General features: G+C 52.8%; 104 protein-coding genes, 9 tRNA genes, 1 rRNA gene, 1 other RNA gene and 1 pseudogene (1 of these 116 running past the window's edge). 80 read left to right on the top strand and 36 right to left on the bottom strand.

Annotation, left to right across the window (positions count from 1 at the left end):
• The 15 genes from BN3277_RS08400 to BN3277_RS08470 all read left to right on the top strand — a co-directional run.
• Positions 1-125: ribosomal RNA gene (locus tag BN3277_RS08400) — 23S ribosomal RNA — on the top strand; the annotation flags it as partial.
• 64 nt (positions 126-189) lie between these two features.
• Positions 190-281, top strand: a tRNA-Ser gene (locus BN3277_RS08405).
• Positions 282-301: 20 nt separating this feature from the next.
• A tRNA-Met gene (locus tag BN3277_RS08410) sits at positions 302-378 on the top strand.
• Positions 379-387: 9 nt separating this feature from the next.
• Positions 388-463 (top strand) — tRNA-Val (locus BN3277_RS08415).
• A 35-nt stretch (positions 464-498) separates the two neighbouring features.
• Positions 499-574 (top strand) — tRNA-Thr (locus tag BN3277_RS08420).
• Positions 575-586: 12 nt separating this feature from the next.
• Positions 587-663: transfer RNA gene (locus tag BN3277_RS08425), tRNA-Asp, on the top strand.
• Between the two features lie 84 nt (positions 664-747).
• Positions 748-820: transfer RNA gene (locus BN3277_RS08430), tRNA-Phe, on the top strand.
• A gap of 51 nt (positions 821-871) precedes the next feature.
• Positions 872-957: transfer RNA gene (locus BN3277_RS08435), tRNA-Tyr, on the top strand.
• 7 nt (positions 958-964) lie between these two features.
• Positions 965-1,037: transfer RNA gene (locus BN3277_RS08440), tRNA-Lys, on the top strand.
• A 127-nt stretch (positions 1,038-1,164) separates the two neighbouring features.
• Positions 1,165-2,265, top strand: a complete 1,101-nt coding sequence (locus BN3277_RS08445; protein WP_059042681.1) for a PucR family transcriptional regulator — start codon at positions 1,165-1,167, stop codon at positions 2,263-2,265.
• 132 nt (positions 2,266-2,397) lie between these two features.
• Positions 2,398-3,519 (top strand): ABC transporter ATP-binding protein, encoded by a 1,122-nt coding sequence (locus tag BN3277_RS08450; RefSeq protein ID WP_059041845.1) that lies wholly within the window; start codon positions 2,398-2,400, stop codon positions 3,517-3,519.
• A 257-nt stretch (positions 3,520-3,776) separates the two neighbouring features.
• Positions 3,777-4,718 (top strand): HPr(Ser) kinase/phosphatase, encoded by a 942-nt coding sequence (gene hprK / locus BN3277_RS08455; protein ID WP_059041846.1) that lies wholly within the window; start codon positions 3,777-3,779, stop codon positions 4,716-4,718.
• A gap of 11 nt (positions 4,719-4,729) precedes the next feature.
• Positions 4,730-5,770: a prolipoprotein diacylglyceryl transferase gene (gene lgt / locus BN3277_RS08460; protein WP_059041847.1), complete on the top strand. Its 1,041-nt coding sequence runs from the start codon at positions 4,730-4,732 to the stop codon at positions 5,768-5,770.
• Positions 5,771-5,777: 7 nt separating this feature from the next.
• Entirely contained in the window at positions 5,778-6,431 is a 654-nt protein-coding gene (gene ppaX / locus BN3277_RS08465) for a pyrophosphatase PpaX (protein ID WP_059041848.1), read from the top strand.
• Positions 6,428-6,916: an acyltransferase gene (locus BN3277_RS08470; protein ID WP_059041849.1), complete on the top strand. Its 489-nt coding sequence runs from the start codon at positions 6,428-6,430 to the stop codon at positions 6,914-6,916. Before ppaX ends, BN3277_RS08470 begins: the two co-directional genes overlap by 4 nt.
• Before the next feature lie 329 nt (positions 6,917-7,245).
• On the opposite strand, the gene BN3277_RS08475 is transcribed toward BN3277_RS08470, so the two are convergent.
• Entirely contained in the window at positions 7,246-8,658 is a 1,413-nt protein-coding gene (locus tag BN3277_RS08475) for a DUF4179 domain-containing protein (protein WP_059041850.1), read from the bottom strand.
• Positions 8,651-9,175, bottom strand: coding sequence for a sigma-70 family RNA polymerase sigma factor (locus BN3277_RS08480; RefSeq protein WP_059041851.1), 525 nt, complete (start codon positions 9,173-9,175; stop codon positions 8,651-8,653). Before BN3277_RS08480 ends, BN3277_RS08475 begins: the two co-directional genes overlap by 8 nt.
• A gap of 215 nt (positions 9,176-9,390) precedes the next feature.
• Here BN3277_RS08480 and BN3277_RS08485 point away from each other — a divergent pair, with 215 nt between their 5' ends.
• The 11 genes from BN3277_RS08485 (at position 9,391) to BN3277_RS08535 (ending at position 19,806) form a co-directional block, all read left to right on the top strand.
• The gene (locus BN3277_RS08485; protein ID WP_059041852.1) at positions 9,391-10,608 is read left to right on the top strand and encodes an acyltransferase; all 1,218 of its coding nucleotides are present in this window, start codon (positions 9,391-9,393) and stop codon (positions 10,606-10,608) included.
• Positions 10,609-10,860: 252 nt separating this feature from the next.
• A complete protein-coding gene (locus BN3277_RS08490) occupies positions 10,861-12,060 on the top strand; it encodes an ATP phosphoribosyltransferase regulatory subunit (RefSeq protein WP_059041853.1) in 1,200 nt (399 codons plus the stop codon).
• A 37-nt stretch (positions 12,061-12,097) separates the two neighbouring features.
• Positions 12,098-12,742, top strand: coding sequence for an ATP phosphoribosyltransferase (gene hisG, locus BN3277_RS08495; RefSeq protein ID WP_059041854.1), 645 nt, complete (start codon positions 12,098-12,100; stop codon positions 12,740-12,742).
• 42 nt (positions 12,743-12,784) lie between these two features.
• Positions 12,785-14,098: a histidinol dehydrogenase gene (gene hisD, locus BN3277_RS08500; protein WP_059042683.1), complete on the top strand. Its 1,314-nt coding sequence runs from the start codon at positions 12,785-12,787 to the stop codon at positions 14,096-14,098.
• Positions 14,082-14,696 carry an imidazoleglycerol-phosphate dehydratase HisB gene (gene hisB, locus BN3277_RS08505; protein WP_059041855.1) on the top strand — a complete coding sequence of 205 codons (615 nt, stop codon included), beginning with the start codon at positions 14,082-14,084 and terminating at the stop codon, positions 14,694-14,696. The genes hisD and hisB overlap by 17 nt, the downstream gene beginning before the upstream one ends.
• A gap of 4 nt (positions 14,697-14,700) precedes the next feature.
• The gene (hisH, locus tag BN3277_RS08510; RefSeq protein ID WP_059041856.1) at positions 14,701-15,327 is read left to right on the top strand and encodes an imidazole glycerol phosphate synthase subunit HisH; all 627 of its coding nucleotides are present in this window, start codon (positions 14,701-14,703) and stop codon (positions 15,325-15,327) included.
• 341 nt (positions 15,328-15,668) lie between these two features.
• The gene (hisA, locus tag BN3277_RS08515; protein WP_059041857.1) at positions 15,669-16,409 is read left to right on the top strand and encodes a 1-(5-phosphoribosyl)-5-[(5-phosphoribosylamino)methylideneamino]imidazole-4-carboxamide isomerase; all 741 of its coding nucleotides are present in this window, start codon (positions 15,669-15,671) and stop codon (positions 16,407-16,409) included.
• Between the two features lie 29 nt (positions 16,410-16,438).
• Positions 16,439-17,197, top strand: a complete 759-nt coding sequence (gene hisF, locus BN3277_RS08520; RefSeq protein ID WP_059041858.1) for an imidazole glycerol phosphate synthase subunit HisF — start codon at positions 16,439-16,441, stop codon at positions 17,195-17,197.
• Positions 17,194-17,904, top strand: coding sequence for a bifunctional phosphoribosyl-AMP cyclohydrolase/phosphoribosyl-ATP diphosphatase HisIE (gene hisIE, locus BN3277_RS08525; protein WP_059041859.1), 711 nt, complete (start codon positions 17,194-17,196; stop codon positions 17,902-17,904). The genes hisF and hisIE overlap by 4 nt, the downstream gene beginning before the upstream one ends.
• Before the next feature lie 17 nt (positions 17,905-17,921).
• A complete protein-coding gene (hisJ, locus tag BN3277_RS08530) occupies positions 17,922-18,752 on the top strand; it encodes a histidinol-phosphatase HisJ (protein ID WP_059041860.1) in 831 nt (276 codons plus the stop codon).
• Positions 18,753-18,858: 106 nt separating this feature from the next.
• Positions 18,859-19,806, top strand: a complete 948-nt coding sequence (locus tag BN3277_RS08535; protein ID WP_059041861.1) for a ribose-phosphate diphosphokinase — start codon at positions 18,859-18,861, stop codon at positions 19,804-19,806.
• A gap of 70 nt (positions 19,807-19,876) precedes the next feature.
• Here BN3277_RS08535 and BN3277_RS08540 read toward each other — a convergent pair whose 3' ends face one another.
• Entirely contained in the window at positions 19,877-20,269 is a 393-nt protein-coding gene (locus BN3277_RS08540; RefSeq protein ID WP_059041862.1) for an iron chaperone, read from the bottom strand.
• Positions 20,270-20,633: 364 nt separating this feature from the next.
• On the opposite strand from BN3277_RS08540, the gene BN3277_RS08545 reads away from it, so the two are divergent.
• A complete protein-coding gene (locus tag BN3277_RS08545) occupies positions 20,634-22,370 on the top strand; it encodes a tetratricopeptide repeat protein (protein ID WP_059041863.1) in 1,737 nt (578 codons plus the stop codon).
• A gap of 106 nt (positions 22,371-22,476) precedes the next feature.
• Positions 22,477-23,436: a thioredoxin-disulfide reductase gene (trxB, locus tag BN3277_RS08550; RefSeq protein WP_059041864.1), complete on the top strand. Its 960-nt coding sequence runs from the start codon at positions 22,477-22,479 to the stop codon at positions 23,434-23,436.
• Positions 23,437-24,129: 693 nt separating this feature from the next.
• Here the strand turns inward: trxB and BN3277_RS08555 are convergent.
• The 5 genes from BN3277_RS08555 to BN3277_RS08575 all read right to left on the bottom strand — a co-directional run bounded on the left by BN3277_RS08555 (position 24,130) and on the right by BN3277_RS08575 (position 27,374).
• The gene (locus tag BN3277_RS08555; RefSeq protein WP_059041865.1) at positions 24,130-24,732 is read right to left on the bottom strand and encodes a response regulator transcription factor; all 603 of its coding nucleotides are present in this window, start codon (positions 24,730-24,732) and stop codon (positions 24,130-24,132) included.
• Positions 24,729-24,917: a hypothetical protein gene (locus BN3277_RS25985; RefSeq protein ID WP_059041866.1), complete on the bottom strand. Its 189-nt coding sequence runs from the start codon at positions 24,915-24,917 to the stop codon at positions 24,729-24,731. The genes BN3277_RS08555 and BN3277_RS25985 overlap by 4 nt, the downstream gene beginning before the upstream one ends.
• Before the next feature lie 61 nt (positions 24,918-24,978).
• Positions 24,979-25,716 (bottom strand): sensor histidine kinase, encoded by a 738-nt coding sequence (locus tag BN3277_RS08565; RefSeq protein WP_059041867.1) that lies wholly within the window; start codon positions 25,714-25,716, stop codon positions 24,979-24,981.
• 6 nt (positions 25,717-25,722) lie between these two features.
• Positions 25,723-26,460: an ABC transporter permease gene (locus BN3277_RS08570; RefSeq protein ID WP_059041868.1), complete on the bottom strand. Its 738-nt coding sequence runs from the start codon at positions 26,458-26,460 to the stop codon at positions 25,723-25,725.
• 2 nt (positions 26,461-26,462) lie between these two features.
• The gene (locus tag BN3277_RS08575) at positions 26,463-27,374 is read right to left on the bottom strand and encodes an ABC transporter ATP-binding protein (protein WP_059041869.1); all 912 of its coding nucleotides are present in this window, start codon (positions 27,372-27,374) and stop codon (positions 26,463-26,465) included.
• A 260-nt stretch (positions 27,375-27,634) separates the two neighbouring features.
• Here BN3277_RS08575 and BN3277_RS08580 point away from each other — a divergent pair, with 260 nt between their 5' ends.
• The 3 genes from BN3277_RS08580 (at position 27,635) to BN3277_RS08590 (ending at position 30,939) form a co-directional block, all read left to right on the top strand.
• Positions 27,635-29,041 carry an ABC transporter substrate-binding protein gene (locus BN3277_RS08580; protein WP_232436367.1) on the top strand — a complete coding sequence of 469 codons (1,407 nt, stop codon included), beginning with the start codon at positions 27,635-27,637 and terminating at the stop codon, positions 29,039-29,041.
• Positions 29,042-29,109: 68 nt separating this feature from the next.
• Entirely contained in the window at positions 29,110-30,081 is a 972-nt protein-coding gene (locus tag BN3277_RS08585; protein ID WP_059041870.1) for a carbohydrate ABC transporter permease, read from the top strand.
• Positions 30,082-30,084: 3 nt separating this feature from the next.
• Positions 30,085-30,939, top strand: a complete 855-nt coding sequence (locus tag BN3277_RS08590) for a carbohydrate ABC transporter permease (protein ID WP_059041871.1) — start codon at positions 30,085-30,087, stop codon at positions 30,937-30,939.
• Between the two features lie 117 nt (positions 30,940-31,056).
• Here the strand turns inward: BN3277_RS08590 and BN3277_RS08595 are convergent, their stop codons facing one another.
• From BN3277_RS08595 to BN3277_RS08615, 5 genes are read right to left on the bottom strand one after another with little or no spacing between them, the layout of a single operon-like run.
• Complete coding sequence (locus BN3277_RS08595) at positions 31,057-31,797, bottom strand: ABC transporter permease (protein ID WP_059041872.1); 741 nt, start codon at positions 31,795-31,797, stop codon at positions 31,057-31,059.
• A gap of 1 nt (position 31,798) precedes the next feature.
• A complete protein-coding gene (locus tag BN3277_RS08600) occupies positions 31,799-32,515 on the bottom strand; it encodes an ABC transporter permease (protein WP_059041873.1) in 717 nt (238 codons plus the stop codon).
• A complete protein-coding gene (locus BN3277_RS08605; RefSeq protein WP_059041874.1) occupies positions 32,512-33,426 on the bottom strand; it encodes an ABC transporter ATP-binding protein in 915 nt (304 codons plus the stop codon). The genes BN3277_RS08600 and BN3277_RS08605 overlap by 4 nt, the downstream gene beginning before the upstream one ends.
• Positions 33,427-33,486: 60 nt before the next feature.
• Complete coding sequence (locus tag BN3277_RS08610; RefSeq protein ID WP_059041875.1) at positions 33,487-34,893, bottom strand: sensor histidine kinase; 1,407 nt, start codon at positions 34,891-34,893, stop codon at positions 33,487-33,489.
• Entirely contained in the window at positions 34,890-35,570 is a 681-nt protein-coding gene (locus BN3277_RS08615; protein WP_059042687.1) for a response regulator transcription factor, read from the bottom strand. The genes BN3277_RS08610 and BN3277_RS08615 overlap by 4 nt, the downstream gene beginning before the upstream one ends.
• A gap of 205 nt (positions 35,571-35,775) precedes the next feature.
• Here BN3277_RS08615 and BN3277_RS08620 point away from each other — a divergent pair, with 205 nt between their 5' ends.
• The 8 genes from BN3277_RS08620 (at position 35,776) to BN3277_RS08655 (ending at position 43,410) form a co-directional block, all read left to right on the top strand.
• Positions 35,776-37,059, top strand: coding sequence for a DUF438 domain-containing protein (locus tag BN3277_RS08620; RefSeq protein ID WP_059041876.1), 1,284 nt, complete (start codon positions 35,776-35,778; stop codon positions 37,057-37,059).
• A 347-nt stretch (positions 37,060-37,406) separates the two neighbouring features.
• Positions 37,407-38,357: an ROK family glucokinase gene (locus BN3277_RS08625; RefSeq protein WP_059041877.1), complete on the top strand. Its 951-nt coding sequence runs from the start codon at positions 37,407-37,409 to the stop codon at positions 38,355-38,357.
• 271 nt (positions 38,358-38,628) lie between these two features.
• Positions 38,629-39,519, top strand: a complete 891-nt coding sequence (gene rapZ / locus BN3277_RS08630) for an RNase adapter RapZ (protein ID WP_059041878.1) — start codon at positions 38,629-38,631, stop codon at positions 39,517-39,519.
• Positions 39,520-39,644: 125 nt separating this feature from the next.
• Complete coding sequence (locus BN3277_RS08635; protein WP_059041879.1) at positions 39,645-40,589, top strand: gluconeogenesis factor YvcK family protein; 945 nt, start codon at positions 39,645-39,647, stop codon at positions 40,587-40,589.
• Between the two features lie 5 nt (positions 40,590-40,594).
• A complete protein-coding gene (whiA, locus tag BN3277_RS08640) occupies positions 40,595-41,524 on the top strand; it encodes a DNA-binding protein WhiA (protein ID WP_059041880.1) in 930 nt (309 codons plus the stop codon).
• A gap of 109 nt (positions 41,525-41,633) precedes the next feature.
• Positions 41,634-41,903, top strand: a complete 270-nt coding sequence (locus BN3277_RS08645) for an HPr family phosphocarrier protein (protein WP_009224994.1) — start codon at positions 41,634-41,636, stop codon at positions 41,901-41,903.
• A gap of 155 nt (positions 41,904-42,058) precedes the next feature.
• On the top strand, positions 42,059-42,814 hold the full coding sequence (locus BN3277_RS08650) for an SIMPL domain-containing protein (RefSeq protein ID WP_059041881.1): 756 nt from the start codon (positions 42,059-42,061) through the stop codon (positions 42,812-42,814).
• Positions 42,815-42,879: 65 nt separating this feature from the next.
• Positions 42,880-43,410: a hypothetical protein gene (locus BN3277_RS08655; protein ID WP_059041882.1), complete on the top strand. Its 531-nt coding sequence runs from the start codon at positions 42,880-42,882 to the stop codon at positions 43,408-43,410.
• A 74-nt stretch (positions 43,411-43,484) separates the two neighbouring features.
• Here the strand turns inward: BN3277_RS08655 and BN3277_RS26295 are convergent, their stop codons facing one another.
• Both BN3277_RS26295 and BN3277_RS25745 read right to left on the bottom strand, forming a co-directional pair.
• Complete coding sequence (locus BN3277_RS26295) at positions 43,485-43,682, bottom strand: DUF6809 family protein (RefSeq protein WP_330981634.1); 198 nt, start codon at positions 43,680-43,682, stop codon at positions 43,485-43,487.
• 193 nt (positions 43,683-43,875) lie between these two features.
• Positions 43,876-44,046, bottom strand: a complete 171-nt coding sequence (locus BN3277_RS25745; RefSeq protein WP_187380049.1) for a ribbon-helix-helix domain-containing protein — start codon at positions 44,044-44,046, stop codon at positions 43,876-43,878.
• Positions 44,047-44,460: 414 nt separating this feature from the next.
• Between BN3277_RS25745 and BN3277_RS08660 the strand changes: the two genes are divergently transcribed.
• The 7 genes from BN3277_RS08660 (at position 44,461) to BN3277_RS08695 (ending at position 51,979) form a co-directional block, all read left to right on the top strand.
• Positions 44,461-45,435 carry an ABC transporter ATP-binding protein gene (locus BN3277_RS08660; protein ID WP_059041883.1) on the top strand — a complete coding sequence of 325 codons (975 nt, stop codon included), beginning with the start codon at positions 44,461-44,463 and terminating at the stop codon, positions 45,433-45,435.
• Positions 45,432-46,283 carry an ABC transporter permease gene (locus BN3277_RS08665; RefSeq protein ID WP_059041884.1) on the top strand — a complete coding sequence of 284 codons (852 nt, stop codon included), beginning with the start codon at positions 45,432-45,434 and terminating at the stop codon, positions 46,281-46,283. Before BN3277_RS08660 ends, BN3277_RS08665 begins: the two co-directional genes overlap by 4 nt.
• Positions 46,280-47,086: an ABC transporter permease gene (locus BN3277_RS08670; RefSeq protein WP_059041885.1), complete on the top strand. Its 807-nt coding sequence runs from the start codon at positions 46,280-46,282 to the stop codon at positions 47,084-47,086. Before BN3277_RS08665 ends, BN3277_RS08670 begins: the two co-directional genes overlap by 4 nt.
• 57 nt (positions 47,087-47,143) lie before the next feature.
• A complete protein-coding gene (locus tag BN3277_RS08675) occupies positions 47,144-48,190 on the top strand; it encodes an ABC transporter substrate-binding protein (protein WP_089153333.1) in 1,047 nt (348 codons plus the stop codon).
• Between the two features lie 130 nt (positions 48,191-48,320).
• Positions 48,321-49,100, top strand: a complete 780-nt coding sequence (locus BN3277_RS08680; protein WP_082691382.1) for a DUF3298 and DUF4163 domain-containing protein — start codon at positions 48,321-48,323, stop codon at positions 49,098-49,100.
• Between the two features lie 439 nt (positions 49,101-49,539).
• A complete protein-coding gene (uxaC, locus tag BN3277_RS08690; RefSeq protein WP_059041887.1) occupies positions 49,540-50,952 on the top strand; it encodes a glucuronate isomerase in 1,413 nt (470 codons plus the stop codon).
• A 19-nt stretch (positions 50,953-50,971) separates the two neighbouring features.
• Positions 50,972-51,979 (top strand): LacI family DNA-binding transcriptional regulator, encoded by a 1,008-nt coding sequence (locus BN3277_RS08695; RefSeq protein WP_059041888.1) that lies wholly within the window; start codon positions 50,972-50,974, stop codon positions 51,977-51,979.
• A 107-nt stretch (positions 51,980-52,086) separates the two neighbouring features.
• Here the strand turns inward: BN3277_RS08695 and ade are convergent, their stop codons facing one another.
• The 3 genes from ade to BN3277_RS08710 all read right to left on the bottom strand — a co-directional run bounded on the left by ade (position 52,087) and on the right by BN3277_RS08710 (position 55,619).
• Entirely contained in the window at positions 52,087-53,886 is a 1,800-nt protein-coding gene (gene ade, locus BN3277_RS08700) for an adenine deaminase (protein WP_059041889.1), read from the bottom strand.
• Positions 53,887-54,721: 835 nt separating this feature from the next.
• Entirely contained in the window at positions 54,722-55,321 is a 600-nt protein-coding gene (gene clpP, locus BN3277_RS08705; protein WP_059041890.1) for an ATP-dependent Clp endopeptidase proteolytic subunit ClpP, read from the bottom strand.
• A gap of 223 nt (positions 55,322-55,544) precedes the next feature.
• A tRNA-Arg gene (locus BN3277_RS08710) sits at positions 55,545-55,619 on the bottom strand.
• 205 nt (positions 55,620-55,824) lie between these two features.
• Here BN3277_RS08710 and BN3277_RS08715 point away from each other — a divergent pair.
• The 11 genes from BN3277_RS08715 to eno all read left to right on the top strand — a co-directional run bounded on the left by BN3277_RS08715 (position 55,825) and on the right by eno (position 69,601).
• A complete protein-coding gene (locus BN3277_RS08715) occupies positions 55,825-56,829 on the top strand; it encodes a LacI family DNA-binding transcriptional regulator (RefSeq protein WP_059041891.1) in 1,005 nt (334 codons plus the stop codon).
• Positions 56,830-56,929: 100 nt separating this feature from the next.
• Positions 56,930-57,886, top strand: coding sequence for an ABC transporter permease (locus BN3277_RS08720; protein ID WP_059041892.1), 957 nt, complete (start codon positions 56,930-56,932; stop codon positions 57,884-57,886).
• Positions 57,887-57,902: 16 nt separating this feature from the next.
• Positions 57,903-58,790 (top strand): carbohydrate ABC transporter permease, encoded by an 888-nt coding sequence (locus tag BN3277_RS08725; protein WP_059041893.1) that lies wholly within the window; start codon positions 57,903-57,905, stop codon positions 58,788-58,790.
• 78 nt (positions 58,791-58,868) lie between these two features.
• Positions 58,869-60,515, top strand: coding sequence for a type 2 periplasmic-binding domain-containing protein (locus BN3277_RS08730; protein WP_059041894.1), 1,647 nt, complete (start codon positions 58,869-58,871; stop codon positions 60,513-60,515).
• Positions 60,516-60,548: 33 nt separating this feature from the next.
• Positions 60,549-61,898 carry a glycoside hydrolase family 30 protein gene (locus BN3277_RS08735; RefSeq protein WP_059041895.1) on the top strand — a complete coding sequence of 450 codons (1,350 nt, stop codon included), beginning with the start codon at positions 60,549-60,551 and terminating at the stop codon, positions 61,896-61,898.
• 285 nt (positions 61,899-62,183) lie between these two features.
• Positions 62,184-63,230: a sugar-binding transcriptional regulator gene (locus tag BN3277_RS08740; protein WP_059041896.1), complete on the top strand. Its 1,047-nt coding sequence runs from the start codon at positions 62,184-62,186 to the stop codon at positions 63,228-63,230.
• Between the two features lie 71 nt (positions 63,231-63,301).
• Positions 63,302-64,312 (top strand): type I glyceraldehyde-3-phosphate dehydrogenase, encoded by a 1,011-nt coding sequence (gap, locus tag BN3277_RS08745; protein WP_059041897.1) that lies wholly within the window; start codon positions 63,302-63,304, stop codon positions 64,310-64,312.
• 223 nt (positions 64,313-64,535) lie between these two features.
• Positions 64,536-65,717 (top strand): phosphoglycerate kinase, encoded by a 1,182-nt coding sequence (locus BN3277_RS08750; protein WP_059041898.1) that lies wholly within the window; start codon positions 64,536-64,538, stop codon positions 65,715-65,717.
• Positions 65,718-65,968: 251 nt separating this feature from the next.
• Positions 65,969-66,721, top strand: coding sequence for a triose-phosphate isomerase (gene tpiA, locus BN3277_RS08755; protein WP_059041899.1), 753 nt, complete (start codon positions 65,969-65,971; stop codon positions 66,719-66,721).
• The gene (gpmI, locus tag BN3277_RS08760; protein ID WP_059041900.1) at positions 66,722-68,269 is read left to right on the top strand and encodes a 2,3-bisphosphoglycerate-independent phosphoglycerate mutase; all 1,548 of its coding nucleotides are present in this window, start codon (positions 66,722-66,724) and stop codon (positions 68,267-68,269) included.
• Between the two features lie 39 nt (positions 68,270-68,308).
• Positions 68,309-69,601, top strand: a complete 1,293-nt coding sequence (gene eno / locus BN3277_RS08765; protein ID WP_059041901.1) for a phosphopyruvate hydratase — start codon at positions 68,309-68,311, stop codon at positions 69,599-69,601.
• 78 nt (positions 69,602-69,679) lie between these two features.
• On the opposite strand, the gene BN3277_RS08770 is transcribed toward eno, so the two are convergent.
• Positions 69,680-70,468 (bottom strand): class I SAM-dependent methyltransferase, encoded by a 789-nt coding sequence (locus BN3277_RS08770; RefSeq protein WP_082691383.1) that lies wholly within the window; start codon positions 70,466-70,468, stop codon positions 69,680-69,682.
• Between the two features lie 251 nt (positions 70,469-70,719).
• Between BN3277_RS08770 and BN3277_RS08775 the strand changes: the two genes are divergently transcribed.
• Complete coding sequence (locus BN3277_RS08775; RefSeq protein WP_059041902.1) at positions 70,720-71,724, top strand: LacI family DNA-binding transcriptional regulator; 1,005 nt, start codon at positions 70,720-70,722, stop codon at positions 71,722-71,724.
• 492 nt (positions 71,725-72,216) lie between these two features.
• Complete coding sequence (locus BN3277_RS08780; RefSeq protein ID WP_059041903.1) at positions 72,217-73,899, top strand: glycoside hydrolase family 13 protein; 1,683 nt, start codon at positions 72,217-72,219, stop codon at positions 73,897-73,899.
• A 137-nt stretch (positions 73,900-74,036) separates the two neighbouring features.
• Here the strand turns inward: BN3277_RS08780 and BN3277_RS08785 are convergent, their stop codons facing one another.
• Positions 74,037-76,067 (bottom strand): methyl-accepting chemotaxis protein, encoded by a 2,031-nt coding sequence (locus BN3277_RS08785; RefSeq protein ID WP_059041904.1) that lies wholly within the window; start codon positions 76,065-76,067, stop codon positions 74,037-74,039.
• 303 nt (positions 76,068-76,370) lie between these two features.
• On the opposite strand from BN3277_RS08785, the gene secG reads away from it, so the two are divergent.
• On the top strand, positions 76,371-76,604 hold the full coding sequence (gene secG / locus BN3277_RS08790) for a preprotein translocase subunit SecG (RefSeq protein ID WP_059041905.1): 234 nt from the start codon (positions 76,371-76,373) through the stop codon (positions 76,602-76,604).
• A 195-nt stretch (positions 76,605-76,799) separates the two neighbouring features.
• Positions 76,800-77,372, top strand: a complete 573-nt coding sequence (locus tag BN3277_RS08795) for a GNAT family N-acetyltransferase (protein WP_059041906.1) — start codon at positions 76,800-76,802, stop codon at positions 77,370-77,372.
• A 75-nt stretch (positions 77,373-77,447) separates the two neighbouring features.
• On the opposite strand, the gene BN3277_RS08800 is transcribed toward BN3277_RS08795, so the two are convergent.
• The 3 genes from BN3277_RS08800 to BN3277_RS08810 all read right to left on the bottom strand — a co-directional run bounded on the left by BN3277_RS08800 (position 77,448) and on the right by BN3277_RS08810 (position 80,730).
• Positions 77,448-78,368, bottom strand: a complete 921-nt coding sequence (locus BN3277_RS08800; protein WP_148501012.1) for an IS3 family transposase — start codon at positions 78,366-78,368, stop codon at positions 77,448-77,450.
• Entirely contained in the window at positions 78,326-79,003 is a 678-nt protein-coding gene (locus BN3277_RS08805; RefSeq protein ID WP_059041907.1) for a helix-turn-helix domain-containing protein, read from the bottom strand. The genes BN3277_RS08800 and BN3277_RS08805 overlap by 43 nt, the downstream gene beginning before the upstream one ends.
• A gap of 92 nt (positions 79,004-79,095) precedes the next feature.
• A complete protein-coding gene (locus BN3277_RS08810) occupies positions 79,096-80,730 on the bottom strand; it encodes a methyl-accepting chemotaxis protein (protein WP_059041908.1) in 1,635 nt (544 codons plus the stop codon).
• 273 nt (positions 80,731-81,003) lie between these two features.
• On the opposite strand from BN3277_RS08810, the gene rnr reads away from it, so the two are divergent.
• The 8 genes from rnr to BN3277_RS08850 all read left to right on the top strand — a co-directional run bounded on the left by rnr (position 81,004) and on the right by BN3277_RS08850 (position 94,571).
• The gene (gene rnr / locus BN3277_RS08815; protein WP_232436392.1) at positions 81,004-83,301 is read left to right on the top strand and encodes a ribonuclease R; all 2,298 of its coding nucleotides are present in this window, start codon (positions 81,004-81,006) and stop codon (positions 83,299-83,301) included.
• Positions 83,302-83,777: 476 nt separating this feature from the next.
• Complete coding sequence (locus BN3277_RS08820; protein ID WP_059041909.1) at positions 83,778-84,848, top strand: GntR family transcriptional regulator; 1,071 nt, start codon at positions 83,778-83,780, stop codon at positions 84,846-84,848.
• Positions 84,849-84,987: 139 nt separating this feature from the next.
• A complete protein-coding gene (locus tag BN3277_RS08825; RefSeq protein ID WP_187380051.1) occupies positions 84,988-86,379 on the top strand; it encodes an ABC transporter substrate-binding protein in 1,392 nt (463 codons plus the stop codon).
• 88 nt (positions 86,380-86,467) lie between these two features.
• Positions 86,468-87,361, top strand: coding sequence for a carbohydrate ABC transporter permease (locus BN3277_RS08830; protein ID WP_059041911.1), 894 nt, complete (start codon positions 86,468-86,470; stop codon positions 87,359-87,361).
• A 37-nt stretch (positions 87,362-87,398) separates the two neighbouring features.
• Positions 87,399-88,238, top strand: a complete 840-nt coding sequence (locus tag BN3277_RS08835) for a carbohydrate ABC transporter permease (RefSeq protein ID WP_059041912.1) — start codon at positions 87,399-87,401, stop codon at positions 88,236-88,238.
• A gap of 45 nt (positions 88,239-88,283) precedes the next feature.
• A complete protein-coding gene (locus BN3277_RS08840; protein ID WP_059041913.1) occupies positions 88,284-90,716 on the top strand; it encodes a family 43 glycosylhydrolase in 2,433 nt (810 codons plus the stop codon).
• Between the two features lie 22 nt (positions 90,717-90,738).
• Complete coding sequence (locus BN3277_RS08845; RefSeq protein WP_059041914.1) at positions 90,739-92,499, top strand: glycoside hydrolase family 2; 1,761 nt, start codon at positions 90,739-90,741, stop codon at positions 92,497-92,499.
• A 266-nt stretch (positions 92,500-92,765) separates the two neighbouring features.
• Positions 92,766-94,571, top strand: coding sequence for an acid phosphatase (locus tag BN3277_RS08850; RefSeq protein ID WP_059042697.1), 1,806 nt, complete (start codon positions 92,766-92,768; stop codon positions 94,569-94,571).
• A gap of 51 nt (positions 94,572-94,622) precedes the next feature.
• Here the strand turns inward: BN3277_RS08850 and BN3277_RS08855 are convergent, their stop codons facing one another.
• From BN3277_RS08855 to BN3277_RS08870, 4 genes are read right to left on the bottom strand one after another with little or no spacing between them, the layout of a single operon-like run.
• Complete coding sequence (locus BN3277_RS08855) at positions 94,623-95,408, bottom strand: PHP domain-containing protein (RefSeq protein WP_059041915.1); 786 nt, start codon at positions 95,406-95,408, stop codon at positions 94,623-94,625.
• Positions 95,409-95,427: 19 nt separating this feature from the next.
• Positions 95,428-96,249, bottom strand: a complete 822-nt coding sequence (locus BN3277_RS08860; RefSeq protein ID WP_059041916.1) for an energy-coupling factor transporter transmembrane component T family protein — start codon at positions 96,247-96,249, stop codon at positions 95,428-95,430.
• Positions 96,224-98,074 (bottom strand): ABC transporter ATP-binding protein, encoded by a 1,851-nt coding sequence (locus BN3277_RS08865; protein WP_059041917.1) that lies wholly within the window; start codon positions 98,072-98,074, stop codon positions 96,224-96,226. Before BN3277_RS08865 ends, BN3277_RS08860 begins: the two co-directional genes overlap by 26 nt.
• Positions 98,067-98,954, bottom strand: a complete 888-nt coding sequence (locus tag BN3277_RS08870; RefSeq protein ID WP_059041918.1) for a DUF8171 family membrane protein — start codon at positions 98,952-98,954, stop codon at positions 98,067-98,069. The genes BN3277_RS08865 and BN3277_RS08870 overlap by 8 nt, the downstream gene beginning before the upstream one ends.
• 187 nt (positions 98,955-99,141) lie before the next feature.
• Between BN3277_RS08870 and BN3277_RS08875 the strand changes: the two genes are divergently transcribed.
• From BN3277_RS08875 to BN3277_RS08890, 5 genes are all read left to right on the top strand, one after another.
• Positions 99,142-99,996, top strand: a complete 855-nt coding sequence (locus BN3277_RS08875) for a MurR/RpiR family transcriptional regulator (RefSeq protein WP_059041919.1) — start codon at positions 99,142-99,144, stop codon at positions 99,994-99,996.
• A 103-nt stretch (positions 99,997-100,099) separates the two neighbouring features.
• Complete coding sequence (gene smpB / locus BN3277_RS08880; RefSeq protein ID WP_059041920.1) at positions 100,100-100,579, top strand: SsrA-binding protein SmpB; 480 nt, start codon at positions 100,100-100,102, stop codon at positions 100,577-100,579.
• Between the two features lie 176 nt (positions 100,580-100,755).
• Positions 100,756-101,119, top strand: a transfer-messenger RNA (tmRNA) gene (ssrA, locus tag BN3277_RS25015).
• A 133-nt stretch (positions 101,120-101,252) separates the two neighbouring features.
• A complete protein-coding gene (locus BN3277_RS08885) occupies positions 101,253-101,609 on the top strand; it encodes a type II toxin-antitoxin system RelE/ParE family toxin (protein ID WP_059041921.1) in 357 nt (118 codons plus the stop codon).
• A gap of 13 nt (positions 101,610-101,622) precedes the next feature.
• Complete coding sequence (locus BN3277_RS08890) at positions 101,623-101,916, top strand: helix-turn-helix transcriptional regulator (RefSeq protein WP_059041922.1); 294 nt, start codon at positions 101,623-101,625, stop codon at positions 101,914-101,916.
• Between the two features lie 211 nt (positions 101,917-102,127).
• Here the strand turns inward: BN3277_RS08890 and BN3277_RS08895 are convergent, their stop codons facing one another.
• Together BN3277_RS08895 and BN3277_RS08900 are read right to left on the bottom strand one after the other, a co-directional pair.
• On the bottom strand, positions 102,128-102,526 hold the full coding sequence (locus BN3277_RS08895; protein ID WP_059041923.1) for a type II toxin-antitoxin system death-on-curing family toxin: 399 nt from the start codon (positions 102,524-102,526) through the stop codon (positions 102,128-102,130).
• Positions 102,523-102,768, bottom strand: coding sequence for an AbrB/MazE/SpoVT family DNA-binding domain-containing protein (locus BN3277_RS08900; RefSeq protein WP_232436368.1), 246 nt, complete (start codon positions 102,766-102,768; stop codon positions 102,523-102,525). Before BN3277_RS08900 ends, BN3277_RS08895 begins: the two co-directional genes overlap by 4 nt.
• 85 nt (positions 102,769-102,853) lie before the next feature.
• On the opposite strand from BN3277_RS08900, the pseudogene BN3277_RS26465 reads away from it, so the two are divergent.
• Together BN3277_RS26465 and BN3277_RS08905 are read left to right on the top strand one after the other, a co-directional pair.
• Positions 102,854-103,032, top strand: a pseudogene (locus BN3277_RS26465) (ISL3 family transposase); the annotation flags it as partial.
• Between the two features lie 283 nt (positions 103,033-103,315).
• The gene (locus tag BN3277_RS08905; RefSeq protein ID WP_059041925.1) at positions 103,316-103,564 is read left to right on the top strand and encodes a hypothetical protein; all 249 of its coding nucleotides are present in this window, start codon (positions 103,316-103,318) and stop codon (positions 103,562-103,564) included.
• 369 nt (positions 103,565-103,933) lie between these two features.
• On the opposite strand, the gene BN3277_RS08910 is transcribed toward BN3277_RS08905, so the two are convergent.
• The 7 genes from BN3277_RS08910 to BN3277_RS25020 all read right to left on the bottom strand — a co-directional run bounded on the left by BN3277_RS08910 (position 103,934) and on the right by BN3277_RS25020 (position 113,640).
• Positions 103,934-105,535: a response regulator transcription factor gene (locus BN3277_RS08910; protein ID WP_059041926.1), complete on the bottom strand. Its 1,602-nt coding sequence runs from the start codon at positions 105,533-105,535 to the stop codon at positions 103,934-103,936.
• Positions 105,532-107,292 (bottom strand): sensor histidine kinase, encoded by a 1,761-nt coding sequence (locus BN3277_RS08915; protein WP_059041927.1) that lies wholly within the window; start codon positions 107,290-107,292, stop codon positions 105,532-105,534. The genes BN3277_RS08910 and BN3277_RS08915 overlap by 4 nt, the downstream gene beginning before the upstream one ends.
• Positions 107,293-107,379: 87 nt before the next feature.
• A complete protein-coding gene (locus BN3277_RS08920) occupies positions 107,380-108,279 on the bottom strand; it encodes a carbohydrate ABC transporter permease (protein WP_059041928.1) in 900 nt (299 codons plus the stop codon).
• 16 nt (positions 108,280-108,295) lie between these two features.
• On the bottom strand, positions 108,296-109,174 hold the full coding sequence (locus BN3277_RS08925) for an ABC transporter permease (RefSeq protein WP_059041929.1): 879 nt from the start codon (positions 109,172-109,174) through the stop codon (positions 108,296-108,298).
• A gap of 103 nt (positions 109,175-109,277) precedes the next feature.
• Entirely contained in the window at positions 109,278-110,771 is a 1,494-nt protein-coding gene (locus BN3277_RS08930) for an ABC transporter substrate-binding protein (RefSeq protein WP_082691387.1), read from the bottom strand.
• Between the two features lie 114 nt (positions 110,772-110,885).
• A complete protein-coding gene (locus BN3277_RS08935) occupies positions 110,886-113,081 on the bottom strand; it encodes a glycoside hydrolase family 3 N-terminal domain-containing protein (protein ID WP_059041931.1) in 2,196 nt (731 codons plus the stop codon).
• 343 nt (positions 113,082-113,424) lie between these two features.
• Entirely contained in the window at positions 113,425-113,640 is a 216-nt protein-coding gene (locus BN3277_RS25020) for a hypothetical protein (RefSeq protein ID WP_082691388.1), read from the bottom strand.
• A 167-nt stretch (positions 113,641-113,807) separates the two neighbouring features.
• Here BN3277_RS25020 and BN3277_RS25490 point away from each other — a divergent pair, with 167 nt between their 5' ends.
• The 4 genes in view from BN3277_RS25490 to BN3277_RS08950 are tightly spaced (at most 59 nt apart) and all read left to right on the top strand, a layout consistent with a single transcriptional unit that may run on beyond the window.
• Entirely contained in the window at positions 113,808-114,017 is a 210-nt protein-coding gene (locus tag BN3277_RS25490; RefSeq protein ID WP_187380052.1) for an AlbA family DNA-binding domain-containing protein, read from the top strand.
• 59 nt (positions 114,018-114,076) lie between these two features.
• Entirely contained in the window at positions 114,077-114,418 is a 342-nt protein-coding gene (locus tag BN3277_RS08940) for a helix-turn-helix domain-containing protein (RefSeq protein ID WP_059040846.1), read from the top strand.
• 20 nt (positions 114,419-114,438) lie between these two features.
• The gene (locus BN3277_RS08945; RefSeq protein WP_059041932.1) at positions 114,439-115,323 is read left to right on the top strand and encodes an IS3 family transposase; all 885 of its coding nucleotides are present in this window, start codon (positions 114,439-114,441) and stop codon (positions 115,321-115,323) included.
• A gap of 17 nt (positions 115,324-115,340) precedes the next feature.
• Positions 115,341-115,343: the start of an ATP-binding protein gene (locus BN3277_RS08950; RefSeq protein WP_232436370.1), read on the top strand. Its footprint extends 1,305 nt past the window's final position; the window shows 3 of its 1,308 coding nt (coding positions 1-3); it begins with the start codon at positions 115,341-115,343; its stop codon lies off the right edge, out of view.

The raw sequence follows: 115,343 nt of genomic DNA on the forward strand, positions 1-115,343 counted from the left end.
CCCCCCTCAAGATGAGATTTCCCAATTAGTAAGACCCCTTGAAGACGACGAGGTTGATAGGCCTGAGGTGGAAGTGCAGCAATGTATGGAGCTGACAGGTACTAATCGGTCGAGGGCTTATCCAATTAACTAACACGCAAATTCGTTTCGTATTCAGTTTTCAAGGATTAAACCTTGAATTTATGGCTTGGAGAGATACCCAAGTGGCTATAAGGGGACCCTCTGCTAAGGGGTTAGACTGCGTAAGCGGTGCGAGGGTTCGAATCCCTCTCTCTCCGCCATTTGTACAAGCTTATATTGTGGCGGCGTAGCTCAGCTGGCTAGAGCGTACGGTTCATACCCGTGAGGTCGGGGGTTCGATCCCCTCCGCCGCTACCATAACATCCTGGAGGCTTAGCTCAGCTGGGAGAGCATCTGCCTTACAAGCAGAGGGTCGGGGGTTCGATCCCCTCAGCCTCCACCATCTTTAAAACCTTGCACAACAATCATTTACACCGTGCCGGTGTAGCTCAACTGGTAGAGCAACTGACTTGTAATCAGTAGGTTGGGGGTTCAAGTCCTCTCGCCGGCACCATTTACTTCACGCGGAGCCGTGGTGTAGAGGCCTAACATGCCTGCCTGTCACGCAGGAGACCGCGGGTTCGAATCCCGTCGGCTCCGCCATTTATTTCAATATTTCCACCGTAAAGTGGGAAAGTGAATAACTTCACCGCTTTATTTTTTTGGAAATTTTACCGTAAAACCTACGGCTCGGTAGCTCAGTCGGTAGAGCAGAGGACTGAAAATCCTCGTGTCGGCGGTTCGATTCCGTCCCGAGCCACTTTTATGCTCCTACATCTTTTTCACGGGAATGGGGAAGCATAATTCATATGGAGGCTTAGCGAAGTGGCCAAACGCAGCAGACTGTAAATCTGTTCTCTGACGAGTTCGGTGGTTCGAATCCATCAGCCTCCACCAGTTTTATGAGCCATTAGCTCAGTTGGTAGAGCACCTGACTTTTAATCAGGGTGTCGAAGGTTCGAGTCCTTCATGGCTCATGCCTAAAACCGTTAACCCTAGGGTTAGCGGTTTTTTTTGCGTTGAGGCGGGATTTACGTTTCCTCCGACGGGTATGATAAAATGATTTTAATGAACCTTAAAATGCTTGGAGAGAAAGGCACCGCTATGGATATCAAATGGTTAAAACAGCAAGTGGAGAGCGTGGTCGGCGCATCGCTTTCAGAGAATGTCTGGGAAACGCAGGTCTGGAATAACGCCATCGCGGAATTGGACGAGCGGAAAGTCGGTCCTTATCGTATTGAACAAAGATGGGTATGGCTCGTGGAGCGCCAACAAGGAAGCGTACGCGTTCTTGAAACGGAGGCCTCCAAGGTGACCGAGGCGGAGGCCCAGTTGATCCAACTGCTGCTGTCCGCGGCTCGCGAATCGTCTTCCCCCGTAACTAGCTTAAAGCGGGAGGATGAGACGCGCAGCCTCCAGCTTGGAGAGTGGCTGCAGGAACGTTTAGAGCTGGGCGAGTTAAACCAGCCGGTGCCGGATCGTTTGACCTTAAAGGCGAAGCTGAAGGGGAAAATGCTGCCCTTTTTGCTGAATTGGGAAAGTTCGGGTCAAGGGCAGGCAATTTCTTTTTCGAAGCTGAACAAGCTCTTGAAGAGTTATTTCGGGGGTGAAGTCATCTTGGTCCCGTTGAAGGACGATTGGCTGATCCTGCTGGGAGAAGAGCTGTTTATGAGCGTGCGGGAGGAGAGCGAAGAGGCGGCCGAGACGGAGCGGGATTTGCTGAGCGCGTTATGCCAAGGCTTATACGAGCTGGTGACCAATGAGTGGGTTGGGGGATTTCATCTTACAGTTGGGAATACTTTAATTGTTGAGACCGAGTTGGCTTCGGCTACATTGTTCTTGCGTCAGACGTTGGCCCTTGGACGAGTATTTAATGTAACCGATCAAATCCATCTGCCTTGGGAATTGAAGCTGGAGCGGCTGGTCTATAGCATTCCGGAGGAGCAACGCCATCAATTCGTACAGGAACTCGGAGATCGCGCCGGCCTGCTGCAGGACGAAGAGACGTTAACGACGTTGGAGACGTTTTTTGCATTGGACTGTAATGTCAGTGAAACCGCCAAGCGGCTTTATATTCACCGGAATACGTTATTATACCGTATGGATAAGTTCAAACAGGAGACCGGGCTGGATGTGCGAACGTTTAAAGACGCCGTATTGGTCAAGCTGGAACTGCTATTGTATAAAGTGACGAAAAGGTCCTGAGTTTTTTGTGCAGTTTGTGGATGGATGGGTGAACTCCTATCGACTAATATATAAATATAAAATGTATCCGATTTCATAACAGGCATAGAACCTTTAAACACCACCAAATTTAATTCATGGGAGGCCAAACACATGGCAGGCGTACGCTTAGAACACATTTTCAAAAAATATCCGGGTGCTGCAAAAGCAACCGTAGAAGACATCAACCTTGATATCGCGGATAAAGAGTTTCTCGTGCTGGTTGGTCCGTCCGGTTGCGGTAAATCCACGACCCTTCGGATGATCGCTGGTTTGGAAGAAATTACGGAAGGTAAACTGTACATCGGCGACCGCGTCGTGAACGACGTTGCTCCGAAAGACCGCGACATCGCGATGGTATTCCAATCCTACGCGTTGTATCCGCACATGAACGTATATCAAAACATGGCGTTTGGTTTGAAACTGCGTAAAGTGAAGAAAGACGAAATCGACCAACGCGTTCGCGAAGCCGCAAAAATCCTCGACATCGAGCATTTGCTGGACCGCAAACCAAAAGCTCTTTCCGGTGGTCAACGTCAACGGGTTGCCTTGGGCCGCGCAATTGTCCGCGATCCTCAAGTGTTCCTGATGGACGAACCGCTTTCCAACTTGGATGCGAAGCTGCGCGGTCAAATGCGCGCGGAAATCACAAAACTGGTTAAACGTTTGGAAACGACTTGCATCTACGTAACACATGACCAAATCGAGGCCATGACGATGGGTGACCGGATCGTGGTTATGCACGACGGTATCATTCAACAAGCTGCTTCTCCAGAAGAGCTGTACAACCAACCAGGCAACATCTTCGTAGCTGGCTTTATCGGTTCGCCTACGATGAACTTCGTAAATGGTACTTTGGCTGAAGAAGCCGGTACGGTTCGTTTCAAAGCTAACAACATGGATGTTGTTGTGCCACAAGGCAAAGCAACCGTTCTGAAAGAAAAAGGCTACATTGGCAAAGAGGTAATCATGGGTATTCGTCCTGAGGACATCCATGAAGAGCCAGTATTCCTGGAAGCTTCGCCACAAACGACATTCACTGCAAACGTGTACCTGACAGAAAACCTGGGTCACGAAATGCAATTGTACCTGAACGGTGCTGGCGGCGACGGCCTGATCGCTCGCGTTGACGGCCGCTCCAACACGCGTGAAGGCGATAACGTAAAACTGGCGATCGATATGAACAAAATTCATATCTTCGACAAAGAAACAGAACGCAACGTGTTCTTCAGCTAAACCGTTAAGCGATGAAGAAACCGCCCTTCGGGGCGGTTTTTTTGTTAAATGGGAGAAATGACTGCTCCAAAGTTAAGGACCCGGGGCTGCTCCCGGGGCAATGATTGATTTACGTGACAATTTCCTTTACGATGAATACATTAAGTGATCCAGTAACAAGATGAATGAATGCCGTCAAGGCAGCTTATATTGGAGCCGGAGTCCGTTTCAGACGGGCAGCCTCATCTTGGATGACGGCAGGGGAAAGGAAGAACACCATGGCTAAAAAAGTGAAAGTTTCCGAATTAGTGAACCAATTCGGACTCGAGGTGGTTTCCGGAGAGCAGGGGTTAAAGCGTGCGATCACGGTTGACGACCTGTATCGACCGGGCCTGGAGATGGCTGGTTATTTTGAATACCATCCGCCGGAGCGCGTTCAGATTCTGGGGAAAACCGAGCTCGCTTTCTTTGAGATGCTTCCGGAGAAAGAGCGGAGAGATCGGATGGAACGGCTCTGCAGCAGCGAGGAGACGCCGTGCATTATCGTCACCCGGTCTTGGAATGTCCCGGAGGAACTCATTGAAATCAGCTCATTGAAGCAGATTCCGGTCCTTCGCAGCAGCATGGCGACAACGATCCTGTCCAGCCGGATCACGAGTTTCCTGGAGCGGAAGCTGGCACCAACGGCAACCATTCACGGGGTACTCGTCGATGTTTATGGCGTCGGGATGCTAATTACCGGCAGCAGCGGTATCGGTAAGAGCGAGACGGCGCTCGAGCTGGTGAAGCGCGGCCACCGTCTGATTGCGGACGATGCCGTGGAAATTCGCCAAACCTCGGATAACCAATTGCACGGGACGGCCCCCGAGCTGATCCGCCACCTGCTGGAGATTCGCGGCGTTGGGATCATCAATGTCATGACGTTGTTTGGCGCCGGGGCGATTCGTAACAACAAGCGAATCTCGCTGGTCGTGAGACTGGAAGCCTGGCAACAGGAGAAGCAGTATGACCGACTGGGGCTGGATGAAGAGACAACACGAATCATCGATACCGATGTACCGTTGGCGACGATTCCGGTACGTCCCGGACGGAACTTGGCTGTCATTATTGAGGTGGCTGCGATGAACTTCCGTTTGAAGCGAATGGGGTATAACGCCGCGCTTCAGTTTACTACTAAACTGACCGAAACGATTGCGGAAGATATCGACGATTTGGATTAGGAGCGTGAACGATGGGCACTTTGTTATTGGACCCGATCGCATTTTCCATCGGGGGCTTGAAAGTACACTGGTATGGCCTGATTCTAGGAAGTGCCGCTTTAGTGGGCCTTCTCTTAGCCGTATGGGAAGGAAAGCGGTTCCGCATCCCTCAGGAATTTTTTATGGACTTGCTGTTGCTGGGGGTGCCGTCGGCGATTATCGCCGCTCGGATTTATTACGTTGCGTTTATGTGGGATGATTACAAGAATAATTTCTGGGATGTCTTTAAAATATGGAACGGCGGTATTGCCATCTACGGGGCGTTAATCGGCGCGATTATTTGCGCAGTGATTTTTGTTCGGCGCCGCGGTTATAACTTCTGGCGAATCGCCGATATCTGCGCACCTTCGCTGATTATCGGACAGATGATCGGACGTTGGGGGAACTTCGTCAATCAAGAAGCTTACGGCGGACCTACGACGGAGGGCTTCCTCCGCGACAACCTGCATTTGCCTTCGTTTATCGTGAATCAAATGAACGTGCAGGGGACGTTCCATCACCCTACGTTTTTGTATGAATCACTGTGGAACCTGGTGGGCTTGATCCTGCTGCTCATCCTGCGCAGACAGAAGTTTATGCGAGCAGGGGAAATGTTCGCCTCCTATTTCATCTGGTATTCGATTGGACGCTTCTTTATCGAAGCGCTGCGGACCGACAGCTTGGCATTCCAAGGAGCGGACTGGCTTGCGTCGTTCGTGAACGGGCTGTGGGCGCCGATGACGTGGCTTGGCTTTGAACAAGGGTATCTGGCGCCGTCTTACGGCAACGTACGTATTTCTCAGCTGTTGGCGATTGGCATTGTCATCGCGGCCCTTATCTTCATTATTGTACGCCGCCGCACGGTACGCGACTTGCCGTATTACAGCGACCCGATTATTTCTACGAAAATCGCAGCGGCAGAAGCTTTGCCGGGAGCAGTCGAAGTGAACGAACCGGAGAAGGTGGAAGCAGCCCGGCCGGCGGAGACAACGGTGAAGGAGCAACCGGAGGTTCCGGAAGATAAAAAGGAGTAACGCCCCCATGATAGACACCGTGTTATTTGATCTGGATGGAACGATCATCAATACCAATGAACTGATTATTACGACATTCCTGCATGTCATCGAAAAAAACGGCTTGAAGCCGCATACCCGGGAAGAAATCATTCCGCATATGGGGATGACGTTGGAGCATCAGCTGCAAATGTTCTCTGGCCGCGAGGATGTGGCGGAACTGGTGGCGGATTACCGGAAATATAACCGGGAACGCCATGATGAACTGATCCGTGATTTTCCGCATGTGAAGGAAGTGATCACCAAGCTGCACGAACGGGGGATCACGATGGGCATCGTTACCACGAAAATCAAGGAAACGACGCTGCTCGCCTTGGACATGTTCGGGTTTAAACCGTATATGAAGGCGATCGTCACGGTGGAGGACGTGAAGCACCCCAAACCGCATCCTGAACCGATTCTGACGGCGCTGCGCGAGCTGAACGCCGATCCCGCGCGAACGCTGATGGTTGGCGATAGTGCGGCCGACCTGCAATGCGCGAAGGCCGCAGGCGTGCAAGCTGCGGGTGTGGCTTGGTCATTGAAAGGCGAAGCGGTGCTACGCAAATATGATCCTGACTACATCCTCCAGGATATGACCGATTTATATGGTATCTTAGGGTGGGAGCCGGTGAATTCGTGAGACAAGTCAAGCGGTATCCGGTCGAAGGGCCTAATGCGCTTTGGCAGCTATACCGAACGGTAAGCCCATGGAAGGGCGTTCGCAACTTCATATTTATCCAAATCGCCCGGTATTGCCCGATCCTTTCGGTCAAGAACGCGATTTATCGCCGGGTGCTTGGCATGAAGGTGGGCGAGCACACTGCGTTTGGGCTGATGGTGATGGTGGACGTGTTTTTTCCGGAACTGATTACGGTCGGACGCAATTCGGTGATCGGTTACAACACGACGATCCTGGCCCATGAATACTTGATTAAGGAATACCGGCTAGGCGAAGTGCGCATCGGCGACGAGGTGATGATCGGAGCGAACAGCACGATTCTCCCGGGTGTGACGATCGGAGACGGAGCGGTTGTTGCCGCTGGATCGGTGGTACATAAAGACGTGGCTCCCGGTACGTTTGTGGGCGGCAACCCGCTGCGGGTGCTGGAGCGGAAGAATCCCTAGTTGATGTACTCGATGTACCTTAACGAAACTAACACGTGCTGATGGCTTGCGTGCTAACGCTGATCAGGATCGCTATTGGGACGATTTTGGCATTGTGGAATTTCCAACGACGCTGAGAAGCGCTATTTCGCAGAGAACAGGGGATTTTGGCCACAGAAAACAACAATAAGCATTGTGGTCAGCGTTAGAATCGTAACACGTTGATTTTGGTGGATATAAGCTTTGTGGTCAGCGTTACAGGTGATTAGGTACACGGTAACGACGGACGAAAGCGTAAAGAAAAGCGGTCTCGAACCCGGCAATTCGCCGGTCGGGACCGCTTTTTGTTGTTATTTCAGGGGAATCTTGATGGCTTGGGGTTTATAGGAGTCGTCTAATTTCTCCATCACGGTGATGCGTAATGGCTGGGTATATTCGCGTTTATCTATTTCGAACCGTATCGTTTCGTTGTCCCCGTCCAAAGTATACATTGGGGAGCGGTCATCCTGAAGGATACGATAAACGGATTTGAATTGATTGTCGTTGAAGTACTCATCCACGGTAAAAGGCGAACTGACCTTGTTTCCCGGAGTTTGGTTCATATGGAGCAGAACCTCAATAGTTTTATCGTGTTCGAGCACTTCCACTTGCTTGACTGACGGTTCGGAATAAAGAAGCTGCTCCTTGTCTGTGTCTACCCACAGGCTAATGGATCGTTGTTTCTCCGGATAAACGCCAAAGTTATCAATTTCGAGCGTCACCTCATTCCAATCCTTATCATAGGTGCTCCCAAATTCAAGCCCCATGAGATACACATCGGTAGACCCCGTCTGATAGTCATAGATCAGGCTTCGGAGCGGTGCATACCGCTGGAATTCCGCTTCGCCCTCTCCACCTAAATAGAGCTTAGCTTTGACGGATTGGGACATCCATTGGTCCACGCTCTCCTGAGGTTTGAACAGGATCGTCGTACTCAACGGCCGCATAACGATTTGATCGATCGTTAGGGGGTGACCGTAAATGGTGGCGATCTGGTTAACGGGAACAGTTTTCTTCATCCCTGTATAAGGTTGGCTGCTCCACTCCATCGGGATTTCACTAATAGGTTGGTCGCTGGACTCCTCCGTACTAACGGATAACAACAGACGAGTAGGTGCGTCAGGATCCTCAATATTCAACGTGTATTTTAAGTGAGTGACAGTGTCGTCCGGATAAGTGCCGGTGGGAAGAAACACAGGTAAATAATCAAACGTTTTCCCAGTGGCATCCTTAAGCCCCAGATGAACTTCGGTATCTAGCTTTTTGCGATGGATATTCTCCAACGTATAGAAAAACACCACCGTCCTCCCATCCGCTAGTACACCGTCTACGGTCACCTTCGTTCCCGCCACTTCCGTCGACTTCCCGATGGGTTGGTACAAGCCGAGTTCGGTAGCCCGCTCCATCTCGGAGGTCATTAAGGACGAGATATAACTTGGATAGTTTTCGTTCTGACTGGCTGTCGTAGAAGGGGATGGTGAGCCATCAAACATCCCTCCACTCGGCCACATAAATAGCAGCAATAGACAAACGGCTAGCGTACCTGCCACGCCAGCTGTCCAGGTCAGTCCCCGGCGCAGATGCCATATCCTGCGTTGAGTCCTCCCCTGCTCCAACCCCCGGCGGATTGCCGCATCCAGCTTCTCGTCCCGGACTTGGTTCTCAGCCAGACCCAATCCTTCAAAATAACGAGCCCAAAGCAGGTCTTCCTCCCGATCAACCATAATACAATTCACCTCCCACATCCATATGGCGGCGAAGCTGCTTCAGGCCCTGATGCAGCCAAGTTTTAACCGTCCCCTCCGGGCGGTCCAGCACCCGGGCGATCTCCGCCAAAGTCATATCTTGAACATATTTCAGCGTCAAAACATGGCGGTACTTCGGTTTTAACTGATCCAGGGCCGAGTCCAGATCCATTTTGTATACGCTGACCATTTCCCCGGTAGGCTGCACCGTCTCCGCAACGTACGGAAGAACCCGTTTCCGCCGTTTCAGCTCATCGATACAGCAGTTGATCAGTATCCGGATCAGCCATGGGATGAAGGCCTCGGGATCTTTTAAGCGCCGGCATTTGATCCAAGCCTTGCAGACCGTCTCTTGAATGGCGTCCAGGGCGTCCGATTCGTTGCGCAAATAGCTGTAAGCGATGCCGTAGAGCTTGCGCCGGTGTAAGGATATCAACTGATAAAAAGCTTGCTCGTCTCCGCTGCAGGCAGCGGCAGCCCATTCTCTCTCTTCCAAAGCGGGCCCCTTCCTTCCAATGTAAAATGCAGCGTACAGGGATTACCGGCCGGTAATTTGATTCCCTATGTTAAAGACGGCCAAGAAGGCCAAACGGTTTTACGATTTACCAACTTCTGATATAGTGAAAAGAGTAGCAAATAGAAACTTTTGCTATAAAAAGGCGTCTAGTACATGAGAAAAGCCTTTCTTAATTATGATTAGGAGTTGGTTGAGTGAGCAAGGTGGTCAAGGAACGTTTGCCGCAACTGGATATCTTTCGGGCGTTAGCGATCTTTAGTGTCATCCAGGTGCATGCTTCCTCGTTTGCGGCAGCTGAACAAGCGCTAAATTCACCGGTCTACTACTTTTATAATTGGATGAACATTTTTTTCAAAATCGGGACCCCATCCTTTATCTTTCTGAGCAGCTTCGTGCTCTTCTACAATTATTACGATCAACCGATCAGCCGCCAGTTGGTAAGCAAGTTCTATAAGAAGCGACTCACTTATATCATCTTACCCTACCTCTTGGTCTCCTTCTGTTATTTCGCGGTGGTTGCCATCTACCGTCATGATTTTGTCAATAATTCCAAGCTGTACGAGCTGAAATCGCTGGGGACGGCGTTGCTAACCGGCACGGCCTACACTCATCTGTATTTCGTGTTTATCAGTATCCAATTTTACCTGTTGTTTCCGCTGTTTTTGTGGCTGTTTCAGTCCTTCCGGAATCACCGCGTATTGCTGGCGCTGATTTTCCCTTGTGGTCTGGCGCTGCAATGGGGATTTGTGTTCTGGAACAAGTATGGGCTTCAGCTCCCGAATAAAGGAAGCTATGCGCTTAGTTATTTAGGTTACTACATGTTTGGTGCAGCCTTGGCGATCTATTTCGGTAAAATCAAAGCCTGGCTCACGACGGAGTGGAAAGCCCTGTCGAAGGTCCAAAAAGGCTGGACAGCCGCTTTATGGATCAGTTGGCTGGCGATCGCTTTTGCTCATGTCCAACTCTGGTATTCGTACCGTCAGGGCCATAGCTCGCCAAACACGCTGTGGTTTGAGTTGCTATGGAACGTGCACACCTTATTTTCCGCAATGGTGCTGATGAAGGCGGCCTTTTACATCCATCGAAAAGGTTCGTCCTTCTGGACCCGATCGCTGACCCGGTTAGGGGAGCTCTCCTTTGGTATTTACTTGTTTCACCCGTTTGTGTTGTTCGTGTATCGGTACTTCTGGAGCGAACAGAAATTGCCCGGCGCCTCGCTTGGCTATCTGATCTACATCATTGTCGGCTCCATGTTGGCGTTGTTCCTGTCGTGGGGGTTCGTGCAGCTCTGCTTCCGGCGGCTGCCCTTTGCGGCGTGGTTTCTTGGGAATGTCCCAGCTTCCTTGCGCAAAAAGAAACCGGCCGGACGGCGGGAAAGCGGACAAAACCCTTCCATTGGCGCAAATACGTAACTATGAGGAGTTGAACCGGCCCGGGTATACCCGGCCGGTTTTTTTGCATAGATTGGGAATTCGCAAGGGTTTTGACCCTTGCTTGGGGAATACTGTAGGGCAAGCAAAATCAAGGAGTCGACCGGGAAGAAGCGATTGACGGTCCAAAAGAAAATATGATAAAATTGGGCTACTCTTTACTTTGGTAGTATGGTAGCACTTTAATATAATAAAGGGAATCGTGTGAGAGAGAACAACGGTGAGGTGAATCACTTGTCGAAACCAAAGGGCTTTGAAAAACCGTCGGGGGTCCGAGACTATCTGCCTTTTGCGGTGGATAAACTGCGAGCGATCGAAGGGCGTGTCCTGGATTGTATGGCGGGCTGGGGTTACCGGCAGATCATGACGCCAACGATGGAATATTACGATACGGTTGGCGTGGCCAGCTCGACGTCGGATCAGAAGCTGTTTAAATTGTTGAATAACCGGGGGACCACCATGGTGCTCCGTTCCGATATGACGGCGCCGATCGCCCGGGTCGTCGCCTCCTTATTGAAGGAAGAACCGCTGCCGCTGCGCTTGTCGTATCACGCCAATGTGTTCCGGGCCATTGAGGAAGAGGCGGGACGGGAGGCGGAGTTTTTCCAAACCGGAGTCGAATTGGTTGGAGATGATTCCCCGGATGCCGATGCCGAGGTGATCGCCTTGGCGGTGGCTTCGCTGCAGGCGGCGGGCGTTAAGTCGTTTAAGATCGCCGTCGGGCATGTCGGCTTCTTGAACGGTCTGTTGGAGGACGCCGTCCCGGGTCGGGAGGACATCCAAGAAGCGTTAAAGGCAGGGCTCCTGCACCGCGATTTTGTAGGTTACCGGGAAACGTTGGCCCAGTTGTCGCTATCTTCGGAGCAGCGGGATGAGCTGGAAGGGATTCTCCGCCTGCGCGGCGGGAAAGAGATTTGCGGCCAAGCGTTGGAGCTGAGCGGCAATTCGCTAGCCCAATCGTCGGTGCGGCATCTCAGCCAGGTGTGGGATGCGCTGGAGGACTTCGGGGTGGCCGAACACGTGATGATCGACCTGACGATGATCGGGGATTTCTCGTATTATACGGGGATGACCTTCGAGGGATATGCAGCGGAGCTGGGCTTCCCAGTGTGCAGCGGCGGACGATACGATAACTTGCTGCAGCAGTTCGGACGGCCTGCGCCGGCTACGGGATTTTCGCTGAAGACGAACCGGATTCTTGACGGAGTGGGCGGGCTAGAGAGCGAACCGGAACTGCCGGTGGTTCTGCAGTATGACGCGCCCAACCGGAAGCAGGCGTTCGCCGAAGCGGAGCGGTTGCGCGGTGAAGGTCGCAGTGTGCTGATGCGCCGCGCGGAAGGGCCGGAGGATCTGCTTAGCGCGCCGGATTCGGCGCGGAAGGCGGGGCCGCTGGGGCCGGCGTACGGCGACATCCTGACGTTCGTGAGTTTTTGAGTCAAGGCAGGGCTGCCTGGAAGGAGGGCACAATCCATTGAAACAGATCATCAAAGTCGCCATGCCCAAGGGGCGTATTTATAAAAAAGCATCCGCCTTGTTCCGCGAGGCGGGGATCGAGATTCCAGACGATGTGGACGAAACGCGGAAACTGGTGATTCCGCTTCCCGACATCGGCATGGAGTTTATTCTGGCGAAGCCGGTGGACGTACCGACCTACGTGGAATACGGGGTGGCCGATATCGGAATCGTTGGCAAAGACGTGCTGATGGAGGAGAACCGGGACGTTTACGAGCTGCTTGATCTCGGTATCGCACGCTGCCGGATGTCGGTGATCGCGCTGCCGGATTGGAAGCCGGGAATTCAACAGCGGGTCGCCACGAAGTATCCGAATGTGGCGTCGCAGTTTTTTCGCGAGCAAGGACAGCAGGTCGAGGTGATCAAGCTGAACGGCTCGATCGAGCTGGCGCCGCTGATCGGCCTCGCTGACCGGATCGTCGACATGGTTGAAACCGGGCAGACACTCAAGGAGAACGGGCTGGTCGAGATGGAGAAGATCTTTGAGATCACCAGCCGTTTGGTGGCCAACCGCGTCAGCTACCGTATGAAAAACGCCGAAATCCAGGCCGTTTGCGATGCGCTGAGCAAGGTGATTCGGCGGGATGAGGTTAAACAAGCTTAAGATGAACGATAAGCAAAGATGAAAGCAGGGGGATGCCGGATGATGAAACTGGTATCGGCACAGGATTTTGATTTGCGGCGGGAAGTGGAATACGGTTCGCCGGAACAAAACGAAACGGTGAAGATGATCGTACAGGCGATCAAAACGGAAGGCGATGCGGCGCTGCTTCGGTACACAGAGCAATTTGATGGGATGAAGCTGGAGGCGTCCGGGCTGCGCGTGACGCAGGAGGAGCTGAAGGCAGCGTACGAGGCCGTGGAGCCATCGTTTGTTACAGCGATCCGCGGAGCAGCCGAGAATATCCGGGCGTTCCACGCCCGGCAGAAGCGCAACTCCTGGATGGATTTACAGCCGGACGGGAGCTTGCTGGGGCAGATCATCCGGCCGCTGAAGCGCGTCGGCGTGTATGTTCCCGGCGGGAAGGCGGCGTACCCGTCTTCCGTGCTCATGAACGTGATTCCGGCCCAGGTGGCGGGCGTGCCGGAGATCGTGATGGTGACGCCGCCGGCGACGGGCGGCACAGCGGGGATCGACCCGTACATCCTCGTGGCCGCAGCGGAAGCTGGCGTACATGAGATCTATCGGGTCGGCGGGGCCCAAGCGATTGCGGCGCTCGCTTATGGCACGGACACGATCCGGCCCGTGGATAAGATTTGCGGGCCGGGCAACATTTACGTCGCGCTCGCGAAACGCGAAGTGTATGGTGTCGTCGATATCGACAGTATCGCCGGTCCTAGTGAAATCGCCGTGCTGGCCGATGACAGCGCTGATCCCGCCTATGTGGCGGCGGATCTGCTGTCCCAGGCCGAACACGACGAGATGGCGTCAGCGATCCTTGTGACACCGTCGGAGGCGTTTGCGAAGGCGTGCCAGGCCGAGGTGGAGCGGCAGCTGGCCGCGCTGCCGCGCAAGGCGATTGCCGGAGCTTCGATCGAGCGTTATGGCGCGATTATCCTTGTCGATTCCATCGAAGACGGGATCGATGTGATTAATCAGCTGGCGCCGGAGCATTTTGAGCTGATCGTCGAGAATCCGATGGGCTATCTGGGTCGGGTGGAGAACGCCGGAGCGATCTTCCTCGGGCCGTACAGCTCGGAGCCGGTGGGTGATTATTTTGCCGGTCCGAATCATATCATTCCGACCAATGGGACGGCGCGGTTCTCGTCGCCGGTGGATGTGGACGATTTTATCAAGAAATCCAGTTTGATTTACTATAGCAAGGAAGCGCTCTTGAAGAACGGGGCAACCATTATGGAGCTGGCGCGGCGGGAAGGCCTGGAGGGTCATGCCCGGGCGATCGAGGTGCGGCTGCAACAGGAAGGAAAGGCGGGAAATCAAGATGGCCAACAATCATAACGGGGGAGCGGCGATTCGCCAAGCGAGCGTCAGCCGCAAGACCAACGAAACCGACATTCAATTAAACTTTACGGTGGATGGAAGCGGGAATTCACAGCTGGAGACGGACGTGCCTTTCCTGAATCATATGCTTGATCTGTTCACCAAGCACGGACATTTCGATCTCTCAGTGCAGGCGCGCGGCGATATCGAGATCGACGACCATCACACGGTGGAGGATATCGGCATTTGCCTGGGGCAGGTCCTCCGGGAAGCGCTGGGCGATAAAAAAGGGATTAAACGCTATTCCAGCGTGTTTATTCCGATGGACGAGGCGTTGGCTCAAGTGGTGATCGACGTCAGCAACCGGCCGCATTTCGAATACCGTGCGGAATACCCTTCCGACCGGGTCGGCAGTTTCGACGTCCAGCTCGTGCATGAGTTTCTGTGGAAGCTGGCGCTGGAGGCACGGATCACGCTGCACGTGATCGTGCATTACGGCCAGAACACGCACCACATGATCGAGGCGGTGTTCAAAGCGCTCGGGCGGGCGCTCGACGAGGCGACGAGCATCGATCCGCGCGTCAGCGGGGTGCCGTCGACGAAGGGAGTGCTGTAATGCGATGAATATCGCCATCGTCGATTACGGGATGGGCAACCTGCATAGCGTGAGCAAGGCGGTGCAGCGCCTCGGCTACGAAGGCCGCGTTACGGCGGACGCGGCGCAGATCTTGGCGGCGGACGGCGTGCTGCTGCCGGGCGTCGGAGCTTTTGGCGACGCGATGGAGCACCTGCGCGCGTCGGGCCTGGACGCCGTGGTGCGGCAGGCGGCCGCTGGGGGCACTCCGCTGCTCGGCATCTGCCTCGGGATGCAGCTGCTCTTCGGCGAGAGCGAAGAGCATGGGCGGAACGAGGGACTCGGCTTGCTGCCGGGCCGAGCGGTGCGGTTTGCGGGCACCGAGGGGTACAAGGTGCCGCATATGGGCTGGAACCGGCTGGCGTTCCGGCAGCCGGAGAACCCGCTGCTCGCGGGGCTGGAAGAGGGACATGTGTACTTCGTCCACTCTTACCACGTGTTAGCCGAGCAGCAGGAGGATGTGCTGGCCGTCACCGACTACGGCCATCCGGTGACCGCCATCGTGGGCCGCGGCAACGTCTTCGGGATGCAATTCCATCCCGAAAAGAGCGGCGAACTCGGCATGGCGCTGCTGCGCAATTTCCTGGCGCTGGTGGAACGGCGGCAGGCGTAAGGATAGGCTGAAGCTGGGGCGAGTCTTGAGGCGAGGCTGAGTTGAGGCGGAGTTGACCAGCCCACCTACATGAGATTTAGCGGTAATTTATGGCCTTGTTTTTGCGGATAGGCTGGCTGGGCGGATGATTAGCGGTAAAAAGTGGCGTTATTCTGGGGGAAGTTGCCCTCTTGCAGGTGATTTTGCCGAAATAGCGCCATGAAATACCGTTATTTTGCCTAAACGCACAAATGCGCTAGAAATAACGCCATAAATTACCGCTATTTTGAAATGGAATCTTAGGGCGGTGCCTTACGAGCATTCAATGTATGGACGATAAACGGCAGGAGGTAGGATCATTGATGTCATCTTTTATTATTTATCCGGCTATCGATATTCGCGGCGGGCAATGCGTGCGGCTCGTCCAAGGCGATTACGACCGTGAAACGGTATATAACGCGAACCCGGTGGAAGTGGCCCGTTCTTGGGAAGCGCAAGGCGGGTCGTTTATTCATTTGGTCGACTTGGACGGCGCGAAGGCCGGGCATCCGGTCAACGACGAGCTGATCGGCGAAATCGCCCGCAGCGTGCAGGTGCCGGTCCAGGTTGGCGGCGGGCTGCGTACGCTGGACGATGTCAAACGCCTGCTGTCGCTGGGCGTCAGCCGGGTCATCCTCGGGACGGCAGCGATCGAGGACCGCGCGTTTACCGAAGCGGTGCTAGGCACCTACGGGGATCAGGTGGCGATTGGCATCGATGCCCGGAACGGCTTTGTGGCTACGCGCGGCTGGCTGGAAACGTCCGAGGTCCAGGCCGAGGTGCTGGCGAAGGAACTGGCCGCCAAAGGGGCGGAGACGTTTATTTTCACCGATATTTCCCGCGACGGAATGATGCAGGGGCCTAACGTGGAAGCGATCCTGTCGCTGGCCCAGGCGTCCGGCAAAACGGTGATCGCTTCCGGGGGGGTGACGGTGCAGGACGACTTGCTGCGGCTCGCGGCCCACGCGGGTCAGGGCGTCGGTGGTGCTATCGTCGGCAAAGCGCTGTACACCGGGAACATCGATTTGGCCCAAGCCATCGCGGCGATCGGGGCTTTGAACTAAACGGAACCTAGAAAGGATGTCGAACCAGCATGCTCGCAAAGCGAATTATTCCCTGCCTTGACGTGAAGGACGGGCGGGTCGTCAAAGGTGTGAATTTTGTGAACCTGCGCGATGCCGGGGATCCGGTGGAGCTGGCGGCGTTATATGACCGGGAGGGGGCGGATGAGCTCGTGTTCCTGGACATCTCGGCGTCGCATGAAGGACGGGCGACGATGGTCGAGGTCGTCAAGCAAACGGCCGGTGAAATCGCCATTCCGTTTACGGTTGGCGGCGGGATCTCCCAGGTCGACGACATGAAGCGCCTGCTGCGGGCCGGCGCCGATAAGATCGGCATCAATACGGCGGCGGTGGTGAACCCCGAGCTGATCTCCGATGGAGCGCGCCGTTTTGGCTCCCAGTGTATCGTGGTGGCGGTTGATGCCAAGTTTAACGCCGAGTGGGGCGAATGGGAAGTGTACACCCACGGCGGACGTAAACCAACGGGCATCCGAGCGTTAGCCTGGGTACAGGAGGCCGAGAAGCGCGGTGCCGGCGAAATTTTGCTGACGAGCATGGACGCGGACGGCACTAAGGACGGATTTGACTTGCCGCTGACCAGCGCGGTGAGCCGATCTGTGGGGATTCCGGTGATCGCCTCCGGCGGAGCCGGGAAGGTGAACGATTTTTACGAGGTATTTACCGAAGGACAGGCGGACGCGGCGCTGGCGGCGACGATTTTTCACTATAAAGAAATTGCAATACCGGATTTGAAACAAGAGCTGAAAGCCAAAGGGGTGGAAATACGATGACCGTAGGGAATCAACAACCGCTGCAATTGTCGCTATCAATCGAGGAGCTGGAGCAGGCGGTGAAGTGGGATGCATCCGGACTGGTTCCGGCTATCGTGCAGGAGGCAGGCAGTAAAGACGTGCTGATGCTGGCCTACATGAACCGGGAATCGCTGCGCAAATCAGTTGAGACGGGGTTGACCTGGTTCTGGAGCCGGTCGCGGGCCGAACTGTGGAATAAGGGGGCGACCTCCGGCAACACCCAGCGGATTACGGCATTGAAATACGACTGTGATGGGGACACGCTGCTCGTGGAAGTCCTTGCGAACGGACCGGCTTGCCATACTGGGGAGCCAACGTGTTTCTACCGGACAGCGGCAGAAGCCGAAGTCGCGGCGTCATCGACAGGAGCAAGCGGCGGGGCCGATGAGCGCTTTAAGGTGCTTGCCGAGCTGGAGCAGCTAATTGCCGAGCGTTATGCGGAGCGTCCGGAGGGGGCTTATACGACGTATTTGTTTGAGAAGGGCCTCGATAAGATCCTTAAGAAAGTTGGCGAAGAAACCGCCGAGTCGATTATTGCGGCCAAAAACGGCGACAACGACGAGCTCCGTTATGAGGTGAGCGACTTGATTTATCACCTGCTGGTGCTGCTGCGCGAGCGCAATTTGCCGCTGGATGACATCATGCAGGAGCTGGAGCGGCGCCATGAACGGCCGCGGCGCGACTAGGCAGGGGGCGTAAACCGATGTTGATCGATTATCATACACATCACGAACGCTGCGGCCATGCCGTTGGCGCGTTGGAGGATTACATTCGCCGGGGGATCGAGATCGGTTTGTCCCAGCTGGGTCTCTCCGACCATATGCCGCTGCTGCATGTCGATCCGGCCAAGTATTATCCGGAGATGGCCATGCCGATGGAGGAGTTGCCTCGCTATGTCGAGGAGGCTTTTCGGCTAAAGGAGAAATACCGCGGGCAAATCGAGGTCCGAGTTGGCCTGGAAGGCGATTATATCGAAGGATGGGAAGCGCGGATCGAGCAGATTGTCAAAGCCTATCCTTGGGATTATGTGATCGGATCGGTACATTTTCTCGGGGAATGGGACGTCTCGGATTTCCGTCAGGTGCATCACTGGGAAGGCCAGGACGTGTTTGCGGTGTATGAGCGGTATTATGATGCCGTGACAAAAGCTGCGCAAACCGGGTTTTACGATTTCCTCGGCCACCTCGACGTCATCAAGCGGTTTGGGTACAAACCGGGGCCGGAGCGGGAGGAAGAGACGATCCAGCTGGAGCGTCGGGCCCTGGCTGCCGTGAAGGAAGCCGGGATCGCGATGGAGCTCAACGCCTCGGGGTTGTCCAAGCCGTGCGCCGAGATGTTCCCAAGCGAACGGATCCTGCGGGCGGCGATCGAGATGGGGATTCCGCTCACCGTCGGATCGGACGCCCATGATCCGCTGAAGCTGAGCGAACACCTGGATCAAGCGCGTGCCCTACTGTACAATTTGGGCGTGCGGGAGCTGGCAACCTTTGAAGGACGGCGGCGTACGATGATTCCTCTGGGGGTCGGGAAGTAAGCCGACGGTAGTGACCGTAGGTGTGGCGCTGGACGGCAAACCTGAATCCATGTACGATAAAAGAGTAGGCATGTCCAAGTCATAAATAAGGATTCGGGAGGATGTTATGGAAGCCAAAATGCGCATGTTTTCCGGTTCGTCCAATCCGAAGCTGGTGTCGGATATCTGCGGCCGGCTGGGGATTGAACCCGGAAAGGTCAAGTTGTCGCGCTTCAAAAGCGGAGAAATATATGTGCATTATGAGGAAAGTATCCGTAATTTCGACGTGTTTCTGGTCCAGTCGCTGTCCCATCCGATCAATGAGCTGTTCGTCGAGCTGCTGGTGATGATCGATGCGGCGAAGCGGGCCTCTGCTAGAACGATCAACGTCATCATGCCTTATTACGGTTACGCTCGGCAGGAGCGCAAATCCGCGCCGCGGGAGCCGATTTCGGCCAAGCTGCTTGCGGACGTGCTGACGACGGCGGGGGCCAATCGGGTCGTCACGATCGACTTGCACGCGCCGGCGATCCAAGGCTTCTTCAATATTCCGGTCGATCATTTGACCGCGCTGGACTTGATGACCGATTATCTGAAGGCTCAGCAGATCCCGAACCCTGTGATCGTCTCGCCGGATGCGGGACGCGCTTCGATGGCGGAGAAGCTGGCCAATGGGTTGGACTCGCCGTTTGCGATTATGATCAAGAAGCGCCCTACGCACAACGAGTCGGTGATCACGCATGTGATTGGCGATGTTGCCGGACATACGCCGATCATTATTGAGGATTTGATCGATACCGGGTCCACGATCGTCAACGTGGTGGAGGGTCTGAAGGAACGGGGAGCGACGGATGCTTACGTGTGCGCGACGCACGGACTCTTTTCCGAAAATGCCCTGGACAAGCTGAAGCACCCAAACATCCGGCAAGTGGTGGTTACTGATTCAATCGCGCAGCCGGAGTTGCATTCTTCGCATGTGCAGGTGCTCTCGGTCGCGCCGATGCTGGCCCGGGCCACGCAGTTTATCCTGGAGGGCGGATCCATCGCCGCTTTGTTTAAGGATCGTGGAATTTAATAGATAATTCTAAGCCGCCGTACGGGCGGCTTTTTTGTGTGCGCGTTTTTCCCCTGAGCCGGCTGGTGATTCAGCGTTTCTTTGCGGCTTTTGCTTCAGCGATCCGACGGTTTTCCTCCAACCGAAAAAGAACGATTCGGCGAATCAGCTCCAGCGGCAGCGGCTGATCCAAGGGGAACTGTACGGACCCTTTGCCGCCTTTATAAGCGGACAGCTCCTCGGTAAATTCCTCCGTACCGCTGGGGGTGGGGTAAAAGCCGATGTGCTTCTTAAAAGCCGCAAAATGCACCAGGATTTTGCCATCCGACTCAAACGTAGGCATTTGATAGCTGATTTTTTCAATTGCGGTCGGTGCGGTCTCTTGGATCAGCTTGCGGATCTGCTGCAGTCGATCCTGAATCTCCGGCGGGAATTGAATGATATATTCGTCGATTGTGGGAAATGGGGGTTGCTTGGCTTCCATAGATTTGATGGCTCCCTTCTTCTTGTCACTGCGATCCGAGCGGCAATTAACTTATTATCGGTTCTTTTTATTTCGGAAGATGGACCAGATGACATAAACCAACAGGGCAAGGAATAATGCGGAGACGACGATGTTTTCCCAGACAAATTCTACATACACGATGGAAATAACTCCTTTCTCTGTAAATATCTTATTTATTCGGTTGGGAGCGGCGGTTTTCCTTCCGGCGTTGGCATATCCGTTATTTTCCGTCAGGATTCCCCGTGGGAGGACAGCTTCTCCTATGTTATACTGGGGAATGGAGAGTTTACCTGAGAGTGCGGGAAGTAGACTGAGAAGAATGAATTCTAAGGAGGTGCCTTGCTTGAAGGAAAAGAAGCGACCGGCCAAAACCAAACGGGCGAAAGTGCTGCCCATCTCGATGGATGCGGGGTTTTTCTTCGAGAGAGCTGTCTCTTCGTTGGACCGTTATCGCTATGACAAGGCATTGAAATATTTTCGCAAAGCCGTGGAATATGAGCCGAGCAACCCGGTGAACCATTGCAATATGGCCGGGATTTTATCGGAAATGGGAGATTACGAGGCTTCTAACGAAGTATTGAACACCGTGCTGACGGAGATTGATCCGGCCATGACGGAATGTTATTTCTATATGGCGAACAACTATGCCAACATGGATCAGTTCGAAGCGGCGGAAGAAGCGCTCATCCGTTACTTGGAAGAGGATGAACATGGGCAGTTCCTGAGCGAGGCCGAAGAGATGATCGACCTGCTGCAATACGAACTGGACCGGCCAACCAAATTGAAGAGCATCAAATCCCGGCATGGCGTCTACGAGCATGATCAGGCTCGCGCTTTGCTGGAAGAGGGGAAGTTCGCTCAAGCGGTCAAAATGCTGGAGGAACTGGTGCGAAACCGCCCCGACTTTCTGGCGGCTCGCAACAACTTGGCTCTAGGTTATTACTACCTGGGCTTGTTCCGCAAAGCACAGGATACGGTGGGTGAGGTGCTGGAGCAGGATCCCGGCAATTTGCACGGCTTGTGCAATCTGGCGATTTTTTATCAGCATGAAGGGAACCTTGAGGCGCTGGAGGAGCTGGCTGGACGATTGGAAATTATCGTGCCCTTCCACCAGGAGCACGTATTTAAGCTGGCGACGACAATGGGGATTCTGGGCCGTCATGAAGCGGCCTTTGGCCATTTTAAACGGCTGCTGCGCAGCGAGGAGACGCTTTTGGACGCCAGTCTGTACCACTATGCGGCGGTAGCGGCGTACCATACCGGGCGGTCGGCTGAAGCGGAGCAGCTGTGGAAGCTGGGCAAAAGGATGGATCCCGGCTCAAGTGTAGCCGACTATTACTTGAACTGTCTTGCCCAGGAGCGTGCGCATCCCGAGGCAGGGCCGTTCCCGGTGAATTATCAATACCTGCTCCCGTTTGAGGAGCAAATGAAGCGCTGGGAGATCACGGAGGACGGCATCCCGGCCGATTTGAAAGAGAATCCGCTGATTCGCTCTTCGTTCTTCTGGGCGCTGCGCCACGGTGATACCAAGACGAAGCTGCAGGTGATCCAGGCGCTTGGCCTAATCGCCGACCAGGAGGTTGAGGAAGCGCTGCAAGCCTTCCTGCTCGAGCCGGAGGAGGATGCCTACCTGAAGGAAATGGCATTGTTCGTGCTCCGGAATCTCGGCGTGAACCAGCCGCTGCCGGTTCGATCGGGAGCGACGACCACTCTGATCGATCCCAGACGTGTGACGACGGAGCTGCCGGTTTGGCGGAGCGAATGGCAAGCGGTCGTCGATTTGGCGATGGACCAAATGAAGCGAAGCTTTGACCTCCAACAGCAGCATGATATGGAGACGTTATGGGCGGATTTTCTCACCCGATTATATCCGGATACGCCGGCAGTCTCGCATTTGGAGGGCTGGGCTGCGGCGCTTGAGTATTTGACGGCCAAAATGCACGGTCACTCCGTCACCTACGAGCAAGTAGCGCAGAAATACAATATTTCGGCGTCCACCGCGCGTCGTTATGTTCAACGGGTGGATGAGGTGTGTGGCGTGAAGGAGAAGATCGCGGCGATTTTTCCATCAGTCCAATAGTTTGCGGGTAAAGCGGGTCCAACTTGGGGAAAATTTGATGGAGTATTCTATTTACATAGGAATCGAGGGTCGAGCCATTTCCTAGGAACCAAGGAGGTACGAACGTATGCATAAAGTGTTGGTAATCGGAACGGGGCCGGCTGGTCTTACGGCGGCGATTTATTTGGCGCGGGCGAACCTGAGCCCGGTTGTGATCGAAGGGCTGGAGCCCGGTGGTCAATTGACTACGACTACGGAAGTGGAGAACTTCCCGGGCTTTCCGGAGGGCATTATGGGGCCCGAGCTGATGGACAATATGCGCAAGCAGGCGGAACGCTTCGGCGCGGAATTTAGGAACGGCTGGGTCGAGCAGGTCGATTTCTCGAAGCGGCCGTTCCAGGTGACGCTCGAGGGCGGCAATGTCCTGGAGTCCGAAACGGTCATCTTGTCGACGGGGGCGTCGGCTAGGTATCTGGGTATTCCTGGCGAGCAGGAGAATGTGGGCCGAGGAGTCAGCACCTGTGCGACTTGTGACGGGTTCTTTTTCCGCGGCAAGAAACTTCTTGTCGTCGGAGGCGGCGACTCCGCGATGGAGGAAGCAAACTTTCTGACGCGATTTGCCACGGAGGTGACGATCGTGCATCGTCGGGAGGAGCTGCGGGCCTCCAAAATCATGCAGGATCGCGCCAAGGCCAACGAGAAAATTCGCTGGGCGTTGAACCGGACTCCGTTGGAAGTGGTGACGGACGAGGGCGGCGGCCAAGTGAAGGGGTTGAAGGTGCGGAACAATGCCGGTGCCCAGGAGGAGCTGCTGGAGGCCGACGGGGTGTTCGTGGCGATTGGCCATACGCCCAACACGAAGTTCCTTGGCGGCGCGGTGGAGACCGACGACCACGGTTATATCGTGGTGAAGCCGGGAACCACGGAGACGAACGTGCCGGGCGTTTTCGCCTGCGGCGACGTGCAGGATACGCGTTATCGCCAGGCGATCACGGCGGCTGGATCCGGCTGCATGGCGGCGATGGACTGCGAAAAGTTCCTGGAAGGCAGCATGGTGCACGATTGGAGCGGCCCGACCGGGAGTTGAAGTAGAGGTAGGAAACACGGGGACAACGGAACAAACTATATGAAAAACCGAATACAATGCGCCAAATCCGAGGATTCCGGCAAAATGTATTCGAAAAATCATATAGAATGGGGCCAGGTAGGGCCGAAGTCGAGAAATGTATATGAAAAATCGAATACAATGCGCCAAATCCGAGGATTTCGGCTAAATGTATTCGAAAAATCATATAGAATGGGGCCAGGTAGGGCCGAAGTCGAGAAATGTATATGAAAAATCGAATACAATACGCCAAATCCGAGGATTCTGGCTAAATGTATTCGAAAAATCATATAGAATGGGGCCAGGTAGGGCCGAAATCGAGAAATGTATATGAAAAATCGAATACAATACGCCAAATCCGAGGATTCCGGCAAAATGTATTCGAAAAATCATATAGAATGGGGCCAGATGCGGCCGAAGTCGAGAAATGTATATGAAAAATCGAATACAATGCGCCCAATCCGAGGATTTCGGCTAAATGTATTCGAAAAATCATCTAGAATGGGGCCGGATGCGGCCGGAATCGAGAAATGTATATGAAAAATCGAATACAATACGCCAAATCCGAGGATTCCGGCAAAATGTATTCGAAAAATCATATAGAATTGGGCCAGGTAGGGCCGAAATCAAAAGGACGCCGAGATCGGCGTCCTTTTGCGCGTCTACCGTGTGCGCCTAGATCCAGCCGTTCTCCTCGGCGAGGCGGACCGCTTCGATCCGGCTTTTGACCTCTAGCTTGTTCAAAACTTCCGAAATATAGTTGCGAACGGTGCCGTAGGACAAGTGTAGGGAGGCGGCGATCTCCCCGGCGGTTCGGCCTTCGGCCGCCAGCCGAAGGATTTCCTGCTCGCGAGCGGTCAAGGGATTGTCCCGGCGGAGGCTGCCGAATACCAGCTCTGGCGAAGCCTCGCGGTGGCCAGCCATCACCCGGCGAATCGCTTCCGCCAAGCGGTCGCTGGACTCGTCTTTGAGCAGGTAACCTTGGACGCCGGTTTTCACCGCTCGCTCGAAATAGCCCGGCCGGGCAAACGTCGTCAGGATGATGACACGGCAGGGCGATCCCTGCGCCTGCAGCTTCTCGGCGACCTCAAGCCCGCTCATCAGCGGCATCTCGATGTCCATCAAGCAGACATCGGGGTGCAGGGCTTCGATGAGCGCCAGCGCCTCGGCGCCGTCCCCGGCCTGGCCGACGACCTCGAGGTCGTCCTCCAGGTCCAGCAGGGAAGCGAGGGCTCCCCGCAACATCCGTTGATCTTCCGCAATCACGATGCGAATCATGCGGTTTCACCTTCTTTGTTGGCTTCTTTCACGATAAGCGGGATGGCGATCCGCAGGCGGGTGCCTTGGCTGGAGCCGGAGCCGGAGTCGGAACCATGGCCAGGGGGCGATTCCGCAGTGGGATCGGCCAAGTGCCCCGGCCCGACGCTTAACGCTCCATCGATAAGCGACAAGCGCTCGGCCATGCCTTTCAGGCCGTTGCCCGCGGCGCTGTCGCCCCCGGCTCTTATACACCTCTAGATCTGTCTAAGCGACAGGGGATGGGAGATCGGAAGAGCGCTCCCGCACCTGCCGCAGCGCCGCCCGCGAGGTGCGCTGGATCTCCCGCGCCTCGGCCTGGGCCCGCTCAGTGTCCTTAGCCGCGAGCTTCTCGACGAGCTGGCTTTTGAGCGTGATCAAGGACAACGTATGCCCCAACGTATCATGTAAATCGCGGGCGATCCGCATTCGCTCCTCGCGTTTGATCAGCTCCTTGATCTGCTCATTAGCCCGGTCGAGCTCCTGCTCTAGGTGCTGCCGTCTCGCCATCGAGCGGATCCCGTACGGCATCACCAGCATGATCACCAGAAAGGGGACCAAGAACGGCAGATCGCTGGGCACCAATTCCCGGTAACCGCTGAGGAGCGACAGCACCTCCACCGCGGCAAAACACGATATCGCCACATTAAATTTCTTGTGATCGGTATACCAACCGATAAAGTTCGAGGTGAAGAAGCCCATATAGAAGTTGTACGGACCGTAAAACACGCAAAGCGCCAGAATCAGGGCCATTTGCAGCGCAAGCCACAAGTTAAAGGTTTTGCCGGTCGTCCAATACATCTGGCGGTACGTCACCGCAAAGAGTACAATCATCGCATAACCAATGAGCAGCTTAACCCCTTGCTCTCCGCGAATGTTGACGGCAGGAAGAGCCAGATAGATCGGCCAGATGTAAGGGAACCAGCCGTATTTTCTCGGAAATAATTCGAACCTGCCGAACCTCATGCTTCATTACACCGCTTCCTGTTTTTTTCGGATATAAGTGGATAGTACCATAAACAGAAAGAGGTAGCCCAGCAAAATCAAGACGTTCCGCCAACTCGGAACCTTCCCCTGAACGATCGCCCAGGCCCCGCCCCCAAACTGGTAGGAAGGCAGCCACTTGCCGATGGCCTGCATCACCTTGGGCAGCGATTCGATCGGCATCCACATGCCCCCCGTTACCGCCAAAGCCAGGTATAGTGCGTTGCTGACGCCGCTCGCCGTATCCACGCGCTTCATCAGCCCGACCAACGTCCCAAGTGCGAGAAAAGGAAGCGAAGCTGCTACAATCCATAAGCCGCTGTAGATCCAGAGGTGCCAAGGCAGCGATACTCCATTAATCAGATAACCAGCGATAAAAATAAACACGACGGAAAACAGGTGCATCATGGTCTGGCCGAACATTTTGCCGAAGAAGTACACCGAGCCGGGCAACGGCGTGATTCGCATGAAGGTCGACCAACCCTGGGTGCGTTCTTGAACCAGCCGGATGCCCAGGGTCATGATCGCCGAACCCATCACGCTAAATGTTGTCATCGACATCAAGTAATGCGCCTGCCATGCTCCCACATTGTCGGCGCCGGTATCGACCACGCGCGTGAAGATAAAGTAGAACATAACCGGCATCAACAGCGACCAGAATACATAATAGGGATTGCGGAACACCCGTAGCAGCTCCGCTTTGCATTGCATCGTAATCGTACGCATCGTTACACCGCCTCCTCTTCATGGTTTGCCGTAAGCTGCTCAAAGGCTTCATCCAGCCGTCCCTGCTCGATCCGTATGTCGTGCACGGGCAGACCGGCGGTAAATAAAGCGGCCAGCGCGGCGTCCGTATCCTCTGTTGTGACATGGATGCGGCCGTCTTTGCTATAGCATTCCGAGACCGGGGAGAGCGCCAACAGCCGGCTGCGAAGCTCGGGGCCATCGCCTTCGACGAGGAAGGAAACCGAGCGTTTGATGATCCGCGATTTGATCGCTTCCGGCGTGCCGTCCGCGACCAGGTTACCCCGGTTAAACAGCAGGATCCGGTCGGCGATGTCGTCGGCCTCCTGCAGGTAATGCGTTGTGAAGACGATCGTCTTCCCTTGCCCGGCCAGTTGGCGGACGCTGTCCCAGAAGCGCCGCCGAGCGGTGATGTCGAGCCCAACCGTCGGCTCGTCGAAGAAGACCAGCTCGGGGTTGCCCGCCAAAGCAAGGGCAAAGCTTAGGCTGCGCTTTTGTCCCCCGGACAGCTTCTCGGCATACCGGTTCAAATCGGCGGCTCCGAGGCCGGTCAGGCGAACCAGCTCCGCCAGCTCCATCGGGTTCGGATAATAGCTGCGAACGAGCTCCAGGATCTCGCGCACTTTAAGCCGGTCCATCACGCTGACCTCCTGCAGCATGGCGCCGGTTTTTTCACGGACCGTCCGGTCTTTGGGATCTCTGCCGAATAGCTTAACCGTTCCCGCGGTAGGCTCCAGCAAGCCAAGCAGCATCGAGACCGCCGTTGTCTTCCCGGCACCGTTGGGGCCGAGAATCGCGGTGATAGTGCCTTTGGAAATGTCGAAGGACAGGTGATCGACGGCTTTTTTATCTTTAAATATTTTGCTCACGCCGCTCATTTCAATTAGGGGTTCCATGGAATTTCGCCTCCAATTTTTGGTTCCTCATCTATTAACTCTAGAATAAAGGAACACGGGGTCTCCCGTTAGTAAGGACTGTCATGACTTACAGATGACAATTGTCACCCAAACTTTGGATTGGAAGAGGTTGGGTACCAAGACCCAAAAATAGTTGAACTTTTCCCAATAAGCGCTTACTTATGGAGTGGGGCAAGATGTATTAAAATATGAATGCGGTTACAAAATACCGAGAAATACACAAAAAGGGGAGGCAAAGCATGAAACGCATGAAACGTATGAAACACCTGTTGATCGGGATCTCTGCATTGCTGGTGATGACTACAGCCCTCACGGCTTGCGGAGGCAACTCCAAGAATGAGTCGTCCTCGAACACGACACCAACGGAAACGAATTCTTCCGCAGGTACAGGTTCTAAAGGTGAAAAGGTTACCATCAATCTGTGGAGCTTTACGGACGAAATTCCGAATATGACGACAAAATATTTGGAAACGCATCCGGACGCGAACGTTGAGTTCAAAACTACGGTTATCGCAACAACGGATGGCGCTTACCAACCTGCGCTTGACCAAGCTCTCGCAGGCGGCGGCAAAGACGCTCCGGACATTTATGCAGCTGAAGCCGCGTTTGTCCTGAAGTATACACAAGGTGATGCTTCCGGGTATGCAGCGAACTACGCTGACCTGGGCTTGACTGACCAAATGGTTAAGGATGCAGGCATCGCTCAGTATTCCGTAGATATCGGTAGCAAAGACGGCGAGTTGAAAGGCCTTGGCTACCAAGCAACTGGCGGCGCTTTCATCTACCGTCGTTCGCTGGCGAAAGACGTTTTCGGAACGGATGATCCAGCAACGATCAAAACCGAAATTGGTCCTGGTTGGGATAAATTCTTCTCGGCAGCTGAGAAGCTGAAAGCTAAAGGCTACGGCATCGTATCTGGTGACGGCGACATGTGGCATGCGATCGAGAACAGCTCCGACAAGGGCTGGATCGTCGACGGCAAACTGCATATCGATCCGAAACGCGAAGAGTTCCTGGATCTTTCCAAGAAGTTGAAGGACAACGGTTTCCACAACGATACAACGGACTGGACGGAAGCTTGGTATGCTGATATGTCCGGCTCCGGCGCTCAACCGATCTTCGGGTTCTTTGGACCAGCTTGGTTGATCAACTACGTTATGAATGGGCAAGTTAAAGATACGAACGGGGACTGGGCCGTAACTGAACCACCAACAGGCTTCTTCTGGGGCGGCACTTGGTTGTTGGCTAACAAAGACGTAACGAAAGACGAAGCGAAGAAGAAAGCAGTTGCTGACTTCATTAACTGGATTACCCTGGATACTTCGGAAACTGGCCTTCAATATTTCTGGGCTAACGGTACGATGAAAGAGGGCGAAGCAGGAACGAAGGATAGCGTAGCTTCCTCCGTGGTTATGTCGAAGTCGAATGGTGAAGTTCCATTACTCGGCGGTCAAAACATGTTTGACGTATTCGTTCCGGCGAACGCGAACGCTTCCGGTAAGAACTTGACGCAATACGACGAAACCATCAACAAACTGTGGCGCGATCAAGTTCGTGAATACACGGCAGGCAACAAATCCCGTGACGACGCGATCAAAACCTTCAAACAACAAGTGAAAGACCAACTTGGCATCGACAGCGAATAAGAATACGCAGGAGATGCGAAGGGGCGGGGAGTAACCCGCCCCTTTATATCCATGAAAGAGGTGAGAGCATGCGCCGCAAAGGTGTCAACTATTCCAGATACGGCTACATTTTTACATTGCCATTTGTATTGGCATTTTTGGTTTTTTCACTGTATCCCATTTTGTACACGGCTGTTATCGGATTTACGAACATGCAGGGGATCATCCCTAAACCATTAGAAATTTTGGATAACCCTTTTCAGAACTTTAGAGATCTCATTTTTGAGAATGCCTCGTTTAAAAAATCATTGATTAACACAGGTCTGCTCTGGGTTATCAACTTTATCCCGCAGATCGCACTTGCGCTTCTTCTCACCGCATGGTTCACGAACAAACGCCTGAACGTTAAAGGACAAGGCGCGTTCAAGATCCTGCTCTATATGCCGAATATTATCACTGCAAGTACGATTGCAGTGCTTTTTAGCTCTTTATTTGCTTACCCGATGGGGCCAATCAACAGTTTGTTCCATTTGTTAGGGTGGTCGGACGCACCGATCAATTTCCTTCAGGATAAGACGACGGCGCGGGGGATTGTTTCCTTTATTCAATTCTGGATGTGGTACGGGAACACCATGATCGTTCTGGTGGCAGGCGTTATGGGCATTAACCCGGCGCTCTTCGAGTCTGCATCCATTGACGGTGCGAACGGTTGGCAAACCTTCTTTAAAATCACGTTGCCAAGTCTTCGTACGATCTTGCTGTATACATTAATCACGTCGATGATCGGCGGTTTGACGATGTTCGATATTCCGCAATTGTTCCTGCAAGGCGGACCGGACGACTCCACGCTGACTACAACGATGTTTATTTATGGGCAAGCGTTTAAAGGAAGCTATTTGTACAACCGCGCTGCAGCGGCAAGTATGCTTCTGTTCATCGTCGCAGCACTTCTGTCCGCCGTATTGTTCTACCTGATGCGGGACCGTGATGCAGCGAAATTGAAAAAGGTCCTTAAAGAACAAAGAAAAGCTGAACGTGCGGCAGCTAGAGGGGAGGTCTAAGCCATGGAAAAAATTAAAGAAGGCAGTGCCGTAGCCCTTAGAATTAATCGGACGATTGTTTATGTCGTATGTATTCTGTTGGCGATTCTGAGTATCTTGCCGTTCTGGATCATGTTTGTCAACGCTACACGTTCCACGGCGGAAATCCAAAGCGGTCTCTCGCTTATTCCTTCGAGTCACATGATGAGCAACTTGAGGGTGTTGTTAGACAAGAGCTTTGATCCTATCCAAGGCTTCTTAAACTCGTTTATTATTTCAGCATCGGCGACGGCTTTAGCGGTTTATTTCTCATCCCTGACCGCTTACGGGCTTGTGGCTTATAATTGGAAGCTGCGTCAATCGTTCTTTACCTTTATCATGTGCGTCATGCTGATTCCGGCTCAAGCGAGCTCGATCGGCTTCTATCAGTTCATGTATAAATTGCATTGGACGAATAACTTATTACCATTGATTTTGCCGGCGATTGCGGCACCCGCGATCGTGTTCTTCATGCGTCAATACCTGCTGGCAACCCTCTCGTTGGAGATCGTAGAGGCTGCGCGGGTGGATGGTTCCGGGGAATTCAGAACCTTTAACCGAATCATCCTGCCGCTGATGATGCCGGCGATTGCAACGCAAGCGATTTTTGCCTTTGTGGCCAACTGGAACAACCTGTTTATGCCGCTCATTTTGTTGACGGATAAGAGTAAATATACGATGCCGATTATGGTCAGCTTGCTGCGCGGCGATATTTACAAGACGGAGTTTGGTTCCATCTACATGGGGCTTGCGCTGACGGCGTTGCCGTTGTTTATCGTGTACTTCTTGTTGTCCCGGTATATCATTGCCGGTGTTGCATTGGGTGGCGTTAAAGAATAAACCAGCACCCGTAGCCAGTCAGTTCGTAATAACCTCCCCTATTAAATAAAAGCCTGTAGATTGGCTAGGATGAGTGGAAGGCTCATCCGGCTAATCTACAGGCTTTTTGTCGTTGCGTTACACAGCCTTGCGTCGGAAGTACAACATGCCGGCTACCAGGAACACCAGGAAGCTGCCCAGAACTGTAATCAACAGGCTTTCGTAGGGGAGATTGAAGGCGCCGTACTCGGCTTGACCGCGCGGCATCATGGCCAGAAGCGGCTGGGCCCACGGGTAGAAGGGGCCAACCTTATCGGAATTGATGATCAGCAGGTTCGGGATCGTCAGCGAGACATTCACCGCCAGCGGGGCGGCAAAGCTGGACCACACCAGCGATACACCCAACTGCAAGGCGACCAGCGGTAAGCAGGCAACCAGTCCGCCGATCAGGCTGGTGGCGATCATTCCCCAAGGGAATGGCCCGGTGATGCCCTGGACTAGCGCTACGGTCAGCAGCGCGGCCAAGAACAGCAGTTGAGAGATGGCCAGCAGCCCAAGGGTGACGGTAAACTTGGCCAGGTACACCGCGCTGCGTGAGACAGGCAGTACCAACAGCTGCTTCCAGCCGCCGCCGGTGTGCTCGTAACGGCACAGGAACGACGGGAACAGGCCGGACATGATCGGCAGGAACAGGAGCGCGTGCAGCATCGACATGCCGCTGATCAGCAGCGGCCAGGCTCTTGCATCTAAGCTGTCCGGCAGATCAAGCAGGACGCCGATTAAGGCGGACAACGCTGGACTGGCCAAGAGGACGAGCCACACGCGGGATCGTGCCATCTTGAGGCGTTCGGCGGCCAGGACGTTCAGGAAGGTTCTCATCTTAGTCCACGTCCTTTCGGTTGAAATGAATGAGCCCGATCAGCAGGATCACCGCTCCGACGGCGAGGCCGGCGGCTACGAACCACTCGCGGTGCGGGCCGAAGAACCCGAATAACGGCCAGTTCAGCGGAAACCATTCCGACAGATTCATCGTGAACGGTGAAATAATTGAGATCGTCACGCCAAGGGATACCGGAAGCGCCTGATTGCGATACGCCAGCGACAGCCAAAGCTGCAAGGCCAACAGCGGAAGCGCGGCAAACAGCGGATAAAAGCCCTGGCGTGCTAAATCCAGATAAGGGAGCGCGGAGAGGTCGAAGCCAAAGATCAGCCCCAGAGTCACCGTGGCGGCTGATAACAACGCGCACGATACGCACAGCAACAGAAAGCACAGCAGGAACTTGGCGCTAAACACCGCGGTTCGGGTGATCGGCAGAGCCAGAAGCTGCTTTAAAGAGCTCACTTGGTGCTCTACATTGGCGACCAACGAGCTAATTAGCGTACAGCCGAGATATAAAGCGATCGGGACGAAAAACGAGATGTTTTCCAGTAGACCGCCCCACGGATCACTGGCGTGCTGCTTCATCATCCAATCAAAGCGCAGCCCGTAATTCAGCGCCTGCATGGTAACGAGTCCAAGCGGCGCGAGAAAGATCAGGAACCAGATGCCTTTGCGCCGGATCTTCAGGAAGTCGGCCGAGAGGGAGCGCAACATCATACCGCGGCCCCCTCCCCAATCACCTGCATGAAGATATCCTCAAGCGATTTCTTCTTCTGCTCCACGCGGTAGATGGAATGTCCGTTTTCTACCAGCCGTTTGACCAGGTGGGCGACTTGGGCGTCGGCCATGCCTGGGAACGAAAGGGTACCGCTTTGCAGCTTGCCAACTGCGCCCAGATCGCGGGCAATCCACAGCGCTTGATCCGGCTCCGAGACGACAAGCTCCATGTCGTGTGCTGATCTCAGCCGCAGATTGTCGATCGTATCCTGGAACACCATCCGGCCTTCGCGGATGATGCCTACCTTGCTGGCCATCAGCTCCATTTCGCCGAGCAGATGGCTGGACACCAGCACGGTGATGCCGTACTTCTGCGGCATGCTCTTGATCAATTCACGGATTTCGTGGATGCCGGACGGGTCCAGCCCGTTGGTGGGCTCATCCAGAATGAGCAGCTCGGGATGGCCGAGCAGCGACGCTGCGATACCCAGGCGCTGCTTCATCCCGAGGGAGAAGCCTTTTACCGGCCGACGCGCTTCGCTGGTCAGCGAGACGATGTCCAGCACCTCATCGATACGTGACTTCGGCACCTGAAGAATGCGGCGAATGGCCTCCAAATTATCGATGGCGCTCAAATGCCCGTAGTAAGAAGGGGATTCGACCAGCGAACCGATGCGGCGCAGAATCGCCAGCTTGTCTCGCTGCAGCTCGCTGCCGAAGATGTGAATGGAACCCGAAGTCGGCTGGATTAAGCCAAGCAGCATGCGGATCGTTGTCGTTTTCCCGGCGCCGTTGGGCCCGAGGAAACCGTAGATGTCCCCTTTAGCGATTTCCAGGTTTAAATGGTCTACCGCGGCGCGGCCGCGGTATTTTTTCGTTAAGCCTTCCGTTTGAATGATCATTTCACTCACGATTTATCACCTCGGAAATGATCATATCGTCCGGAGGTTAAAGACAAAGCCAGGGGAAGTTTAAGATTCGTTTAATTTTTGAGAGGGATAAAGATATACTTTGGTTCCCGTATCTGTGGATACCGTGTCCCGGGCCAGCCCCATTTCTCGCAGCAGCAGATCTACGATCTGCAGGCCTAACCCCGCTCCTGAGGCGGAGGAAACGGCCTGCATCCCGGGGCCCTGGTCGCTGATGACGAGGGCTCTGGCACCACCCCGGGGTTCTACTGCAATCCCGGCATAACGTCCTGAACCGGCATGGCGAACCAGGTTTTGAAACAGATTATCCAGGACTCGGCGGAAGCCCTGGGCGTCAATCTTCCAGTACAGCGGCTCCTCGGGCAACTCAATATCGGCGGTGATACCGGCTTTCTCCCAGACCGGGTACCAGGCAGCAGCGCTCTCCCGCACCAGCCGCAGCACATCCAGCCGCTCGATCGTCATGGCATACCGTCCGCTGGAGAGCAGGTTGTACGATAATAGATGGTCCATCAGGCCGGATAAATCGCTGATTTTCGTCTCCATCAAGGCCAGCGATTGCTGGCCCTGCTCCGTTAAGGACTCCTGGCGGAGTGAATACAAGTGGCTGCCCAGGACGGTCAGCGGCGTGCGCAGGTCATGCGACAGGTGGCTGATGAGACTTTTGCGCAGCTCTTCTTCCTCGTGTTCCCGTTGGCGGCTGTCCTTCAGTTCGAACACCATATCGTTAAAGGCTTGCTCCAATCGGCCGATTTCGTCCGCACGCCCCTGCTGAATAGGAGAAGGCAGCCCGTCGGGGCCCTGGCGGGTCATCCCGGCTTCCAAACGCAGCAGCCGTTTGCGGATGTCGCTGAAGAACAGGTAGGACAGCAGTACAAACGCCCCCAGCAAGATCGCTAAAAATACGCCGTAAAAACGGCTGTCGCTTGACCGGCCGTCGGCTTGGATCACCATAAATTTACGCGGAAGCTCCAGTACCATGAAGCCTTGCTTAGCCTGTTCGTCCCCGCCAATAAAAGCAACGACCGTAAAAGGGTCGGCATCCACGCGTTGCTTCATAAAAGCGATGGTGTCCTCCAGGGACCACTGTTTGGGCACCGTTTCCTGTTCGGGCAATTGCAGGCGAGTCTGGCCGGCTGTGTTGACCCAATAAAGTGCAGCGTCGGGATACCGCTTCTTCAGCTCTCGGAGCTTACTGTCGACCGCTTCGGGGGAAGCCCCTTTCAGCTCGGCGGCAGCTTGGTGCCAAGCGGATTCGATGTCGTTCCCTGTGCCGTAAGGGCGTTTGTTCTGGATCACCTGATCCGGGTTCATCAATAAATTAACGCTCCATGAAGCGAGAAAACTAACCGGAATAAGGACGGGGATAAAAACGAAGGCCACCACCAGGATCAGGACGTATCGCGTCAGCAGCGATTTACGGAATTTACGAACCGGTCGGAACTTCATGCTCTCACCCGATAGCCGATCCCCCGGATCGTCTCGATTACTTCGGGATTCGCGGGATCCTGCTCCAGCTTCTCGCGCAGATGGCGGATATGGACCATCAAGGTTTTGTCCCCGTCTAGGTACGGCTCGTTCCATACCGCCTCGTAGATCTGCTCCTTGGTCAGGATTTGCCCGAGATGGCGCAGCAAGTAGGCAAAAATGTGAAACTGCTTGCCGGTTAACACGATTTCTTCGCCGGTGTTCTGATCGAGGATCCGGTTTTCCTTCTCATACACCAGCAAATGCTTAAGACGCAGCGGTTCCGGGTCAGCGGAACCCCCGCTGCGGCGCAGCAGCACCTCGATTCGGGCTGCCAGCTCGTCCGGATGGAACGGCTTCGTCAAATAGTCGTCGGCGAATTTGAGCCCCTGCAGCTTGTCGTCGATCGAGGTTCGGGCCGACAACATGAGCACCGGAAGCTCCGGGTATTGCTGCTTTAACCGTCCTCCTATCGTGAACCCGTCCAGACCCGGCAGCATGACATCGAGGATGACAAGCTGGCAGTCGGCGGCCTTCTCCACGGCTTGTTCCCCGCTCTTTAGCCAATTAACGGCATATCCACGGTCCTGCAGGTTGGAGCTCACCCATTCTCCGATTTCGAGATCGTCTTCAATATATAGCAAGTTCGTAATAGGCATCATAGCATTCCTCCTGTTTCTATTTTGGCAAAAGACGAAGCAAAAAGAAACGGGAGTATACACGATTCGCTTGAATAATTTGTGATTGCAATCACAAGTTGCTCATTTTCCCTATGCTACCTTGATGTTGAGAATGGTTATCAACGAGAGTTATCAGAACAACACGGAGCGGCATGCGGTTGATTATATAAGGAGGGCTTGAGCAATGAGCGAATTGATCAATAATCGGGAAATGGGCGCACCGGAACAAAGCCGCCGTCAGCAGTTGTTAAAGGAGATCATCAAGGAGCTGCATGAGGGGAAAAGCGTGGAGGAAGTGAAGGCGCGGTTTGAATCAGCTGTTGGCGATGTAACGGTTGCGGAAATCTCTGCGATGGAGCATGCGTTGATGGAGGAGGAAGGGATTCCGGTCGAGGAGGTTCAACGGTTGTGCTCGGTGCATACGGCGATTTTTAAGGGCTCGATCGAGGACATCCACCGCTCGTCCAAGCCGGAGGAGCAGCCGGGTCACCCGGTGCATACCTTCAAGCTGGAGAATCGAGAAATCGAACGGCTGGTCAACTTCAAGCTGCAGCTGCATCTAGACAAGTACCGGAAAGACGTCAGCGACGAGCTGGTGTTTAAGCTGCTGGAGGATTTAAGCCTGCTTCTGGACCTCGACAAGCACTACAGCCGCAAAGAAAACCTCCTATTCCCGTATCTGGAGAAGTACGGCATCTACGGCCCAACCAAGGTGATGTGGGGCGTGGACGACGGTATCCGCATGATGATTAAGGAAACGAAGGGCAAGCTGGTGGACGGCAGCGCGGACCGGGAGACCGTCATTATGGACATCGAACGGATCATTAAGGAAGTCAACGAGATGATCTTTAAGGAAGAGAATATTTTACTGCCGATGGCCCTGGAAAAGTTAACGGAAGACGAATGGGTCAGCATTGCCCGGGAAAGCGATCAGATCGGCTTCTGCTTGACCGCGCCGGAGCGTGAATGGATTCCGGAGCGCGTGCCGCTGACGATTTCGGACGAAGAGGGGGAAGGAGCCGCACCGCAAGGTACAGATACGGGCACGGGGACAGGAGTTCCGCAAGGCTTCGTGAAATTCGAGACCGGCGTCCTTTCGATGGAGCAACTGGAAGCGGTGATGAACCATCTCCCGGTGGACCTGACGTTTATTGACGAGAACGATGTCGTCCGGTATTTTTCGCATGGCAAGGAGCGGATCTTTGCCCGGACGAAGGCGGTCATCGGCCGTACCGTGCAAAACTGCCACCCGCCGCAAAGCGTCCATGTCGTCAACCAGCTGTTGGAGGACTTTAAGGCGGGGCGGAAAGATGCCGAGGATTTCTGGATCCCGGTGAAGGATAAATTCGTGTACATCCGCTATTTCGCCGTACGCAGCGAGGATGGTCGTTATCTGGGAACGCTTGAGTTCACGCAGAACATCGCTCCCATCCGCGAGCTGGAAGGGCAAAAACGAATCTTGTCCTAGACATCGGCTTCCCCTCCGGTTGTTTTTGGTTCCCGGCTGACACCCGGCGTTCGCCTCCCGCGAATGCCGGTTTTTTTGTGGAGGGAAATGGTGGAATATCGGGCGGCTGAGGCCTGTCTGTGATCTACATCATTTACGCATAATCCCTTATCGCTATTGGGATTGCCGTTTCTTCCCTTCTCTTGACCGAACCGAAGGGTTCGCTTATAGTTGGTACGTAGGAGAAAACTACTTGCGAAGGCGTTTTCAGTCATGGCGCGGACAGCGCGGTGATGGATCGAGAATGGCCTTTTTGCACGTATGGACACGTAATTCTATTATTATTTAAAAAAAGGTGGCTTGTGAACATGTCTGATAAAATCTACATTGGCGTTGACTTGGGCGGTACGGCAGTCAAAGTCGGCATTTGCAATGAGGAAGGCCAGCTTCTTCATACGTATGAAGGCCCGACCGAAGTCGATAAGGGTGCGGATACGATCGTCGCTAACATCGAGAAGTATGTCCGGCGCGTCGTGGAGGAATCGCCGTTCGCCTGGGAGCAGGTGGCAGGGGTAGGCGCCGGCGTGGCCGGGTTTACGAATGTCCGCGAAGGGATCATTATTTTGGCGCCGAATGTAGGTTTGAAGGACTTCCCGATCCGCGAGATTTTGGAACAGCGACTGGGCAAGCCGATCAAAATAGACAACGATGCCAATGTCGCGGCGTTAGGTGAAGCCTGGGGCGGCGCCGGCAAAGGGATCGAGAACTGCGTTTGCTATACGCTGGGCACCGGCGTAGGCGGCGGGATTATCATTAACGGCAAAATTTATCAAGGTTTCTCCGGGATGGCCGGCGAGCTCGGGCATATGTCCGTTGTACCGGACCTGGAAGCGATCGGTTGCGGCTGCGGACAAATGGGCTGCCTGGAAACCGTTTCTTCGGCAACCGGTATTATTCGGATGGCCAAAGACGCCGTGGCGCGCGGCGACCGGACGTCGTTGTCCCTTGTGGAGAACATCATGGCTAAGGACGTCTTTGACGCGGCCAAAGCCGGTGACGAAGCGGCGATCCGCATCGTGAACCGTGCGGCATTTTACCTGGGTAAATCGATGGCAGCCGTGGCGGTCGTCCTGAATCCGCAATTGTTTATCGTCGGCGGCGGCGTATCCAAAGCAGGCGACATTCTGTTTAACGAAGTTCGCAGCGTATTCGCCAAATTGACACCGGAACCGGTGCAACGCGGCATGCAAATCGTGCCGGCTACGCTGGGGAATGATGCGGGGATGGTTGGCGCTGCCGGCTTATTCCTCCGCTCTTAATCATAAGCTAGTTCAAGAGGTTGTCTTTCAATCACGAAGCATCTAACGGACACCAGAGTCGTTATTTACTGTCGTGGACGGATAACCGTTTCTAACGGACCTAGGAGACCTTATTTGCGGGAAATGCAGCTCAATGGCCGTCCTCAGAGCCCGATAAGGTCTCTGGGGTCCGTTACAGCGGGAAATGGCCGGGAAAACGGCAAATAAGGTCATTCCGGTCCGTTATAATTAGAATATAGGACAAGGAGAATTTCGCGAGGAGGGAACAACAATGCCGGAGAAGGAAACAGGTTCGGTCGCCAATCTGATCATTATCACGGGCATGTCGGGGGCGGGCAAATCGCTGGCCGTACGCAGTCTGGAGGATCTCGGATTTTTTTGCGTGGATAATTTGCCTCCGGTGCTGATTCCCAAATTCGCCGAATTGATTGAGCAGTCCAAAGGGAAAATCGCCAAGGTTGCGCTCGTCATCGACCTGCGCGGCCGGGAGTTCTTCACGGCGCTGTCGGAGTCGCTGGGTTACATTAAGGAGCATTTCACCATCAAATGTGAAATCCTGTTCCTGGATGCTACCGATTCGATTCTGGTGCAACGGTATAAGGAAAGCCGCCGCCGCCACCCGCTCGCCCCGGACGGGATGCCGCTGGACGGCATTCGGCTGGAACGTAAAATGCTGGACGAATTGCGGATGTCGGCGACCCAAGTGATCGATACCAGCAACATGAAGCCGGCGCAGTTGAAGGAGAAGATCATTTCCCGCTTCTCGCATCTGGAGAGCAGCAATTTATCGGTGAATATTACTTCCTTCGGATTTAAATACGGCATTCCAATTGACGCCGATTTGGTGTTCGACGTCCGCTTCCTACCGAACCCGCATTACATCGAGCAGCTTCGTCCGCACACGGGACAAGACAGCGATGTATATGAATATGTTATGAAGTGGCCGGAGACCCAGACGTTCCTGGCCAAGCTGCTGGATATGCTGCATTTCCTGCTGCCGCAATACCATAAAGAGGGGAAAAGCCAGGTCATCATCGGTATCGGCTGCACCGGCGGCAAACACCGTTCGGTTGCGATCGCCGAATACCTGGGCCGGATGCTTGGCGTCAGCGAAACGGAAACGGTTCGCGTCAGTCATCGCGACGAAGGCCGGGACCGCTGAGCAAGCTCCCCTGCAAGTATAGAGGCCATTCAAGAGGAAGCTCCGATCTCTTCTTGAACCCTCATTAAGAGGTGAATCAAGTGATACATCGGGCTAAGGAGACTAGAGTTCCGCGGATCGTCGTGATGGGCGGAGGCACGGGATTATCCGTCATGCTTCGCGGGTTGAAAGAGAAACCGCTCGATATCACGGCTATCGTAACTGTAGCCGACGATGGGGGCAGCTCCGGGATTTTGCGCAACGAATTACAAATGCCGCCACCCGGCGATATCCGTAACGTATTAACCGCGCTGGCCGACGTCGAGCCGTTGCTGTCGGATATGCTGAATTACCGGTTTGCATCGGGTTCGGGCTTGGCCGGCCATAGCTTGGGTAATTTGATTTTAGCGGCGATTACGGACATTTCCGGCGATTTTGTGACAGCCGTGCGCGAGCTCAGCCGCGTCTTTGCCGTTCGCGGGCGCGTGTTGCCTGCTGCCGGTCAAGCGGTGGTACTGCATGCGGAGATGGAAGACGGCACGATTGTGACCGGGGAATCCAAGATTCCCGAAGTCCGGGGCAAGATCAAGCGGATCTTCCTTGAACCGGAGGAGGTTGAGCCGTTGCCGGAGGCCGTTGAGGCGATCCGGGAGGCCGACGCGATTCTGATCGGACCGGGTAGCTTGTATACCAGCATTATTCCGAATTTGCTCGTACCCAAGCTGGCCGAAGCCGTATTGGAAAATACCTCCGCGATCAAAATATTCATATGTAACGTCATGACCCAACCGGGCGAGACGGATGATTATACCGTAAGCGATCACTTGCAGGCGGTGTACAATCACGTCGGCAAGCATTTGTTCGACTACGTTATCGTCAACGACGGCGAAATTCCGCCGCAGGTTCAGGATTTTTACGCGGAGAAAGGCGCCAAGCCCGTCCAGGTGGACTGGGATAACGTGACCGGTCAAGGGTACAAGGTCATCGCCGATACGCTGGTGTTGTTCCGTAGATATTTGCGGCATGATGCCGATAAATTAAGCCATCATATTTACCAACTGGTTGATAACTGGATTTTACGAAAGAGGTGAGTCCCTTGTCTTTTGCGGCGCAAACCAAAAAAGAGCTGACGATGGTCGAAGCCTCAGATTGCTGCGAGCAGGCCGAATTATCCGCCTTGATCCGAATGAACGGATCGGTACAGGTTTCGAACAAAAAGATCGTTTTGGATATCTCCACTGAAAACGCCGCGATCGCAAGGCGGATCTACTCCTTGCTGAAGAAGCATTTCCAAATTCACACGGAGCTGCTGGTCCGCAAAAAGATGCGCCTCAAGAAAAACAACGTGTACATCGTCCGCATTCCGGCTCGGGTGGAGGAGATCCTGAAGGAGCTGAAAATCGTCTCCGAAGGGTTTATTTTTAACCCGGGGATTAATCCGGAGCTGACCCGGAAAAACTGTTGTAAACGGGCTTATCTGCGCGGGGCGTTTATGGCCGGCGGTTCGGTCAACAATCCGGAGGGATCGTCTTACCATCTGGAGATTGCCTCGATGTACGAGGAGCACTGCCAGGCGCTGGTTGATCTGGCGAACGAGTTTCATCTGAACGCGCGCTGCATCGAGCGGAAGAAAGGGTTTATTTTCTACATCAAGGAAGGCGAAAAAATCATCGAGCTCCTCAGCATCATCGGCGCGCATCAGGCGTTGTTCAAATTCGAGGACGTGCGGATCATGCGCGACATGCGCAATTCCGTGAATCGCATCGTGAACTGCGAGACGGCCAACTTGAACAAAACGATCGGGGCTGCCGTCCGGCAGATCGACAACATCAAGCTGCTGCAGAAGGAAGTGGGTCTGGAGAACTTGCCGGAGAAGCTGCGGGAGGTCGCTGAGGTCCGCTTGGCCCACCCGGATATGAACCTGAAGGAAGTGGGCGAGCTACTGAAAGGAACGGTCAGCAAATCAGGGGTGAACCACCGGTTGCGCAAGATCGACGAGCTTGCCGAAAAAATTCGCGGGAGCTAAACTGGTTTTGCTGCTAGTGTCTTTTGTACTCCGTATGCTATAATGATAGAAATTATAATGTCTACGAATGTGACGAAATGGATTGAATTCGTATAGGGGGTAAGTTTTCATGGTTAAACACCCGGTTACCGTTCGTTTGAAGACGGGGCTGCACGCCCGGCCGGCTGCGCTTTTCGTTCAGGAAGCGAATAAATATTCTTCAGAGATTTTCGTTGAAAAAGACGATAAAAAGGTCAATGCCAAGAGCATTATGGGGATCATGAGCTTAGCGATCAGTACTGGCACCGAGATTTACATCAGCGCGGAGGGTGCGGATGCTGAGCAGGCTGCAAACGCTTTAATCAATTTGGTCAGCAAAGAGGAGCTGGAGAACCAGTAAACGCTGGTTTTTAGCCTTTCGGAACAAGGGGATGTTTCCGTGGATGTTTCTGCGGAATCATCCTTTTTTTGCGTGAGCTGCAACATTTGTCCGCGGTTTGCGTTTAGAGGGTAAATTACCAGGGCTTATCAAAAAAAATATTGGAGGTCATGAAGATGAAAACATGGTTAAAGCCGGCGGCTTCGCTGCTGGTTGCTGGAACGTTGATTACCGGAGGGATGTTTGTAAGCGGTGCCCTTAACGCGCCGGTGCCGGTTTATGCGGATGGCGAGATGCAGAAGAATGTAGTCACGGTGGTGGGCAGCGGGGAATTGTCCGTGAAGCCGGATGTGGCGTATCTGTCGATCGGCGTGGTGACGGAAGCGAAGACAGCCAAGGAAGCCCAAAGCGCCAACGCGACCAAAGTGGCCGCCCTGACCAAACTGTTGAAGGAGACCTGGGGGATTGCCGACAAGGATATCCAAACCGGCCAATTCTACGTTCAGCCGAATTATACGTATAGCGACAAGGAGGGGCAGCAAATCAAGGGATACTCCGCCCAACATTCGCTCGAGGTGACTTACCGCGATTTGGCGAAGGTCGGACAGCTGCTGGATGCAGCCTCCGCGGCGGGAGCCAACCGGATTGACAATATCCGCTTCAGCACCGAAAATCCGGATCAGTACCAAGATCAAGTGATCCAAAAGGCGATGAATGACGCCAACAAAAAGGCGGCATCGATCGCGAAAGCCGCGAATCGCCAAGTGGGCATCGTGCTCAGTATCAGCCAGGCAAGTGCCAGCACACCGATCTTCACGCAGAATTATAAAATGATGGAAATGGCCGCGGCGGATTCCGCAGCGAGCACGCCGGTGGAACCGGGCGAAATCGACCTGCAAACGACGTTAACCGTGATGTATGAGCTGAAATAGGGGGCGCAGAACCCTTGGAAGTTGGGGTCTGGGCAAGTCATTACTTCATGGAAAGGTGATTTGAAATGCTGAAAAAACATGTAGTGTTTTTACTCACATTTACAGTTATTTTTTCCAGCATGTCATTTGCCTACGGGGATACATCTCAACTGCATATCGAGCCATCAATAATCAATAAGAAAGCTTTGAAAGAATCTGTGAAGTCTAATGTAGTTCAATTGGAGCAAATGCAACCAAGAGGGTTAAATGGGAATGCGCAGGAATTAAAGATTGAAAAAGAAGGAAAAATCCGATTGAATTTACAAGAGGAAATTTCCAAGTTGGATGACGTGAAGACGAAAATTCCGGTGCAAGTCTATTTGCCCCACGGTGATGAATTTGAAGAAAAATTTAGTGAAGAAATCAAATTGGCCTTTGGAAACGAAATGACCTTCGAGAAAGTGGGATACAACACGTTCAACTTGTTAGTTAGCATAGATCAACTGAGGATTCTTGAGTCCTTGTCTACTGTTGAAGATATTTTTGCTCAACCTAAAAGCGATGAAGAAGTTTATATATTATCCGAATCTCAAGAAGAAGTGATCCCGAATTTCTAGAGTAAGCCTTTTTTGTCATGTTTCAATGAGCATCTAAAAAGCACCTCGATAGGTCTATTGCCAATCGAGGTGCTTTAGTTTGTTGTGCAAGGAGGCAGTTTATATCCATACATAAAGGCTGCTTCAGCGTGCATGGAGTCGGCTTGAGAGCGTAAATCCAGCAATTCTTCGAGCTCTAGGAAGTCGTGTTCGGGCAGCTTGTCCCTCCACACTTTCATCGTCTCGGATATTTTGCGATTTAATGGGCGATATTCCAGGTTTCTTGAAACGATGAGCTCGTCCGGTAAATACCGCCGCTAAAAAGTTCTTCCAAGATACTTTTCATTCGCTCCATCCTTTCGTCTCTTACGTTTGCAATTCCTTGAAAGGGGGGACCGCACATGGTAGGATATTTATGCAGTCTGCCTTTTAGGTGATTGCGGGTGGGAAGTGGCGTGGTCTTGGTTAAGAGGGCGCCGCTTCCTTTTATTTTTTCACGTCCAACTGATGAATACCTCGCCTAACCCCTTCTGAACGCTCAATATCGTTGTTTTTACAGTAATCATCCAGTTTTTCAAGCGTATCGTTGTCCATTCTGATAGTAATTTTGTTAGGCTTCGGGTTGTCGGTTGGACGCCCCATTTTCTTGTCGGCCAAATACTCACCTCCTACTTTTGCCGGACATAATTATTGTATATTTTTGTCGGACAAAAGTCAAAAGACATATCCAGGTTAGTTATAGGGAACGGTGGGAAAGTGCAACGCTTGAAGATGACGCTATTTGGCCCGAAACGGGGAACTTCAATTGTAGCGTTTACGAGTCGGCGATAACGCCCGTATAAGCAGAGTGGCAAGCGTTAGCGCATAAATGCCGGACAGATCGGCCGCCTATCTCCCTCATTTGTCCAGCCGGTGTCGATCGCCAAGATCCAACAAAAACTATTGTAACCCACGCCAAAACAAGGTATAGTGAATATGCGAAAAAATGATCAAGGACCGTTAAGCCATACCAATGGATATGGCTTTTTTTTCTTAGGAAGACAAGCCTACATTGAAGGAGTTGATGCAAAGATGATAGAACTGGCCGCGGTGGAGAAGCACTTTGCGGGACAGGTCGCCTTGCATCCGCTATCGCTCACGATTAAGGAAGGGGAATTCCTCACCTTGCTGGGCCCAAGCGGCTGCGGCAAGACGACGATTTTGCGCATGATCGCCGGGTTCGAGCAGCCGACCTCAGGGAAAATCCTGCTGGACGGAAAGGACCTGACGAATTTGCCGCCCAATCGCCGGGATTTGAACCTTGTTTTCCAACACTATGCCTTGTTTCCTCATATGACGGTGGAAGAGAATGTCGCCTTCGGGCTTAAGATGAAAAAGATGCCGGCGAAGCAGCAGCAGGAACGCGTGCGGGAGGCGGTCGAGATGACACAGCTGACCGCGCTCACCAAGCGGTATCCGCACCAGCTGTCCGGCGGGCAGCAGCAACGGGTCGCCATCGCGCGGGCAATCGCCAACAAGCCGCGGGTGCTGCTGTTGGATGAGCCGCTGGGCGCGCTGGATCTACAGCTGCGCAAGAGTCTGCAAGCCGAGCTCAAACAGCTGCAGCGCAGTCTGGGCATCACGTTTGTCTACGTGACGCATGACCAGGAAGAAGCGATGATGATGTCCGACCGCATCGTCGTGATGAACAGCGGCCAGGTGGAACAAATCGGCACACCGCGGGAAATTTACGCACAGCCGGCCACGTTGTTTTCGGCCACCTTTGTTGGTGAGAACAATATCTTCTCCCGGGACGGGCGGTTGTTTGCCGTGCGGCCGGAGAAGCTCAAGGCCCTGCGAAGCGGCGAAGGCGTCGAAACGAAACGCAGCGGTGAGTTGCTGGACGTGTTATACCTTGGCGGCGTGCACAAGCTGATCGTGCAGCTCGACAACGAACCGATGACCGTCTCCATCGTGCTAGACGTAAACGATGAACGGACGTGGCAAATCGGAGAGACGGTTGGGGTGGATTGGAAGCCGGAGGACGAGGTGGTCATCGGATCATGAAGAAATCTGGCTTGAGCATGCTGCCGGTAATCCTGTGGTTATGCCTGTTCCTGGTCGTGCCGATGCTGATCGTGGTGGGCATCTCCTTTATGGGCCGCGACGAACTCGGCAATGTGGTGCTGGACTTTAATCTGGATGCGTATGCGTTATTTTTTGACCCGTTATATTTGGGGATTTATTGGGATACGATTGTGCTATCGGTGCTGACCACGGCGTTGTGCCTGCTGCTCAGTTACCCGTTGGCCTACTATATCGCGAATGCCGGCCCGAGAATGCAAACCTGGGGCCTGGTGCTGATTACGGTGCCCTTTTGGATCAACTTCCTGATCCGCACCTACGCTTGGGTGCTGCTGCTGCGCACGCAGGGCATCGTTAACGAGCTTTTGCTGGGTATCGGACTGATCAACGAACCGCTGCAGATGCTGTACACGAAAGGCGCGGTGCTGCTCGGCATGGTCTATACGTTTATTCCGTTTATGGTGCTGCCGATTTATGTGGCGCTGGAGCAGATGGACAAGAAGCTGCTGGAGGCGGCCAGCGATCTTGGGGCGACGCGCTGGAGATCGTTTTGGCACATTACGTTGCCGCAAACCAAGTCCGGGATTATGACCGGATCGGTGTTGGTGTACGTTTCGACGACCGGGATGTTTGTTGTGACCGACATCCTGGGCGGGGCGAAATCGGCCATGATCAGCAACATCATCCAGAGCCAGTTCCTTGGGGCCCGCAACTGGCCGTTTGGTTCGGCGCTGTCGGTGATTTTCGTGATCACGTCGTTGATTCTGATCGCGCTGTTTAATCGGGCGATGACATCCCGGTATCAAAAGGTGCGGGAGGTGCGTTCATGAAAACCAAAAGCCATCCGCTGCTGGGGATTCATTCGGTTGTGATGATGATTTTTATCTATGTGCCGATTCTGTTTATCGTCGCTTACTCGTTTAACAGCTCCAGGCTGGCGGCCGATTGGAGCGGTTTTACGTTTGACTGGTACGTGTCGCTGTTTGACAATCGTCATGTCATGGAGGCCCTGGCCAACAGCTTAACCGTGGCGATCGTTTCGACGGTGATCTCAACGGTGCTTGGCACGCTAGCTGCACTAGCTATGCGGAAGATCGGACGTCGCTTGAAGTCGGGCATGGGCGGCTTGCTGTACCTGCCGATTATTATTCCGGATATCATCATGGGCTTGTCCTTGCTGGTGCTGTTTAACCAATTAAATATGCCGCTGGGCAAAATGACGATTATCATCGCGCATATTACGTTTAGCTTGTCCTATGTTTATGTGGTCGTCAGCACCCGCCTTTCCGGGATGGGTGGTCAATTGGAGGAGGCGGCACAGGATCTGGGGGCGAGCTCGTGGCAAACGTTCCGTCACGTGACGTTGCCCCAAATCGCTCCGGGTATTATCTCCGGGGCATTGATCGCGTTTACGCTGTCGCTGGACGACTTCATGGTCAGCTTCTTCGTCAGCGGGCCGAATTCGACCACGTTGCCGATTTATATCTATGGGCAGGTAAAACGGGGTATTTCCCCGGAAATTAACGCACTTTGTACGATTTTGATCCTGGTGACGGTCACCTTGATTTTCCTGGCGCAATTTGCGCTGAATCGCGGCAAAGGCCAGAAGAAACAATCCGTGCTGCCGTTCTAGGATCATTGGATCATCTTGATAGATTCGTAAATGACGTAACCGAAGGGAGATTGGGAATTGAACAATAAGAAATGGGCCGGCCTCGTGCTGGCAGGGTTGATGGTTATGGGGTTGCTGTCCGGCTGCGGATCGTCGAAGGAGACGCTTAACATTTATAGCTGGGCGGATAACTTTGACGAGGAAGTGCTGGAGCAGTTCGAGCAAGAGTTTGACGTAAAAATCAATTATGACGTGTTCGCCAACAATGAAGATTTGCTGGCTAAAATCAAAGCGGGCGGCGGTGGTTACGACCTGATTCAACCGTCTGATTACATGGTGGCGACGATGATTAAGCAGGATTTGTTGGCACCGCTGGATATGAACAACATCCCGAACTTCGCCAATGTGTCCGAGGCGTATAAAGATCCGTCTTATGATCCAGGTAATAAGTACTCCATCGTCTACACCTCTGGTGTGACGGGGATTGCCTACAACAAGAAATACGTTAAGGACGAGATCGACAGCTGGGAAGACCTGTGGAATCCCGAGTACAAGGGCAAGGTGATTCTGCTGGACGATAACCGCGAAGTGATTGGCATGGCTCTAAAGAAAGCCGGTCACTCCAACAGCTCCACCGATGAAGCCGAAGTTACGGCTGCCGTGGAGGACTTGAAGAATTTGCTGCCAAGCGTGTTGGCTTTTGATACCGACAACATCAAGCAAAAGATGATTCAAGAGGAAGGCTGGATCGCCACCGTATGGTCGGGCGACGCTTCCTACATTGCGCAAGACAACCCGGACGTGGCTTACGTCGTTCCAAAGGAAGGCGGCACGATCTGGTCGGATAACTATGCGATTCCGAAGGATTCGAAGCATAAGGAGTTGGCCGAGAAGTTTATCAACTTCATGCTCGATCCGGAAGTGAGCGCGAAAAACTACGAATCGATCGGTTACAGCGATCCGAACACGAAAGCGACGGAGTTCCACAGCGAGGAATACCGGAACGACAAGATGATTAATCTGTCGGAGGACGAATTGTCCCGTACCGAATGGCTTGGCGACGTGGGCGACAAGCTGCAGCTGTACGACCGGTTCTGGACCGAATTGAAGAGCGGCCGCGAGTAATTTCGGTTAGCTTCCGCGAAAGCGCCAGGCGCTTCCCATTGGGGAAGGCGTGCTGGCGTTTTTGCGTACATGAATTTTTGCCACCAGGGTCATAATTTAGGTATTAACTTAAAGAGGGTGGCGATAACAAGTGAAGCGTAATGCGGTAAAAATGATGACTTCGCTGATGACCGCAGGCCTGATGATTTCTGGCGTGGCCGTTGTTTCGGCCGAAGCGGCGCCGCCGTCGCCGGTGGAGCTCAGCGGGGGGCTAAACGCGGCGAAACCTGCACTTCAGCAGGAGCGGCAAGGTGTGAAGATCACGAACCATACGATCGAGAAGAAAATCCCCGAAGCGTCGATCAAAGTGGATTATCCGCAAATCAGCGGGTTAAAGCACAAATCGTTGCAGAAGAAGATCAACAAGCTGTTCAAGGAGAAGGCGGAGACGTTTGTGGCGAACGCGCTGAAGGAAGCCAAAGCGGGGCAGCCCACAACGCCCAGCGGGAACCCCTATGAATATGTAGGTGCCTACAAGGTAACGTACAACCAAGACGGGGTGCTGAGCCTGTACCAGGATCAGTACTCCTATACTGGCGGGGCGCATGGCATTACCGTACGAGAGGGCTTGACGTTCCGGCTGGATAACGGGAAGCTGTTGACGTTGGACGAGCTGCTTCGGGCCAACCCAAATTATCGCAGCATCGTAGATCCGGCCATCGCCAAGCAGCTGCAGGAGACCGACGGGTACTTCGGCAACTTCAAGACGATTGGCCCGAATCCGTCGTACTTTGTGCAGGGGGACGGTGTCACGATCTTTTTCCAGCTGTATGATTATGTGCCTTACGCGTTTGGGTTTCCGGAATTTCATTTCCCGTTCTCCCAACTGCTGCCGCCGGGTACGAATCCGTTTGATTTCAAAACACGCTAATTTCTTTACCGTCCTCTTGGGCCGATGGTTGCCGGGAGGGCGGTTTTTTGTGTGGGCGAGGCGGGGCACGGCGGCGGTGAAATCTTGCATTTTGTACAACAAATTTGCCGGGTTCAGGGCATTCAAGGCTGAATTGTTGTATAAAGTGCAACATTATCGCGGCATCTGGAGTGATGAGCCTGGAAATGTTGTAGGGAATACAACAATGAAGGCGCAGCGGGCCCATCCGGGCCCAAAAATGTTGCAGGAAATACAACATTCCGCTCTCGACGGTGCGCACACACGGAGACTTCGGGTTACGTCCTGCTAGCGCCGATAAATCTCCTTGCATTTTACCGGGAAACGGTTACAATAGGAATCAGCAGAATAATGTTAACGTGAACATTGGTGAGTAAGAACATACGTGAGTAACGGATCTGATTGAAGGGAGAACGGGAACATGGCGAAACAGTTTTTGGGGAAAAATTTTCTGCTGAACAGTGATACGGCGGAGAAGTTGTATCATCAATACGCAAAGGACCTGCCGATCATCGATTATCACTGCCATTTGAGTCCGCAGGAAATCTACGAGAATAAGACGTTCCGCAACCTGACCGAGGCTTGGCTGGGCGGCGACCACTACAAATGGCGGGTCATGCGGGCTTGCGGCGTAGACGAGGAGCTTATCACCGGAGGGGCAGACGATTACGACAAGTTCCTGGCATGGGCTAAGGTGGTGCCTCAGTTGCTCGGCAATCCGCTGTACCATTGGACGCACCTGGAGCTTCAGCGGTTCTTCGGCATTGAAGAGCTGCTGAACGAGCAGAACGCTCCGATGATTTGGGAAAAAGCCAATGCCAAGCTGCAAAACGAAGGGTTTGGTGCAAGAGACCTGATTACGAAGTCGAAGGTTACGGTGGTGTGCACCACCGACGATCCGGCGGATTCGCTGGAATACCATTTGAAGATCAAGGAGCTGGAGGGCTTCGAGACGGCCGTGCTGCCAAGCTTCCGTCCCGATAAGTTTCTGGAGATCAACCGCGAGACGTTTAAGCCTTGGCTGGCGAAGCTGGAGGCGACTACGGGGAAGGCGATCTCGAACTACGAGGCATTGTTGGATGCCTTGCGCGAACGGATCGACTTCTTCCATGAGATCGGCGGCCGCGTGTCCGACCATGCGTTGGATACGCTGGAATACCGGGAGACGACGCTGAAGGAAGTGGAGGCGATTTTCGCCAAGGCGCTGAGCAAGGGCTCCGTAACGCCGGTGGAAGAACGGAAGTATAAATCGTATACGATGCAGTTCCTCGGCAAGGAATATGCCGCCCGCGGGTGGGCGATGCAACTGCATATTCATGCGCTGCGGAACACGAATACGGCGATGCTCAAGCGGCTTGGCCCGGATACGGGCTACGATGCGATCAACGACGGACCGCTGGCGGAAGCGCTGGCCGGGCTGCTCGACGCCCTGGAGCAGGACGGCGGGCTGCCGAAGACGATCCTGTATTCGTTGAACCCTAACGATTACTGGGCGCTTGCCAGCATCATGGGCAGCTTCCAAGGCGGCGGCGTGCCGGGCAAAATCCAATTCGGCACAGCCTGGTGGTTTAACGACAACAAGGACGGGATGATCCAGCAAATGCGTACGCTGGCCAACTTCGGCGTATTGTCGCAGTTTATCGGGATGCTGACGGACTCCCGCAGCTTCCTGTCGTATACGCGGCACGAATACTTCCGCCGCTTGCTGTGCGATGTGCTCGGCGACTGGGTCGAACTCGGTGAGGCGCCGAAGGACTATGAGTTGCTGGGACGCATAGTGACTGATATTTGCTATGGGAATGCCCAGCGGTATTTTGCTTTTCCGGAACAATAGAAAGGGTTGACGCTGCTTCATGTCCGCAACGATTAAAGACATCGCCAAGCTGGCGAAGGTCTCGCATATGACGGTTTCCCGGGCGCTGAACAACAGTCCGCTCATCAAGGAGGAGACCAAACGCAAAATTCTGGAGATCGCCGAGCAGTTGAACTACGTGCCGAACTACAACGCGAAAAGCCTGGTGCTGCAGCGCTCGCATACGATCGGGTTGTTCTTTACGAGCATGGTCCAGGGAACGTCCTCCAGCTTCCTCGCGGAGGCGATTCGCGGCGTGGGTCAAGAGGTTGGCGTCCAGTATAACTTGTTTCTGCGGGGGATCGACGATTTTCAGGAATTTAGCTCGATTCACCACCGCCGGTTCGACGGCATCTTGCTGATGAGCCAAAGCGAACGCGATGATACGTTTATCCGCCATGTGCGCGAGCAAGAGATCCCGCTGGTCGTGTTGAACCGGAATGTGGGTGATCCGGGCATCGTTAATTTTGTCTCCAATGACCGGGAAGGGGCTTACGAGCTGACCCGATATTTGGTTGAGCAAGGTCATACGCGCATCGGTTTGGTCGAGGGGATCGCCGGCTACAAATCGACGCAGGAGCGCAAGGAAGGGTATCTGCGCGCCATGACGACCGCTGGCTTGGAGGTCCGGGAGGAATGGCTGATCGAGGGGCGTTATGATGTGGAGAGCGGCTACCTGGCGATGAGTCGGCTGATGGCGCTGTCGCTGGAGGAACGGCCAACGGCGGTGTTCTGCTGCAACGATGATATGGCGATTGGCGCGATGAAGGCGGCCGCGGAAGCGGGACTGCAGATTCCTGCGGACGTCTCGGTTGTCGGCTTTGACGACATCGGCTTCTCGCATTACACGAATCCGCCGCTGACCACGGTGCAGCGACCGATTGAGCAGCTCAGCCGGATGGGGGCGCGCAAGATCCTGGAGCTGATCGAGGAGCCTTCGGCTGTCGGGGAGTTGGTGCTGCTGGACACGCGGCTGGTGTGCCGTGAGTCGGTGGGAACGCTGCGCTGAAAAACTGCAAAAGTAACTTATGCGAAAAACCCGCCAGAAGGGATCCTCTGGCGGGTTTTATCAGGATATGGGATGCGAGATCGGTTCACCGCGAGTGTAAACCGGGTTTAACCAACTTCCACTGGAACCAACTTGAACTCGTTTACGTCGGCCAAACCGCGGTTGGTGATGCGTAGCTCGGGAATGACCGGCAGGGCGATCAGCGAGAACGTCATAAACGGCGCGTTCAGCTGGCAGCCGAGCTGCTTCCAGGCGGCCTCGAGGCCTTTCACCTGGGCGACGACTGTCTCCAGCGGCTGATCGGACATCAGGCCGGCGATGGCCATCGGCACGGCAGCGAGAACCTGGCCGTCCCGTACGGCGATCATGCCGCCGCCCAGCTTCGCCAGCTCGTTGGCGGCAAAGGCCATGTCCTCGGGATTCGTCCCCATGACGAGCAGGTTGTGGCTGTCATGCGCCACGGTGGAGGCCACGGCTCCATGCTTAAGACCAAAGCCGCGCGCGAAGGCGAGCGACAACTCGCCGGACCCGCGGTGGCGGTCGATGCAGGCCAGCGTGGCGATGTCCTGCTCGGCGGCCGGTCGCACGACTCCGTCTCCGTCAACCGGAACGGTTGCCGTCCCCTTCGCCGTGCGGGCGCTGTTCTCGATCACGTCGATGACGTGGATCGTCGTTTCCGCCTTGCCGCTGGCGCTGCTGCGGTAGAGGAAATCGGCGGCGGTCAGCGGACGCGCCAATTTCACCGAGGCGCGCGCCTGCGCCGGGTATGGGTACGCCGGGAACGGGACGCGGAGCTGCCCGGCGTCATAGGCGACCTTCCCGTCGGCGATGACGGTCGACGGTTCCATCCGCTGCAGATCGCCGATCAGCAGCAGGTCCGCGCATTTCCCCGGCGCGATGCCGCCCAAGTCGCCGTCGACCTTGAAATACCGCGCGGTATTGATGGTCCCCATCTGAATCGCGGTCACCGGGTCGACGCCCTCCTCGATGGCCCGGCGTACGACATGGTTCATTTGGCCCTGCTCGATCAGGGTCTGCGGGTACACATCGTCCGTGACCAGAAGGATGTTCGAGGTGTTCACATGGTTCTCGGTGACCACCTTGATCACTTCTTTGACGTCATGCCAGGCCGAACCCTCGCGGATCATCAGGTGCATGCCGAGGCGCAGCTTGGCGAGCCCTTGCTCCCGGGTCACCGTCTCGTGACAGGAGGTGACACCTGAGGCAATGTAGGCCTGCAGCATGCGCTCGTCATCGCTCGGAAAATGCCCGGTGACGGTCTTGCCGGCTTCCATTGTCGCCTGAATTTCGCCGAGCATCTTAGGGTCACCGTATACGACGCCGGGGAAATTCATGACCTCGCCCAGCCCCTCGACGCCGTCCCAGGTCATCCCATCGGCGATATCATGGGTGTCCAGCGACGCGCCGGCATCCTCCAAATGATCGGTGGCCGGGACGCAGGAAGGGAATGTGGTGAAAACCTTCAGCGGCAAGGCCTGCCCTTCCTCGTGCATCCAACGGACGCCCTCTGCGCCAAACACGTTGGCGATTTCGTGCGGATCCATAAAGATGCCAGTCGTCCCTTTGGCCAGCGCGGCCTTGGCGAACTCTGCTACCGACAACATGGTGCTCTCCACGTGCATATGTCCGTCCAGGAGCCCGGGAACGATGTGACGGCCCGCCGCGTCGATAACGACGGTATTCTCGCCGATCGTATGCGCCGCGTCTCCCACGAAGGCGATGCGTCCTTCAGCAACGGCGACGTCCGTCTGCGGTTGCAGCTCTCCAGTATAGACGTTAACCAAGGTGCCGCCTTTAACGACCAAATCGGCTTTGACTTTACCCATGGCGACATCCGCCAAGGTGCGGCTTACTTCATACAGCTTCTTCCTTCCAGGTTGTTTCATCTCCCGATTCACTCCTTTAATTGAGGTAGTTGCTAATCACACCAAATCGCTCTCCAGCTCTAACGCTTGCCACGAAGCTTAAATGGGCCCAAATCGCTGTTTTGGAATTCTAACGCTTGCCACAACGCTTATTATCTAATTTACAGCCGAAAACAGTTACTTAGGTGACAAATAGCGCTTCTCAGCGTCGTTAGCGTTCGGAACCCGTCAAAAATGCGCAAATAGTGCTTCTCATCAGCGTTAGAGCAGGAGGGGGGCAGGCTACGGGGACTCCTGGGCCCGCGGGACTCGCAGGACTCACAGGACTCGCAGGACTCGCAGGACTCACAGGACTCACAGGACTCACAGGACTCACAGGAGTCACAGCACTCACAGCACTCACAGGACTCACAGGAGTCACAGGACTTACAGCACTCACAGGACTCACAGGAGTCACAGGACTTACAGCACTCACAGGACTCCCGGTCCTAACGGACCTCACGCCCCTAACGGACCTCACGCCCCTAACGGACCTCACGCCCCTAACGGACCTCACGCCTCGCGATCTCACGCGCCCAGTGCCCCGGAATCCCCGCACCCTAGCCTCACGGGATCTCTGCGCTCCGTGCCTCCGCTCCCCCGGAACCCGCGCACCCGAGGCTCCCGGGCCACCAGTGTCCGGCGCCCAGCACCCCAGTCTCCCGGGCCACCAGTGTCCCAGCGCCCGCGCCCAGGCTCCCGGGAGCTCGGAGATGACTCGCCTCTCCCCGGTGACTTATTTTAAAAATAAATATAACAAGAAAGGCCGCCCTTCGAACAGAACTTTCTGTTCAAAGCGCAGCCTTTCAGTTTAGCCTTAGGCTTTGGCGGTTGGATTCACTTTGTCGATGACTTGATCGACCAAGCCATATTCCTTCGCTTCCGCCGCGCTCATGAAGTAGTCGCGGTCGGTGTCCTTCTCGATCCGATCCAGCGGTTGGCCGGTCCGTTCGGCAAGGATTTGGTTCAACTTATCGCGCATTTTGAGAATGCGGCGGGCGCGGATTTCGATGTCCGTCGCTTGCCCTTCGGCTCCGCCGAGCGGCTGATGGATCATGATTTCACTGTTCGGCAGCGCGTAACGTTTACCCGGTGCGCCAGCGTTCAGCAGGAAGGCCCCCATCGAAGCGGCGAGTCCGACACAGATCGTGGAGACGTCCGCCTTGATGAATTGCATCGTATCATAAATCGCCATGCCGGCCGTGATGGAACCGCCAGGGCTGTTAATGTATAGGGAGATGTCCTTCGTTGGATCTTCCGCGTCCAGAAACAGCATCTGCGCAATGATGGAGTTGGCGACCACATCGTTCACCTGAGAGCCCAGGAAGATGATCCGGTCCTTCAGCAGACGGGAATAAATGTCGTAAGCGCGTTCGCCGCGGTTGCTTTGTTCAACGACCATAGGAATATAACTCACCGATAAAACCTCCTTAAATTTAGGGCGCTCGCACGGAACGGCCCATCTATTGGAATGGTTGTGAAAAATCGCCTCAATCAATTTAAGAATTGACGGAAACGATGAAGATTAATCTCATCATAAACAATTTATTCGAGAAAGTCAAAGAAAGTCAAACTCATAAAAATAAAAAAAGCCCAAAAGACGTGAGTCAGGACTTGTTAGCGAAAAATCAAATATATAATGGCGCGCCCGCGAGGAATCGAACCTCGATCTCAGGCTCCGGAGGCCTACGTCATATCCATTGGACCACGGGCGCACGAATTTAGCGAACAAAAATTATTATATGATATCTGAAACTAAAACGCAAGCCGCAAATCAAAAAGGATTACTGGAAGTTCCCGGGCTTCCTACGAGGGACGGTGTAGTCCAAAAAAACTAAAAATAAGGATTGTCATGAAAGCGTTTCTATGATAACTTGTTGAATATATAAAAACGTTTTTATAGATAGGGTGTATCAAGAGATGGGGAAAGTCACCATTAAGGATGTCGCCAAAGCGGCGGGCGTTTCAATCTCCACGGTTTCCAACGCGTTAAACGATGTGGACGTGCTGAACCCGGAGACCAAATCCCATGTGCTGAAGGTGGCCAAACAGCTGAATTATGTCCCAAATCTAAACGGGAAGCAGCTGAAGTCGAAGAAGACGAATATGCTGGGATTTTTCACGACCAGTGTATCGGGGCCTTATTTCTACATTTTGGTGGAGTCGATGGCGCGCGAGAGCGAGCGGCTGGGATACGGTCTGCACGTGATGGTTACCGCCGATAAACAAACCATTATCAGCAATATCATGGGCCGACGGGTGGATGGCGTCATCATCTACGAAGAAATGCGGGTGGATGACCAGGACATCGCCATGATGGAGAAGGACAAGATCAAGGCGGTATTTCTCGATCGGGTGATTCAGAAGGAAACGATGGGGACGGTCATTTTCAATTCTTATGCTTCCTCTTATGAAGCAACCAAGTATCTGATCAGTTTAGGCCATAAGAAGATCGCTTACCTCTCCGGCGTAGATACGATGTACGACAGTGTGCAGCGGAAGGAAGGGTATCTCGCGGCATTACGCGAACACCAGTTACCGGTGGACGAGGATTTTATTGTACAGGGGTATTTTGAAGAGGAGAGCACTTATAATGCGGTTCGGGCGTTTGTTCACAAACATCCGGGCAAAATACCGGACGCGATTCTGGCCGGGAACGATTTGAGCGCTATTGGGTGTATCAAGGCGTTGCGCACCTATGGTCTCGAAGTCCCTAGAGATATCAGCGTCGTTGGCTTTGACGATATCGATATTGCCCAGTATTTTACGCCGCCGTTAACCACGGTTCGGAATCAGATCGCCAGACAAGGGATTTTGGCCGTAAATCACTTGGTGAACATGATCAAGAAGCAAGAGCAGGGCAAAGTGCAGAAGCTGGATGGAGAGTTGATCGTGCGTGGCTCGAGCCATGTCCGATTAAGCTGAAAATTCACGGGTCGAAATTGTAAGCGTTTAATAACAGGGGTCTTTTCAGCGAAAATAAAAACGTTTTTATTCGCACGAAATAAAGAGAGGAGCGCATGACATGGCGAAGTCAGCTGCGGCAGCCAAGAAACCGATGGGATTAAGAATGAAGCAATTCTTTATCGACTTCGGCAGGCAGTGGGAAATCCAGTCGATGATCTGGCCGGGCATCATCTTTATGATTATTTTTTGCTACGTGCCCATTTACGGGTTAACCATCGCCTTTAAGAACTATACGGTGATCGACACGTTAAGCTCGGCCCCTTGGGTCGGTCTGGATAACTTCAAGATTATCGCAAATGACAAATACTTCTGGGATTCCGTGGTGAACACGCTGGGGATCAGCTTCCTGAAGCTGGCGATCGGCTTTGTTATCCCGATTATCCTGGCGATCATGATCTACGAGGTTAGCTTGGGCCGGTTCAAAAAAATCGTGCAGACGATCTCGTACCTGCCGCACTTTTTATCCTGGATCGTACTTGGCGGGATGCTGATCACTTGGTTCTCGACCACCGGGATGTTCAACCAGCTGCTGCTTGACCTGGGCTTGATCTCGAAGGCACAGAACATTTTGCTCGATCCGGGCAAGTATTGGTGGATCGCCGTGCTGTCCGATGTCTGGAAAGAGGCGGGCTGGGGAACGATCCTGTACCTAGCCATTATGGCGAAGATCGATCCGACCTACTACGAGGCGGCCAAGATCGATGGGGCGAGTCGGCTCCGGCAAATTTGGAACATCACGTTACCGAACATGAAGATGATTATCAGCTTGAACCTGATCTTGACCGTAAGCGGTTTGCTGGGCTCCAATCTGGACCAAACTTTGGTGCTGATGAATTCCCAGAACCGGGAAAAAGCCGAGGTTATCAACTCCTACGTATACCGGATGGGCTTGACCCAGGGGGACTTCTCCTACGCGACTGCCGTCGGACTTGGCGTTTCGGTCGTATCGGTCATTCTGTTGGTGTTGGCCAATAAGGTGACGAGCAAACTCAACGATAATCAATCTGTCCTGTAAGGAAGGAGCAGCAGCCATGAATCGAAAGGCGGTCAAACAGGATCTCGACAGCAGAATTTTTGATACGGTGAATGTCTCGGTCCTGCTTTTATTTACGATTATTATTGTCATTCCGCTCTGGAACGTTATCGTGTCTTCCTTCAGTTCGGGGCGTTCGCTTGCGGAAGGCGGCTTTGTCTTCTGGCCCAAGGAGTTTTCCCTGGAGAACTACCAGGCGGTATTTCGGGATGATACGATTTGGCAGTCGTTCCTGATCTCGGTGCTCAAGACGCTCCTCGGCGTGGTGACCCACGTTTTCTTCTGCGCGATGATCGGTTACGGTCTCAGCAAAAGCAATGTGCGCGGCCGCAAACTGTACGTGACGATGGGTGTCATTACGATGTTTTTTTCGGGCGGGATGATCCCGACGTACCTGCTGATTAAATCCCTGGGGCTGCTTAACAGCTTCTGGGTATATATCATTCCAGCTTTGTTCAGTTATTACGACGTCGTGATTCTGATGAATTTCTTCCGTAACGTGCCGGATTCCCTGGAGGAATCAGCCAAGATCGACGGTGCCGGCGATTGGAGAATCTTCCTGAAGATCTTTATCCCGCTGTCGATGCCGGCTATGGCGACCATCGCTTTGTTCAACGGCGTAAATCAGTGGAACGATTTCATGACCACCAAGCTGTACATCACGGATGAATATCTGTATCCGCTGCAAATGAAGCTGTACGAAATCATCGTACAGTCCCAGACCCAATCGATGCAGAACATCGCGGGTTCCGTCGTGATTGAAACGACGACCAAAGGAGTTCAACTCGCAACAATTGTGATTACGACTTTGCCGATTGTTGTGATTTATCCATTATTACAAAGATACTTCATCTCGGGCATGATGCTGGGAGCGGTGAAGGAGTAACGGATCAGCAACTCAGATTTAGGCCTGCTACTGCGCGTTGAACTAAGTTGTGCTTACACAAAAAGGGAGGGTACACGAATGTTAAAGTTGAACAAAAGTCTTGCCAAAAAAGGGATTACGGCTTGCGCCGCCCTGCTGACCGCTGCGCTGATCGTCACCGGTTGCGGAGGTTCCGGCGGCGGCTCGAAAGGCGCCCAAGGGGAGGTTTCCTTGGAGAATCGCTATACGTTGGATGCCAATACCCCGGCTTGGAAGCTGGATAAGAAAGAAGAACCAACCCAGCTGACCTGGTACGTAAACGCCGATTGGTGGAACTCCGATTTCGGCAATGATGTGGTCACGAAAAAAATCAAAGAAGATTTGAATATCGACATTAAATTTGTGACCGGGGATGACACCAAGCTCAATACCTTTTTTGCAGGCAGCGATATGCCGGATTTGATTACGGTGTTTGATTCCAACTCGGCCGTCGTACAGAAGGCTTCTTCCTGGGCCTTGCCGCTGAATGAACTGGCGGAGAAATACGACCCTTATTTCAATAAAGCGGCTGCGCAAGATACGCTGAACTGGTTTAAGCAAGCCGACGGCAACACGTACGGTTACCCGAACTACTCCAACACGCAGGCGGATTATGACAGCGGTAACATTCCGGCCAAAACCGCCTTCGTCATTCGTAAAGACGTTTATGAAGCTCTTGGCAAGCCAAACCTCGGAACGCCGGAGGAATTTAAAAACGTGATGCAGCAAATCAAAACCCAATTCCCGGATCTGATTCCTTTCGGATTTAACTCGATTGGCGAGGGTACGGGATCCTTGGGCGACGTGTTCCAGGACTTCCTTGGGGTGCCGCTGGAAACCGAGAACGGCGAGTTCTATAACCGCAACCTGGATGAAGACTATCTAACCTGGCTCAAGACGCTAAACCAAGTGCATCAAGCCGGCAATATCAGCGATGACAGCTTTGCCGATGACGGTCCGGCTTTTGAAGAGAAAGTGAAATCCGGCAAATACGCGACGATGCTTCTAGACGGAACGCCGCAGCAGGGCGGCAACTTGCAAATTTTCGCGAACGCGCATCCGGACCAAGCGTATCTGGCCATCGACGGACCGCAAAGCACGGTAGGCAACGCGCCAAAACTGAACCAATCCGGCATTACCGGCTGGATGATCAGCTTCATTACGAAGCAATGCAAGGATCCGGCAAAAGCGATTCAGATTTTCACCTACCTGTTGGATGAAGAAGGCCAAATGCTGATGAACTACGGGATCGAAGGCGAAACGTACACGAAAAACGCAGACGGTACCGTTCAATTTACACCGGAAGTGAAAGAGCTGCAGCAAAAGGATGCCGACAAATTCAAGAAAGAATACCGCATGGGCGAATTCATGTTCTTTGGCCATGACCGTCACAAAGCGTTAAGCGCTGATGCTTTCCCTGAATCTATCAAGCAAATGCAAGAGTGGGGCAAAGGCAAGCTGGTTCCACACTTTATTCTGGAAAATATCAATCCGGATGCGGGATCTCCAGATGCTCGCGCCTTGACGGTAATCAACACCACTTGGAACACAACGATGGTTAGCTTGATCCGCGCCAAAAACGACGGGGAATTTGAAAGCACGTTGAACAACTATAAGAAATTCCTTGAGGACAACGGGTGGGATCAAATCGTGAAGATCCGCACGGAGAAAATGAAAGCCAATAAAGAAAAGCTCGGCATTCAATAAACCGAGCTCATCAATCGAAGTGGAGGGAACATCATGCGTGAGCTCGAACTTTATTATTCCTCTGGAGAGTCGTCACTCTTCGTCCGCAAAACCGAGGAGCAGTTGCAACCGCAGGATTCAGCAGCCGTGGAGGTTGCCGTCCGTTTGGATGAGTCCGTGAGCTATCAGGTGATGGACGGGTTTGGGGCGTCTTTTACCGATTCGGCCGCCTATCTGATCCACCAAGTGCTTACGGAAGAGCAGCGTTCGTTTCTGATGAAGAATCTGTTTGACTCGGAAGAGGGGATTGGCCTGTCCGTGCTTCGCAACCCGATGGGGGCTTCGGATTACGCCCGGTTCATCTACAGCTACGACGACTTGCCTGAAGGAGAGACCGACCCGGAGATGCGGCGGTTTTCAATCCGCCATGACGAAGCCGATGTCATTCCGCTTTTGAAAGAAGCGTTATCCCTAAATCCGTCGATCAAGCTGTTTGGCTCGCCCTGGAGCGCGCCGGGCTGGATGAAGACCAGCGGCTCGATGATCGGCGGGGAACTGAAGCGGGAGTATTACGAAGCTTACGCAAACTATTTCGTCCGCTATGTTGAAGCCTACGCCAAGCAGGGGTTATCCATTTATGCGGTGACGCCGCAGAATGAACCGCTCTATGTTCCGGGGCATTATCCGGGAATGCTGATGACGGCCGAGATGCAGACCGAGTTCGTGAAGGACTATCTGAAACCGGCTTTTGTGAAGCACGGCTTATCCACGAAGATTCTGGCGTATGACCACAATTGGGATCGTCCAGATTATCCGCTGTCCGTGTTGAAGGAAGCGGCGGAAGCGGTCGACGGCGTGGCTTGGCATTGGTATGGAGGGGAAGCGTCGGCGCAAGGCCAAGTGAAGGAGACCTTCCCGGAAAAAGAGGTACACTTCACCGAAGGCTCCGGTGGGGAATGGATTCCGGCGTTTGAACCGGCATTCTCCAATGTCATGCGGACCGGAATCGAGATTTTGCGGAACCACAGCCAATCGTTGGTGCTTTGGAATATGGCGCTGGATGAGCAGAATGGACCCACCGTCCCCGGCTTTGGTCGCAGTACCTGCCGTGGGATCGTGACGGTCAACCAGCAGACCCGCGAGCTCGAGTATACGCTGGATTACTATGCCCTGGCCCATTTCAGTATGGTGATTCGCCCGGGCGCGGTCCGGATCTCCGCTGAAGCTGGGGAGGCAGCGGTTCGCTCCGTGGCCTTCCGGAATACGGACGATTCGATAGGCGTCGTATTGTTTAATGATGGGGAAGAAGCAAGGACGGTCGCGTTGGAGCTGAAAGGAACGGAAGGCACCCGATTCCGGCTCGAACCGAAGAGCGCATTGTCTCTCCGCATCCCTAGAGCTTAAGCCCTGTTATTGAGGTTAGAATTATACGAAATGAAGCACGCCCCTTTTTGCGAGAGTAGACGAATGCGAAGTCTATGTCCTGCGGAAGGGGCTTTTTTATGTGAAAAAAGGTACCTAGAAAGGCTTTATGTATAAGGGAAAAGGCAAAAGTAAATGATACGGACGTCAGGCTTGCAACAGAACTAAATATTGGGTAGAATATGAGTGGGACTTAAAAAGTTAACCCGGGACATTTTAAGGCCAAGGAGATGGAGAGAGAAGACGAAGCTTGCAGGAGTGGAAAGCATGCGAAACATTATAGAGATTCAAAAGCAGCTTCTTCCTGATCTCATGGACATTCTCAAGAAAAGGTACACCATACTTCACCAGATCATGTTGTCTGATGTCATTGGCCGCAGAACCTTGGCGAATTCGCTGGACATGACGGAGCGTGTGTTGCGTGCCGAGACGGATCTCCTGAAGGCTCAGGGCCTGATAGAAATCGAGAATATAGGCATGAGAATCAGCGACGCGGGACGCGAATTGCTGGAGGAGATGGAGCCGGTCGTGAAAGAGTTGTTCGGCCTCTCCAACTTGGAGGAGACGATCCGTCAGCATTATGGGCTGCGTAAAGTAGTGATTGTACCTGGGGACTGCGAGGCCTCGCCGCTGGTGAAGCGGGAGTTGGGGCGCGCAGGAGCCAAAGCGCTGTTAAGCGCGATGCGTGGGAACGATGTGGTTGCAGTGACGGGAGGTACGACCCTAGCGGAAGTTGCCGATCAACTGAACCCTCCGTCGAACGTCACGATGAAGCAAAGCTGGTTTGTTCCGGCTCGCGGAGGACTAGGCGAAAGCCTGGAAATTCAAGCGAATACGATTGCTTCCGGTATGGCAAAGCGGGTAGGCGCAGGCTATCGCCTGTTGCACGTCCCCGATTTACTAGGCAAGGAAGCCTACGAATCGCTAGTTAACGATCCGAACATTCAAGATATCGTGAACATGATCCGCCAGGCGCGTATTGTGGTTCACGGGATCGGAGACGCTATGGAGATGGCGCGGCGCCGGAAGTTGGAGCCGGTCATGGCCGAGGAGATTCAAAAGGAAGGCGCGCTCGCGGAATCATTTGGTTATTACTTTAATGAAGACGGCGTCGTCGTCCATAAGATGTTGACCTTAGGCCTGCGTCTTGAAGACATCAAGCAAACGGAGACGGTGATCGGAATCGCGGGAGGTAAGAGCAAAGCGAGAGCGATTCACGCTGTATTGCGTTTCGGTCATGAAGACATTCTGGTGACCGATGAGGCGGCAGCGAACGAGATCGTTAGCGAGCTTGGCATGAAGTCCGGGAAGTAATGTTTACTCATGACGGGTTTAATCGACCTGTCTTGAATAATAAAAAAACGAACACTGGGAGGAACTATTCAATGAGTGTAAAAGTAGGGATTAACGGTTTTGGACGTATTGGACGCCTGGCATTCCGCCGCATTCAAAACGTGGAAGGTATCGAAGTCGTAGCGATCAATGACCTGACAGATGCTAAAATGTTGGCTCATTTGTTGAAATATGATACAACGCAAGGCCGCTTTGATGGCGACGTTGAAGTCCATGACGGATTCTTCAAAGTAAACGGTAAAGAAGTTAAAGTTCTGGCTAACCGCAACCCAGAAGAATTGCCTTGGGGCGAGCTTGGCGTTGACATCGTTCTGGAGTGCACAGGCTTCTTCACAACGAAAGAAAAAGCTGAGCTTCACCTGAAAGGCGGCGCGAAGAAAGTTGTGATCTCCGCTCCAGCTACCGGCGACATGAAAACCGTCGTTTACAACGTAAACCATGAAATCCTCGACGGTACGGAAACGGTTATCTCCGGCGCATCTTGCACAACGAACTGCTTGGCTCCTATGGCTAAAGCGCTGAATGACAAATTCGGCATCGTTGAAGGCTTGATGACGACGATCCACGCATACACTGGCGACCAAAACACTTTGGATGCTCCGCATGCAAAAGGTGACTTCCGTCGTGCTCGTGCAGCTGCTGAGAACATCATTCCTAACACAACTGGCGCAGCAAAAGCAATTGGTCTGGTTATTCCAGAACTGCAAGGCAAATTGGACGGCGCAGCTCAACGTGTGCCTGTAGCTACAGGTTCCTTGACGGAGCTGGTAACGGTTCTGAACACGAAAGTAACAGCTGACGAAGTTAACGCTGCAATGAAAGCCGCTTCCGATGCAGAAACTTTCGGTTACACCGAAGACGAAATCGTATCTTCGGACATCAAAGGCATGACTTTTGGTTCCCTGTTCGACGCTACGCAAACCAAAGTCTTGACTGTTGGCGACAAGCAACTGGTGAAAACCGTATCTTGGTACGACAACGAAATGTCCTACACGGCTCAATTGGTTCGTACGTTGGAATACTTCGCGAAAAAAGTGAAGTAATTTCGGCCGCGGCCATCTAAATGAAAAATACAATCCAAAGAGGAGCAACCTATTCAGGACTCCTCTTTGGTTCTTGCATGCAATACGGCATTCACACACACACCGTTTTTTTATAAATAGAGATAAGTTTCATGCGTCATAGGAGAGAAATCCGAACAAAGCCGTAGATGCGCATTTTCCAGGTCCAAGAGACCCCGCGCATACCGTTAGGAGGAACGTGGAGATGAACAAGAAAAGTGTACGTGATGTGGAAGTAACCGGCAAACGCGTGTTTGTCCGCGTAGATTTCAATGTACCGATGCAAGACGGCCAAATTACCGACGACACCCGGATCCGCGAAACGCTGCCAACGATCAAATACTTGATCGAAAATGGCGCAAAAGTTATTCTTGCCAGCCACTTGGGTCGTCCGAAGGGCCAAGTGAATGAAGATATGCGTCTGACGCTGCCGGCGAAACGCCTGGGCGAACTGCTCGGCAAAGAAGTTGCCAAAGCCGACGAAGCTGTAGGCGAAGCCGTAAAAGCCAAAGTAAATGCCTTGAACAACGGCGACGTACTGGTGCTTGAAAACGTACGTTTCTATCCGGGCGAAGAGAAGAACGATCCTGAACTCGCGAAGCAATTCGCTGAGCTGGCCGACCTGTTCGTCAACGACGCGTTTGGCGCAGCACACCGCGCACACGCTTCGACTGAAGGCATCGCTCATTATCTGCCAGCCGTATCCGGCTTGCTGATGGAGAAAGAATTGTCCGTACTCGGCAAAGCGTTATCGAATCCGGATCGTCCTTTCACCGCAATTATCGGCGGGTCGAAGGTTAAAGACAAAATCGACGTCATCGACAACCTGCTTAACATCGCGGACAATGTGTTGATCGGCGGCGGCTTGGCTTACACCTTCTTCAAAGCCCAAGGTCATGAAATCGGGAAATCGCTGCTGGATGATACCAAACTGGACGCTTCCCTTGGTTTCATTGAGAAAGCGAAGAAGCTGGGCAAGAACTTCGTCCTTCCGGTGGACTGCATCGTAGCCGACGATTTCAGCGCAACGGCGAACCATAAGGCCGTGGACATCGACAGCATTCCTGCAGATTGGGAAGGCGTGGACATCGGGCCGAAAACCCGTGCCAAATATGCCGAAATCATCAAGAACTCCAAATTGGTGGTTTGGAACGGACCGATGGGCGTGTTCGAAATCGATATTTTCGCAAACGGGACAAAAGAAGTGGCTCAAGCTTGTGCAACAACGGAAGGCTACACCATCATCGGTGGCGGCGACTCCGCAGCAGCAGCTGAGAAATTCAACCTGGCTTCGCAAATGGACCACATCTCCACGGGCGGCGGCGCTTCCCTGGAATTCATGGAAGGCAAGGCGCTTCCAGGCGTTGTAGCTTTGAACGACAAGTAAGAATGAAGATCAAAGTTTAAAAAATGGGCTTTCAGCACCGAGAAGGTTGAATGAAGCTAGGGATTGAGTAGCGGAGCGTACGTTTTGGGTACGTGAGCAACTGAGATGTTTCCGCAGGAAACATACATCGGAAGCATCTGCTTAGGCCCGGGTGAATTCAAGATTCGAAGTCGAGTTAGCTTCACGAGTGGCATCGTGATCAACGTCCATTTTTTAAACTACCTCTATGAAGAAGTGAAGGAGTGGGCTCTGTGAGAACACCTATTATTGCCGGGAACTGGAAAATGTTCAAAACCGTTTCCGAAGCCAAAACCTTCTTCGAAGCCGTAAAAGGGAAAGCGGAGGTTGCCGGCGTAGAGAGCGTTATCTGCGCGCCGTTCACCAACCTTCCGGCTTTGGTAGAAGCAGCGAAAGGCACGTCGATCAAAATCGGCGCGCAAAATATGCATTTTGAAGACGAAGGAGCCTTCACCGGCGAAGTCAGCGGTCGCATGCTGAAAGAGCTTGGCGTGGATTATGTCATCATCGGCCATTCCGAACGCCGGGCGTATTTCGGGGAAACCGACGAAATCGTCAACAAGAAGATCCTCGCAGCCTTCAAACATGGCTTGACCCCAATCCCTTGTGTCGGCGAGAAACTCGAAGAGCGCGAAGCCGGCCAAACGAAGGATGTCGTGAAGGTACAAACTGAAGCGGCTTTGAAAGGGTTAACTGCAGAGCAAGCGGCGCAAGTCGTGATTGCTTACGAACCGATCTGGGCGATTGGTACAGGCAAATCTTCCACGTCGCAAGACGCGAACGAAGTGATTTCCTATATCCGCAGCCTGGTGAAAGGCCTTTACGGGGACGACGTCGCCGCGAAGATCCGTATCCAATACGGCGGCAGCGTGAAACCGGAGAACGTGAAGGAGTATATGGGCCAAAGCGACATCGACGGCGCGCTCGTCGGCGGTGCCAGCCTGCAGCCGGAATCTTACATCCAGCTCGTTGAGGGGGCGAAATAAATGACGGCTCCCAAACCAGTAGCTCTGATCATCATGGACGGGTTCGGGCTTCGCGATAAAGTTGAAGGCAACGCGGTTGCCCAAGCGAACAAGCCGAACTATGACCGTTATTTGAAGCAATACCCGAACACCACGTTAACCGCCAGCGGGGAAGCGGTTGGTTTGCCGGAAGGGCAAATGGGGAACTCCGAAGTCGGCCATTTGAACATCGGGGCCGGCCGGATCGTGTACCAGGACCTGACCCGAATCTCCAAATCGATTCGTGAAGGTGAATTTTTCTCGAACGAAACCCTGGTGAATGCGGTGCGCAGCGCGAAAACAAAGGGCAAAAAGCTGCACCTATATGGCCTTCTGTCCGACGGTGGCGTACATAGCCACATTGAACATATGTTTGCGATGCTCGAGCTGGCAAAGAAGGAAGAAATGCACGAAGTGTACGTGCATGCCTTCCTGGACGGACGCGACGTAGCTCCGGACAGCGCGAAAGGCTTCCTGGAACGCCTGATCGCGAAGATGAACGAGCTTGGCGTTGGTAAAATCGCTACGGTTCAAGGTCGTTACTATGCCATGGACCGTGACAAACGTTGGGATCGTGTAGAGAAATCTTATCGGGCGATGGTATACGCGGAAGGTCCGCAATATACCGACCCGATTCAAGCCGTAACCGAATCCTACGAGAAATCGGTATTCGATGAATTCGTGATGCCGACCGTCATCGTTGACGGCCATGGCCAACCGATCGCTCAAGTCGAGAGCGGCGACTCCGTCGTGTTCTTGAACTTCCGTCCGGACCGTGCCATTCAGCTGTCCAACGTATTTACGAATAAGGATTTCCAAGGCTTCGACCGCGGACCCAAATTCCCGACAGACCTGCACTTCGTCTGCCTGACGTTGTTTGCTGAAACGGTTGACGGGTACGTTGCGTACAAGCCGAAGGATCTCGACAATACGTTTGGCGAAGTTTTGGTACAGCATGGCAAGAAGCAATTACGCATCGCCGAAACGGAAAAATATCCGCACGTTACGTTCTTCTTCAGCGGTGGCCGCGATGTTGAGCTTCCAGGTGAAAAACGTGTGCTTATCAACTCGCCGAAGGTTGCAACCTACGACCTGAAGCCGGAAATGAGCGCATATGAAGTGGCAGAAGCGTGCGTGAAGGAAATCGAATCGGATCAACACGACGCGATTATCCTGAACTTCGCTAACCCGGACATGGTTGGACACTCCGGAATGATGGAGCCAACGATCAAAGCGGTTGAAGTAACAGACGAATGCGTGGGCAAGGTGGTTGACGCCGTTAAAGCCAAAGGCGGAGTGGTTATCATTATTGCCGACCACGGGAATGCCGATATGGAAATCGACGACCAAGGCCGTCCATTTACCGCGCATACGACCAATCCGGTGCCGTTTATCGTGACCGATGAGAACGTCGTGCTGCGCGACAAAGGCATCCTCGCCGACGTCGCTCCAACGCTGCTGGACCTGATGGGCCTGCCGCAGCCGCCGGAAATGACCGGTAAATCGATGATTGCCAGCCGCAAGGCGTAACTTACAAATAAACCTACTAAAAAGGAGACTGTATTTCACATGACGATTATTTCTGATGTATACGCTCGCGAAGTCCTTGACTCCCGCGGGAACCCTACCGTTGAAGTTGAAGTTTATCTCGAATCCGGCGCGATGGGCCGCGCTATCGTTCCTTCCGGTGCTTCCACCGGTGCGCACGAAGCGGTTGAGCTTCGCGACGACGACAAATCCCGTTACCTCGGCAAAGGCGTATTAAACGCCGTGAAGAACGTAAACGAGATCATCGCTCCTGAAGTGATTGGCATGGACGCTCTGGACCAAGTTGGCATCGACAAAATGATGATCGAACTGGACGGCACGCCAAACAAAGGTAAACTGGGCGCAAACGCCATCCTGGCGGTTTCGATGGCGGTTGCTCGTGCGGCTGCTGACGCTCTGGATCTGCCGCTGTACGCTTACCTGGGCGGATTTAACGCGAAACAGCTTCCAGTTCCGATGATGAACATCGTAAACGGCGGCGCGCATGCCGACAACAACGTAGACGTGCAAGAATTCATGATCCTGCCTGTAGGCGCTCCTTCTTTCAAAGAAGCTCTTCGCACAGGCGCTGAAATCTTCCACAACCTGAAATCCGTTCTGAAAGCAAAAGGCCTGAACACAGCTGTAGGCGACGAAGGCGGTTTTGCTCCAAACTTCACTTCCAACGAAGACGCTTTGTCCTCGATTATGGAAGCTATCACGAAAGCCGGCTACACGCCAGGTAAAGACGTATTCTTGGGTATGGACGTTGCTTCCACCGAGTTCTACAAAGACGGTAAATACCACCTGGAAGGCGAAGGCAAATCCTTTACTTCCTCGGAATTCGTAGACCTGCTCTCTTCTTGGGTTGATAAATACCCGATCATCACGATCGAAGACGGCTGCGCTGAAGACGACTGGGAAGGTTGGAAGCTGCTTACCGAGAAATTGGGTAACAAAATTCAACTCGTGGGCGACGACTTGTTCGTAACCAACACAGAACGTCTGTACAAAGGCATCAAAGAAGGTATCGGTAACTCGATCCTGATCAAAGTAAACCAAATCGGTACGTTGACAGAAACATTCGACGCGATCGAAATGGCAAAACGCGCGGGTTATACGGCAGTGATCTCCCACCGTTCCGGCGAATCCGAAGACAGCACGATCGCCGATATCGCTGTGGCAACAAACGCTGGCCAAATCAAAACGGGTGCTCCTTCCCGTACGGACCGGATCGCGAAATACAACCAATTGCTTCGCATCGAAGATCAATTGGCAGATCTCGCTCAATACAACGGCTTGAAATCCTTCTACAACCTGAAAGACCATCGTTAAGAAGGACGGCTCGGATACGAACTCCGGCCTAACGATAAACAAGGCCCCCTGCTCGTGAGAAGCAGGGGGCCTTGTTCTTTATTTGGGTCTGTATTCGGCGATGATGCTAATGGCTTGCAGTTGGGCGGCATGTTTTACAAACTGTCTGCGCATCTCCAGCACACGCTGACGCGCCTGCCGGTTTCTGAGAAGATTGCCGCTGATCTTCAGAAAGCCGGATATCCCTTCGTCCTCAAGGAGGCGCTTCAGATGCAGCAGATGCATCGGCGCAGTTTGGACGGCCAGCACGTGAAATCCGTGGTTTTCGAGCAGATCAATCCATTCTGCGGAGGTGAGGGGAGCGACATTCACTCGAATCGCCCGGGCCAGGTCCTGACGAACCTCCTTACGCCGCTGAGGATCGATGGTGGGGTTGGCTAAGCTCATCTCATGAATGCCATACTTGCCGCCAGGTTTGAGCAAGCGGGCGGCTTCCCGGATGATCTGTTCTTTTTGCACAGGTGATTGCATGGTAAGCATCGCTTCGCCATAAATGACTGTGGCGGTATGGCTCTCCAGCGGGACATCCTGTGCATCGGCGACGATCACCTGGCGGCGATCGCCTGAGACGTAGGAGCGAGCGGTATCGGCGGCCCGCTCATCCTGCTCGATCGCCACGTAGCTGCGGGGGTGGCGCTGGAGCGTCATGCTCGCGGTTACCCCAAGGCCGGGGGCAAATTCAATAACATCGTCATCGTGGCCGATATGGAGTTGCTCCAGCATGACCCGGGTGAGACCGAGGCCGCCGGGGCGAAGCACTCTTTTGCCGAGACTTGCCAGCACCCAGTGTCCCGGCATCCTTTGAAAATCGGAAGCTAACGTATTCAAATCAAATCCTCCTTTAGAATTGGAATGGATGATCGTTGGGTTTGGGTAGGAAACTATAACCATTTTAAATGATAGTGATAATCATTATCAATTGTTATTTTTAGAATAGGATACATTTACATGCAGATGACGGGCTTCTTCTTAGCAGGATGGGATCTGTTTCGTTGACAAAATCTTGGATTGGGAATATAGTTTAAGTAAACGTTTACGTCCGTGAAATTACTATGATCTTGGGCTGCGGAGGTTATATAGTGAGCGCAACAATTAAAGATGTCGCTAAGCTGGCTGGCGTATCTGTCGCCACCGTCTCGCGGGTGCTAAATGACTTGCCTGGATATTCGGAAGAGACTCGGGCGAAAGTGTTGAATGCGGTTACCGAGTTGGGTTATCAGCCGAACGCGATCGCCCGTGGTTTGGTGAACAAGCGAACCCAAACCATTGGGGTGCTGTTCCCAAGTGTATCAAGCGCGTTCTCCTCGGAGATCCTGCACGGGATCGAGGAGGCGGCGCAGGAACACGGCTACAGTGTTGTGGTCTGCAATACGGCTGAGGACGGGAAGCGGACGATGAAGTATTTGCAGGTGCTGCGGGAGAAGCAGGTGGACGGGATCATCCTGTCGAGTGGCGTGCTGAAAGAGGAGTACTATGAAACGCTCCGGAAGATGGGAATCCCGGTGGTGTTGGTAGCTTCGAAGTCCGAGTATGCCGACATCCCTTACGTCAAGGTGGATGACCACCAGGCGGCGTATGACGCCTGCACGTATTTGATCCGGCAGGGGCACCGCCGGATCGGGATGATCAGCGGCCCGGCCCACGACGTCATTGCCGGCGAACCGCGGATCGCCGGGTTCCGGGCGGCTCTGGCCGATCACGGCCTGCCGGTGGATGAGGCGCCCGTGCTGGACGGGCGCTTCAGCTTCGCCGGCGGTTGCAAGGCGGCGGAGGAGCTGCTGCGCCAAGCGCCGGAGGTCACGGCGGTGTTCGCCGCCGGCGATGAGATGGCGATCGGCGTGATCTACACGGCGTTGCGCTTGGGGGTTGCCGTTCCGGCGCAGCTCTCGGTGATCGGCTATGATAATCTCAAGCTGGCCGAGATGAGCTACCCGCCGTTGACCACCGTCGCCCAGCCGCTGGCCGGAATGGGCCGCCTGGCCGCATCCAAGCTGTTGACGCGGATCGAAACAGGCCAGCCGGAGGCCAGCGAATTCGTACCGCATCAGGTGGTCGAGCGAGGAACGGTGAGCCGGCGGGAGTAGGGAAGCTGCGATGGAGTGGGTGCGGAAACGGCTGGCGAAAGCCCCTTCTGTACCGCACACGATCGATCGCGGCATTGCGATGGCAGAGAGGGTAATAATAGCGGGATAAAATCCCCTTATTCACGGGAATGTGGCGTGTTGATCCGAAATAAGGGGAATAAATCCCCTTATTTCGGCCAAAACGTGGTGAAATGGCGTTCCCGGGCTCAAATAAGGACAATAAATACCGCTATTTTCGCCAGAAATCGAATCTGGGGCCAAATAAGACCATAAAATGTTCTTATTTGTTCGGGTTACCCAGGTTCGTATCTTTTTCGGCCAAACGTAAACGTTTACGTCCAATTGGGCAGAATGAGTAAATGACAAAGATGAGTGAGTACGTCAAAAAAGAGTAAGTTCGTCAAGGTGATTGGGATCGTCAAAAATGAGTAAGTTCATCAAGGTGAGTGGGATCGTCAAAAAAGAGTAAGATGACAAAGAGGAGGACCTATCGTGGACAAAAAGTGGTGGAAGGAAAGCGTCGTATATCAAATCTATCCGCGTAGTTTTATGGACAGCAATGGGGATGGGATCGGGGACTTAAGAGGGATTATCTCCAAGCTGGATTATCTGAAGACGCTGGGCGTAGACGTGGTTTGGTTATGCCCGGTGTACGAGTCGCCAAACGACGATAACGGGTACGATATCAGCAACTATCAATCGATTATGGATTCCTTTGGCACGATGAAGGATTGGGAGGAGCTGCTGGACGGACTGCATACGCGGGGCATGAAGCTGATTATGGACCTGGTTGTTAACCACAGCTCGGATGAACATCAATGGTTTGTGGAGTCGCGGAAATCGAAAGATAATCCGTACCGGGATTATTATATCTGGCGTCCGGGCAAGGAGGGGGAGACCCCGAACGACTGGGGTTCATTCTTCAGCGGACCGGCTTGGGAGTATGACGAAGCTAGCGGTGAATATTACCTTCACATGTTCTCCAAAAAGCAACCGGACCTGAACTGGGAAAACCCAAAGGTGCGCCGTGAAGTGTACGATATGATGACCTGGTGGCTCGATAAAGGGATCGACGGATTCCGGATGGACGTCATCAACATGATCTCCAAGCCGCCGGGGTTGCCGAACAGCGCGGAAGGCGGGACGTGCATCAATGGACCGCGGGTCCATGAATTCCTGCAGGAAATGAATCGCGAGGTCCTGTCCAAATACGATATCATGACGGTGGGCGAAACGCTGGATGTCACGCCGGAGGATGCTGTCCTTTTTGCCGGAACGGATCGGGAAGAGCTGAGCATGGTGTTCCAGTTCGAGCTGATGGGCATCGATTCGGGATCGGACGGCAAATGGTGGGGCAAACCGTGGACGCTGGTCGACTTCAAACAGATTCTCTCCAAGTGGCAAACGGAGTTGGAAGGGAAGGCGTGGAACAGCATTTATTTGAACAACCATGACCAACCGCGCCTGCTGTCGCGATTCGGCAATGACCGGGAGTATCGTCTCGTGTCGGCGAAAATGCTAGCCACGCTACTGCATACGCTGCAAGGGACGCCGTACATTTACCAGGGGGAAGAAATCGGCATGACCAACGTGCGGTTCGAGTCGATCGATGAGTACCGCGACATCGAGACGTTGAACATGTACAAAGAGTACCTGGAGAAAGGCCGCACGCCGGAGGAAATCATGGAGGCGATTTACGCCAAAGGGCGGGACAATGCCCGTACGCCGATGCAATGGGACGGCAGCAGCGCACATGCCGGATTTACCACCGGCACGCCATGGCTCGCAGTGAACCCGAATTACCGGGAGATCAACGTGGAGCGCGCGTTGGCGGATGAGAACTCGATTTTCCACTATTACCGTCGGCTCATCCAATTGCGCAAGCAGCATGAGGTGATCGTCTACGGAAAATACGAGTTGCTCAATGCTCAGGATGAGCAGGTATATGCGTATACCCGCATGTTGGGGCAAGAACAGCTGTTAGTTGTTTTGAATTTCTATGATCAACCGGCGCAATTTGCTTGGACGACGCCGGAAGCAGCGGCGCTTAGCGCCGACAAGGCCAAGGCGGCGGAGCTGCTCATTGCGAACTATGACGATGTGCCAACCGGCGTAGATGTGCGGAGCTTGGATCTGCGGCCGTACGAGGCGCGTGTCTATAAGCTGACCTATTAAGCCAAAAGAAGAGGACGCCTGAAATTCAGGGCGTCCTTTATTTATTCGTCCATATTTTCACAAGCTAGTGTAGTTAAGGATGATTTAACATCAAATGAACGGCCGTCATGGCCATCAGGTTATCAGGTTATCAGGCCTTAAGCTTTAAAGACTCGAATTTGCTCCTTCAGCTCGTTCATCAGTTGGTTCAGCGATTGCGCCGAAGCTTCGATGCCCTTGATGATCGCAGCTTGCTCTTCAGAGGAGCCGGCCACCGATTGCGCACTTAAGGCCGAATCCTTGGCGGTATTTAGCATGTCGCCCACCGAGGCGGCAATCTCTTCGGTGCCTGCGGAGATTTGCTGTGTTGTTGCCGACACGTCTTGAATTTGCGAGGAGACGTGATGGATAGACTCACGAATCTGGCCAAACGACACGCCCACGCTCTCCATTCGATGGATCCCTTTGTTGATCTCTTCGATGCTGGTTTTCACCGAATCCGCCGCCTGGGATGTGGAGCCTTGGATGAATTGAATCAATTCGACGATATGCGCGATCGATTGGCTGGTCTGCTCCGCGAGCTTCTTAACCTCCCCGGCCACAACGGCGAAACCTCGCCCCTGCTCCCCTGCCCGCGCCGCCTCAATGGAGGCGTTCAGGGACAGCAACGCCGTTTGGTTGGAGATATCGGAAATCACGTTAACGATCTCTCCAATTTCGTTGGAATGAGCGGTCAGGCGTTCGATATCGGTCGCGGTTTGATTGGCGGTGGACTGGATGTGCGCCATTTGCTCGATGGCCGATTGAATTTGCACGTAGCCGTTCTCCACCTCGCTGGCAGCCGCTTCAGCCCGCTCGGAGACGTTGCCGGACGCTTCGGCGATCCGCTGGACGCCAACGGCCATCTCTTCGGTTGCCCGCGCCGACTGCTCCGCGCCCTGCAACTGCGTTTCGGTGCCGCTGGCAACGCCTTGAATCGCATGCGTAATTTCGCCGGTTGCTTCGGTCGATTGGCGGGTGGCGTTAAGCAATTCGTCGGAAGCAGCCGCGACCTCGCCGATGGTACGATCGATTTGCTTCACCATCGTCGCTAAAGAATCGATCATCAGGTTGATATTGCCGCTCATCTGCCCGATTTCATCGTTCGAGGTGACTTTCACCCGTTCGTTTAGATGCCCGTCGGCGACTTGTTTCATGACAGCGGAAACGGCGTGAATCGGCTTCACGATTTGGCGTGCCAGGAAGTAGGCGATCCCGAAGACAAGGATCACAGTGGCAACAGCGATCGCGATGGACAGGTTCCGCGCATTGTTGACTTCAGCGAAAATCTCGCTCGTTGGCACGGTAATGACCATCTTCCAGCCGGTGCTGGGCACCGTACCGAAGTATGTAATCACTTCCTTCCCTTCCTCGCCGCGGTAGGTGATATGCCCGTTAGGCTGGTCGAGGAGGGTTTGGATGGCCTTCTTCAGCTCCGGTGTCTGGGCGTAATCCTGGATGTTCTTGTTGAACCGTTCGGCGTCCGGATAGCTGTAATACACGCCGGTATTGGAGATGACGTAAGCATAGCCGGTTTTGGCGATCTGAATCTTGCCGCTCAGCTGGGACAGCACGTCTGGAGTAACGGAGAAGGCCACCCCGCCCAGGAACTGTCCACTTTTATCGCTTACGGGAACCATGGCGGAAATAATGTACTTGTCCAAGGGTTCGAGATAGCTCATCTCGGCATAGGCTGGAGCCTTGTTCTGCTTGGCTTCCACGAAATACGGGCTTTCGGAGGAGTCCGCCGTCATGCCCAGCATATTCGTCAGCACCCCGTTCTTGTCGATGACGCTAAAGCCTTCCGATTGGTCGTCGCTTTGCTCGAGCACGTTCAGAATCGGAAAAATCCGGTCAGGGTGGAACGTCTGGAACTCCGGCTCCTGCTGGATCAGATTCTCTACAGCTTTGGTTTTGCTCGAGATCCATTCGTCGATGTTGGCGATGTTCATATCCAGCGTGGATTGGACCAATTCCTCGTTGTTTTGCGTCATGACGTCTCCGAAATAACTGACGAAGAAGAAGCTGGCGCCGAGGAGCGGGAAGAGGGAGGTCGCAAGAATAAGGATCAACAGCTTCCGTTGAAAAGATCCGGACTTCCCTTGGGACTTGTGTTTCTCTTTCCGTTTCTCTGTCTTGAACTTGAACATAAGTTACCCTCCTGAGGCTTGTGAAAATATGACTTAAGTCCATCGTAGCACGAAAAAAAGGGGCAATTTGGCACAAAATAGAGAAATCCGGGACTCAAATTTCGTCAATTTTTGAGGAATGATGACATATTTCGTTGACCGACCCGGGTCGCTCGTTTTGTATGGATCAAAGGAGTTTAGTACAGAAGGAAAACGGTTGTTATTCCGTGGACGCTATGGTACAATAATAATGCTGTTTTTGTATCGTAAATCTCAGAGTTATGGAATAGATGAAGGATGCTTCTCACTTAGGAGGTGGATTGAATGGATATTTTGCTCAAGGTATTGCTCGTTATTTTCTCGATCGGTTTGATCGCAGTCGTGTTGCTGCAGAAAGGGAAGAGTGCGGGTCTTTCCGGTGCCATCTCCGGGGGTGCTGAACATCTTTTCGGAAAAACAAAAGCGCGCGGCATGGAACTCGTCCTCGAACGGGTTACGGTTGGATTGGCTGTTGGGTTCTTCGTATTGTCGATCGTCGTTGCCGTTGTGCTGGACTAACCTTCAATTCTAGTCAGCGTAAGCCCTCGTTTCCTTCGGGAGACGGGGGCTTTTTTGCGTGCATTTTTGAAATGTATTGTAACAAAATTGAAAGGAATTTAATAGTAATAAATGTTAGATTATGTAGTATTTTCGTGGTTGTCAGGAGGTAAAAATATTACAATTTTGGTACATGCAATGAGAGGAGGAAGGAAATTGTACAAGCTAGTAGAAACGCTGGAGGAAGGAACCTTGTTTCACTCGATTTGGATGGAAGCCTGGATGGAAAAAGGCTTTGAACCGGAATTCGCCGACAACGTCTTAGGGCGTTGCCTCGTTTATGACGGGGCTGGGGTGCCGGTGGGAACGGTGGAGTTCAAGCCCTATGTTCCGCAATCGGACGAGCTGTTGAACCAACTGGTACCGTTTGACGATCACCCCGACATTAGGCTCGCTGGGCCGGGGGAAATCGCCGAGGTGGATAAAGTGGCTCTGCTGAGGCGGTATCGCGGCCGCAATCTCAACCGGTTGCTCGCAACGATCGTATTGTTTGCTCAGCAGAACGGGATCCGTCATTATGTCACCCTGCTTGAGCCTACGTTGTTTCGGGCGCTGAGAATCTCCTTCCATGTCCCGATGACCCAGGTTGGGGAACGTCAATTCTATAAAGGGGACGACGTCGTGCCAACGATTATTCATGTCTCTGAGTTTTACGAGAATCAGGAGCGTTACGAATGGTATATGGACACGCTCGAGAGCTTGAAAGAGGAAACGGTACTCACTACATAAATGGTATAAAACAAAAGGCTTGCCCGCGGTGAACTGCACCCCGTCAAGTAGACAGTATAAAAAATAAAAGCTCAATTAGGCGGCCTTGGTCCTGTACTCCATCGGACTGAGGCCGTTTAATTTTCTCTGTAATCGTTCGTAATTGTAAAAGTGGATATAGTCATCAATGTCGTTCTTCAACTGGTCAAAAGTCCGATAATTATGCAAATAATATTTCTCGCATTTCAATGTTCCCCAGAAGGATTCCATGGGCCCGTTATCAATGCATCGGCCTACTCGGGACATACTCTGCTTCATGTTGGCAGCATCCAGCTTTTCTTTAAAGTATGTTGAAGTGTACTGGAAGCCTCGGTCACTGTGAATCAATGGCTTACATTCGGACACAGATTCCAGTGCCAATTCTAGCGTCTTAAACACCAGTGGATTGTTGTTGGAGTGCCCCAGCACGTAAGATACAATCGTATTATCATGGAGGTCAAGAATCGCGCTTAAATAAGCCTTTTGTCCATGACCGTATTTGAACTCCGTTACGTCCGTCACCCACTTCTCGTTTGGCGCATCCGCCTGGAACTCGCGATTCAGCAAATTCTCGGCCACATGCTGAGGGGTGGAGCGTGGATATTTCTTTTTCTTTCGGCGGATCACCGATTGGATCCCCTTGATCTCCATTAATCGCTGTATGCGTTTGTGGTTAATTCGCTTTTCAAGCATTCTACGTAAATGCAGCGTGAGTTGACGGCAACCAAAGATGCCTTCGACCTTGTGGTACAAAGACATCATGACTTCCGTCAGCTCTTGGTTCTCCAACTGTCGCGGACTGGGCTTGTGGCTGAGCCATTTGTAATAACTTGACCTTGGTATCCCTGCCACCTCGCACAGAAGCTGTATGCTGAGCGACTCTGCCTGGTGCACGGCTTGTATCGCGAGATAGACGTTCTCCTGTCGATGCTGGCTTAACGACGCCCCCTTTGGAACTCCTGTAACTTTTTTAGGAATACATTCTCCGCTCGAAGCCGCTCAACTTCGTACTCCAGCTTCCTCATAGCAAGCTTCTGTTGGTCGGCCTCCGTAAGCTCCTCAGGCGCCTTCTTGCGCCCTCTGCCGTCGCGAAGAGCCTCTGGTCCACCGGCTTCGTACTTTTTAACCCACCCATATACTTGTTGGTAAGAGACCTTGAATTGGTCTGCCGCCTGGCTGTAATCTTGTCCATTCGCAAGGCAGTGCAAGACAATGTCAAGCCGCTCCTGCCACGTTGTAGAACGTCCCTTGGTCATAGCCGTCTTTCCCCCATTGTAAGCTCGTAAACTGCTATGACCATTATACTTCTTAATCCAATCGGCGAGTTGGGTTCGACTGGAAATCTTGTACTTATCGATGATCTGGTATTGTGACAACTCACCACGAAAATAATCCATGACCGCTTGTAATTTAAGCTCAGCAGAATAACTACGATTGCAAGTTCGAATCGCTAATCCCTCCATACCATACAGTCGATAACGATTTCGCCACTTCATTAAGGTGGACTTGCTGAACCCGAACTTCCTTACAGCGGCATTAATACCGATATGTCCGCCCTCGATCTCCTGCACAATGGCTAATTTCTCTACATCGGTAAGCTTTTTATTTGGCATGAAAAATGCTCCCCCTCACGGTAAACAGGTTTTATTATTTCACCTGTCTACCGTAGGGGGAGCATATCACGGGCAAGCCTTTTGAGCGTGGATTAGCCGATGGCAACAGGTTCTTTGGCCGCCTCCGACGGAAGCGAAGCTTCTGATTCGGGAGTCGCTTTTGCCTCCGGGACTGCAGGTACCGAAGAAGAAGGTACCGCCCCTACCGGTACCGGCTTAGCACTTGCGTTTGGCTTAGCTTCTTGTTCGGTTTTCCCTGCGGCGGTGACCGACAGCGAGAGAATCAGCGCATCAAGATCCTGGTAGTGCTGAACAATCTCGTGGATTTTGCCATCCTGGGCTTCGATCCCGGCCAAGATTTGCTGCGCTGCACTCATATTGTGCTCGGTGCTTTCGGCCAGCTCCATGATCTCTGCCATAATGCGGCCGTATCGATCCTGCATTTGCCGTACCGAACGATCGACCTCATCGGATTGCTGGTTCACGGTGCGAGCATTATCGGACACCTTCTCCACATAGCTCTGAACTTCCTGCGCTTCCTCCTGTCCCGTATGGATCGCGGTAGAGCCCAGCGTAATCTGCTCGGCGACGTTATTGATTTGCCCGATGACGTCCGCCAGAATGTCGTTAATGCTTTGGGTCGCTTTCTGCGAATTTTCCGCCAGCTTGCGGATTTCCATGGAGACGACGGCAAAGCCTTTGCCGTGTTCCCCGGCGTGAGCCGCTTCGATGGCGGCATTCATGGCCAGCAGGTTCGTCTGCGTGGAAATGCCATGGATCGTCTCCACGATGTGGCTGATCTGCTCATTCTGGTCACGAAGCTTCTGCATTTGCGTAACTGTGCCGGCGATGACCTGCTGCAGATGTTCAATATGTACGGATAAGGAATGCATTTTTGCGCCGGCGGCTTCGGTATTTTGCAGCATGTTGGTCGACAGATCCTGAAGCTGGGCCGAGATTTCAGCCGTCACCTCCACCGCTCCACCAACCTCCTGCACCGATTTCGTTGTTTCTTGCAGCCCTAACGTTTGCCGTTCCAGCGTTGAGGAGACGCTGCCAAAGGTTGTTGTGATCTCCTTGGAGATCGAGCCGGTCACGTTTACGTTGTCCCGCAGCTGTGTGCTTAGGCGTCCCAGCACGTCCAGCGAAGACTGTAAGTTCGTCAGCAGCTCGTCGCTGCGGCGTTTGGCCTCAGCGGTATCCTGCTGCTTGGCTAATACATCCTTCTGCAGGCGCTCGCTAAACCGGGCTGCAAAAGCTAAAGCGACGGTCAGAAATCCCAGGAACAGCAATAGATAACTGAGCGACTCCCGGGGGAATAATTTATCGTGGTAGAAGGGAACGTTGAAGAAATAAACCGTGATTCCCATACCCAAAACACCCGATAAAATGATCGGCTTGTAGTTTGAATACAACGTCATGATCCCGATCGACACATAGACAAGCAGATATGTACTGACGATCGGATCCGGATCGTGATAGATCAACAGAAAGGTCAGCAGCGAGGTGATGACGGGAATGACGAACATGACATATCGTGTTCCTTTGTTGGCGTAAGTCATGTAGGTCGCGATGGAGCAGCAGATTCCGCCGACGATGATCAAGGTGTACAGGACTTTGCTGTCGACTTGAATCATGATGTCGGTCAGGACGCCGAGGGCGACCATTCCCCAGATGATTTTGACGAATAACTTATTACGTCGTTGCAGAATGCTATTGTTCTCCATACCTTCTCCCTCTCCTAATTCGTGGAATTCCTCCATTATATTGTCGGCATCATTTTCATAAAAATTAAGCCTTTTTCATGAAATCCATGCGATTTCACGGATCCCCCGGCGAAAACGGATGCCGACGGCGAAATTCGTGTATACTAGGGGATATACGGATAGAGGAATATCATGGAAATCCGATGTAAAATAACACCCCGGCACCGATAGGACAGGCCGGGTTTGAGGTGAAATCATTTGAAATTAATCACAGAAGCAGAGCTGCTCGCTTTTATGCGGGAGACCGCGTATAAACCGATGACGTACCAGGAGCTGGAGGAGCATTTCGGCATCACGGATGCCGGCGAGTTCAAAGAGTTCCTGAAGATGCTGAACCGGTTGGAGCAGGAAGGACAGATTATATTAACCCGTACCCATCGTTACGGCGTGCCGGAACGGATGGATTTGGTGCGCGGTCGTTTGCAGGCCCATGCCAAGGGTTTTGCGTTTCTGATCCCGGAGGATCGCGACCACCCGGACGTCTACATCCATGCCAATGATTTAAAAAGTGCGATGAACGGCGACACGGTACTGGTGCGCGTCAGCTCGAAAAGCGCGGGCGGCGGCAAACTGGAGGGCGAGGTCGTGCGCATCGTCAACCGTGCCATTACCCAGGTCGTCGGCGTCTTCCAGAACAACGAATCGTTTGGCTTTATCATTCCGGATGACAAGCGGATCAACAAGGATCTGTTTGTCCCGCGGGAAGGTTTTGGCGGGGCGGTTGACGGCGAGAAGGTCGTGGCCGAAATCGTGGAATATCCGGAGGGACGGTCCGCAGCGGTTGGCCGGGTCATTGAGATTCTAGGACACAAGGACGATCCGGGCGTGGATATCCTGTCGATCATTCGCAAGCATCAGCTGCCGGAGGCGTTCCCGGACGAAGTCATGGCGGAGGCGCAGGAAGCGCCCGATGTCATCGATGAGGCGGATATCGTTCGCCAGGGGCGGCGGGATTTGCGCGACAAGGTGATCGTGACCATCGACGGCGAGGATGCAAAGGACCTGGACGATGCGGTTAACGTCGAGCGCCTGCCAAACGGGAATATCAAGCTAGGCGTGCATATCGCCGACGTTGGATATTACGTGCAGGAGGGCTCCCAACTCGATCAGGAAGCCTATAACCGCGGCTGCAGCGTGTACTTGGTGGACCGTGTCATTCCGATGCTGCCGCACCGGCTGTCGAACGGGATTTGCTCATTGAATCCGAAGGTGGACCGCTTCACGTTGTCCTGCGAAATGGAATTTAACGAGCAGATGAAGGTTGTGAAGCATGACATCTTCACGAGTGTGATCCGCACAAAGGAACGGATGACGTACACGAATGTGCGTAAAATCCTGCAGGGGGAAGATCCCGAAGTCACGGAACGGTATGCCGACCTGGTAGAGACGTTCCAGCTGATGAAGGAGCTGGCGCTGAAGCTGCGGGCGAACCGGATGCGGCGCGGCGCGGTCGACTTCGATTTCGAAGAGTCGAAGGTGATCGTCGATGAGAACGGCAAGCCGGTTGACATCGTGAAGCGCGAGCGTTCGATCGCCGAGCAGATCATCGAGGAATTTATGCTGGCGGCGAATGAAACGGTGGCGGAGCATTTTCATTGGCTGAAGGTGCCGTTTATATATCGGATTCACGAGGATCCGGATCAAGAGAAGCTGATGAACTTCATGGCGTTTGTCGCCAATTTCGGATATGCGGTCAAAGGCGGCAAGGGCAACAAGGTGCATCCGCGCTCGCTGCAAACGCTGCTGGAGGACATCCAGGGCACGAAGGAGCAGACGGTCATCAGCACGATGATGCTGCGTTCGATGAAGCAGGCGAAATACGATGCGGAAAGCACCGGGCACTTTGGCCTGGCGGCGGAGTTCTACACGCACTTCACGTCGCCGATTCGGCGTTATCCGGACCTGGTGATTCACCGGGTCATTCGCGAGGTGGCCGAGAGCGGCGGGACGTTAATCGATGCGCGGATGGAGTATCTGGCCAGCCGCATGCATGACATCGCGCAGCAATCGTCCGAGCGGGAGCGGATTGCCGTGGAGGCGGAGCGCGATACGGAACAGCTGAAGAAAGCGGAGTTCATGCTGGATAAGGTCGGGGAGGAATTCCCGGGCATTATCAGCAGCGTCACGAGCTTTGGCATGTTCATCGAGCTGGAGAACACGGTGGAAGGGCTGATCCGGCTTAGCGCGATGACGGATGATTATTACCATTTCCACGAGCAGCATATGGCGCTGATCGGGGAACGGACGTCGAAGATCTATCGGATCGGCGACGAGGTTAAGATCCGCGTGGCCCGCGTGAACATGGACGACCATACGATCGACTTTGAGATGGTCGATATGAAGCCGCGGCAGCGCGGGGATTTCGGCGGCGGGCGCGGAGGCTTTGACGGCGGCGGCGGAGGCCGCGGCGGGCGGCAAGGGCAAGAGCGGCGGCGGGAACGCCACCGCCGCGTTTGTCCGCAAGAAGAAGAAATAAGCGAGCCACGGGCAGCACGGCAGCATGAGAAGAGGGTCGATCAGGAGTGTTCCTGATCGGCCTTTTTTTGTTCGATAGGCTTGGGCCGGAGGAGGAAATAACTGCAGGAGTGCAGCTATTTCCGCGGATTATTGGCATTAACCTCAAATAGCTGCAAGAATGCACGTATTTCCAAGGAAAAAGCCGATTTTCTCAAAAATCGCAGAAAATAACTGTATTTACGCATCTATTTAGCCGGTTGAGCCCCGTTTGCGAGGAAATAAGTGCATTTACGCAGTTATTTCGCTGATTCCGTGCAATCCACATTCCGTCCATGCGGTCCATGCGGTCCATGCGCGCTACTCCCGGCGCGCGTTTCTGGCGGCACGAGGGGCGGTCAGGCCATATGCGTGGCTAACTTGATCCACAGGGGGCAGCTCCCTACGAACGGCTGTTTCCTACAGTGGCTTCATGACTTCCTCATAGACAAAATCCAAATAAACAATATACTAAGTATATATAGTATATCTGGATAAGATGGGAGTGGCCTGATTTGAAAAATCTGCCCTTATATAAACAGATTCAGGATGATATCAAGGAGCGGATCCAAGCCGGGGAGCTGCGGCCGGGAGACCGGATTCCGTCGGAGAAGGAATTGGCCGAGGAGTACCATGTCAGCCAAATCACCAGCAAAAATGCGTTGATCGGCCTGGCGGACGAAGGGATCCTGACGCGGCATCAAGGCAAAGGGACTTTCGTGAATAACGAGGTGTGGAGTTATTTGAACGCGGCCAGTGCCGCGCAGCGCATGGACCATTCCCGCAAGGGAACGATCGGCTTGATTATCCCTACGTTGCAAACCAAGGTGGAGCAGCGGATCGTCGACAATATCGAGCGGTTTGCCTGGGCGTCGGGGTATCAACTCACGCTGAGTATCTCGCGGGAATCGCAACGCAACGAAAGCGAAGCGATTGAAGCCTTTCATCGCAACGGTGTGAAGGGCATCGTGATTTTTCCGACGGAAGAGGAGAACTATAACGAGGATATTTTGCGCCTGTCGATTGATAAGTTTCCGCTGGTGCTAATTGACCGTTACCTGAAAGATATTCGGACCTACAGCGTAAGTGCGGACAACGAAAAGGGAACCTTCGACGCCGTCAGCTACTTGCTGGACCAGGGGCACCGGGAAATCGCCTTGATTTCGCCCGTGATCACGAACACTGTAACGGAAGACCGCGCCGCCGGCTTTGAACGGGCTTTCTATCAGAACCAATTGCCGATCAACAAAAACCAATGGTGCGTTCTGAATATCAACGATATCCATAACGGGAACGGCGAAGCGATGATCTATGAATTTTTCCGCGCCCACCCCGAGATTACGGCGGCCTTCGTTATGAATGCGCAGCTGACGAAGTTTGCTTATCAAGCCCTGCAACGGTTGAATAAAAAGGTGCCGGAGGAATTTGGCCTCTTTGGCTTCGACGAGCCGGGGCGTCCAGGGGCTCATTTCGTGCAGCAGGATATCGAGACGATGTGCAAGCATACTGTGGAATGTTTGTTGGAGCAGTTGGAAAGTCTTTCAAATCCGCGCAGAGTCACGGTACCCGTAGAATTAATCATATAAAATATATTATATACTAAATAAAGTATACTAATATCTATTTGGATATACTAAAATGCAAATGTAAAGCGGTTACATCCTACGCAGACACCCAACATTCGTAATCGCGATTCACTATTCAGGCCAATTCAATAGGGAGGTTATGCACGTGAAAACCAATCGCTTGGCAATCATTGCGGTGTCTTTGGTCATGTCCATGTTGGTAGCGCTTACAGGTTGCGGATCCGGCAACAATGCCAACTCGGCCAATGCCTCGAAGGAACCGGCAAACCAGAATCAAAACACTTCGAACGGGCAGCAAGCCGCTTCGGATGAGAAGGTTGAGATTTCCTTTATGGGTCATGGGGATCCCAACGAGAAGAAGATTTTTGCCTCATTAATCAAGTCCTTTGAAGCTAAATACCCCAATGTGAAAGTGAACTACACAAGCGTGCCGCCGGCCGAATACAACCAGAAGCTCACGACGCTGGTCGCTTCGGGCAAAGCGCCGGATATCTTCTATCTGTCCGGACCCGCCTTCTACAAATATGCGGAAGCTGGTACGATTCTGAACATTCAAACCTATTTGGACAACACGGAGTTATTCGCTCAAGACAACGTTTGGAAGCAAGCGCTCGACCGTTATCGGTATGACGGGGAGTCGCTGGGAACGGGAGACTTGTACGGGCTTCCTAAAGACGTGGGCCCATGGGCGATGGCCTACAACAAAGACCTCTTTGATGAAGCAGGGGCCGAATATCCCTCGGCGGAGCCGGGCGGTTGGACTTGGGACGATTACCTGAAGGCCGCTCAAGCCGTCACGAAGGATACGAATGGCGACGGCAAATCCGATATTTTCGGTGGAGCGGGCTTCCCGCTGGAAGCTGCGGTATGGGGCAACGGCGGCGATTACATCGACTATACGACCGGTACCATCAAGGTGGATACGCCGGAGTTTGCCGAAGCGATGCAATTTATCGCCGATTTGAATCTGAAGCATCATGTCAGCCCTTCCGCGGACGATGAGAAGGCGATGAACAGCTATTCGCGTTTTGTCGCTGGCAAAATCGGTATGTTCCCGCTGGGGCCTTGGGATCAACCGGCTTTCTGGGATCTGCCTTTTGGCTGGGATATCGCGCCGTGGCCGGCCAGCCCGAACACGGGGAAAACGTCCACTTGGCTGGGATCGATGGGCTTTGCGCTTTCCAGCAAATCCAAGCATCCGCAAGAGGCGTTTAACTTGGCTGCCTTCTTGTCCCTGGACCCTGAGGGTCAGAAGCAAAACATGGAGATGGGGCAGGCCGTACCGAACTTGATCGACATGGCGACCAACGATTATCTGAATAACGGTAAAGCGCCGGAGCACAAGCAGGTCTTCCTTGACATCATCGATTACGGACATCCACCGGTGGAATACGGTTCGAAGGATACGCAATGGCTGGATACCTTCAACCAAGAGGCCAGCAAAGTGTGGAACGGTAAGCAGACGGCGGCGGAATGGGTCAAAGAGATCGCACCGAAGCTGCAAGATTTGTATGACAAAGCGAACAAGTAATTCGGGATAACATCTACAAAGGAAGGTGGAAGCCAGGCGCGTACTGCTTTCACCTTCTCTTAATTCTTTCGCGGGAAGGAAGAGGGTCATGACCAATAAAATCCCCGGTTTTCGGCGCAAGGAGATCCTGTGGGCTTACGGGTTCGTTGCAGTGCCGCTGCTCGGATTCCTGATCTTCGGGCTTGCACCGTTAGTCGCTTCGGCCGTTCTAAGCTTAACCCAGTGGGACATGGTTTCATCCCCTAAGTTTGTCGGATTGGCCAACTACGTGGACTTGTTTAAGGATGAAAAGGTATATAAATCGCTGTTTAACACGGTGTTTATGCTGATTGGCATTCCGCTCGGCATGGTATTGTCGCTGCTGCTGGCCATTCTCATGAATCAGAAGATCAAAGGGATTTCGGTATTTCGGACGATCTATTACATCCCGGTGATCTCGCCGATCATCGCAGTCTCGCTCTTGTGGCAATGGATTTTAAACCAAGACTACGGGCTGTTAAATCAGATGTTATGGAATGGGTTCCATATTAACGGACCCAACTGGCTTGGTGATCCGCGTTGGATCAAGCCTTCCCTGATCCTGATGGGGCTGTGGGGCGGCATCGGGGGCAATATGGTGCTTTATCTGGCTGGGTTGCAGTCGATCTCCCGAAGCTACTACGAGGCGGCCGAGGTGGATGGGGCGAACGGGTTCCAGAAATTCACCCGGATTACGTTCCCGCTTCTGTCGAATATCCATTTCTATATCGTGGTGATGGGCGTCATCGGGACGTTCCAGGCGTTCAGCCAGATTTATGTGATGGCGGCGGACGGAGGACCCGAATTCAGCGCGGCGACGGTGGTCTTCTATATCTACCAGCATGCGTTCGAATACTTCAATATGGGCTACGCCAGTTCGTTAGCTTGGGTACTAGGCATTATCATCTTCATCTTAACGCTGCTCCAATTCCGTTTGTCCAAACGTTGGATATACAACGACTAGGAAAGCGTTCTGAGATTTTAGCATTGGAGGCGTGTTTATGCTGCTGAGACGTCGAATTACCCTTAGCATCAATGTTTTGATCTTACTCATTGGTTCCATTATCATGCTGGCCCCGCTGGCCTGGTCGCTGTCCACCTCCCTCAAGGAGAAGAAAAATGTGTTCGACCTTCCGCCCAAATGGATCCCGGATCCCGCCACGTTTGCCAACTACAAAGGGGTTTGGGCCGAGGCGCCGATTCTGCACGGGTTTCTGAACAGCGCGACGATCGTGGTTTTTGTCTTGACGATCGGTTTATTCGTCTCCACGATGGCGGCTTATGCGTTTGCTAAGGTGGATTTTCCGTTTAAAGAAACGATCTTTATGTGTTTGCTCGGTACGATGATGATTCCGTATTCGGTGATGATGATCCCGCAATTTATCGGGTTCTCCGAATTGGATTGGGTGGACACGTTGCTGCCGTTGATCGTTCCCGGGCTGTTTGGCAACATCGTGGTGGTGTTCTTTTTACGCCAATTCATGCAAGGGTCGATTCCGACTGAGTTGATTGAAGCTGCCAAGCTGGACGGGAGCGGATTTATTCGCACCTTCGTGCAAATCGCCCTGCCAATCGCTAAACCGGCGATCGCCGCTCAAGCGGCACTAGGCTTCATGGGGATCTGGAACGATTTCCTCGGTCCCTTGATTTATCTGCACACGCCGGAGAAGCAAACGATTCAGGTCATGATTGCTTCCCTTCAATCGATGTATATCAGTAACTCCGATTATCCGTTGATTATGTCGGCTTCGGTGATCGCTATGGTTCCCGTCATCCTGGTGTTCTTTTTCTGCCAGAAGTATTTTGTCGAGTCGCTGGCGATCAGCGGGTTGAAGGGATAGGAAGCGAACATGGAACAGCACATGCCCAGGAGTAGGAAGAAGTGGATGCTGGCAGCTCTGTGTTCTGTCGTCTGGATGGCTCTTATTCTCACATCATGCAGCTCGAACGAAGAGGTGAAGGTCAAATTGTATAGCAAACAGGATCCAACCTATCAGAACCCTTTTACCCTGCCCGAGGAATGGGAGGATTACGGAATCGGCGACCCCTATATTCTTCGCCACGACGGAATGTATTATCTCTATTGCAGCACGAAAGACGGCCGGCCCGGGATCAAAGGCTGGAGCTCGGAGGACCTGATACATTGGACCCCCGAGGGGCTGGTGACCGAGGATCCAATTACGACGGGGGCGTATGCGCCCGAAGTGGTGTATTGGAACGGTTATTTCTATATGTACACTTCGCCCGCCGGGAACGGGCACTATGTGTTACGGAGCGAACGTCCAACAGGGCCGTTCGAGGTCCAGACGGAGAATTTGGGACTTAGTATCGACGGTTCGGTTTTTATTGATGATAACGGCCAGTGGTATTTCACGCATGCAGGCGATCAGGGCATTGTCATTCATCCGATGACGGATCCCTACACGATGGATTTTGGGACGACGACCAACGCGTTTCTCGGCCACTGGACGGAAGGCTCGACCATTATCAAACGAAACGGCACTTATTATATGACCTACACCGGAAATCACGTGTTCAGCAAAGGCTATCGGATCAACTATGCCGTCGCCCACGACGACCCCACCGGGAATTATCAGGTACCGGAAAATAATCCGCTGGTCATTCACACGTCCGGCTCCTTTGTGGGCTTGGGCCACAGCTCCAGCTTTATGGGGCCGGATCTGGATTCCTACTATATGGTGTATCACAATTTGGTTGGCCGCTCCGCGGAGGGCCCGCCGGTTCGGCAAATGGATATCGATCGCCTCGTCTTTAACGGCGACCGGATGGAGGTGTTGGGGCCGACGAATACCGCGCAGCCGGTGCCGAAGCAAGCGGATTTCCACAGCCGCTTGGATCAGCCGGAAGCTGAGGCGAACTGGGATATGGAGACGCGGGTGGACGGCACAAGCCGATGGGTAAGCCAGGCGGAAACAACCGCCGGGTTTACCGCCGAGTACAACCTGAGCCTAAAGCAGCTGACGGATGAGGAGCAGGCGTATGTGGAGGCGATTTTTTCGTATACCGATTCGGAAAATTATTGGTCGGCGCGCTTAAAACCGGCGAACGGCGAGTTGTCCGTAATGCAGGTCCGCGAAGGACAGGTACATCCACTCGACAGCCTCCAATTGCCGGAAGAGTTCGATTACACGAAGCTTCATACGGTGCGCGTGGAAAATGACGGAAGTGCGGTACGCGTGTATTTTGACCAAATGCAGAAGTTTAACCTCCCCGTGCAGGCGAGCGTTACGGGCCGGATCGGCTACGCGGCGTTCCAGGTTGATCCTTCGTATTCGTACACAGCTTTCTCTAATGATGTTAACGGGAGCAGCGATTTCGAGGTGTATAAGCCGATTCCGGGGACGGTGGATGCCGTTCATTATTTGAAGGAGCCCGGCCGTGGGTTCCAAGTGAACTCGGCGGATTCCGCTGCTGAGGTGGAGTACCGTAAGGCAGAGGGAGTTTCCATCGGGTTGGCGGAGGATCGCAGTTATTTTGTGAAGCTGAAGCAGGAACAGGATTGGCTGTCTTATAAGATAAACGTGGTTAAAAGTGGAACCTACGGCTTAACGATGCGCCTGTTGACCACGGAGGAAGCGGCAATGGTTGAGGTGAGCAGCGGGAAGCAGAAGCAAACTTTTAAGCTTGCGGCAGATGCCGAGCCGGGATGGAAAACGATCCAGCTTGGGACGATGGAGCTTCCGGAAGGCTACCATACGCTAAAAATCAAACTGCTGAAAGGCCAGATTGCCTTCAGGGAATTGAATCTCTATGCATCGGCGAAAGTGCCGAAGGCCGGGGGAAATCTGCTGGACGCGGTGGAAGCCGAGGAGATCTACGGGGCTTTTGAAGCGATTGACGGCGGGTTTCAAGGAAGCGGGATCGCGGATGATCGCCTGTTTGTGGGAGATGCCGCTTGGGGTGATTACGAGTTATCCGTGCAAGTTGGCATTCCAGAGAGCTTGAGTGGGGAAGGCCAGGTGTTTGTCCGCACGACCAACGAGTCCTACTTCCAGCATCAGGTCCAGGACTCGGCGATGGGTTACGCGATCAGCCTGACCGACGGACAGCTGCAGCTGTTGAAGCTCAACTATGATTCGCTGGCGGTGAGCAGCGGTCACGCCGAGATGGAACCTGGACAGACCTACACGCTGCGCGTGGTGATGAACGGTTCCCGGATTCAAGTTTATTGGGGCGAGGCGGATGAACCGGTTATTGATTTTACGGACTCCGATCCTTTTTTCCATGGAAGAGTAGGGCTTCGGAGTATCGGTTCGACGTTCCGCTTTAGCGAGATGCAAGTGAATGAGACCAGATAGATAGAGGAAAAGGAGTAAACCCATGACAACCCATATGTATATCAAGGATTACCCCAGACCGCAATTGGTGAGGGAACAATGGATCAATCTCAATGGAGAGTGGGACTTCCGCTTTGACGATGGCAATCTCGGCGAACGGGAGAAATGGTACGTGGATCTGCAGGCTGATCGCAAGATCCGGGTGCCGTTTACGTACGAAACCAAACTGAGCGGGATCGGAGAGGAGAGCTTCCACCCCCAGGTCTGGTATGAGAAAAAACTGACCCTCCCGGCTGATGCGGCGGGGCGGCGGGCGATGCTTCACTTTCAAGCCGTCGATTACCGGGCTAAGCTGTGGGTGAACGGCGTTTACGTCGGGCAGCATGAGGGCGGTTATGCCGCGTTCTCTTTTGATATCACGCCGTACGTCACCTTCGGCAGCGAAAACGTGCTGACGCTGAAGGTGGAAGACAGCGAGAGCTGCACCCAACCTCGCGGGAAGCAACGCTGGCAGAGCGAAAGCTTCGAATGCTTCTACGTGCAAACCACGGGGATCTGGCAAACGGTATGGTTGGAATTCGTAGACTCGGCGCATGTGGATGCTGTGAAGATCACGCCCGATTACGATCAACGGACGGTGGCTTTTGAATATCAGGTGGCGGGCGACTTGACGGGCGGCCAACTGGAGCTGGAAACTGTTATCTCCCTGAAAGGGAAAACTGTCAAACGATTGCGTCTAGCCATCGACCGGCCTTGGATCCGCGTGGATGCCAGCTTGCTGCATGAAGCCGGAGGACCGTGGAAGTTCAGCGAGTGGTCGCCGCAGCATCCGAATTTGTATGATGTGGAATTTATTTTATACCGGGACGATCAGGTGGTTGACCATGTGTACTCCTATTTCGGGATGCGGAAGATCTCCATCGAAAATGGCAAAGTGCTGCTGAACAATACGCCGATCTATCAACGTTTGATCCTGGATCAGGGGTATTGGCCGGATTCGCATTTGACGCCACCTTCCGAGGAGGCGATTCTCAAGGATATCGACAGCATCCTGGCGATGGGCTACAACGGCGTGCGCAAGCACATGAAGATCGAAGATGCTCGGTTCCTGTATTGGTGTGACGTGAAAGGGCTGCTGGTTTGGTCGGAAATGGCGGCCACCTTCGAGTTTAATGATCGGGCGGTCGAGGCGTTTACGAAGGAATGGGTCGAAATCGTCCGCCAGCAATATAATCACCCGAGTATTATTACCTGGGTTCCCTTTAACGAGTCTTGGGGTGTCGCGAATATTTTACACGACCGGAAGCAGCAGAAGTTTACCGAAGGCATTTATCACCTGACCAAAGCCATCGACCCATATCGCCCGGTGGTGACGAACGACGGGTGGGAGCATACGGTTTCGGACATTTTAACGCTGCATGATTATGAGGAATCGGGAAGCCGCTTCCTGGAGCGGTACAAGGACATGGAGGCGGTCACCGGCAATAAGATCTCCTTCAACAATTGGAAGTATGCGATGGCTCAAGGGTACGCCTACCGTGGTCAACCGATTCTTGTAACGGAGTTCGGCGGGATCGCTTTCCAATCGGAATCCGGCTGGGGGTACGGCAACCAGGTGAACGGGGACGAGGCGTTTATCGAACGGTTCGAAAGCATCACGAAAGCGATCAAGTCGATCGATTCCATCTGCGGCTACTGCTATACGCAAATTACCGACGTGCAGCAGGAGGTTAACGGCTTGTTAACGGAGTCGCGCGAGCCGAAGGTGCCGATCGAGACAATTCGGCGGATTAATCTGGAATAGGTTTTATAAGCAGAACCCCAATCAAGAGGCTGGCGGCATGGACCGCGGGCCTCTTTTTTTGGGTTGAGCGGCGCGTGTTGTCCCAGTTTCTTCCGGGGTTGTGTGCTGTTGGAAGATTAACGATCATATAAATTAAATTAGATCAGTATTAACGTTGGCCAAACCTTCCGAAAACACTCGCTTAACATTTGTCCCCTACAGTAGGAAAGGTGGGTTTGCGGCCGTGTGTCTTGCAAACAAATTGATAAGGAGGAATGATCTACATCATGAACAAGGTAAAAACAACCATCGTATCCACCCTACTTCTCTCGCTGGCGATGGCAAGTCCGCTGGGCAGCGCCGGCGTGGCGAGTGCGAACGTCTCCGCTCAGGCTCAGGTGTACCCTTCTAGCGTGGCTCCGGTTGAGGCGTCTTCGGGGGCTTTTGTGGATCGGTACCAGAACAACGTGAAGGAGAATGCAACGGTTGAATCCAACCCGGCTCTAAAGGTACTCTCGGGTTATCTCGAACTGTGGACCCCAGGGAAGACCTGGGATGGCGGCACGGTGTTGAATCAAACGGTCCTAAACGCCAATATTCAGAAGGTTGTTGAGATCACGACGAAACGTACGGAGGCCGAAGGGAAAGCCGCGTATCTCGATGACCGGCGCAATCAAAGCTACAGCGTGATCGACGGATTGGGTCCGCTGGCCGACGTGTATCGTCAACTGGCGGGGGCGAAGACCACGATCCTGGATATCCCTGCGGATGCGACCGAGGTCAAATATGACGATAAAGGAACGGGCGAAGGCGATCCTGAATCCAAGCTGGGGAACATGGTGAAGCTGGTGAAAACGTTGCGGGGGAACTATTCCTCGACGAATCCGTCCAAAGGGTATTATCAATACCCTCGTCCGTTCCGTTGGAGCGAGGAGGTTAGCGTACTACCGACGCTGGTTCCGGCCAAAAATCCGGATCCGACCAATGACGGCGGATTCCCAAGCGGACATACCAACGCTGCGTACCTGGCGGCCATCGCCATGGCTTACGCCGTACCGGAGCGGTATCAGGAGCTGCTGACACGCGCCTCCGATTTGGGCCATGACCGCATTGTGGCCGGGATGCATTCTCCGCTGGACGTGATGGGGGGACGGGTGATGGCTACGGCGTTATCCGCCGCGATCTTGAACGATCCCGAGAATCAAAGCCTGAAGGAAGCGGCCTACCAGGAGGCCCATACGACGCTGCTGAACCAAGTGGGCACGGGCACGGATCCGTATAGCGATTACGAGAGCAATAAGCAGAAATTCACCGAGCGGCTGACGTACGATTTTCCGCTGATTCACGAGCAGGGCAAAGCCATGACGGTACCGGAAGGGGCCGAAGTGCTGCTGGAAACGCGCTTGCCTTATCTGGACGATACGCAACGCCGCTGGGTGCTGGCGACGACGGGACTGCCGTCGGGCTACCCGCTGTTGGACGATGAAGAAGGCTGGGGCCGTCTGAATCTGTTTGCGGCGGCGGATGGTTACGGGGCTCTCGTGAATGATGTCACGGTAACGATGGATGCGGCGAAAGGCGGATTCCACGCGGCTGACCAATGGCGTAACGATATCTCCGGTTACGGGAAATTGATCAAGCAAGGAACCGGGACGTTGGAGCTTACGGGCAACAATACGTTCCTGGGCGGAGTGCAGCTGGAGCAAGGCACGTTGATCGGCAGCTCGGCAACGGCTTGGGGGAACGGGCATGTCGTGAACAACGGCGGGATTTTGCGCAAAAACGTTCCCGGCGAGCTAATCGTCTCCGGCAACTTCAAGCAAACGTCGAAGGGGACGCTGGAGCTGGCTTTAGCCGGATCGGATGGCGGACCGCTCCGCATTAAAGGCAACGCCACGTATGGCGGCAAGCTGCGGGTGGATCTGAGCGGCATGGAGCTGTCGGAGAACCAGCGGATTACGGTGATCACGAGCGGCGAGTATGATGCGAAAAGCGCCTTCGCTTCCGTTGAAGTGAACGGCTTGCCGGCGAAAACGCAAGCGAAAACGATCTATAACGCACATAGCGTGCAGTTGTTGATTACGAAGAAGTAATGGTGAGATAAGATCAGCCCCCGGAGTGTTGGCTCCGAGGGCTGGTTATTTTTAGGCATCGGCCAACGTGGGGGTGGGCTCTTCCAACTGGGCTAGGCGTTTCAGCAGCTTCTTCAACATGACAGAGGCTTTGACCTGAAGGGGCAGGCTGTCGGCAACGCGGAGCTCGTAGGCCCCGGTTAAGATGGCCTGCTTCAACTCGGCGACGGAATCGCAGGGATGATGCAGCTCGTTGTACAGGCTGCCGTATTGCAGGCACTGATGGGTGTCGCTCCCGGCGGTCACCGGCTTCCCGAGCTCGGCGGCGAAGCGTTCGACGTTGGCGCGATTCACTTCGTTGCCGTATTCGTACATATCCTTGGCGTTCAGGTCAAAAGCGTCCAACCGCCGCAGCTGCTCCGGCTTCAGGTGATGAAGCGGGGTGGAGACGCGGAACGGATGCGCGCCGATTTTGAGCAACGGGTAGTTCTCGGCTAACGTCATCAGCTCGTTGAAGGGGATGAAGGAGCCTTTTTCCGTATATGGGGCCAGTGCCCCGCGAACCTCCAGAATAGGCTCCTTGCGCCCGATCAGCAGAATATGGCCGGTCTCGCGGATATCCACTTCCATCCCGGGGAAGATGCGGAGGCCATCGGCCTCGTAGTATTCGCCATTAAAAGGGTACAGGCGGTCGAGGTTCTCGTACACCTCATGGAAGTTGCGCGTATTAAAATGCTCCGTCAAAGCGAGGGCATTCAGCCCGTTCGCCTTGGCTTCGGCAATCATTTCCTTATAATAGGCCGGCGAGAAATCGGTGGCCTTGGATAATTTGGCGTGGGTGTGCAGGTCGATGCGCATCAAAACAACTCCTTGTTGGTTAGTTAAGAGTAGCGGAAGTCCAGAACAATAGCGCTACATAAAGCGCCGATCCGCCTAGAAAAAGTACATCGCGCCGCTGCAGCTTCAAATGCGACAGCTTGAGCTTCTTGGCGGCGGGGTTGTTCATGCCGTACGAGAAACCGCGCGTTTCCAACGCTTCTACGGTGGTGCGGGAGCGCTTGGCCGTCGCCAACATCAGCGGGAAAAAAGCGTACACCAATAGCTTCAAATAATAAGCGCCTAGCCGCCAGTAAAGGACGCCGTGCCGCTCGGGCGCTTTGCCGCGCAGCCGGTAGGAGAGCAGCACGTTGCGGAACTCCTCGAACAACACCGGCAGAATGCGGTAGCCGTAGGACAAGCTAAACGAGAAGGCGGCGGGGACGCCCAGGGCGAGCAGGCCGTCGCTGATTTTTTCCGGATCCATGCCGGAGAATACGGTGATGCTGGCGAGCGAGACGATGGACAGCTTAAGCGTAAGCTTGAGCAGCGGTAGGGCAGAGGAGATGTCTCCTCCGAAGAACAGGGAAATGATAAACAGCCAACCCACCTGTCCGATTAAGCCCAGGCAGAGCACGAGGATGATAAACGGCGTGACCCGGGACAATACGGTCGTGATGATGACGAACAGGCACATCCCGGCCAGGACGATGTAGCTGTTAAGGAACCAAGGGACGATGGCAAAAAACAGATACCAGATCAGGAGTCCCCGCGGATCCAGCCGGGAAAGGGAAGCATAGCCGCTGCCGTAGGCCGTGTTCATTAATTCGAGCTGGATGCGGTCGAGCGAGATTTTGTTAAACCAGTTGCGGACGAGCTGCATGCGGGTGGTTCTCCTTTCCGGTGAAGATACGGTATAGGCGGTCGGCCAGCTCGGTCGGCGATCCGCATGGCGGTTGGAGTCCGAGGGCGGCGGACAGCTCCATGCTTTGCGTTAGCGCCAGTCCGGCGCGGCGGATCAGCTCCGGGCTGGAGAAGACCTGCGCCGCCGTCCCGTCCGCCAGCACCCGGCCGTCGTGCATGACGATGACGCGCGTCGCCCAGCGATGGACGAGCTGCATGTCATGCGTCGCGATCAGCACCGTGCGGACGTGCTGGTTTAGCTCCTCCAGCGTGCCCAGCAGCTCTTCGCGAGTGGCCAGATCAAGGTTGGCCGTCGGTTCGTCGAGCAGCATGATCGCGGGCCGGATCGCCGCCCCGATGGCGAGCGAGACGCGGCGCTGCTGGCCGCCGCTCAGGAGGCGCGCGTCGCGGTCCTGCAGCGACTCCAGCCGGAAGCTGTGCAGCATACGCCTTAGCGTGTCGTCCGCGTCCGGGTAGCCGCGCCGTTTCAGGCAATACGCGATCTCTTTGCGCACGCTGTCCTCGATGAACATGTCTTCCGGGTTCTGGAAGACAAAGGCGACGTCCCGCGACAGCTGCTCGATGGAGATGCTGCGGGTATCCTGCTGGAGGACGGCGACGCTGCCGTCTGATGGCTTGGCAATCCCGGCGATGAGCTTCAACAGCGACGACTTGCCCGCACCGTTGTTGCCGATGAGCGCGATCCGTTCGCCTTCATAAAGCGTCAGGTCGATGCCGTGCAGCACGGTCCGCTCCGCTTTGCGGATCGTGCGGTAGTTGAGGGAAGCGCCGTTGAACCGGATGACGGGGTTCCGTTGGTCATAATCAGGCTGATGCTCATCATCAGCGGATAGAGAACGGGGGCTGGCCCATGGGGCAGGCGTTTCATCCGGTAGAGTCAGAATCTGCCGCTTAAAATAAGGGATCGCGGCTTCGGTCGTGATCGGATAAATCGCCTGCTGGGGTTGCTTCTCGTTGGGGTTCCGCCGTATAGAACCATTGGTGTCCTGTAAGGCTGATAAGTAGGCCGCGGTCTGGGTCACCTCGGGCGGCTGAATGCCTAGCCGCTGTAGATCGCCCAGGCGGTTCAGGGCTTCGGAGACCGTGCGTTTCCACAGCACCCGGCCTTGATCCAGCAAGCAAACTTCCTGACAGTAGTCGGCGATAAACTCCGAATGATGTTCGATCACGATAATCGTCTTGCCGTGGTTCTGGTTCAGCTCCCGCAGCACTTCGTAGACCTGCCGGGCATGGCTCGGATCGAGCTGGGACACGGGCTCGTCGACGATCAGAATCTCTGCGCCAAGCGAGAGGGCTCCGGCCAGGGCGAGTAGATGCTTTTGGCCGCCGCTCAGCTCCCATATATAGCGTTGCTGCAAATGGGTGAGGCCGCACAGCTCCAAAGCGTGGAGCGCCCGATCCTTGTAGTCGGGCAGCCCGTAGTTCAGCGGGGCGAAGCAGGCCTCGTCCAGCACAGTGGGACGTACAAGCTGGTTGTCGAAGTCCTGATAAACATAGCCGACGTGGCGGGAGAGTTGGGCGACGGTTTTTTGCGCGGTGGATTGGCTGTGAATGTGCACCTCGCCTTCGAAGTCGCCGGAATAATAATGCGGAATCAGCCCGTTGAGCAGCTTGCATAACGTTGATTTGCCGGAGCCGTTGCCGCCGATGATGGCGGTGAAGGAGCCCGATTCAATCGTCAGGTTCACCTGGTTCAGTACGGGCAGCTCCGAGCCCGGGTAAGTAAACGATACGTTGCGAATTTCGATCACGGGGCTGCGGGATGCGTTGTTCGTCTTAAGCATATGGCAGGTTCTCGGACTCGTCCCCGGTCTGGATGCTGCGCGTCCGCTTGGCCCGCAGGATCAGCAGCACGATGATAGCTACGACGGCAGCAGCCGCGATGCTAAGCCAGATGGCTCCGGAGCCCAGTCGGTCGGCCAAGCCGCTGTCCCACTCGCCGAAGTTCCAGTCCGTCTCGGACAGCGATTCCGCGCCGAAAGCGATCAGCGCCAGCGCGATCCCGCTTAACACCAGCTTCGGCGAAATGACGCCGGCGGCTTCGTATTTGGTGGATTTGTCGCGTGGTTTGATGCCAAGGAGCGGTTCGATTTTTCCATAGAGTCTAGGAACCAGGTAGAGGGTAGGCAGCAGGGCGAACAGGATGCCGGAGAACAGCACATCGTTCAGGAAGCCCACGCCTTCGACGATCACGACGCTTTGCGCCAGCCCGGGCACGGCTTCGAATTCTTCAACGCCGATCCAGACTTTGCCGATGTCGACCAGGCTGCTGCACAGTTGGTGGATGATAACGCCGGTAATGGCGGCGGTGCCGACTTGCAGGCGGTTTTGCGGGTTACGGACCATCCGCCCGGCGACGTACATGGCGAAGGAGAAGGTCAGGAATTTTTCCAGCTCGCCGAGTCCGCCGAATTGTCCCAGCATCAGCTCGCCGAAAATCACTTCGCCGAGCGCCGCTCCGACTGCCGCGTACAGCGGATGGAACAGCATGCACAACGTGAGCGGGATAAACGCGAAGTATTCTACCGAGAGCTCGATGGGCCCGAGGCGAAACTCGGGGATGAGCTCGGTGAACATGTTGGACAAGCCATACAGGGACATGGAGAGGACGAAGATCATCATTTTTTGCGAGGACGTGAGGGTGTACAGGGTTTTACGGTTCATGAAGGGAAAACCTCCTTTAATGAGTCGTTCTTCCCAAAGTGTAGAGGCCGAGTATTAAATGAGGCGTGGGTGTATGTCAACGGATTGTAATATTTTTTACATAGTGAAAATGATGTAAATAAATTTACATAACAATTGGCTGCTAGGATAGGGGAAGAACAGAACGAGATCCTAAGGAGCGGAGCCCATGTCGAAGTATCGGAATCAAATTTTTGCGAAGCAAGTGAAGTTCTCCCCTGGCCATCAAAAAATCGCCGATTTCATCGAGCGGCATCCCGACGAGGCGCTGTTCATGACCGAGCAGGAGTTGGCGGATCGGGTGGGCACGAGCATTGCCACGGTGTCGCGGTTTTGGCGGTCGGCGGGATACGAGAACGGCAAGGACTTCCGGTTGCGGCTTCGCCAGGCCATCGATACGACCCCGGCGCATAAGCTGGAGGCGACCATCTCCCGGCTCGATCCGTCGAGCTTGCCGCTGAAGCTGCTGGAGCAAACGAGCCTTCACCTGCGGGAGTCGGCGGAGCGGACCAACCCGGAGGAACTGAAGCATGCCGCCGCCTTGATGGCAGGAGCCAGACGGATCTACGTCTACGCGCCGGGGCCTTCCGTGGCGTTGGGAGAGTTGTTATTTTACCGGCTGTCCCGATTCGGGATGTCGGTGCGGATGATGGCGGCCAGCGGCCATGAGCTGCTGGAGTCGCTCGCGCATGTGCAGCGGGAGGATGTCGTGCTGCTGTTCAACTTCACCCGACTGCTGCCGGAGACCGAGGTGATCCTCGACTGCGTCAAGCGGATCGGCTGTTCAGCGGTGATGGTGACAGACCGCGAGGAGTTCCGGTATGGGGCGCAGGTGGATGCGGCTTTTTACGTGAGCCGGGGAGACTTGGGGGAATTCCATTCAATGGTGACGCCATTGCTGCTCATCGAGCAGATGATCTTAAGCATCGGGCTGCTTAATAAAGAGAAGGTGCTGGCCAAACTGGAGTACTTGGGAGAACTGCGGGCCAGGTATGCCGAGAAGTTGCCGCGGGGGAAGGCTTGAGCTTGGTGGATAGAGGGCGCTCATCCTTGCTTTTGACCGCCTAAGTTGGTACAATAAATGTCTGGTAAACTGCCCTGTGGGGGATTCAGAGGAGAGTGAGAACATGGGTAAGAAAAGTGACGGTAAAGTGCTGGCGCAGAACAAAAAAGCTTCCCATGACTATTTCATCGAAGATACCTACGAAGCGGGCATGGTGCTGACCGGCACAGAGATCAAGTCGATTCGGAACGCCCGGGTGAACATCGGGGATGCGTTCGCAACGATCCGGAACGGCGAGATCCATATCCACAACATGCATATCAGCCCGTTCGAACAGGGGAACCGGTTTAATCCGCTCGACCCGACGCGGACGCGCAAGCTGCTGATGCATAAGGCGCAGATCAACAAGCTGCTGGGCTTATCCAAGCAAGAGGGGTATTCGATCGTACCGCTCAAGATTTACATCCGCAACGGATATGCGAAGCTGCTGCTGGGCCTGGGCAAAGGGAAGAAGCAATACGACAAGCGCGACACGGCTGCGAAGCGCGATGCTCAGCGTGATATTCAGCGGGCGCTGCGCGAGAAGCAGAAGGTCGCAAGATAAAGTGGGGCGAATTCGTTCCCAGCGTTTCCATCAAGTCCATAAACATGAAGTAAGGCAAACATGGTATACTAATGAATGTAAGAGAGGATCACGTTCCTGATATGGAGAAGGAATTGTGATGCGAACAACAGCAGGCCCTTGCAGGCTACACCATGATCCAGCACCCTTTTTAATTCGGGGGCGTTTATGGATTCGACGGGGGTAGATCGAGCATGGGTAGCGGGTAGTGGGGACGCGTCCACTTCATCAACGCTAAAGCCAATTAAACGGCAAACAAAACAACAACTTAGCTTTCGCAGCTTAATAACCTGTGAGCTAGCTCTATCCCTGCATCGCCCATGTGCCGGGAATAGGGCCCAACTTTAGTGGGATACGCCGTCTGGTCTCCGCCTGGGGTCAACGGAAGAAGATAATCAGGCTGACCCGAAGGGAATCCGGTGACAGGGAGTCTCTAGGGTGACATCAAATCTGTCACTACACCCGTAGAAACCTATGTGGCGTTGCCTTCGGACAGGGGTTCGACTCCCCTCGCCTCCACCAACCCATGAGAAAAGCGACCGTGATAGGTCGCTTTTTTGCTTTAAATGTACCCTAAGAGGATATGCGGCAATATGACCTATATGTTATAATAGTAACGACTAGTGAGTATACTTGTTAAAAGTCGGAGGCAACCTTGTACAATATATTGTTTTATGAAGATGAGGCTGGTAATAAGCCAGTCGAAATTTTTATGGATAAACTAGATGAATCGGCCTCAAATAATAAGCATGCGAGAGTTCAATTAGAGCAGATTATCTATTGCTTGAATAGGTTAGAAGATAAAGGGACGCGAGCGGGCGAGAAATTTACGAAACGTATCTCTGGTGATATATGGGAGTTGCGTCCTGGAAATAATCGTATTTTATTTTTCGGTTGGAGTGGCAATCAATTTGTTTTATTGCACCATTTCTCAAAGACAACTCAAAAAACACCCATGAGAGAAATTGAAATTGCTAAAAGAAGGATGGAGAATTGGTTGTCTAGAAAATGAAAGGAGTGATCGCATGAATAGCTGGGGCGAAAAAAAGAAGACGTTAAAGTCCATAGATCCAATTCGAATGAATGAGCTTGAAGCTGTTGCGCAATTAGTAAATGCCATCCACCAAAGAAGAGTAGAATTGGGATGGACTCAAAAGGAGTTGGCGGATAAAGTGGGCCTCCATCAAGAGTCAATTGCCCGCATCGAGAATGCGGGAACTGTTCCTCGCCTTGATACCGTTTTTAAGTTAGCAATGGCTATGGGCATGAAACTAAGCTTACATGGAATAGAAGAGGCCGCATCCGCTAGTGTAGGCTAAAATAAGTAGTGAATTATTTATTCAGGGAGTCCGAGTATCGCTTACGATGCTAGCATTGCTCTGCAATGCTTTCAGGTGACATCAAAACCGTGACTACACCTGTAGAAGCCTATGTGGCGTTGCCTTCGGACAGGGGTAAGGGCTCCCCTCGCCTCCATATGCAGTACTAAAAAAGAAACCTTAAAAGGTTTCTTTTTTAATTTCGCTGTACTTAAATAGATTCGCAATGTTTTCGTATTGTTTTGGTTAATTCTTCAAATGTGTATTTGTGGTTTACCATATCTACTACAAAGTCTTCAGCATACTTCTCATCCATTTTTAAATGTAAATTGTTATACCGTAAAAACAAGACAAGGGCTGTAAAGGCTGTTCGTTTGTTAGCATTATAGAAAGGATGATTTTGACCTAATGACTCAAACAATGCAGCTGACTTTTCAAAAATAGTTGGGTAAGCATCTTTTTCAAAAGCCGAAGATAGAGGGCGAAGAATTGCCGACTCAAGCATTCCTGCTTCTTTCACGCCTTTTTGTTCAGATGGACTATATCGTTGGATCATAGCAATATTAATAGCAATAACCTCTTCTACGGATAAATAACGTATATTTTTCATCGGTCTTTAAGGTTTTTCAATGTCTGGTCATACTGTTGGATTACATTAGTTAATGTATCCATAAAATCTTCACTGATTCCATCAGGTAAAGCTACCTTATTCGATTTTTTAATAATGATTTCTCCAGTATCTTGGTTAACATCAATCAAAACAGTATCTCCCTGACTTAATCCGATCTGTTTGAGTGCATCAGTCATGGTTATACCCAAACTGTTGCCAAACTTGCCTACTTTTCGTTCCATGTCTATCACCCTATTCATATTCAATTGTTATAACAATTATACAGTATCTATTAATTTAATTTCAATTCAATCGTTATTGGTATTTTTGTTGTTTTCTCCGCTCCTCCGCGAGGCATGGGAATGGAAAGAATCCTTCTCCCATTGGTATGACTATTCGCCGGGTTTCGAAGTGGCCAGCTTGGATTTGCCCGTTGGTGCCAGCAAGGGGGAGGGATCCAGCATGAGGCTGTGCAAAACACGTTGAAAACGATGCGGAATTGGGAAGGCATTCGAAAGCGACACGGATCAACACGTGACCGTTAGAGTCATTAAACTATCGGAGGCAGCCATGTCGACGGTCGGGATTTAAGAGATCGCCGTTAATGCGAAAGAGGGGATTAAGCCCACTCCGGCAAACGCACACCAAATTGAATTTATCGGCGATTCTATTACGTGCGGTTATGGGGTTGACGATGACAATGTGTCGGGTACTTTCACCACAGCCACGGAAGACGTCACGAAGACCTAAGCTTATCTGGCAGCCTAGCAGCTTCAGGCAGATTACAGCATGGTTTCGTTAAGCGGCTACGGCATTATTTCAGGATATACGGAAAACGGCGAAAAGCTGCTCACCCATCTCGTTCCGGATTACTACGAAAAGGTAGGCAAATCCGAAGGGAAGTTTGACGGCACCCTAGTGCCTCAATCTCTGAACTGGGACTTCAATAAGTTTGTACCTGATCTGATCGTCGTGAATCTGGGAACAAATGATGACAGCTATACCAGGACGGCCCCGACAGACAGGCGGATTACGTGAAGCAGTATGTGGAATTCCTGAAGATGGTTAGAACCAATAATGCGAACGCTGCCATCCTATGTACACTCGGGATGATGAGACAGACTGTATCCTTTTGTTGAACAAGCGGTCGGCAATTATACAAAAGAAACGGGCGGTACGAAGATCTCAGCCATGAGGTTTGAAATGCAGTCGGAAGCGGACGGTTACGTCGTTAATTTCCACCCTTAGGAAGTGACTCATCGGAAAGCGGCGGAGAAGCTGGTTGCGGAGGTTAAGAGAGTGATGGGATGGGCTCTTTCCTAGTCTGCTCATGGGATGGTGTATCCGCCTCAAGAGAGCTTTAGAAGCTATCTCGAGGGGGATTGAAGAGGGCGGAGATGAAGAAGATTAGGATGAAGTTCTGAATTGCTTGCGATATTCATTCGGGGTGACCCCGGTAGCTTCGCGAAAGGTTTTCGTAAAGTAGGAGAAATTACTGTAACCCACATGCATGGAAATCGCATTAATCGGAAGTGAGCCGTTACGCAGCAGCTCCTTTGCTGTTTCCAGCCGTTTATTCAGCAGATAGCTTCCTATGGACATGCCCACCTCGCGTTTGAATAGTCTAGATATATAATCGGGATTTAAGAATACAATTTCCGCCAGATTGTTACGGGAGACCTCCTGGTTAAAATTTTGGTTCAAATAATCGAGCAGCTTATCAATAACGGAGCGGGAGCTTTCTGCAAAAGCTGTATATTGTAATGCATATTTGAACAAATGGCGGACATAGACCTTCATATTTTCGACCGACCGGATGGACCGCTCGTACAATTCATCATGATTCCCCCGATTCGCGAATAATTTGTGGGCGAGAATCTCCTTCCGTTTCAACTCGGAGTAGACAAGCTGCGTCACATCCAGACGGAACAGCTTCAAGGTGTCTGCATTAATCTTATTATGGGCTGCCAGGTTGTCCAGATACAGCTCGGCGTTCTGCTCTAAAGCTTCTCTGTCCCCGTTGGCCAAGAGCGACTCCCACACGTTCATGGACGGGCTGTTGTAGGGGATTTCCCGGTGCCGGTATTCGCACAACAGAAAGGTACAGTTCTTGCTGTTTACATTATCCGCACTCATCGCTTGGAGACTCTTGATATTCGGATTGACCCCGTTTATATCGCAGGCGTCTCCAATATTACATCGAACATCCATCTTCAAATAACGATTCATCTTCTGAATATAATTTTCGCAGAGCGGCCGGACCTCCAGCGGATCATTCTGCGGACCTGAACATTTTAGAATGGCGGCCCACACCTTTTCCTGCAGACGGATGACACTCTCAACGGTAAATATCGGGGATGCAAAGATCTCGGACACGGCGTTCTTTAAAGTGAATTCAAACAGTGAGCCCCCCCAATGATTGTAAATATCGTCCCTGTAAAATACATCAATCAATATAGGAATAAACATGTCTTCTTCCCTGTAATTCAAATGTTCCTTCTCGATTCTCTCTTGTAGGGAGAGGGGGTCGGCAGCTATTTTGTCGAGCAGAAGGCTCCACCAAAAATGTTCTACGATATGCTTCCGGTTGTTGAGCCAATAAAGGCTGTTTTGTTCGTGTTCCTGCTCCTTAATTCTAGAGGTAATGTTACGAATAGCCCTGTGAAGGGCTTCTTCCAGCAACGAGTAATCGACGGGTTTGAGTAAATATTCCAGACTCTGTAATTGAATGGCCCGCTGTGCATAAGAAAAGTCGGCAAAGCTGGTCAAGAAGATAGTGTCAATCTCTATTTGATGTTCCCGGACCCATTCCAGCAGATCCAACCCGCTTCCTTGGGGCATTTCAATATCGCAGATCATGACTTCAATCGGGACGCTCTCCAGTACAACCTTAGCCTGGCGGATATTATGAGCGGTATAAACACCCTCGAAGCCAAGTCCCGGCCAATCCAGGGCCTTCTGAATACCTTTTATCATGTAATCATCATCATCCACGATTATAATGTTCATGCTCTAGGGCGCTCCTTTCTCTGTGGTATATGAATTTCAACGACCGCTCCCCGGATGGGGCTGTTATAAAAGGTAGTCTGCACATCCTCCCCGTAGAAATAATCCAGTCTTTTCAGACAATTGTTTATGCCGATCCGTATGCCGTTCTCGTTCGGGAGGAGTTCTCCGCTCTCCAATTGAGCTAAAATATCGGCGTCGAAGCCTCGACCGGTATCTGCGATAAAAATCGCCGCGTAGTCTCTGCCGTCCCGTTCTTCCGGAAACACCGTGACAGAGATCTCTACCGGTTGGTCCAGGGACACCGTATGCTTGACTGCATTCTCGACGAAGGACTGAATAACTAACGGGGGAATCTGACAATTCATCGTATCCGGGTCCTGTTCCAGGTAATAGGAGAAGGCAGAGCGGTAACGCATCTTCTGAATGTCGAGATAGTTCTTAACATGATTCATCTCGTCTTCGACATATACATAATCCAGTTTGCTCTTGAAGAGATACCTCAAATACTCGGATGTCGTTCTGGCCATTGTCTGGATATCAGGATACAACTTCAGATCAGCCATGTGGTATATGAAGTTCAGGCAGTTGAGAAAGAAGTGCGGCTTGATCTGAAGCTGCATATAGTCCATTTGGACCCGCTGTTTCTCCAGTTCTTTCTCATAAACTTCGATTTTCAAGGCTCTGACCCGTTCAGCCAGAAATGCAAAACGGGCGTTAGCGAATTCCAGTTCAGTGATTCTGCTGGTTTCCGGTCCAAACTCATCTTCTTCCCATTTATCATTTTCAAGCACTTGAGTGAAGTGACGAATGGGATTTAGCACATTCCTTTTTAGATAAACGGCTACGATCCGCAGCGTGAGGAGTGTGATTAAGGTAAGCAGAAATAAGAGCAGTTGAATGGTAACCGCCTTCTCAAACAGACCAAAGTTAGATATATAGAGACGAATCCGGAAGGGCGCAGAGTTAAAGGCGCGGTCCAGAATCAGATTATTGGAGAGCAATCCTTCACCAAGTCCCCACAGATTGGCAAGCCATGCAGAACGGGACGCAGTTACTGAGGCGGGGATTCCGGTAAGAGGCTCATTGTCTTCGCCCACAAGCATAGCATACCCTTCTTTTCCCAACTCAAGCTGTTTTAAAGGCCGTAACAGGTCTTCCGCGCTAATCCAGCTCCCGATATATTTATTATTATACCGATACAGCTTGACCAGATATTTCTTTCCGTTGACAGCAATCCTGTTCCAGCTTTGGCTGGCGGAGCTTGCCTGGATACGGTCAGAGGCGATCAGGGAGACGATCTCCTTTTGCACCTGTTTTCTCTCCTCATAGGAAAGGGCGCTGGTGCAGGGAACATAAGTTTCTTTATCTTCAAAGTAGAGAAAAAAATTGTAGTAATCGCCATATTCCAATAAATAATCGTTAAATTTTAGCTGTAGATCATGAATAGCAGAGTTGACCTCGATCTGGTCGGCGCTATTTTCGATCGTTTCGATGAAAAGATTGGTATCCTTGTCCGTACCCTGACTCCCGAGGAGAATGGTCAGCATGCGGCGATTGATATTTGTAAAATTGTCGTTAATCCGTGAAGCGTACAAGCCGGTCATGTTGTCCAGATATTGCCTCGTATCCGATCTTATAAAAGTAATGGTTACAAGGCTGACCAATATGTTCAAAAGCAGAACTGGAAACAGCAGCAGAACGACTAGCTTTGTCAACTGAGCAATAGGTTTTCCTTTTCGTGGTTTACGATTTGTCACTTCTTTCACCCTTCCCCAAAACAGCTTTAACCAAATGCCTGGAGAGGCATTTGGTTAAGTATAAACTCAACTGGGGTTGAACATTCCCTATTCCTTAACTGCCCCAAGGGTAATCCCTTTTTCAAAATACTTTTGCAAGAAGGGAAACAGCACCAGGATCGGAATCATCGCTACAAAGGCAATAGCCATACGTATGGATACCGACGGCATTTTGGCCGCCTGCGCACCTCCGCCGCTGAATTGGGCATTCGCGAGATATTGAATATCCGTAATCAATTTGTTCAGGAAGTTTTGTATAGAGTAGAGGTCCTCCCCTTTGGTTCCTGTTAAATAGTATAATCCATTTGTCCAGTCATTCCAGTATCCCAGGGCGGCGAACAGACCCAATGTTACAAGAATCGGCTTCCCGAGGGGGACAATGATGGAGAAAAAGATATTAAACTGGCCGGCCCCGTCGATTTCAGCCGCTTCGATCAAGGCTTCGGGAATGCTTGTTCGGAAATAGGTCCGCATAAGCAGCACATTCATGGCACTGAGCAGCAGCGTAGGAATCAGCAAAGCAAATATCGTATTTTTAATGTGGAACGTATTTGCATACATCAGGTAAGTCGGAACAAGACCACCGTTGAACAACATGGTGAAAATAACATAGAAAGAAAAGAATTTCTTGCCGGGAAGATCCCGGCGTGATAGAGGATAAGCCAATAAAGCCGTAAGCAGCAGGTTGACAAGGGTTCCCACAACGGTGATGAATAGTGTGATGCCGTAAGCACGCAGAATCTTATCGCCCTTCTGTGCAATATATTCATAAGCATATAAACTGAACTTTTGCGGAAATAAGGAATACCCGTGAACGATCAGAGAATTCTCTTCCGTGATTGAGGACATAAACACCAGAAGGAAAGGCAGCACGGAGATCAGAACGACCAGCATCATCACAATATGGGCAGTCGTTTGAAACACACGATTTTCTCTCGTATTTAGCATAATTTATACCACCCCATTAGAACAGAGCACTATCTCTGTCAAGTTTTCGGACCAGCCAGTTGCATCCTATAATCAGAAGGAATCCGATGACAGACTGGTAGAAGCCGGCGGCGGAAGCCATTCCCGTATCCCCCAACTGTAAGAGCGCGCGATATACATACGTATCGATTGTGTTGGTGACACTATATAGAATGCCCGAGTTCTGCGGCACCTGATAAAACAAACTAAAGTCCGAAAAGAAAATGCGGCCGACATTGAGCAGTGTCAGCGTGATTACGCTTGGAAGCAGCATCGGCAGGGTAATAGTCCGGATTTGGACCCACTTTCCCGCGCCGTCGATATCCGCAGCTTCATATAGGGAGCGGTCGATGCCGATAATGCTGGCAAGGTAAATGAGGCAGCCGTAACCGACACCTTTCCATGTGTTTACAATAATTAGAATGTATGGCCAATACTTCGTTTCCGAATACCACGAAACCGGATCCTTACCTGCCATTGGCAGAACCGTCTTATTCATTAATCCGGTTTCCGGGCTGAGGATCGCGTACACAATATAACTGACGATAACCATCGACATCAGAAAAGGAAGCAAGACAGCGCTTTGGTACAACTGTTTCATATGTTTGTTCACCATCTCGCTGATGAAGATGGCGAAAATAATACCCACCACGATATTCACAATAATAAAAGCGAGATTGTACAAAATGGTGTTTCGGGTAATCACAAAGGCATCCGGGGTAGTGAACAAGTATTTAAAATTATCAAAACCGACCCAATCGCTGCCCCAAATCCCTTTGCGAAAATCCATTTTTTTAAAGGCAATGACTAAACCTGCCATCGGGATATAGTTATTAATGAAAAGATAGATTAGTCCTGGAGCCATCATAATAAACATAGGCGCCCATTTACGTACTTTCACGGGAACTCCTCCTTATTCAGACAGCCGCCTCAAGGCCGGTTTCAACGGCTTTGAGGCGACTATATTCTGACGATTGGGGTTACGGCTGCTTTGTCGCAAGAAATTCATCTAGTTGTTTTTGTTGAGCCGCAATAACTTTTTCGATTCCCGCTTTTTTCAGAGCTTCGACATATTTAGGCAAATATTCGTCAGGATCTACGGAACCCGATTCCAGGGAACGTGAGTATTGCTCATTCACATTGGATATCGCTGTAATTTCAGCTTCGTATCCTTTCGGATCAAACATAAAGCCGAAGGCTTTGGATTTAGGGGCTTTATCATTGAATTCCTTCATACGGTCCCATACATCTGCAGGCTGACTGCCTTCCCATACGCTTGCAATAAACTGGTTGGGCAACTGCCAGCCCAGGTTAAGGTGATACTCAGCATTGGAATCATTGACACCTTCGGGATAACCGATCGTATTGTTCTCTTTATCGATGTAGACATAGTCGGTGCCTTCCATCCCCCAGTTGAGGAGGTTCATGACTTCCGGACTTCCATAAATGTAATCAAGAAGCTGCATGGCTTTGTCCGGATCTTTGGAATTTCGGGCAATGCCCAAGGTTACATAACCGGAAGAACCGGAATGCAGCACGTGCTCACGCAAGGGAGCAAAGACGACGTCATAATTACCTTCCTTGTTCTGATAAGCCGGATGCCAGCCGACAATCGTCGAGAATGTGTTGCCCGCTTTCATGACGACGGAAGGCTCGTCCTGGGAAGTCGGGGCATCTTTATTGATATAGCCCTTCTTGTACCAGTCATGGAAAATATCCAAAGATGCTTTATACTGTTCCGTCGCAGGACGGATTTCTACTTTAGTGCTCTCCAAGCCGTCATTGGCCAATACGCCTCCGAAGCCGCCCAAGGAGTCAAAGCCGCCATACCGGGTGGCCGGCTGATTTACACCGCCTGCGCCGAACAGCATCGTCATATTCGGCTCCCCCGCCTTAACCTTGTTAAAGATCGGTTCCAGGTCTTCGAGAGATTTAATCTGAGTGATATCGATATCGTACTTTTCCACCAAATCTTTGCGCATTTCAATCGATGGCGTGCTGTCCCGCTCGATGTTAGTCGGAACCCCATAGACGAACCCGTTGATATTGGCAGACTTGGCTATTTCTTCCCCCAATGCTTCCTTGATGTTCTTGCCATACTTATCAATCAACGGTCCTAAATCCTCGATTTTACCGCTGGAGATGTAACCAGCCGCCTCACCCGATCCGAGCCGGAAAAGATCAAGAGGTTCCGTGCCCGTCAACATCAGTTGAATTTGCTGATCCGTAGAACCCCAAGGGAGAATCATCAATTCAAGCTCCATATTCAGATCCTTTTTGAGAATTTTATTGACCTCGGCCATTACTCTTTCTTGTCCGGGCTGTTGTTCCCCGGAGATGGCCATAACGACCTTGTGAGCCGTATCCTTTGCGCCTGTATTGTTGCCGGAAGCCTCCTTATTCCCGCCGCAACCCGTTAATGCCGTGAGAGTCAACATGGTAGAAAGGACCAATGCGCCTACTCTCTTTTTCATACGATCACCCCGTTAAGTAAGATTATGTTGTTTGGATAGCATCAGTATATCGATTCATGGGTTAGCGATTCTATAACTAAACTGACCTGTTTCTATCATGAAAGCTACCTGTCTTTAGATCAGATGAAATTCACCCTCGAGCAGGTTCCGGTCATCCGAATCTGTTCCCACATAAACGAGAAAGCGGCCTTTCTCCGAGTTGTAACAGCCCTCCAGATCATAGAACCGCAGCTGTTCTTCCACGATCTCAAACGTCACCTGAACGGATTCACCCGGCTGCAAGAAGATCTTCCGGAAGTCCTTTAATTCTTTGACCGGCCGCACGATACTGGCGGCGACATCCCGGATGTATAGCTGAATCGTCTCCTCCCCGGCGAGGTCCCCCGTATTGGTAACTGTTACAGATACTTTAAGTGAATCCCCGGCAGTGATCCGATTCCGATCGAGCTGAAGACCAGATACGTTAAAATTCGTATAAGACAATCCGTAACCGAAAGGGTACAACGGAGTGTTGGGCCCGTCCAGATAACTGCTCGTAAAAGGATTATCTACTCCTTGTACGAATGGTCTGCCCGTATTTAAGCTATTATAGTAAATCGGAATTTGCCCCGTGTGCCGGGGGAATGACATAGTCAGCTTGCCGCTCGGGTTATAATCCCCCGATAGAACGTCCGCAATCGCATGTCCTGCCTGGGAGCCCAGGAACCAGGTTTCCAGAATAGCATCCATGTGCTGGTCGAACCAGTCCAACAGCAGGGGACGGCCATTGGTCAGAAGGAGAACAACCGGCTTGCGGGTTTGTCGAATGACTTCGGCAAGTCTCGACTGAACTTCGGGAATAACGATGTTCTGCCGGGAGGAGGCTTCTCCGCTCATCGTGCTGTCTTCGCCCAGAGCCAGAAGTACCACGTCAGCTTCCCTTGCAACCGCTAATGCCCGTTTCATTCCGCCCGGCAGTTCGTCATGAATAAGGGTGCCCGGTTCAACCAATACGTTATAGCCGGCTTGCTCCAACCCTTCCCGGACCGATACCGTATTCTCCCCATATTGGCTGAACTGCCAAGTTCCGAGCAGATCCTTGCTGTCGCCCAAAGGGCCGATGAGCGCAACTTTTTTATCTTTTTCCAGCGGCAGGACTCCCTTATTCTTCAGCAAGACAATGGACTTTCGGGCAAGTTCGCGGGATAATGCCAGATGATCCACGCAATAAATAAGCTTCTCTGCGTCCTCTTGGCGAAAATGCCGGTAGGGATTCCTCATAAGACCTAACTGGAATTTCAAGGTTAAAATGCGGCGCACGGCAGCATCAATGACGGCTTCCCCAACATCTCCCGAGCGAACGGCTTCAGGCAGATGTTGATTGAAATGAGAGGTCGCCATCTCCACATCCAGAGTGGCATTGGCGGTGCGAATGGCCGCTTCGCGGGTGTCTTCCGCTGCCCCGTGTGCAATCATTTCCTCCACCGCGGCATAATCGGAGATGACAATGCCCTCAAAACCAAGCTCTTTGCGGAGCATGTCCTCCAGCAACGCCCGGTTACCCGCGGCCGGAACTCCATTGACGACGTTGAATGCCGTCATTACCGAGGCGGCGCCAGCCTCTATGCCTGCCTTAAAGGGTGGCAGATACACATTTCGCAGCGTTGTTTCATCCATGCTGACGGTATTGTAATCTCTGCCGCCTTCTGCGGCTCCATATCCGATAAAATGCTTGAGACAAGCCGCCATGCTCCCTTCCTCATCCAATGCACTTCCTTGATAGCCTTCCACTTGGGCTGTGGCAATCAAGGAGGCCAGGTAGGGATCTTCACCGGCGCCTTCCGCGACCCGGCCCCAGCGGGGATCGCGGCCGATATCAAGCATCGGGGAGTAAGCCAGCATCGTTCCCACCGCCGACGCTTCTCTGGCGGACGCCTGTACCGATTTACGGATCAGTTCCGGATCGAAGGAACACGACCAGGCCAGCGGAATGGGGAAGATAGTCTGGAACCCATGGATGACATCCTGACAGAACAGCAGTGGAATACCGAGCCTGGATTCATCAACGGCGATCCGCTGGAGCTTCTGAGCCTCTTCGGCCGGCATCCCCAGGTTGATCACCGAGCCGATCTTTCCTTGGCGAATTTGTTCCGATAACGGATCCGCCTCGACATGACCGCCGATGGCGTCCGTATTCAACCCCCCCGATTGAGTCATCTGCCCAATCTTTTCCTCCAGGGTCATGAGACTTAACAAACGTTCTACAGCTGCAGGTATGTCCTCTTCAGCAATAGGAAAGGCGGAGGCACCTGCTCTATTTTGATCTTCCATTATTATTTCCCCCCGTCTATTTTTCTATTTGGTCTCACTATAGAACGGAGCAGAGCTGCAATCTATAAGCAAACCGACTTGTTGATATAAGAAAAGCGTACAGAAAAGACTGATTTGGCAGAGGATCACCCCACGCAAGGGATGATGCAGCTAGCCCATAGAGAGCTTTAGAACTCTCTTTTTTATGATCTGCTACTTGGCGTACCGTAACCTAATCAATACACTAAGACGAATTGTGGTTTTACACAGCCACGGTTCGCCTACATATGTAGTATCGAAAAAGCGACCTTAATTGGTCGCCTTTTTTCGTAGGTAGATTTCTTTAAATTGAATGCAGGCAAGTTTACCCTATATGGCAATCATTACAGCAGAAATAACAGCCATCAAAATTATTTTTGCCTGTATCCTTTTTGACCCGCTGAATAGCAGATTGGCAATTGTTTTCGTAACCGATCAATACTCTATTTGATACATCAGGTTTGTAGGAACAGTCTTCTGTATGAACCTCATGATTTCCTTTGCTATCAGTATTCTTGTTATAGTAGTAAAATTTTGCCAATGTTATTCCTCCTAATATTTGATAGAAATCTACTTTATAATCATCGTAGCAGAAGTTTATTCACAGGACAAGAACAAGTGTTCGTTTTATTGGTGTGTACCTTGGGTATTTTTGGTCAAGAATGATGTATAATGAGAATAATTTGAAAGTAGAGTGAGGTGATAGTCTTGAGTCGGGCAGAAGAATATTTAAGAAGTTTACTAAAAGAATTATGTAGTTTGCCGAGCGAAACTGGTTGGGTAGAATTTAAACTTAATAATAAGGACTTTGAGAGTATTGGAGAGTATATATCTGCTTTGAGTAATTCTGCTACTTTGGATGGGAAAAGTCATGCTTTTATGATTTGGGGAGTCAAAGATCACTATAAAGCCCCCTAATCACTTTGGACACTTTCAGGCTAAACAATATACAATAAATATAGCTGGAGGTAGTCCGTATGAGAGTTCAGCACAGCAAGTTCGACGAATTAAGAATACAGGTCGTCGAGGAAGCACTGGACCGGGGGAATGTAGCTTTAACTGCTCGTAAACATGGAATCTCCCCCTATTCCTTGTACAAGTGGGTGAAACAATATAGGGATGAGGTGGAGATAAACATGGGTAAGAAAAAGAACATAAAGCAACTTAATGATCCACAGACAGCTCAAGAGTGGGAGCAGAAATATGAACAGGCAGCGAAACTCCTTGGCGAGAAAGAACTGGAGATCGCGATACTTCGAGATCTTGTAAAAAAAAAGTATCCCCACATCCAATTCAAGTGGCCCGAAAATGGATCCTAAAGGGCTACAAGGTAGCTCCTGTGCTTAAGATCTGTGGTGTTCCGCGTTCATCGTATTACTATTCGCTCAAGCTTACGAATCCTAAACAAGCCCCTCAAGGCGGGCGTCCCGTACCTGGATACTCCTATACCTTTGATGGGAAGAAAGTGGCCGATACGCGGATTAAACACCTGATTATGAAGCTGCTGGAAGGTGAGGAATCTGCCTATGGATACCGAAAACTCACGATTGCCTTACGCCGGCAGCATCATCTTAAGATTAACAAGAAGAAGGTGTACAGGCTCTGCAAGGATCTCGATATCCTAGGCAAGTCGGTAAAACCTAAACAGTCTTATCCACGCCGTCTGGCCAACAATATGGAGGTTACAGGACCCAACCAGCTGTGGCAGATGGATATTAAATATGGTTATATAGCCGGCCTGGAACGTTACTTTTATACCGCTAGTATTATCGATGTATACGACCGAAATGTGGTTGGACAATACCGCGGTAAGGAGTCCAAGACGAAGGATCTGCTTACCACACTACACAAAGCCCTCTTAAAAAGAGGCGTGTACGGCCAAGAAACGCCGCTGGTTGTACGTACCGACAACGGTCCACAATTCAAGAGCCACAAGTTTAGAGAGTTTTTCGAGAACAACAAAGAGTTACTGATCCATGAGAGAACACCGAACCGAACTCCAAACAAAAATGCGTACATTGAGTCATTTCACAGTATCTTGGAGCGTGAGTGTTTCAAGCGGCACGTCTTTATGAGTTTTGAAGAAGCGTTCGATGTTCTTGACCAATTCATGGACTTTTACAATAACCACCGAATTCACATGAGTTTATACGGCTACTCTCCCACTGAATTTGCAGCGAAATTGGAGAGAAACGAAGTAAACGCGTTTAAAATCGCCGTTTAACTGCGTCTATCTTAGGTTTG

This window comes from Paenibacillus rubinfantis, assembly GCF_001486505.1.
Lineage (GTDB): Bacteria > Bacillota > Bacilli > Paenibacillales > Paenibacillaceae > Fontibacillus > Fontibacillus rubinfantis.

Bases quoted from the DNA above. Each gene is read 5' to 3' on its own strand.
- BN3277_RS08840 (WP_059041913.1), top strand. From the start codon at position 88,284: ATGCTGGCAGCTCTGTGTTCTGTCGTCTGGATGGCTCTTATTCTCACA.
- BN3277_RS08845 (WP_059041914.1), top strand. From the start codon at position 90,739: ATGACAACCCATATGTATATCAAGGATTACCCCAGACCGCAATTGGTG.
- hisF (WP_059041858.1), top strand. From the start codon at position 16,439: ATGCTCGCAAAGCGAATTATTCCCTGCCTTGACGTGAAGGACGGGCGG.
- lgt (WP_059041847.1), top strand. From the start codon at position 4,730: ATGGGCACTTTGTTATTGGACCCGATCGCATTTTCCATCGGGGGCTTG.
- hisD (WP_059042683.1), top strand. From the start codon at position 12,785: ATGAAACTGGTATCGGCACAGGATTTTGATTTGCGGCGGGAAGTGGAA.
- BN3277_RS08900 (WP_232436368.1), bottom strand. From the start codon at position 102,768: ATGGAACGAAAAGTAGGCAAGTTTGGCAACAGTTTGGGTATAACCATG.
- ppaX (WP_059041848.1), top strand. From the start codon at position 5,778: ATGATAGACACCGTGTTATTTGATCTGGATGGAACGATCATCAATACC.
- BN3277_RS08890 (WP_059041922.1), top strand. From the start codon at position 101,623: ATGAATAGCTGGGGCGAAAAAAAGAAGACGTTAAAGTCCATAGATCCA.
- BN3277_RS08860 (WP_059041916.1), bottom strand. From the start codon at position 96,249: ATGCAGCTCGTCCGCAACTGGTTTAACAAAATCTCGCTCGACCGCATC.
- BN3277_RS08875 (WP_059041919.1), top strand. From the start codon at position 99,142: ATGTCGAAGTATCGGAATCAAATTTTTGCGAAGCAAGTGAAGTTCTCC.
- BN3277_RS08695 (WP_059041888.1), top strand. From the start codon at position 50,972: ATGTCCGCAACGATTAAAGACATCGCCAAGCTGGCGAAGGTCTCGCAT.
- BN3277_RS08830 (WP_059041911.1), top strand. From the start codon at position 86,468: ATGACCAATAAAATCCCCGGTTTTCGGCGCAAGGAGATCCTGTGGGCT.
- BN3277_RS08555 (WP_059041865.1), bottom strand. From the start codon at position 24,732: ATGATTCGCATCGTGATTGCGGAAGATCAACGGATGTTGCGGGGAGCC.
- BN3277_RS08865 (WP_059041917.1), bottom strand. From the start codon at position 98,074: ATGCTTAAGACGAACAACGCATCCCGCAGCCCCGTGATCGAAATTCGC.
- BN3277_RS08805 (WP_059041907.1), bottom strand. From the start codon at position 79,003: ATGCCAAATAAAAAGCTTACCGATGTAGAGAAATTAGCCATTGTGCAG.
- BN3277_RS08715 (WP_059041891.1), top strand. From the start codon at position 55,825: ATGGGGAAAGTCACCATTAAGGATGTCGCCAAAGCGGCGGGCGTTTCA.
- BN3277_RS08445 (WP_059042681.1), top strand. From the start codon at position 1,165: ATGGATATCAAATGGTTAAAACAGCAAGTGGAGAGCGTGGTCGGCGCA.
- eno (WP_059041901.1), top strand. From the start codon at position 68,309: ATGACGATTATTTCTGATGTATACGCTCGCGAAGTCCTTGACTCCCGC.
- BN3277_RS08625 (WP_059041877.1), top strand. From the start codon at position 37,407: ATGTCTGATAAAATCTACATTGGCGTTGACTTGGGCGGTACGGCAGTC.
- BN3277_RS08735 (WP_059041895.1), top strand. From the start codon at position 60,549: ATGCGTGAGCTCGAACTTTATTATTCCTCTGGAGAGTCGTCACTCTTC.
- BN3277_RS08670 (WP_059041885.1), top strand. From the start codon at position 46,280: ATGAAAACCAAAAGCCATCCGCTGCTGGGGATTCATTCGGTTGTGATG.
- hisH (WP_059041856.1), top strand. From the start codon at position 14,701: ATGAATATCGCCATCGTCGATTACGGGATGGGCAACCTGCATAGCGTG.
- BN3277_RS08450 (WP_059041845.1), top strand. From the start codon at position 2,398: ATGGCAGGCGTACGCTTAGAACACATTTTCAAAAAATATCCGGGTGCT.
- BN3277_RS08570 (WP_059041868.1), bottom strand. From the start codon at position 26,460: ATGCGTACGATTACGATGCAATGCAAAGCGGAGCTGCTACGGGTGTTC.
- gap (WP_059041897.1), top strand. From the start codon at position 63,302: ATGAGTGTAAAAGTAGGGATTAACGGTTTTGGACGTATTGGACGCCTG.
- rapZ (WP_059041878.1), top strand. From the start codon at position 38,629: ATGCCGGAGAAGGAAACAGGTTCGGTCGCCAATCTGATCATTATCACG.
- BN3277_RS25985 (WP_059041866.1), bottom strand. From the start codon at position 24,917: ATGGCCGAGCGCTTGTCGCTTATCGATGGAGCGTTAAGCGTCGGGCCG.
- BN3277_RS08925 (WP_059041929.1), bottom strand. From the start codon at position 109,174: ATGTTTATTATGATGGCTCCAGGACTAATCTATCTTTTCATTAATAAC.
- BN3277_RS08650 (WP_059041881.1), top strand. From the start codon at position 42,059: ATGAAAACATGGTTAAAGCCGGCGGCTTCGCTGCTGGTTGCTGGAACG.
- BN3277_RS08730 (WP_059041894.1), top strand. From the start codon at position 58,869: ATGTTAAAGTTGAACAAAAGTCTTGCCAAAAAAGGGATTACGGCTTGC.
- BN3277_RS08720 (WP_059041892.1), top strand. From the start codon at position 56,930: ATGGCGAAGTCAGCTGCGGCAGCCAAGAAACCGATGGGATTAAGAATG.
- BN3277_RS08580 (WP_232436367.1), top strand. From the start codon at position 27,635: ATGAAACGCATGAAACGTATGAAACACCTGTTGATCGGGATCTCTGCA.
- trxB (WP_059041864.1), top strand. From the start codon at position 22,477: ATGCATAAAGTGTTGGTAATCGGAACGGGGCCGGCTGGTCTTACGGCG.
- BN3277_RS08655 (WP_059041882.1), top strand. From the start codon at position 42,880: ATGCTGAAAAAACATGTAGTGTTTTTACTCACATTTACAGTTATTTTT.
- ade (WP_059041889.1), bottom strand. From the start codon at position 53,886: ATGAAACAACCTGGAAGGAAGAAGCTGTATGAAGTAAGCCGCACCTTG.
- hisA (WP_059041857.1), top strand. From the start codon at position 15,669: ATGTCATCTTTTATTATTTATCCGGCTATCGATATTCGCGGCGGGCAA.
- BN3277_RS08610 (WP_059041875.1), bottom strand. From the start codon at position 34,893: ATGAAGTTCCGACCGGTTCGTAAATTCCGTAAATCGCTGCTGACGCGA.
- uxaC (WP_059041887.1), top strand. From the start codon at position 49,540: ATGGCGAAACAGTTTTTGGGGAAAAATTTTCTGCTGAACAGTGATACG.
- BN3277_RS08660 (WP_059041883.1), top strand. From the start codon at position 44,461: ATGATAGAACTGGCCGCGGTGGAGAAGCACTTTGCGGGACAGGTCGCC.
- BN3277_RS08930 (WP_082691387.1), bottom strand. From the start codon at position 110,771: ATGAAAAAGAGAGTAGGCGCATTGGTCCTTTCTACCATGTTGACTCTC.
- smpB (WP_059041920.1), top strand. From the start codon at position 100,100: ATGGGTAAGAAAAGTGACGGTAAAGTGCTGGCGCAGAACAAAAAAGCT.
- BN3277_RS08785 (WP_059041904.1), bottom strand. From the start codon at position 76,067: ATGTTCAAGTTCAAGACAGAGAAACGGAAAGAGAAACACAAGTCCCAA.
- BN3277_RS08940 (WP_059040846.1), top strand. From the start codon at position 114,077: ATGAGAGTTCAGCACAGCAAGTTCGACGAATTAAGAATACAGGTCGTC.
- BN3277_RS08910 (WP_059041926.1), bottom strand. From the start codon at position 105,535: ATGAACATTATAATCGTGGATGATGATGATTACATGATAAAAGGTATT.
- secG (WP_059041905.1), top strand. From the start codon at position 76,371: ATGGATATTTTGCTCAAGGTATTGCTCGTTATTTTCTCGATCGGTTTG.
- BN3277_RS08870 (WP_059041918.1), bottom strand. From the start codon at position 98,954: ATGAACCGTAAAACCCTGTACACCCTCACGTCCTCGCAAAAAATGATG.
- BN3277_RS08535 (WP_059041861.1), top strand. From the start codon at position 18,859: ATGGAAGCCAAAATGCGCATGTTTTCCGGTTCGTCCAATCCGAAGCTG.
- BN3277_RS08895 (WP_059041923.1), bottom strand. From the start codon at position 102,526: ATGAAAAATATACGTTATTTATCCGTAGAAGAGGTTATTGCTATTAAT.
- hisJ (WP_059041860.1), top strand. From the start codon at position 17,922: ATGTTGATCGATTATCATACACATCACGAACGCTGCGGCCATGCCGTT.
- BN3277_RS08935 (WP_059041931.1), bottom strand. From the start codon at position 113,081: ATGGAAGATCAAAATAGAGCAGGTGCCTCCGCCTTTCCTATTGCTGAA.
- BN3277_RS08595 (WP_059041872.1), bottom strand. From the start codon at position 31,797: ATGAGAACCTTCCTGAACGTCCTGGCCGCCGAACGCCTCAAGATGGCA.
- BN3277_RS08665 (WP_059041884.1), top strand. From the start codon at position 45,432: ATGAAGAAATCTGGCTTGAGCATGCTGCCGGTAATCCTGTGGTTATGC.
- BN3277_RS08475 (WP_059041850.1), bottom strand. From the start codon at position 8,658: ATGGTTGATCGGGAGGAAGACCTGCTTTGGGCTCGTTATTTTGAAGGA.
- BN3277_RS08825 (WP_187380051.1), top strand. From the start codon at position 84,988: ATGCACGTGAAAACCAATCGCTTGGCAATCATTGCGGTGTCTTTGGTC.
- BN3277_RS08620 (WP_059041876.1), top strand. From the start codon at position 35,776: ATGAGCGAATTGATCAATAATCGGGAAATGGGCGCACCGGAACAAAGC.
- BN3277_RS08565 (WP_059041867.1), bottom strand. From the start codon at position 25,716: ATGAGGTTCGGCAGGTTCGAATTATTTCCGAGAAAATACGGCTGGTTC.
- BN3277_RS08575 (WP_059041869.1), bottom strand. From the start codon at position 27,374: ATGGAACCCCTAATTGAAATGAGCGGCGTGAGCAAAATATTTAAAGAT.
- BN3277_RS08835 (WP_059041912.1), top strand. From the start codon at position 87,399: ATGCTGCTGAGACGTCGAATTACCCTTAGCATCAATGTTTTGATCTTA.
- BN3277_RS08750 (WP_059041898.1), top strand. From the start codon at position 64,536: ATGAACAAGAAAAGTGTACGTGATGTGGAAGTAACCGGCAAACGCGTG.
- BN3277_RS08540 (WP_059041862.1), bottom strand. From the start codon at position 20,269: ATGGAAGCCAAGCAACCCCCATTTCCCACAATCGACGAATATATCATT.
- hisIE (WP_059041859.1), top strand. From the start codon at position 17,194: ATGACCGTAGGGAATCAACAACCGCTGCAATTGTCGCTATCAATCGAG.
- BN3277_RS08905 (WP_059041925.1), top strand. From the start codon at position 103,316: ATGGTTTCGTTAAGCGGCTACGGCATTATTTCAGGATATACGGAAAAC.
- BN3277_RS08920 (WP_059041928.1), bottom strand. From the start codon at position 108,279: ATGCTAAATACGAGAGAAAATCGTGTGTTTCAAACGACTGCCCATATT.
- BN3277_RS08850 (WP_059042697.1), top strand. From the start codon at position 92,766: ATGAACAAGGTAAAAACAACCATCGTATCCACCCTACTTCTCTCGCTG.
- BN3277_RS08600 (WP_059041873.1), bottom strand. From the start codon at position 32,515: ATGATGTTGCGCTCCCTCTCGGCCGACTTCCTGAAGATCCGGCGCAAA.
- gpmI (WP_059041900.1), top strand. From the start codon at position 66,722: ATGACGGCTCCCAAACCAGTAGCTCTGATCATCATGGACGGGTTCGGG.
- BN3277_RS08635 (WP_059041879.1), top strand. From the start codon at position 39,645: ATGGGCGGAGGCACGGGATTATCCGTCATGCTTCGCGGGTTGAAAGAG.
- hisB (WP_059041855.1), top strand. From the start codon at position 14,082: ATGGCCAACAATCATAACGGGGGAGCGGCGATTCGCCAAGCGAGCGTC.
- BN3277_RS08585 (WP_059041870.1), top strand. From the start codon at position 29,110: ATGCGCCGCAAAGGTGTCAACTATTCCAGATACGGCTACATTTTTACA.
- BN3277_RS08855 (WP_059041915.1), bottom strand. From the start codon at position 95,408: ATGCGCATCGACCTGCACACCCACGCCAAATTATCCAAGGCCACCGAT.
- hprK (WP_059041846.1), top strand. From the start codon at position 3,777: ATGGCTAAAAAAGTGAAAGTTTCCGAATTAGTGAACCAATTCGGACTC.
- BN3277_RS08645 (WP_009224994.1), top strand. From the start codon at position 41,634: ATGGTTAAACACCCGGTTACCGTTCGTTTGAAGACGGGGCTGCACGCC.
- BN3277_RS08590 (WP_059041871.1), top strand. From the start codon at position 30,085: ATGGAAAAAATTAAAGAAGGCAGTGCCGTAGCCCTTAGAATTAATCGG.
- rnr (WP_232436392.1), top strand. From the start codon at position 81,004: ATGCGGGAGACCGCGTATAAACCGATGACGTACCAGGAGCTGGAGGAG.
- BN3277_RS08615 (WP_059042687.1), bottom strand. From the start codon at position 35,570: ATGCCTATTACGAACTTGCTATATATTGAAGACGATCTCGAAATCGGA.
- BN3277_RS08810 (WP_059041908.1), bottom strand. From the start codon at position 80,730: ATGGAGAACAATAGCATTCTGCAACGACGTAATAAGTTATTCGTCAAA.
- BN3277_RS08725 (WP_059041893.1), top strand. From the start codon at position 57,903: ATGAATCGAAAGGCGGTCAAACAGGATCTCGACAGCAGAATTTTTGAT.
- BN3277_RS08740 (WP_059041896.1), top strand. From the start codon at position 62,184: ATGCGAAACATTATAGAGATTCAAAAGCAGCTTCTTCCTGATCTCATG.